Raw genomic sequence first — 111,263 nt, forward strand, 5'->3', positions numbered from 1 at the left:
TCTACTATCGGCTGCACAAGCTCGCCAAGCGCTGGCACGCGCAGGTGCGACAGGTCGAGCAGCAACACTCGCGGTTCATTCAGGCGATTCAGGCTTCGCCTAACGGCGTTGTCATGCTCGACGATCACGATCAGATCGAGTGGTGCAACGCGATCGCCGAGCAGCATTTCGGCCTCGACGCGAAACGCGATTTGCGGCAGCACGTCACGCACATCGTCCGCCATCCCGACTTCGTCCGTTACGTGAATTCACATCGGTACGACGAGACGCTCGTCATGCGCGGCATGGGCGAGAAACGTCAGAACACGCTTTCGGTCCAAGTGTTTCCGTATGGCGAAAATCGCAAGCTCGTGCTGTCGGACGACATCACCGAGCTCGAACGAACCGATTCGATGAGGCGCGACTTCGTCGCGAATGTCTCGCACGAGTTGAAGACACCACTGACCGTGCTCTCTGGCTTTCTGGAAACGCTACGCGAGATACCGCTCGAGGAAGACGATCGCGCTCGCTATCTGGAGCTGATGGAGCAGCAGGCGGCCCGGATGCGGCATATCGTCGATGATCTGCTCGTGCTCGCGAAGCTCGAAGGCGATATTAAATCGCCCGGCGAACAGGCTATCGATATGGGTGCGGTGCTGCGGCATCTGCAAGACGACGCGATGACCCTTTCGGCCGGCCGCCACAAACTCGCATTCGACGTCGATGAAACGCTGACCGTGACCGGCGTGGAAACGGAGATATTGAGCGCGCTCGGCAATCTCGTCACGAACGCCGTGCGCTATACGCCAGACGGCGGATCGATCAAAGTCGAATGGCGGCTTTTCGGCGATCGTGCGGCGTTTTCCGTGAGCGATACCGGTTTCGGCATTCCGGCGGCCGACATCCCGCGGCTCACGGAGCGCTTCTATCGAGTCGATCGAAGCCGCTCGCGCGATACGGGCGGCACCGGGCTCGGCCTCGCGATCGTCAAACATGTGCTGCAACGGCACGATGCCCTCCTCGACGTGAAAAGCGAGGAGGGCCGCGGCAGCACATTCACCGTCCGCTTTCCGCCGCAGCGTAGCGTGCGGCGACAGACCATTCACGCGTAGCGAGCGCTAGCAACCGAACTTAGTGAGCAGGCTCGCCTGTGCGTTGCGCGAAGTCTTGCCCGGGCGCGAGCGCCGATAGTGACCGTCGCTTTGCATGATCCACGCCGCTTGATTGTCCCCGAGGAACGCTGACAACCCTTCCGCGATCACGCGGCGCTTGAGACGCCGATCTTTGATCGGGAATGCGACTTCCACCCGCCGGAAGAAATTGCGGTCCATCCAGTCGGCGCTCGAGAGATAGACCTTTTCGTCGCCGTTCGCGAAGAAGTAGAAGATGCGGTGATGCTCGAGGAAGCGCCCGACGATCGAACGCACGGTAATGTTGTCCGACAGTCCCGCAACGCCCGGCTGCAACGAGCAGACGCCGCGCACGATCAGATCGATCTTGACGCCTGCCTGCGAGGCTTCGTAGAGCTCGGCGATGACAGTCGGCTCGAGTAGCGCGTTCATCTTCGCGACGATGCGTGCCTTCTTGCCGGCGCGCGCATTTTGGCTTTCGGCGCGAATCGCATCGATTAGCTTCGGATGCAGCGTGAACGGCGATTGCCACAGCTCGTGCAGCTTGAGCTCGCCGCCGATGCCCGTCAGCTGCTGAAAGACGTGGTGCACGTCTTCGCAGATCATTTGATCGGACGTCATGAGGCCGAAGTCCGAATAGAGCCGCGCCGTGCGCGGGTGGTAGTTGCCCGTGCCCAGATGCGCGTAGCGCTTGAGCACCGATTTACCGTTCTCGGTGACGCGGCGCACGATCAGCATCATCTTCGCGTGGCACTTATGGCCGACTACCCCGTACACCACATGGGCGCCAACGGCTTCGAGTTGCGAGGCCCAGTTGATGTTGGTCTCTTCGTCGAACCGCGCGAGCAGCTCGACGACGACCGTCACTTCCTTGCCGTTGCGCGCCGCCTGCATCAGCGCGTTCATGAGCGGAGAATCCGTGCCCGTGCGATAGATCGTCTGCTTGATCGCGACGACGCTCGGATCCTGAGCGGCCTGCAGCAGCAGCTCGAGCACGGGCTGAAAACTTTCGTACGGATGATGCAGCAGGACATCGCCCTGATCGATCGCATCGAAAAGATTCGCCGTCTTCACGAGCCGGTCGGGCGTTGCGGGCACGTGGGGGACGAACTTGAGATCGGGACGGTCCACCATCTCCGGCAACGGCATGAGCCGCACGAGATTGACCGGCCCGTCGACGCGATAGCAATCCTTCTCCGAGAGGCCGCTCTCGTCGAGCAGACGCCGCACGATATGGACCGGCGTCTCTGCCGAGACCTCGAGGCGCACCGCGTCGCCGAGGTGGCGGGCCGGCAGCTCGCCTTGCAATGCAACGCGCAGGTTAGTGATCTCATCTTCGTCGACGAAGAGCTCACTGTTGCGCGTGATGCGAAATTGATTGCAGCTGCGCACGATGAGATTCGGGAACAGCTCGTTGACGAAGCGCTGCATGAGCGAGCTCAGCAGGACGAAGCCATAGGTGAAGCCCGAAAGCTCTTGCGGCATCTGCACGAGCCGCGGCAGTGCGCGCGGCGCCTGGACGATGCCCATGACGGCCTGGCGGCCGAAGGCGTCTTTACCTTCCAGTTCCACGACGAAATTGAGGCTCTTGTTGAGCACCCGCGGGAATGGGTGCGCGGGATCGAGGCCGATCGGCGTGAGCACCGGCAAAAGCTCGTTGGCGAAATACCGGCGCGCCCACTGCGTCTGCTCGTCGGTCCAGCTGTCGGTGCTGTGGAAATAAATGCCTTCTTCCTCGAGGGCGGGCAGCACTGTTTCGTGCAGGAGCCGGTATTGCCGGTGCACGAGCTTTTGCGCACGCTCGACGACGAGATCGTAGCAATGCTGGAGCGACATGCCGTCGGGTGAGAGGGAGCCGGGATTGTCCTGCATCTGCTCCTGCAGTCCCGCCATCCGGATTTCGAAGAACTCGTCGAGATTGCTGCTCGTGATGCAGATGAAGCGAAGGCGTTCCAGCAGCGGCACGGACGGATCCGCCGCCTGCGCGAGCACGCGCTCATTGAAACCCAGGATGCCCAACTCGCGGTTGAGCAGGGGATAACGCAACGACATCGGCAAGGACGAATACGAAGGGTCGGAGGGCGATATGAACGGACGCTCGGAAATTCTCACAGTTTGGTGTCGCTTCGATGAATGGTTATTGTCACGAATTTTACGGGTAACTGATCTAATTTTGAGATAGCTGGACGAAGAAGTTCATACGCTTGACGCCAAACGCGACGGCTTTTCCTGCGCGCGCTTATCGGAGGTCCCCGCTCTATGCGTAAAATGGCGACTTTGAACCGCGTCGTGGAATCGCCGGCCCGAGCTCGGGAAGCAGCGGCGCACTCGCGCACGAAATCGTTTTCATCCATGCCCAATACCCCGCATCTGCTCGCATCCGTCGACCTTGGCTCGAACAGTTTCAGGCTCATTGTCGGGCGCATCGAGGAGACGCCGGCCGGCAGCCAGATCTATCAAGTCGACGCGTTGCGCGAGCCCGTGCGGCTCGCGGCCGGCCTTTCGCCTGACAAGATGCTCGATCGCGCGTCTCAGGAACGGGCCTGGGCGGCGCTCAAACGGTTCGGCGAGCGGCTGCGCGACTTTCATCCCGATCACGTGCGCGCCGTGGCGACGAACACGGTGCGCGTTGCCAAGAACGCCGGCGAGTTCCTGGCCGAAGCGGAGAGGGCGCTCGGCTTCCCGATCGAAGTGATCGCCGGCCGTGAAGAGGCGCGCCTCATTTACGCCGGAGCCGCCCATTCGGTGCCCGCCATCTCCGGTAAGCGCCTCGTCGTCGACATCGGCGGGGGATCGACGGAGTTCATCATCGGCTCGCATTACACGCCGCTGATCATGGAAAGCCTTTACATCGGCTGCGTGAGCCACAGCCGCGCGTTCTTTCCGGCCGGCAACGTCGACGAGTACACGATGCGCCAGGCCGAGCTCGCCGCCAAGCGCGAAATCCAGATCATCTCGCGCGAGTACAAGCAGGCCGGATGGGATCAGGCGATCGGCTCGTCGGGCACGGCGCGCGCGCTGGCCGAGCTCGTCGAGGCCAACGGCTTCAACGATCCGAGCGTGACGCATGGCATTTCGCGCGGCGGGCTCGAGCGGCTCAAGCGTGCGCTCATCAAGGCCGAGAACGTCAACCGGCTCAAGCTCGTGGCGCTCAAGCCTGATCGCGTGCCGGTCCTGGCGGGAGGGCTCTCGATCATGCTTGCCGTGTTCGAAGAGCTCGGAATCGACTACGTCGACACGACCGACGGCGCGTTGCGTCTCGGCGTGCTCTACGACCTGTTGGGCCGTACGCAACACGAGGATATGCGGGCCGTGACGGTCGAGGGATTCATGCGCCGCTACGGCGTCGATCGGCCGCAGGCCGAGCGCATCCGCGATCTTGCCATCGACTTTTTCACTCAACTCGGGGATGAGCCCGACGCCGAGCGCGCGGAAGAAGCGCGGATGTTTCTGCGCTGGGCGGCATCGCTGCATGAAATCGGACTGTCGATTTCACATAGCGCCTATCACAAGCACTCGGCTTATATCGCGAGCAACGCCGATATGCCGGGCTTCTCGCGCACCGATCAGGCGCGCCTTGCGGCGCTCGTGCTCGGCCATGCCGGCAAACTCGGCAAGCTCTCACAGGCGCGCGACGTGGAGTGGCCACTGCTTTTCTGCCTGCGGCTAGCCGCGTTGCTGTGTCGGCGCCGCGCCGATATCGGGCTGCCTGGCATCCGCGTCGCGCACACGAACAGCGGCGGGTATGAAGTGCATCTGCCGAACGAGTGGGTGGCCAACAACCCGCTCACCGACTACAGCCTGATTCAGGAAGCGGCCGAATGGGAGAAAGTCGGCATTCGGTATCGCGTCGTCTATACCGACGACTGAGCGTGGGCTCGTGGTGGCTTGCGCCGCGCGGCGCGCGGCGCGGCCAGGTCGATATTCGCCTTGGCCTTAGCCTTCGTCTCAGCGCGACGTCGGTTCGCCGAGGAAATGTCGGGCGTAGCGAACGTTGATGTCGGAGAGGCGGAACAGCGTCAGGAAGTCCGCGCAATTGAAGTCCGGATCCCAGGCCGGCGCGCCGCAGATCTTGGCGCCGAGACGCAGGTAACCCTTCACGAGCGGCGGCGGGGCGACGCGGGCGCCCGTGCGTAGCTCCTCGACAGGCAGGGGTGTATGCGGGAACGCCCGATACTCAGGATCCGTCAGCGCGCTTTCCCGCAGCGATTCATAGAGGTTCGCCGCAAAGTGGCCGCCGTCGGCCATCGGCACGCTCGCGCAACCGAGCATTGTCTCGTAGCCGTTTTGCATCATGTAGGTGCCGAGGCCGCCCCAGAGCGACATGATGACCGAGCCGCTCCGGTAATCGGCATGCACACACGAGCGGCCGACTTCGACGAGCTTCGAACGCAGGTGCGCGAGACGCGAGAGGTCGAACTCGCCTTCGGCGTAAAGCTGGCCGATGCGAGCCGCTTGATGCGGAGGCAGCACGCGATAGGTGCCGACGACCGTCAATGTTTCGAGATCGCGAACGAGCAGATGGTCGCAGTAAGCGTCGAAGCGGTCGACGTCGAGGCCAGCGGGGCCGGTGACGGTTGCGCCCATTTCCTCAGCGAAGACGCGATAGCGCAGCCGCTGCGCTTCGCGAAGCTCCTCTTCCGTCCGGGCCCAGGCCACTTGCAGGCGGTGCTGAGCGGTGATCGTTTCTTCCGTGCGGGGGAGGCGGCGGCGCGAATCGAGGGGAATGGAAGCGAGGGGCAAGGTGGGCGTCGGCAGGTCTCGCATAGAATTTCCTGGTAAATGTAGGAATTGCTGCGTTTTCGCCAATTTAGTAATCGGCCGTGACGGTTGCATGGCAAAGCCGTGTAAATCCGATGACATGTCGCATTTAGGACACATCGATTTCACATGACATGTCACAAAGTCGACAAGGGGTGATTTTAGGCGAGATCTGGAGAAATGACTGCACGAATCAGGACCTGGCCTGCGCCGTTGCGCTCGCGGCCCTCGAGCCACCAGATGCCGCCTTTTTTGATGGACCATTCGGTCTGCTCCCCAGCGACGAGTCGAGCGGCGACCAGCCCGAGCGTCGGTTGGTGTCCGACGACGACGACCGTGTCTGCGATGCCCTTTGGCCAGCCGGCGGCGGCGAGGACGTCCTCGGCCGCGGCGCCCGGCGCGATTTCTTTCACGATGCGGTATTGGTCCGTCAGAGCCTCGACGGTCTGCACCGTGCGCGCGGCGGGGCTGGCGAGAATCAGCGCGTCGGACGGCAGGCGGTTGCGCAGCCATTTAGCGGCGCTTTGCGCCTGCTTGCGGCCGCGTGTGGTGAGCTGTCGCGCGAGGTCTGTCGATGCGGTGTCTTCGGCTTCCGCATGGCGCCAGAGGATGAGATTCATAGTGGGAGTCCTTTCTGTGAGGTGTCGAATCCGCAAGCATGATGCCTGTAGCGGGTGGGGACGGACTCGGGTAGCCGTTGCGTTTCGTCTGGTTCAATATGGTCGGCCAATGTGACTGGTCGGTGTCGCTGGCGGCTGCCATGCGCTAATCTGATGCAAATGGCGCAAGGTCTTCGGTTCGCTGGTCGGGGGCGCTGCGCCGATTGACCGCGTGGGCCAACACGGCTACAATCTCGCACTTTTCGGAGCGTAGCGCAGCCTGGTAGCGCATCTGATTTGGGATCAGAGGGTCGAAGGTTCGAATCCTTTCGCTCCGACCAATAGAATCAAGCACTTGGCCCGGCCCTTGAAGCCGGGCCAAGTGCTTTCTGCGCGTCCCGCGATGCCGACGGCCACGCTACTGCCGATAGACATGAAACCGCAGACCATCGCCGGGCGACTGCGGCCGGCGCGTCTAATCTTGCCGGCCGCTACCGATCAACACCTTCCATATTCCTGCTGACTCATCTGGTTCATCAGGGCTGAGCGTCCGGATGATCTCAAACTCATCCATGTTCAGGTCATCCGCCGGAAACTCTGTCTCGAGGCCAATATTGATGCTTCTGCGCATCTACTGGCGACGGATGCGTACTCTTTAAAGTCGGGGCGGGTGGCGCGGCGCGCGTCCATCGTTCTGGCGTAGATCGTTTTGTCGTTCAGTTTCACGCGGTACCAAATGGATTCAGCCAGGTGTGCCCAGCCTGGGGCAAGCTTCGCTTGAACTTCGACGCTCAGCCCTTCCATGCGATAGCCGTAAAGGACGCATTCAAGAATCAGTTGCTCGGTATTCTGTATGCGGTCGCCGCAACAACGTTGCTTGGATCGTCAGGCCCTCCCATTCCGTGCGAAACAAGATGGCACCACTCATAACGAATGCCCGCGTGCCCGCTCGTCACACTGAAAAACCTGCTGCGAAGTCGAGCATACTCCGTGGCTGTCTTGGCTTCGCCGCATTCTTGAAGGGTCGCCGCCTCCATCACTGTGGTGTGATTGCGCTGAGGTACATAACCATGCTGAACCGCCTGAGGCAGTGGGCGTTTTACGTCTCCCAACCCGCTGTACCAAGCCCAACTACCCTCTTGAAGGAGCACATTGGTGACATAGCTTTCTTGACTGAAGTTCCTGTTACGATGGTGTGTGAATCTTGGGTTCGTCGGGAGGGAGGGAACACTATGATCACTTTAGCTGTTGCACGATGGGCTGTTACGCTTGTTCACGGGTGTCCGATCACAGGATTTTTTTTGGAGGAGGCAAACCAGCATAATTTCTATTGGGACATGGTGGCGATCTACAATAGAGATCTGATCGAAGACACCGGATATGAAGGTTCTGCGCACACTGAATTCAGCAATACGGATGAAAGCTATTTGCGGTGGATATACCATGCATTCGAAACGCGCCCATGTCTTCGGGAGGAATTGAGGCCAGAGGGAGAGGTGATGGGTTACATTCGTGAGGTTGATCGTAATCACGCGCGAACCAAAAGCCTGGCTAATCCAAAGGTATTGCTCTCTCTGCTTGATGTTATAAAAGTACCTAATGTCGCGTCAAGAATTGTTGATTCTCTTAACGTGAAAAGTGCGGCATCGCTTGGCTCTACGTCTAAAATCGTAAGGAAATCTATTGGATACGATCCTTTTCGAGGTGGAAGTAGAGGCGCAATGCTCGGCGCAGCAATATATTTGGGAGCGGGCGACCGCAAGACTGCAATCGAGCTTCTTGCTCTTTATGCCTTCAACCATATTTATGATGCGATTCAGCCGCACGTCAAAAGTGGGCCATTCCAAAGAGTCGGAGATAGGGCTGTGCGGGAAATATCTACGCGCACAAAATATGGGGCCAATGAAAATAGTTTGGTTTCAACGAATTGTCTGGCCATAACGACTACGTCAGGCGGTGTTCCAGAAGGAGCGGTGAACTTCGTATATAACGACCGAAGTTTGCTCGAAAATCGAGAGCTTCATCTTGACCCGGAAGACTATAGGACCATGAAAATGATGCATGGTGAGCTTAGGTTAATGCAGCGTCAACATGATAGGGGATTTTTTAGGCCGATTTATGTGGACAAATACTGCTGCCCATTTTGTGCGGTGCAATTTATCGTTATGGGCCTTATTCGCTTCACTCCGGGGGCGACTGCTAACACCGCGTTGCGATGGTATACTTTTTCCCCTTATGTGATTTATTTCAAAACAAGGCGCGTCCAAATGTGGGGTCAAGACGTGGAGGACAGGTTTGCCAAGCTAACTGTGCAAGAAAAATCTTATTTCCTCTACAAGCTTGCAACGTCGTGCTCCGTAACCAAGCATTCCATGAAGGAACCCATGTATTCGATCAATTTATGATTGCGGACCACTGATGCGGTGTAGGCTACGAACGAGTGTTGGCGAGCCCACTAAAGCGACGCCGGAGATCTCCTATGCTGGAACGGTTCTTTCAGTGCCTAATGCAAGGAGAACGACCATGCGCATGCTTCTCAACGTACGGATTCCCCACGAGCCATTCAACGCGTTCGTTCGCGACGGCACGATTGGGGAAGTGATGGCGAAGATACTCGATGAAACGAAGCCGGAAGCCGCCTATTTCACCGAGCAAAGCGGAGGACGCGGAGCCGTTCTGGTCATCAACCTCGACGAGCCGTCTCAGATTCCGGCATTTGCTGAGCCGTGGTTCCTCAAGTTCAACGCCGACTGCGAGTTTCGCGTCGTGATGGTACCGGAAGACCTGCAGAAAGCCGGGCTTGAGACGCTCGGTTCAAAGTGGAGATAGTCATCGTCGATAAACTCGACGTGCCCCATGAGACGAGTGGCGCGAGGCTGTGCGATAGACGAGTTGATCAATTGTCTGCCTTCGTGATCGCCTCGATCTCCGCCGTGTTCCAACGCCCGCGCCGCATTGCTTCAGCCAGCATGCCGAGGGTCAGCGAGACAAGTGGCGGGTCGCGGAATCTTTTTGAGAACAAGCCGAGAACCGACTTGATGACATCGAGACTGTCAGGACCGAAGTACCGGTTATACGGAAAGCCCTGAGCCTCGATCCCAAACGTCTCTGCCCACTTGTCGATAAACTCGACGGCATCGACGCCGGTCAGGCGCAGGTCTTCCACGAGCCTGCTGTCCGGCGTCAATTTCAGCTGACCGCCAAACAACGGCCGACCGAGTTCCTTACGAGCGAACGCTTCCAGTTGAAGCAAAGTCGGAAGGGACTGGCAGTTCATCGGCGAACAGCCCGGACAGTAAGTTCGTGCCGCTGCAGCGCAATGATCGTCATCTTTTCCGTCTCATGAAATACATACATGCGGCGATGACGAGCACACCAAGGGAATCTACCGCCGCGAGCACTGGTAACGGATTGAACCATTTGTCCATGTTGGTCGTGCGGCCGTAATATGGCGGGCCGTGCCCGAACGCTTCGTTGATATTGATGACGTTGAAGGCAACGATCGATGCCGCAAGAGCGAGTAGGGCTATGCCAAGGAGGAGTTGCGCCGGTCGATTCTTCGCCATGTTAGTACGCGACAGTTAAAGGGATATAGCAATCGGGCGATCCCGCGATTGCGGCTTGCAGGTCACGAACAAAACTGTCCATTCGGCTGCGGAGGTTAATGCATCCTGCGCTTCCCGGATGTGTACCGCCATGGATGAAAAATCCACCGCGCCCATACGTCTGCGTGCCCGGAAACACGTGGATTGTAAGTCGATGGTTGCCCCATGACGAACGTGGCGCGAGGCTGTACCAGCGGTTCGCCCACATCTGCGACGGCTGTACCCAATACCGCCCCGACGGAATCGGACCTATGTTGCTCTCGCGCTGGCGGGCCACAGAGTAGTCAAAGCCGCCAGCGTCAGTTGGCTGGCCTGAAACGGCAGCATAGGAGCGCGTCTGCGGACTGGTCATGGATAGGAACCGTCCATTAAAATGAAGCGAAACGTTCGACCTTCCGCAGGTGGGAGTCGTCGGGATACCGAGTTCTGCGGCGTACCTATTTGGCATATGGGCCCTCTCTCCTGTATGAAGTGAGGGCATGGTAGAAGGTGGCGAGACTGCGCAGTGCCTTGCGCCCTATTATCAGACGCAATTACCCTTCCCCGATAAAGAATCGCTTCTCAATACTCGCGAGTGGTCGACTTCCGTTGAACCGATCTCGGTTACATAGCGCTGTACCCCGGCGTGTCGGCGGCATCAGGAAGCCGTAGCTACGCGACGTCCGTTGCGATTCCTCGAAAAGGGCGGCTCAGTCCACAGTCATGCGATGTTAATGCGCGGCCGTTAGTGTTTCGCAGGCCCGCCAAAGGCGCCGGCCCGCATCGACATCCCGCGCGTGCGTTGCGACGTCCGCGTCGCCCACACGGCTTCCCCGTGCTTCGAATAGCCCCTGAGGCCCGTAATACCCACCGTCGCGGACATCTGGCGAAGTCGCCGCATACAAGGTCGGCAGCGCTCCTGCGGTCCCGCTATTCAATGCAGCGGCGATGAACTTGCCCGCAAGCACTCTCAGCGCACGCTCAACCGCGTTGTAGTCCCCATTGCGGAAGAGATTCGTCTCGGCGACGCCCGGGTGCGCGGCTACGGACATCACGCGCGAGCCTTTAGCTCGCAAACGCCTGTCGAGCTCGAACGCCAACATCAGGTCAGCCAGCTTCGACTGCTGATACGCCCGCATCGGCGAATAGGAACGCGTAGACTGCAAGTCGTCGAAATCGAGCCTCCCGCGCTTATGCGCAATCGAAGCGATGGTCACGATGCGAGGCCGCTCGGCCGAATCACCCGCAGCCTGATCGAGCGCGGGCATCAGCAACTCCGTCAGTAGGAAATGCCCGAGCACATTCGTCCCGAATTGCAACTCGAAACCATCGACGGTCTCGCGGCGACGAGGTGGCGCCATCACGCCGGCATTGTTGATCAGTATGTGGATGGGGCGTTGCCGCGCCAATTGCGTCCGCGCCAATTCGCGTACGGAGGAAAGCGAAGCAAGGTCGACGATCGCGACTTGGGACCGAGTCCCGGGCGCTTGTTTCGCTATGGCGGCGAGAGCGGTTTCGCCACGCCTTATATCGCGGCAGGCCAGGATGACCTCGGCCCCCCTGCGCGCCAATTCGAGCGCCGCGTAAAAGCCGATGCCGCTATTCGCTCCAGTAATGAGTACGCGCTTGCCCGTTTGATCGGCGATATCGGCAACGGTCCACCGTGAAGCGATGTACATAGGCTGGAATCCTGAGAGGTCAAATCTCTACGACCTTATCCCACACGAATGCGGGATTCTCGATGCGCATCCGGCGCCGATCGATATATCCGCGCGGATTGCAGACGACGCGCGTACCCTCGGCGAAGTAATCGAACGGCGTATGCGTATGGCCATGAATCCAGAGCGCGACAGGCGTGTGAACGAGCGTCGGCAAATGGCTGATGAAGCCTGCCGACACGAGATCGTTTGCAAAGCGTGGCGCCAGGCTGTCGCGATGCGGGGCATGATGCGTGACGACGATCGTCTTGCCGCCGAACGGCTTGGCAATTTCAGCCGCGAGCCAAGCACGTGCTTGCCGATGCAGCGCGAGCGTATCGCTCGGCATGAACTTGCGCGAGGGCGTACCCGAGGTTTCGGCGCGATCGACGCTCCATGCAAGCTGAATCGGCCCGCGGAAATCGACCATCACTTTTTCGGCCGCTGCCATCGCGGCTTCGCGCGCTTCGTCGTCCGCACCGAAGAGCTCGAAGTCGGTCCACAGCGTCGTTCCGAGCACGCGCCACCGGCCTTGGGGGTCAAGGAGCGACGCGTTGTTCAGGTAGTGCACGTTATCGGTGGTTGCGGCGGCGTCGCGCATCGCGACTTCGAGTGCGCCGAACTCACCGTCGTAGTACTCATGGTTGCCGGGCACATAGACGATCGGCGTGCGCGGGTCGAACATCTCCGCCGCCCAGCGTATGCCCTCGGCGTGATTGTGAATGTCCCCGGCCAGCACGACGAGGTCGGCTTCGGCATGCGCGATCGCTTCGGGCTCGTCGCATTCGAGGTGGAGGTCCGACAGTACGCGGATTTTCATTCGCACGTCCCCTTTGATCGTCGAGCGCGTAATTCAGCCCAATACCTTGCCGGGATTCATGAGACCGAGCGGATCGAGCGCCGATTTGACGGCGCGCATCAGCGCAAGCTCGACGGCCGATTTGTAGTGGGCCGCTGCGCCGACCTTCAGCTGCCCAAGCCCATGCTCGGCACTGAGGCTGCCGTGATGCTTGTGCACGCTGTCATAGACGATGCGGTTCAGCGTCTCTTGGTACTGCGAAAGAAACGCCTTCGGATCGCCGCCCTCCGGCGCTTGAACGTTATAGTGCAGATTGCCGTCGCCAAGATGACCGAACGTGACCATCCGCGCACCGGGCACCGACGTGGCAATGGCGGCGTCCGTTTCCTCGATGAACGTGGCAATGCGCGAAATCGGCACCGCGATGTCGTGCTTGATGTTCAGTCCTTCTTCGGCCTGCGCGAGCGGAATATGCTCACGCAGATCCCAGAACGCGCGCGATTGCGCGAGGTTCTCCGCGACGACGGCATCTTCCACGAGCCCCGACTCGAGTGCCTCCTCCATCATGCGCTCGAAGAGTCCGCGCGCGTGCTCTTCGCTTTCGCTATCCGAAAGCTCGAGCAGCACGATCTGTGCGTGCGATGCATCGAACGGATAGCGCAATTGCGGGAAACGCTTGCCGACGAGGCGCAAGCAGAAATCCGACATCAACTCGAAGCCCGTCAGCAATGGGCCCGCATAGCGCCCCGCCAGCGCGAAGAAGTCGAGCGCGGCATGCGGGGAGGCGAGCCCGGCAAGGGCCGTCACGCGCGCCGCGGGCAGCGGATGCAGTTTCATGACGGCTGCGGTGATGATGCCCAGCGTGCCTTCCGCTCCGATATAAAGGTCGCGCAAGTCGTAGCCGGTGTTGTCTTTGCGCAGACCGCGCAGCCCATCCCATATCTCTCCCTGGGGCGTCACCACTTCGAGGCCGAGGCAGAGTTCGCGCGCGTTGCCGTAGCGCAGGACGGCCGTGCCGCCCGCGTTTGTCGCGAGATTGCCGCCGATCGTGCAACTGCCTTCGGCGGCGAGGCTCAAGGGGAAGAGCCGCCCCGCATCGCGGGCACGGTTCTGCACTTCGGCCAGCACGACGCCGGCTTCGACCGTGATCGTGTTGTTGTGGACATCGAGCGCGCGCACGCAATTGAGCCGGCCCAGGCTGACGACGGCCTGCTTGCCGCTCGCGTCGGGCGTCGCTCCGCCAGCGAGGCCGGTATTGCCGCCCTGCGGCACCAGCGCGACGCGGTGAGCGACGGCCAGGCGCACGAGCGCGGCCACTTCGTGAGAGGTGCCCGGCCGCAGCACGGCGCAGGCGGTGCCCGTGTAGCGGCCGCGCCAGTCCGTCAGATACGCGGCGGTATCGTTGGCATCGGTGAGCACATGGGCGGCGCCAATGGCGTCGCGGCAGGCAGCGACAAAATCGGTCATCGTGGGAAAAGCGGCGGACGCGCTCGTCGGAGTGGAGATGTCTTATTGTGAATGATCGTCGCCCGCCGTGCGCGCGGTGGCAGAAAGCGGGGTGAAAGCGAGTATCTGATGCTTCGCGTTTCGGTACGAATCGGCGTACGTCAGGGTGACGGCAGATCGGGCGACCGTTGCACCTCGGCGGTTTCCGCCTGGCGCCGCGCCGCCTTCGCGGCCCGCTTGAATGGCGCGACGTAGGCGAGCGCGCAAGCGAGGAAAGCGGCGGCCAGCGCCGTTTCGGCCCAGCCGAGCGCTGCCGACAGTCCCGCATCGCTCATGCCGCGCACGATGCCTTCGGCGAAGTAGAGCAGGATCAGCATCGACGCCCACTGAAGCGTATAGAGCCGCCGGCGCAATACACCGGGCAGGGCGAACGCGAGCGGCAGCGCCTTCAGCACGAGCGCCGAGCCGCCGGGCCTCAGTGGCGCGAGCCACCTTTCCCAGGCAATGGAGAGAACGATCAACGCAACGAGCGCCGCGGCGGCACCGATGGCGGCTGCGGCGCATGCGCGCGGCCCGCCGACGTCGTGCGAATTGGCGGAGACCGATTCGGCCGTTTTCGCGGCCTGCTTCATGGGCGCCCGGTCAGCCGCGCCGCCGTGCGGGCGAGCCGAGTGCCGAGCGCGACGGCGAGCGCTTTCTCGTCATGCGAAAGCGCCGACTCGCGGGCCCCCGCGCCCGAGACATGCGAAGCGCCGTAGGGCGTACCGCCGCTTTGGGTGGCGGACAACGCGCTCTCGGTGTACGGGATGCCGACGAGCAGCATGCCGTGGTGCAAAAGCGGCAACATCATTGAAAGGAGCGTCGTTTCCTGGCCGCCGTGGAGACTGCCTGTCGACGTGAAGACGCACGCGGGCTTACCGGCGAGCGCGCCGCTAAGCCACTGTGGAGTCGTGCCGTCGAGAAAATGCTTGAGCGACGCCGCCATGTTGCCGAACCGCGTCGGCGAGCCGAGCGCGAGCCCCGCGCACTCCTCGAGATCGCGCAGTTCCGCATAGGGCGGGCCGTCGGCGGGAATGTCGGGCTCGGTGGCTTCCGTGACGGGGGACACGCTCGGCACGGTGCGAATCCGGGACTGCATGCCGGGCACGCTATCGACCCCTTGCGCAATGGCGAGCGCCAATTCGCGCGTCGCTCCGTGACGGCTGTAATAGAGTACGAGAATATCCTTCATCGAGCCTCACTCATGAGCGGCCTATTATAGGGGCATTAGCCCGGCGCGACGGCGCGCGAGCCGCGGAGAGGCTCGAGTTCGGTTGTCGCCGCCGGCATGCGGCTTTGCCCGGTATTCCCACGACGCGGAGAGTTTCTTGCCCAAGCTGAGTTTCGATGTCGTTGCGCTCAAACGCCTGGCGCGCTTCGCCGCCAAGCGCAGCGGCGAAGACCGTATCGCCCAGGTGGCGGGGAGCCTGACGTTCACCACGATGCTGGCGATCGTCCCGCTCGCCACCGTCGCGTTCGCGCTTTTCACGGCGTTTCCGCTCTTCGCGACGTTCCAGGCATCGCTGCAGACTTTCCTCGCGCAGCATCTGATGCCGGACCAGATCAACAACCAGATTTTCCGCTATCTGAATCAGTTCGCCTCGAAGGCGAAAGGGCTCACGACGGCAGGCATGATCGTGCTCTTCGTCACGTCCGTCATGACGATGATGACCGTGGAGTCGGCGTTCAACCTGATCTGGCGCGTGCCAAAGCCGCGGCCGTTCGCGCAGCGTGTCCTCGTCTACTGGGCGATCATCACGCTCGGGCCGCTCCTCATCGGCGTCAGTCTTTCGATCACCTCGCACCTCTTTACACGCTCGACCGGACTCGCAAGCGAGCTCTCGCCATTGATCGAATGGGCGCTTTCGGGCGCCGCGCTGCCGTTTACGGCGTTCGTGTTCACGATGCTCTACGTCTATCTGCCCAACTGCGCGGTTCAGTGGCGCGACGCGCTGGTGGGCGGACTCTTGGCTTCGGTGGCGTTCGAAATCGCCAAGCGCGGCTTCGGCTATTACGTGCGCCACATCCCGACGTACACGGCCGTCTATGGGGCATTCGCCACAGTGCCGATGTTTCTGCTCTGGGTCTACCTGAGCTGGTTCATTACGCTGGCTGGCGCGACGATCGTATCGGCGTTGCCCGCGATCCGCGCCGGCGAGTTTCACAGGCACGCCTATCCGGGCGGCGATCTCGTCGACGCCCTCGAGCTTTTGGCGCGGCTCGACGACGCGCGAGAGGCGGGCCGGCCCGGATGCACCGTCGCCGAGCTCGCGCGCGCCGCTCGCTGCGATCTGGATACGGCGACGCGACTCGTCGAACAGTTATGCCGGCGCGAATGGATCATGCGTCTGCAGGACGGCGGCGATGGCGTCGCGCGCTACGCTTTGGTCCGCAATCCCGCTCAGATCACGGTTTCACGCGTTTTCGACGTGTTCGTCATCGACCGTACCGAACTCGAATACCAGCTCAAGCTCAGTTCGACACGGGTGGACGCCGACGCCTTGCTGAGCGCGCTCAACAACGACAAGCTCGATATTTCGCTCGCAACGCTGCTTGCCGTCCGGGACGCGCGCGCCGCGCATGCCGGCGACGACATGAGGTCATCGGCCGCGAGGCCCCGTCATGCCGTGTGACGCCGGCCCGCGGGTCGCCGTTGCACCGGCCTTGCCGCGCTGGTGGCTAAAGCGAAATCTTCCCGACGCAGATGTCCTTGAACATCACCCAATCGCCCATCAGGCTGTAGACCGGATGACGGAACGTGGCGGGCCGGTTCTTCTCGAAGAAGAAATGGCCGATCCAGGCGAAACCGTATCCGCACACGATCGCAGCCGGAAGCCAAAGCCAGTCCCCTGTCGCGACGGCCATCGCGATGCAGCCGATCACGCCTAGCGAGCCGATGAAGTGGAGCCGCCGGCAGACAGTATTGCGGTGTTCGCCGAGATAGAAAGGATAGAACTCGGCAAAGCTCGCGAACTGAGCAGGATGAGCGCCGTGATCCATGACAACCTCCGTTTGCGCCGAAGTCAGCCGATTCGCGCAGCTTCGATCGACGCGAAAGCCGGGGCGGCGGTTCGTTGGTCGGTCCATTGTGCGGCGAAAGCCCGGTTTGCCGCAATTCGGCCAGTGGCGGTGCGGGCGTCCTCACACTTGCGGCTTTCCCTCCAGCAGCGGCCGCGTAAAGTCGATCAGCGCATCGAGCGTGCCGTCGGGCTGCTCGGTCATCAAAGCATGTCCCGAGTCGAGCACGACGGTGTCGACTTCGACGCCGGCCGCCGTCAGCGCGTCAGCCAGGGCGCGCGCGGCGCGCGGCGGCGTCATCATGTCTTTCGCCCCCACGATGAGCCGTACCGGGCAACGCACCTGCCCGGCGCGCACGAGGCCGTCCGCATAGGCGTGGCAGGCCGCGAAATCGGTATGGAAGAGCTGCGCTTCGCCCCGCGCCGCGACGTGTTGCATCAAGCGTTGGTTCATGCCGTGCAGCCAGAACCCGGGGCCGGGGCACGACGGCTTGGCGGCGATCGTCGAGTGCGACCACCGATTGACGAGATCGATGGCTTCGGCTTCGCGATTCAGTGCGGCGTCGAGCAGCGCATCCGAGACCGTCATCGGCACGGCCGTGGCAAGCAGCGCGAGCCGCGCCACCCGATCAGGATAGCGGCCGGCGAAATCGAGCGCGACGAGGGAGCCCATGCTGTGGCCGGCAACGAACGCCGAAGCGACCCCGACGGCATCGCAAAGCGCGGCGAGCCAATCCGCCAGTTCGCCAATGCTCTTGGCCGCCGGGCCGGCGCTGCGTCCGTGGCCGGGCAGATCGACGGCGAGCAGATTGAAGCCGTGGTAGGCGAAATAGCGGCTTTGCAGGGCCCATACGCTGTGATCATGCTCGGCGCCGTGCATAAAAACGGCGGTCGGACGCGCGGGATCGAAGGGCTTGCCGGCCGTGTAGGCGTAGACGGCCTTGCCGTTGAGGTCGACGATCATGACCGCTCCTTTTTTGCGGCCGCAAAAGAGGCGGCGCCAGCCGGCGCAGCCTTTGCCGCCGCCTTCAGCGCGCGTTTAAGATCGTCGATGAGATCGTCCGGATCTTCCAGCCCGATCGAAAGGCGAATGGTCCCTTCGCCGATCCCTGCCGCGGCGAGCGCGGCCGCGTCCATGCGGAAATGCGTAGTCGACGCGGGATGGATCACGAGCGAGCGCACGTCGCCGACGTTCGCGAGATGCGAGAACAGCGTGAGCGCCTCGATGAAGCGCCGCCCCGCCGCGCGATCGCCGCGCAGATCGAAGCTGACGACGGCACCTGCGCCAAGCGGCAGCAGCCTTTGCGCCAGCGCATGATCGGGATGCGAATCGAGCTCGGGGTAAGCAACGGATGCGACGGCCGGATGCGCGGCGAGAAACTCGACGATTCGGCGCGTATTGGCGACATGCCTTTCCATCCGCAGCGGCAGCGTCTCGATGCCCTGCAGCAATTGCCACGCGGCCTGCGGATGCAGGCAGGCGCCGAAATCGCGCAATCCTTCTCGCCGCGCGCGTAGCAGGAACGGCGCAACAGTGCTCTCCTCGGCGAACACCATGCCGTGAAAGCCGTCGTAGGGCTCGGTAAGCTCCGGAAAGTGGCGCGAGGCAGTGAAGTCGAACTTGCCGCCGTCGACGAGCACGCCGCCGACGGTCGTGCCGTGGCCGCCGAGGAATTTCGTCGCCGAGTGGTAGACGAAATCCGCGCCGTGCTCGAACGGCTTCAGCAGATAGGGCGTCGTGAACGTCGAGTCGACGAGGAGCGGCACGCGATGCTCGTGAGCGATTTGCGCCACGGCGGCGATGTCGAGCACGTCGAGCCCCGGATTGCCGAGCGTCTCTCCGAACAAAAGCCGCGTGTCGGGCCGCACGGCGGCGCGCCACGCGTCGAGATCGCGCGGCTCGACGAACGTCGTCTCGATGCCGAAGCGGCGCAGCGTGTAGTGCAGCAGATTGTGAGAGCCGCCGTAGAGCGCATTCGAGGCGACGATATGCGAGCCGGCACTCATCAGTGTGACGATCGCGAGGTGCAGTGCGGCCTGTCCGCTCGCGGTGCCGATCGCGCCGGCGCCGTCTTCCAGCGCCGCGACGCGTTCCTCGAAGACGGCGACGGTGGGATTGGAGATCCGCGAGTAGACGTGCCCCGCGCGCTCCATGTTGAAGAGCGCCGCGGCGTGATCGCTGTCGCGAAAAACGAAAGCGGTGCTCTGATGGATCGGCGTGGCGCGAGCGCCTGTCGCGGGATCGGGTGCCGCGCCGGCGTGCACGGCGAGCGTGTCGAAGCGGTTGGCTGACATCGGAGGGCGGCCGGTCGCGTCCGGCGTGGGTTGGCCTGTCGGCCATCGTATCATCGCGCGGCGCTGGCTCGAGCGGATCCGCTGAATGTCGGCTCCCGGTCTGTCGGCCCAGGTCGGAATCGTCCGAAAATCGGCGCTCGGCTTTCCTTTTAGGGGCCTTTCCGCTAGGATCGGTTGATCCGTTGAAGTTTTAGAAGGAGGGGGGAGGCCATGAAAGTCAGCGATATCCTGAAGGTGAAGGGCAACACGCTCTTTACCGTCACACCCGATACACCGCTCAGTGATGCGGTGTTGACGATGGCCGAGCACGATATCGGCTCGCTCGTGGTCATGGAGTATGGCGACCTCGTCGGGATGCTGACGTTTCGCGAAATCATTCTGACGCTGCGCGAAAACAATGGATCGGTCGGCGAGCGGATCATCCGCAACGTCATGGATCAGCATCCGCTCACCTGCACGCCGGAGACCGACGTCAACGAAGTGCGCCGCATGATGCTCGAGCATCACGTGCGCTACCTGCCCGTCCTCGACAGCAAGACGCTGATGGGCGTCATCTCGTTCTACGACGTGGCGAAGGCCGTCGTCGAAGAACAGAGTTTCGAAAACCGCATGCTGAAGGCGTACATTCGCGATTGGCCCGAGGAGGGCGAGCCGCAGCAGCTGAGCTGACCCTGGGTTTTATTCGGGTATTCCCGCCCTCGAAGGCACCCCCTCGGCCCTCGAGGCGTGCGGGCGCGGCGCTGAGCGCCCGCTGAATGCCCCTTGAGTGCCGCTTCGCGCCGCGATTGTCGATTCACCGGGGCATCGGCCGTTCCATGGTCATCGCCTCGATTTGACGCTTCCTCACTCATGAGTGACCGCCCGTTGTCGATTACGCCGCAGGCTCGGCGCGCGCAGCGCGAACCGCATTCGCAATACGCGCTGCTGAAAGCACGCCGCTTCGCGCCTTTTTTCTGGACGCAATTCCTCGGTGCCCTGAACGACAACGTTTTCAAGGTGGGCTTTACTTCGCTCGTCACCTATGAGACGGCGCGTTTTTCGGGCGTCGACGCAAAAACGGCTGCATTCCTGATTTCGGCGATTTTCATCGCGCCGTTCGTCCTATTCTCGGCGACGTCCGGCCAAATTGCCGATAAATACGATAAAGCGACGCTGACGCGTTTCGTGAAGACGTTCGAAATCGGCATCATGCTCGTCGGCGCCGCCGGTTTTCTGACTCATCACGCGGTGCTTCTTTACGCCTGCACGTTCATGATGGGCGTGCACTCGACGATATTCGGGCCGGTAAAGTACGCCTATCTTCCGCAACATCTCGACGAGCACGAACTCGTCGGTGGCAACGGGCTCGTCGAGATGGGCACGTTCGTGGCGATTCTCATCGGCACAATCATCGGCGGGGCGGCCGCTGCTTTTCCGGGAGCCGGGGCGGTCATTCTCGCTTGCACGTGCGTGACGGTCGCGCTCGGCGGCCGCGTTGTCTCGGGCTTCGTCCCAGTTTCGCCGGCGTCGCAGCCCGACTTGCGGATCAACTGGAACCCGTTGAGCGAGACGTGGCGCAACCTCGCGCTCGCGCGCGGCAACCGCACGGTGTTCCTGAGCCTGCTCGGCATTTCCTGGCTCTGGTTCGTCGGCGCCACGTTTCTCACGTCGTTTTTCAGCTTCGCGAAGGATGTTCTTTCGGCCAACCCGGACGTCGTGACCGTGCTGCTGGCCACGTTTTCGATCGGCATCGGTTTGGGCTCGCTGCTCTGCGAACGGCTTTCGAAGCGGCGCGTCGAAGTCGGGCTCGTGCCGCTCGGCTCGATCGGCATGAGCGTTTTCGCGATCGATCTCTACTTCGCAAGCCATGCGTTGCCTCCGGCGCAGCATCTGCTCGGCGTGGGGGCGTTTCTCGGCGAGCTAGCGCATTGGCGCATCCTCGCGGATCTATTCCTGCTCGCAATGTTTGGCGGTTTCTATAGCGTGCCGCTCTACGCCCTGATTCAAAGCCGCAGCCAGCCCACGCATCGCGCGCGGATTATCGCCGCGAACAACATTCTCAATGCGTTCTTCATGATCGTCTCATCGCTCATGGCGATCGCGCTCACGTCGGCAGGCGTCAGCATTCCTGGCATTTTTCTGACGACCGCGCTGCTGAACGTCGTGGTCGCGGCCTACATCTATTCGCTCGTACCGGAGTTCCTGCTCCGGTTCGTGGCATGGATTCTCGTCCATACGTTTTACCGGATCCGGCTCGTGCATCCGGAGCGTATACCGGAGCGCGGCGCCGCCGTGCTCGTCTGCAATCACGTCAGTTATGTCGATGCGCTCGTCATCATGGCCGAGAGCCCGCGCCCCATACGCTTCGTGATGGACCATCGCATCTTTCGCACGCCGTTCGCCGGCTGGCTGTTCCGCCATGCGAAAGCGATTCCGATTGCGCCCGCGCATGAAGCGCCGGCACTGCTCGAGCGCGCTTACGAGGCCTGCGCGGCCGCGCTCGAAGAGGGCGAACTCGTCTGCATTTTCCCCGAGGGCAAGCTGACGAAAGATGGTGAGATCAACACGTTTCGCCATGGCGTGACGCGGGTCGTCGAACGAACGCCTGTCCCCGTCGTGCCGATGGCGTTGCGCGGGCTTTGGGGCAGCGTGTTTTCCCGGGCGGCGCAGGCGCAATGGCCGCGCCCGGTGAAAAAGGGCGTCATGAGCCGTTTGACCCTCGCCGTGGCCGAGCCGCTCGAGCCGGATTCGGCGACGCCCGAGACGTTGCAGCGCATCGTCACCGAACTGCGCGGGCCGCGCAAATAGGGCCAGCCTCGGCCGGAAGCGCGTGGTGCTGCATAATATCGGTCTTTCCGCATCGATTTAGTAGGCCACGTCCATGTCCGGCAATACTCTCGGCAAGCTCTTTACCGTCACGACGTTCGGCGAATCGCACGGGCCGGCCATCGGCTGCGTCATCGACGGCTGCCCGCCCGGCATGGCCCTCGCCGAAGCCGACGTTCAGATCGAACTGGATCGCCGCAAGCCCGGCACGTCGCGCCATGTGACGCAGCGTCGTGAGGACGACAAAGTCGAGATTCTCTCCGGCGTTTTCGAAGGCGTGACGACGGGTACGCCGATCGCGCTCTTGATTCGCAATACCGACCAGCGCAGCAAGGACTACGGCAACATCGCCGAGACCTTCCGTCCCGGCCACGCCGATTACACCTATTGGCAGAAGTATGGCGTGCGCGATTACCGTGGCGGTGGGCGTTCGTCGGCACGCTTGACGGCAGCCACCGTGGCGGCCGGCGCCGTCGCTAAGAAATGGCTGCGCGAGCGCTTCGGCATGGAAGTGCGCGGTTACATGAGCGCGCTTGGTGCGATCGAGGTGCCTTTCGTCGACTGGTCGCACGTGAGCGAGAACCCGTTTTTCGTGCCTAACGCCGAGATCGTCCCCCAGCTGGAAGCCTATATGGACGAGTTGCGCAAGGAGGGGGATTCGATCGGCGCGCGGATCAACGTCGTCGCGAGCGGTGTCCCCGTGGGCCTCGGCGAACCGCTGTTCGATCGTCTCGATGCCGACATTGCGCATGCAATGATGGGCATCAATGCTGTCAAGGGCGTCGAGATCGGTGCCGGATTCGCGAGCGTCGCGCAGCGCGGCTCGGAGCATGGCGACGAGCTGACGCCCGAGGGCTTCGTCGGCAACAACGCGGGCGGCATACTCGGCGGGATCTCGACGGGGCAGGACATTACGGTCTCGATCGCGATCAAGCCGACATCGAGCATTCGTACGCCACGTCGCTCGATCGATAAGGCGGGGCAGCCCGCTGTCGTCGAGACGTTCGGCCGTCACGACCCGTGCGTCGGCATTCGTGCGACACCGATCGCGGAAGCGACGCTCGCGCTCGTTCTGATCGACCACGTGTTGCGCCATCGCGCGCAATGCGGCGATGTGCAGGTGGCGACGCCCAAGATTCCTGCAAGCGCGCCCTCAAAGTAAGGGCAAGGCGCTTGCCGGAGACGCAGACGATATCGGGCCGCCGCGGCAAGGCTGGGCGCGGCCGTCGACGCCCAGCCGGCGAGCGCGCCGGCGCGGGACGTCACATGCTCCCGTAGTTCGGCCCGCCGCCGCCCTCCGGGGTGACCCAGACGATGTTCTGCGTCGGATCCTTGATGTCGCAGGTCTTGCAATGCACGCAGTTCTGCGCATTGATGACGAGCCGCTCGCTGCCGTCCTCGTTTTTGACGAATTCATAGACGGCGGCCGGGCAATACCGGCCTTCCGGCCCAGCATAGGTGCGCAGATTGATGTCGACGGGCACCGTCGGATCCTTCAGCGTCAGGTGCGCCGGCTGGTTTTCCTCGTGGTTCGTATTCGACAGGAAGACCGATGAAAGCCGATCGAACGTCAGCTTGCCGTCGGGCTTCGGATAGACGATCGGCGTGCACTGCGAGGCGGGCTTCAGCGTCTCGTTGTCGCGATGTTGGTGATGCAGGGTCCACGGCACGTTTCCGCCAAGCAGCTTTTGCTCGATGCCGACCATCAGCGTGCCGAGATAGAGCCCTTTGCTCATCCACTGCTTGAAGTTGCGCGCGCGGTTCAACTCCTCGTGGAGCCACGACTGCTTGAATGAGTCCGGATACGCCGAGAGCTCATCGCCCTGCCGTCCGGCCTGCACGGCGTCGAATGCGGCGACGGCTGCGAGCATGCCGCTCTTGATGGCCGCATGCGAACCCTTGATCCGCGAAGCATTGAGGAAACCGGCGTCGTCGCCGACGAGCGCGCCACCCGGAAACACGAGCTTCGGCAGCGACATGAGGCCGCCCGCCGTGATCGCACGCGCGCCATACGAAATGCGCTTGCCGCCTTCGAGCATCTTGCGGATCTCCGGATGCGTCTTGTAGCGCTGGAACTCCTCGAACGGCGAGAGGTAGGGGTTCGAATAGCCGAGGCCGACGACGAAGCCCACGACCACCTGATTGTTGTCCGCGTGATAGAGGAACGAGCCGCCGTACGTCTGCGTATCGAGCGGCCAGCCTGCCGTATGGATCACGAGCCCGGGCTGGTGCTTCGCGGGATCGATCTCCCACAGTTCCTTGATGCCGATGCCGTAGACCTGCGGATCGGCATCGCGGTCGAGCTTGAATTTGTCGTTCACTTGCCGGCCGAGGTGTCCGCGCGCGCCTTCGCAAAAGAGCGTGTACTTCGCGTGCAGCTCCATGCCGAGCTGGAAGTTCTCGGTCGGCTCGCCGTCTTTGCCGATGCCCATATTGCCGGTCGCGACGCCTTTGACCGAGCCGTCTTCGTCGTAGAGCACCTCGGCGGCCGCAAAGCCCGGGAAGATCTCCACGCCGAGCGCCTCGGCCTGCTGCCCCAGCCAGCGCGTCACGTTGCCGAGGCTGATCACGTAGTTGCCGTGGTTCTTGAAGTTGTCGGGCAGCGCCCAGTTCGGCGTCTTGAAGGCGCCTTTCTCGGAGAGGAAGAGGAACCGGTCTTCCGTGACGGGCACGGTCAGCGGCGCGCCTTTGTCCTTCCAGTCGGGAATGAGCTCGGTAATGGCGCGCGGGTCCATGACCGCGCCCGACAAAATATGCGCACCGATCTCGGACCCCTTTTCGAGCACGCATACGCCGAACTCGACGCCTTTTTCCTGCGCGAGCTGCTTGAGCCGGATGGCGGCCGAGAGGCCCGCGGGCCCGCCGCCGACGATCACGACGTCATATTCCATCGACTCACGCGGACCGTATTGCTCGATGAGGCTTTGTGGGGTCATTGAGGCTCCTCTGCCGTTAGAATGCTTTTTTCGGGTTCGTATTGTCAGCGAACGTCGAAGGGGCTGCAACCGACGAGAGCGAGATTAGCACGATCGTTCTATTATTGAGGCAGACGAAGGAACCACAATGGGCCGTTCGATCAATCTGGAAGGGAAGGTCGCGCTGATCACGGGCGCATCGAGCGGGCTCGGCAAGCGCTTTGCGCAGGTGCTGTCGCAGGCCGGCGCGAAGGTGGTGTTGGCGAGCCGCCGAGTCGAATTGCTGAAGGAGCTGCGCGCCGAAATCGAGGCATCGGGCGGTGCAGCGCACGTCGTTTCGCTCGACGTGACCGACTATCAGAGCATCAAGTCGGCCGTTGCTCATGCCGAAACAGAGGCGGGCACGATCGACATACTCGTCAACAACTCCGGCGTATCCACGACGCAGAAGCTGACCGAGGTCACGCCGGCCGATTTCGAGTACGTATTCGATACGAACACGCGCGGCGCGTTCTTCGTGGCGCAGGAAGTGGCGAAGCGGATGATCATGCGTTCGGGGGGCGGCAATCAGAAGCCTGTTTACCGGATCATCAACATTGCGTCGGTGGCGGGCTTGCGCGTATTGCCGCAGATCGGCCTTTACTCGATGAGCAAGGCCGCCGTCGTCCACATGACCAAGGCGATGGCGCTCGAATGGGGACGGCACGGCATCAATGTCAACGCCATCTGTCCCGGCTATATCGACACCGAGATCAACCACCACCATTGGTCGACGGAGCAGGGGCAGAAATTGCTGTCGATGTTGCCGCGCAAGCGGGTGGGGCAGCCGGAGGATCTTGAAGGCTTGCTGCTCTTGCTCGCGGCCGACGAGTCGCAATTCATCAACGGTGCCGTCATCGCGGCGGACGATGGGTTCGCGTTGGCGTAAGCATGATCGCCAAGAGCGAGCTCGAAGCGCTGTGCACGATGCGCCGGACCGCTTTGGCTTTTTTGGGAATGATTTGAGTGACAAAGAACGACTACCACCCCGTGTTCGAGATGTCGATGCCGATCCGGTGGGGCGACATGGACGCTTTCGGCCACGTGAACAACACGGTGTACTTCCGTTATATGGAGCAGGTGCGCATCAGCTGGTTCGAGCGGATCGGCTTGGTCGGCGCGGTGGAAGAAGGGCAGGGGCCCGTCATCGTCAATGCGTCGATGGAGTTTTTGCGCCAACTTCACTATCCGGGCGACATCATCGGCCGGATGTCGGTCGGCAAGCCGGGGCGCAGCAGTTTCGATACGGGGTTCGAGCTCGTGCGCGCTGACGATCCAGGCACGCTCTACGCGCGCGGCGCCGCGCGTTGCGTATGGGTCGACTACGCGGCCGGAAAGTCACTGCCGATGCCCGAGCGGTTGCGCAAACTGCTCGAGAACGCGGAGTTGGAACGCGCGACCTGAGCACTGAACGCGAGTGCGAGCGCGGCGCCTGCTGCTCGCCCGCCCCCGTTTCGCCGGCTCGCGCTGCTTCCTTGGCCTAATGGCCAAGCAGCCGCTGCAGCAACTCCGTCGCGTTCCCCGTACCGAACTTGCGCATGAGTCGCGCGCGATAGATATCGACCGTGCGCGAGCTGATATCGAGCGCGCGGCCGATCTGCTTGCTCGTCTTGCCCGTCGCGAGCTGCGCGGCGACTTCGCGCTCGCGCGGCGTCAGCTCGACGGCGACTCGGCGCGTCGCGCTCAAATCCTCGAACGTCCAGACTCCGGCCGCGAGCGGCGCGTGCCGCTCGAGCGCGCGCCCCGTGACGTGACACCAGAACAGCTCGCCGTCGGCGCGTTTCATGATGCGGTCGTCGGCGTAGCTGCCGTGGGCCGTCATGATCGGCGCGATGCGCTCGCCGATCCGCTCGAATTCGTCAGGGGACGGATAGAGCACGCGAAACGATTGTCCAATCAGCGATGCACGATCGCAGCGGAAGATTCGCGCCACCGCGTCGTTGCAATCTTCGATGACGCGGTCGCGCGAAAGCACGAGCCCGATCGGGGCGAGATGGAAAGCGGTCTGATAGTCGAGTTGCGCCATGGTTTGCGGTGCGGTGGCCAACGCCCGGGTCGTTCAGTCGAGGCGGCAGGGCGGGCCTTTCACTTATGTAGTTTTGCGTATTGTGCCGCAAGCGCGGGCCGTCTTACCCTGACGCCGAACATTAAAAGGGCGCGACAGACGCCCGCAACGGACTATTGCGAACCTGTTATTCGACATCGCAGGCCCTAGAATAGGGGAGCGCCGACTTTCGCTCGAGCCGAGCCGGCCGTTCCGGATTCAGGAATCCAAATCGTGGAAGGGACAATCACATGAACAAGGTCTATCCCAGCGCGTCTGCCGCCCTCGCGGACATCGTGAAGGACGGGCAGACGTTCGCCGTGGGCGGCTTCGGCCTCTGCGGCATTCCCGAAGCGCTGATCGCCGCGTTGCGCGACTCGGGCGTGAAGGGCATCACCTGCATCAGCAACAATGCGGGCGTCGACGGCTTCGGCCTCGGCCTTCTGCTCCAGACGCGGCAAGTCAAGAAGATGATTTCGTCGTATGTCGGGGAGAACAAGGAGTTCGAGCGCCAGTATCTCGCCGGCGAGCTCGAGCTCGAGTTCACGCCGCAGGGCACGCTCGCGGAGAAGCTGCGCGCGGGCGGCGCCGGCATTCCCGCGTTCTATACGAACACGGGCTTCGGCACGATGATCGCCGAAGGGAAGGAAACGCGCCAGTTCGGCGAAAACCACTACGTGCTCGAGCATTCGCTGACGGCCGATATCGGCCTCGTCAAGGCATGGAAGGCGGACAAGTCCGGCAATCTCATCTACCGCCGCACGGCACGCAACTTCAACCCGATGTGCGCGATGGCGGGACGCATCACCGTCGCCGAGGTGGAGGAGATCGTCGAACTTGGCGAGCTCGATCCCGATGCGATCCATACGCCGGGCATTTTCGTGCAGCGGATCGTGCTCAATGCGCATCCGGAAAAACGCATCGAACAACGCGTCGTGCGCGCGAAGGGAGACTGACATGGCTTGGACCCGTGAACAAATGGCCGCGCGCGCGGCTCGCGAACTGCAAGACGGCTTCTACGTGAACCTCGGCATCGGGTTGCCGACGCTCGTCGCCAACTACGTTCCCGCCGGCATCGAGGTCTGGCTCCAATCCGAGAACGGCCTGCTCGGCATCGGACCGTCGCCGACGGAAGACGAAATCGATCCGGACCTCATCAACGCCGGCAAGCAGACGATCACGACGCTGCCAGGCTCGTCGATTTTTTCCTCGGCCGATTCGTTTGCGATGATCCGCGGCGGCCATATCAATCTCGCGATACTCGGCGCGATGCAGGTTAGCAAGACGGGCGACCTCGCCAACTGGATGATCCCGGGGAAGATGATCAAGGGCATGGGCGGCGCGATGGATCTCGTGGCGGGCGTGAAGCGCGTCGTCGTGCTGATGGAGCACGTGGCGAAGGGCGATCAGCACAAGATTCTCGACAGCTGCTCGCTGCCGCTGACTGGCGTCGGGGTGGTGGACCGGATCATCACGGACCTCGGCGTCATCGATGTGACCGACGCGGGACTGAAACTGGTCGAACTCGCGCCCGACGTAACGGTCGATGAAATTCAGGCGAAGACGGGTGCGCCACTAGACGTCAGCGCCGTGCATTGACCGATCGGCCGGCGGATTCCACGCCGACTGCAAGACGGGCGAGGCAGGCGCTTCGCCCGTTTTTCGTTTTTGCTACGAGGGTCGCTCATGAGCCAGTTGTCCAGCACCGAGTCCACGGCATCTTTCCCCGCGTCTTCCGGGGTTTCCAACCGCGCCGCGCCGCGCCAACGGTACGTCCAGTGCGCCAACCCGACGGGCCTGCACCGGATCGCCTATACGGAATGGGGCCATGCGGAAAACCCGCGCGTGCTCGTCTGCGTGCATGGCTTGACCCGCTCGAGCCGCGATTTCGACCGCGTGGCGGCCTCGCTGTCAGACGTATACCGAGTCGTCTGTCCCGATGTCGCGGGACGCGGGTTGTCCGACTGGCTGCCCGAGCCGATGCGCTACGGGATTCCGCAGTATGTGGCCGACATGGTCACGCTGATCGCCCGGCTCGACGTGGAAACCGTCGACTGGTTCGGCACGTCGATGGGCGGCCTCATTGGGATGTCGCTGGCTGGCCTGTCGGGCACGCCCGTGCGCAAACTGCTGCTCAACGATATCGGACCCCACATCGAGCCGGCGGCGCTCGAGCGCATCGGATCCTACGTCGGGCAACGCGAGCGCTTCGCGACGCGCGAAGAAGGCATCGGCCATGCAGCGTTGCTCGCGGCCTCGTTCGGCCCGCTGACGAGCGACGAATGGCGCGAAATCAATACGCCGCTGCTGCGCGAGCGCGAGGATGGCGCTTGGGAGTTTCGCTACGATCCCGCGATCTCCGTGCCGTTCAACGCGACGACACCCGAAGCCGGCGCGGCAGGCGAAGCGATGCTCTGGCGGCTTTTCGAGAGCATCGCGTGCCCGGTGCTCGTCGTGCGCGGGGCGACGTCGGACCTGCTTTCGCGCGAGACCGTCGCACAGATGGTCGAGCGCGGGCAGTCCGTCTCGAGCGTCGAGATGGAAGGCGCCGGCCATGCGCCGGCCTTTCTCGACCCTAGCCAAATAGCCATCGCCCGGCGGTTCTTCGTCGGTGAAGACGAGGCGGCGTCATAATATAGGTTCGGCCGCGGCGGGCGAGGGCATGAAGCGCGAATGCGCAACAAGGCGCTTTGTCGGACCCTGAAGCGCGGCCGGTAACCTTCACCTCGAACCAGGACCTCATCAAATGGCAGTCATTCGTCATCACGTCGGCAAGCGCCTCTCCGAAATCGCGATCCACAACGGCACCGTTTATCTCGCCGGGCAGATCGCCGAGGATACGACGCAGGACATCACCGGTCAGACGCGCGAAGTGCTGGGCCATATCGATCGCCTGCTCGGCGAGGCGAATAGCGACAAATCGCTGCTGTTGTCGGTGCAGATCTACCTGTCCGACATGGAAAACTTCGGCGGGATGAACGCGGTGTGGGATGAATGGGTCGCGCCGGGCGCGACGCCGCCGCGCGCTACCGTCGAAGCGAAACTCGCCAATCCGGAATGCCTCGTCGAAGTCGTCGTCGTTGCGGCTCAGAAGAGCTGATTGGGACGCTTGCGATCGATCGATCTCGCTGGCCGACATTGCCTGACAGATAGCGCAAGGTAACTCGCGCAGTGGCCATGATTACCGAAAACGACGCCGCCACCTTACCTTCGTTCGAGGATGCCATCGCCTTCGTGCGCGAGCACGCGGGCGACGCGCGGCTGCCCTCGGGAGAATCGCTCGCCGCTCATGCCGAGGGCACGGCCTCGATCGTGCGCAAGCTCAACGTCGATCCGCCGGCGGTGCTGGCGGCGGCGCTGTTCACGCTGACGCCGTGCCTCGACGATCCCGAGCACCTGCTTGCCGAACGCTTCGGCGAGGAAGTCGCGCAACTCGTCGCCAACGTGCGCAAGCTGCTTCGCCTCGGCACGTTGAGCCTGCACGCGGCCGCCCAAAACGTTCAATCGGAGAGCGGGAGCCGGGACGCCGAAGCCGAGCGCCGCGCCCAGATCGAAGCGCTGCGCAAGATGCTGCTCGCGTTCGCGCAGGACATTCGCGTCGTGCTGATCCGCCTTGCTTCGCGGCTGCAGTCGCTGCGCTACTACGCGGCGACGAAAACGTCACCGGGCATTGAAGTAGCGCGCGAAACGCTCGAGATCTACGCGCCGCTCGCGAACCGGCTCGGCATCTGGCAGCTCAAGTGGGAGCTCGAGGATCTCGCGTTTCGCTTCGAAGACCCGGAAACCTACAAGCGGATCGCGAAGCTGCTCGACGAGAAGCGCGTCGAGCGGGAGACCTATGTCGCGCGAGCGATCGAGCAGCTCGAAGAAGAGCTTGCCTCGGCGCACATCAAGGCCGAAGTCAGCGGCCGGCCCAAGCATATCTACAGCATCTGGCGCAAGATGCGCGGCAAGGCGCTCGATTTCGCCGATGTCTACGACGTGCGCGCGTTTCGCGTGATCGTTCCCGACATCAAGGATTGCTACACGGTGCTCGGCATCGTGCACAACCTCTGGCAGCCGGTGCCGAAGGAGTTCGACGACTACATCTCGCGGCCGAAGCCGAACGGCTACAAGTCGCTGCATACGGTTGTGATCGGCGACGACGGCCGCGCGTTCGAAGTGCAGATTCGCACGCAGGAAATGCACCGGTTCGCCGAGTACGGCGTCGCGGCTCACTGGCGCTACAAGGAGGCGGGCACCCGCGGCTATGGCGGCCAGTTCAGCGCGAGCGAGAAGTACGACGAGAAGATCGCCTGGCTGCGGCAATTGCTCGCGTGGAAGGACGACGTTGCCGAGGGCGGGGAAGACGCGAGCAAGCCTTGGGAGCAACTGCGCCAGGCAACGCTCGACGACGACCACATTTACGTGCTCACGCCGCAAGCACGCGTGATTGCGCTGCCGCAGGGGGCGACGCCTGTCGATTTCGCCTATCACTTGCATAGCGAGCTCGGGCACCGTTGCCGCGGGGCACGCGTGGACGGCGCGATGGTGCCGCTCAACACGCCTCTTGCGAATGGCCAGACGGTCGAGATCGTCGCGGTGAAGGAGGGCGGCCCGTCGCGAGACTGGCTCAATCCGCAACTCGGCTACCTGCAAAGCTCACGCGCACGGCAGAAGGTGCGCGCGTGGTTCAACGCCATCGATCTGCAGGAGAACATCGCGAACGGCCGGGCGATGGTCGAAAAGACGTTGCAGCGCGAGGGCAAGACGTCGGTCAGCCTCGATCAGCTCGCGACCAAGCTCGGGTTCAAGTCGCCCGAGGACCTCTTCAACGTCGTCGGCAAAGAGGAATACAGCCTGCGCAACATCGAGCAGGCGCTTTCGGAAGCGCCGCCGCCAGAGCCGCAGCCTGAAGCGCCCGCGCAGTTCGAAAAGCGCGGCAGCGGCGCCAGCGTCGCGCACGGGGCTTCGGCGGGCGTGCTCGTCGTCGGCGTCGATGCGCTGCTCACGCAGCTCGCGCGCTGCTGTCGCCCGGCGCCGCCCGACGACATCAGCGGCTTCGTCACGCGCGGCAAGGGCGTCTCAATCCATCGCAACGACTGTCCGATGTTCCAGCGCATGGCGGCACGCGCGCCTGAGCGCGTGCTGCAGACCGCCTGGTCCGCGGAAGTGCTCGGCGGGCGCGGCGCATCGGTTTATCCGGTCGACATCGCGATCGAGGCGCAAGACAGGCAAGGGTTGTTGCGTGACATCTCGGAGGTGTTCGCCCGTGAAAAGGTGAACGTCGTCGGCGTGAAAAGCCAGAGCCGCCGCGATACCGCGTTCATGCAATTCACCGTCGAGGTATCGAATTCCACGCAGGTTCAGCGCGCCTGCGCGCTGCTCGGCGAGGTCCCCGGCGTCGTGCGCGCCGCGCGCAAGAGTTGAGTCCCCCAACTTTTCGCGAATTGCAGAAAAGGGCTTGCCAAGCTTTGATAGGCTCCCTATAATCTCACTTCTCTCAGGCTCGTAGCTCAGCTGGTTAGAGCACCACCTTGACATGGTGGGGGTCGTTGGTTCGAGTCCAATCGAGCCTACCAACGAAATCACGAAGGCCCGGTTCGCTGGGTTTTCATGGAAGCAAAACACGCTACTCGTAGCGGACAAGGCGAATACGGTTATGACACCGCGAACGTTGACCGGAACTACTTCGGAGCGACGCTAGTCGAGGACCTCTTTCGCCCTTCCAAGTCTTGCTGTTTCAAAGTGAATGCGGCCCCTCGAAAGCGGGGCCGCATTTTTTTTCCCGCTTTCCCGCTTTCGCGCTGGTCGGTTGTTGGGTTTCGAGAATCTGCTGGTAGTCATCAACCGCTTGTTTTATCGCCGCGCGCGCCGCGGCAACCGGAGAGAACGCAATGGTTTCGATACGCCTGCCTGATGGTTCGGTGCGACAGTACGATCATCCGGTGACGGTCGCGGAAGTGGCGGCCTCCATCGGCCCCGGCCTGGCGAAGGCTGCGCTCGGCGGGAAGGTCGACGGCGAGCTCGTCGATACGTCCGCGTTGATCGATCGTGATGCCTCGCTTGCGATCGTCACCGAGAAGGACGCTGAAGGCCTCGACATCATCCGGCATTCGGCGGCGCACCTGCTCGCGTACGCGGTGAAGGATCTGTACCCCGAGGCCCAGGTCACGATCGGTCCGGTGATCGACAACGGCTTCTACTACGACTTCGCCTATCAGCGGCCGTTTACGCCCGAAGACCTCGAGCGGATCGAAAAGCGCATGCAGGAGCTCGCGAAGAAAGACGAGCCCGTTTCGCGCCGCGTCGTCTCGCGTGACGAAGCCGTGGCGTATTTCAAGAGTATCGGCGAGAAATACAAGGCCGAGATCATCGAGTCGATTCCCGCGAGCGACGAAATCAAGCTCTACTCGCACGGCGGCTTCACGGACCTTTGCCGCGGGCCGCACGTGCCGTCCACGGGCAAGCTCAAGGTGTTCAAGCTGATGAAGGTCGCGGGCGCCTACTGGCGCGGCGACTCGAAAAACGAGCAGCTGCAGCGAATCTACGGCACGGCCTGGGCGAAGAAGGAAGATCAGGACGCCTATCTGCACATGCTCGAGGAAGCCGAGAAGCGCGATCACCGCAAGCTCGGCCGTCAGCTCGACCTCTTTCACCTGCAGGACGAATCGCCCGGCATGGTGTTCTGGCATCCGAAGGGCTGGACGCTCTGGCAGCAAGTCGAGCAGTACATGCGCCGACGCGTGAACGCGGATGGCTATCTCGAGATCAAGACGCCGATGATCATGGACCGTTCGCTCTGGGAGGCGTCGGGCCATTGGCAGAACTATCGCGAGAACATGTTCACGACCGAATCGGAGAAGCGCGACTACGCGATCAAGCCGATGAACTGCCCGGGCCACGTCCAGGTGTTCAAGCACGGCCTGCGCTCCTATCGCGATCTGCCGTTGCGCTACGCCGAGTTCGGCTCGTGCCACCGCAATGAGGCGTCGGGCGCGCTGCATGGCCTCATGCGCGTGCGCGGCTTCGTGCAGGACGATGCGCACATCTTCTGCACCGAGGATCAGTTCATCGCCGAGTCGATCAAGTTCAACACGCTCGCGATGAGCGTCTACCGCGATTTCGGGTTCGAGCACATTGACATCAAGCTCTCGCTGCGGCCCGAGCAGCGCGCCGGCACGGACGAGATCTGGGACCAGGCGGAAGACGGGCTGCGTCATGCACTGACGGCCTGCGGTCTGCAGTGGGAGGAGCTCGATGGCGAGGGCGCGTTCTATGGCCCGAAGATCGAGTACCACATCAAGGATGCGCTAGGCCGCTCATGGCAGTGCGGCACGCTGCAGCTCGACATGGTGCTGCCCGAGCGGCTCGGCGCGGAGTATGTCGCCGAAGACAACAGCCGCCGCCGCCCGGTGATGCTGCATCGGGCGATCGTCGGATCGATGGAGCGCTTTCTCGGTATCCTGATCGAGCATCATGCCGGCGCGATGCCGGCGTGGCTCGCGCCGACGCAGGCTGTCGTGATGAATATCGCCGAAAGCCAGGCCGAATACGCCAGCGGGATCGCCCAATCGTTGCAAAAACAAGGAGTTAGAATCGAGGCCGATTTGCGCAACGAGAAAATTAGCTATAAAATACGCGAGCATACGCTCGAAAAGGTCCCGTATCTGCTTGTGGTCGGCGACAAAGAGCGTGAAGCACAAACGGTAGCCGTGCGTGCCCGTGGCGGTGTAGATCTGGGCGTCATGCCGATCGACACCTTCGTTGAGCGCCTGCGTCAGGACATCCAGGCCTTCAAGTGAAGCCACTGCGGCAGCGCGGCTCGTTTTTTTAATCTTTAGAGGAAACGGAACATCGCTACTGAAAAGTCGCATCGCATCAACGGTGAGATCACGGCACCCGAGGTGCGTCTGGTCGGAGTCGACAACGAACCGCTCGGCATCGTAAAACTGGCAGAGGCTTTCCGGCTGTCGGAGCAGCAGGACGTGGATCTGGTGGAAATCGCTCCCCAGGCTTCCCCGCCTGTCTGCCGCCTGATGGATTACGGCAAGTTCAAATACCAGGAAGCGAAGAAGCAACACGAGGCCAAGCTCAAGCAGAAGGTCATCCAGGTCAAGGAAGTGAAGTTCCGCCCGGGGACCGATGACGGCGATTACAACGTCAAGCTGCGCAACCTCGTGCGCTTCCTCGAGGACGGCGACAAGACGAAGATCACGTTGCGTTTTCGTGGGCGTGAGATGGCGCACCAGGAAATCGGCATGCGGATGCTCGAGCGCTTGCGCACGGACCTCGACGAGGTCGGTCAGGTCGAGCAGATGCCGAAGATGGAAGGGCGCCAGATGATCATGGTGCTCGCGCCGAAAAAGAAGAAGTGAGAAGACGTGCGGCGTGCCGGGCGGCTCTTTCGAGAGCCGCCGGTGCGAAGCGTGTCGTCGATTTATGTAGGGTAGGAAAAGCAGGTTTCGGAAACACACCGGGCTTCGAGGTGTTTCCTGAAAACGCGGCGGCCCGTAACGGCGCGCCGCAAACAAGTGGACTGGGTTTCGAAGGGCGGTTGAAGGGCTTTTTGCCGGCCGCACACCCATCGCCATCTAATAAATGGAGTTGTTCGTCATGCCTAAGATGAAAACCAAGAAGAGCGCTGCAAAGCGCTTCGTGGTGCGTCCGGGCGGTACCGTCAAGCGCGGTCAAGCCTTCAAACGCCACATCCTCACGAAGAAGACCACGAAGAACAAGCGTCACCTGCGCGGTTCGACCGCCGTCCATGATACGAATCTGGACGCCGTTCGCGCGATGCTGCCGTTCGCTTAACCTCAACCGACACTCATAGGAGAGAAACATGCCTCGAGTCAAACGTGGGGTTACAGCACGTGCCCGCCACAAGAAGATCATCAACCTCGCGAAAGGCTACCGCGGCCGCCGCAACAACGTGTTCCGCATTGCCAAGCAAGCGGTCATGCGCGCGGGCCAATATGCCTATCGCGATCGTCGCAACAAGAAGCGCGTCTTCCGTGCGCTGTGGATCACGCGTATCAACGCGGCCGTGCGCCAGCACGACATGACGTACAGCGTCTTCATCAACGGCTTGAAGAAGGCCTCGATCGACCTTGACCGCAAGGTTCTGGCCGATATGGCTGTCTTCGACAAGGCTGCTTTTGCCGCGATCGTGAAGCAGGTGAAAGCCGCCGTTGCAGCCTGATTGATAGACTGCGTGGTTCGTGGCGGCGATTTCGGCGGCAAGCCGATATCGCCGCAACAAAAACGGGGGCTCCTCACCGAGCCCCCGTTTTTGTTGGCGGGCAAAACATCGTTAAACACTTCTCGACGTTGAAATGAAGGGATCAATGGATCTGGATCAGATAGTTGCCGACGCGCACAAAGCCTTCGGCGAAGCGGCCGATAGTGTCACGCTCGAAAACGAGAAGGCGCGCTTCCTTGGCAAGTCGGGTGTGCTGACCGAGCTTCTGAAGGGGCTGGGCAAGCTCGATCCCGACGCGCGCAAGGCGGAAGGCGCGCGCATCAACGTCGCCAAGCAGCAGGTCGAGGCGGCGCTGACCGCGCGCCGCGAGGCGCTGGCCGAATTGCTGCTGAACCAGCGTCTCGCCGCGGAAGCCGTCGATGTCACGTTGCCGGGCCGCGGCCAGGGCGTCGGGAGCTTGCATCCGGTGATGCGGACGTGGGAGCGTGTCGAGCGGATCTTCGGCTCGATCGGCTTCGATGTCGCCGACGGCCCCGAAATCGAGACCGACTGGTACAACTTCACCGCGTTGAATAGCCCCGAGAACCATCCGGCGCGCTCGATGCAGGATACGTTCTATATCGACGGCAACGACGAGGGCGGCCGGCCGCTGCTGTTGCGCACGCATACGAGCCCGATGCAGGTCCGCTATGCGCGCAACAACAAGCCGCCGATCAAGGTCATCGTGCCGGGCCGGACCTATCGCGTCGACAGCGATGCGACGCACTCGCCGATGTTCAACCAGCTCGAGGGACTTTGGATCGACGAGAACATCAGCTTCGCCGACCTGAAGGGTGTCTATACCGACTTCCTTAAAAAGTTCTTCGAGCGCGACGATATTCTCGTGCGCTTCAGGCCGTCGTATTTCCCGTTCACGGAGCCGTCGGCCGAAATCGACATGAAATTCGAGGAAGGCAAGAACGCCGGCAGGTGGCTCGAGATTTCGGGCTCGGGCCAGGTGCATCCGAACGTGATCCGCAACATGGGCCTGGACCCGGAGCGTTACATCGGCTTCGCATTCGGCAGCGGTCTCGAGCGACTGACGATGCTGCGCTACGGCGTGCCAGACTTGCGGCTCTTCTTCGAGGGCGACTTGCGTTTCCTTCAGCAGTTCGCCTGAGCAGACCCAACCACATTCGAACGTAGACACTCATGCAATTCCCAGAATCCTGGCTTCGAACGTTCGTCGATCCGAAGCTCACGACGGATGAACTGTCGCATGCGCTGACGATGGCCGGACTCGAAGTCGAATCGCTGCGGCCGGCCGCGCCGCCGACTTCGAAGATCGTGGTCGGCCGCGTGCTGGAGGTCGTCAAGCATCCCGATGCCGACAAGCTCAACGTCTGCCAGGTCGATGCGGGCACGGGCGCGACGTTGAACATCGTCTGCGGCGCGCCGAACGTCGCCCCCGGCATCAAGGTGCCCGTCGCGCTGGTCGGCGCCGAGTTGCCGCCCGTCGAAGAGGGCGGGGCGCCGTTCCTCATCAAGCTGTCGAAGCTTCGTGGCGTGGAAAGTCAGGGGATGCTCTGCTCGGCGCGCGAGCTGAAGCTTTCGGAAGATCACAGCGGTCTGCTGATCCTGCCTGAAGACGCCGAGATCGGACAGGACATCCGCCAGACGCTGAGTCTCGACGACGCCATCTTCGAAATCAAGCTCACGCCGAACAAGGCGGACTGCCTTTCTGTCTTTGGCATCGCACGCGAGACGGCCGCTATCACGGGCGCGCCGCTCCATCCGCTCGCGATCGAGCCGGTGCCCGTCTCGCTCGACGAGACGCTGCCCGTCAAGATTGCGGCGCCGGAGCTCTGCGGGCGTTTTTCGGGGCGTGTCATTCGCGGCGTCAATGCACGCGCGAAGACGCCGCAATGGATGGTCGAGCGGCTCGAGCGTTCAGGACAACGAAGCATTTCCGCGCTCGTCGATATCTCGAACTACGTGATGCTCGAGCTCGGGCGTCCATCGCATGTCTTCGATCTCGACAAGATTCACGGCGGCATCGAAGTGCGCTGGGGGCGTCGAGGTGAGACGCTGAAGCTGCTCAACGGGAATACGGTCGAGCTCGACGAAACCGTCGGTGTGATTGCCGATGATCGCCATGTCGAAAGCCTCGCCGGCATCATGGGCGGCGACAGCACGGCCGTGTCGCTCGATACGACGAACGTCTACCTCGAAGCCGCATTCTGGTGGCCGGACAGCATTCGCGGCCGTGCGCGCAAGTACAACTTCTCGACCGATGCGGCGCATCGTTTCGAGCGCGGCGTCGACTACGCGACGACGGTCGAGCACATCGAGCGCATCACGCGTCTCATCATCGACATTTGCGGCGGCAAGGCCGGCCCCGTTGATGATCAAGCCGTCAATCTGCCGAAGCGCGAACCGGTGACGATGCGTGTTGCGCGCGCACAGCGAATCATCGGCGTGCCGGTCGCGGCTGACGAGATCGCGCAGATTTTTACGCGGCTCGGTCTCGCATTCGATTTCGACGGTGATGCATTCGCCGTTACGCCGCCGCCTTATCGCTTCGATCTCGAGATCGAAGAGGATCTGATCGAGGAAGTCGCGCGCATTCACGGCTTCGAGAAGATTCCGGCGCGTCCGCCCGTGGCTGCGAACGAGATGCGTGCGACAAACGAGATGCACCGGTCAATTCACGCCATTCGCCATGCCCTCGCGGCGCGCGATTACACGGAGACCGTCAACTTCAGCTTTGTCGACGAGGCGTGGGAAAGGGATTTTGCCGGCAACGACAACCCCGTGCGGCTGCTCAATCCGATTGCGAGCCAGATGTCCGTCATGCGTACGACGCTGATCGGCAGCCTCGTGAACGTCCTGCGGCATAACCTCAATCGGCGGGCGGATCGTATTCGCGTGTTCGAAGCGGGGCGCGTCTTCCTGCGCGCCCCGTCGTCGCCCGCGGGCGAGCTCAGCGTTGAAGGCTACGAACAACCGAAGCGCATCGGCGCGCTCGCGTATGGCCCCGTCGCGGAAGAGCAATGGGGGCTGCCGACGCGGCACGTCGATTTCTTCGATCTGAAGGGGGACGTCGAGGCGCTTTTCGCGCCGCGCGTCGCGCGCTTCGTGAAGGCAGAGCATCCCGCGCTGCATCCCGGCCGCAGTGCTCGAATCGAGATCGACGGTCGCGCAGTGGGCTGGATCGGGGAACTGCATCCTCGCTGGATGCAGCAATACGATTTGCCGCATGCGCCCATCGTATTCGAGATCGATGCCGAAGCGTTGATGCAACGCGCGCTGCCGACGACGACCGAAGTCTCGAAGTTTCCGCCCGTGCGGCGCGACATCGCCGTCGTCGTCGACCAGAAAGTCGAGGTGCAGGCGCTCATCGACGAGATGCAAAGGGCGCTCGAGGAAAGCGGATCGAAGCTCGTACAAAGGGTTGCGCTCTTCGATGAATTTCGTGCAAAATCAAGTACTTCCGGTGGCCTGGCGCCCCACGAGAAAAGCCTTGCCTTCCGCGTGACCCTGCAAGATACTGGCGGCACGCTGCAGGACGAGACGGTCGATGCGGTCGTCAAGACTCTCGTGGATCGTTTGGCTCGAGTCCACGGTGCGCGATTGCGGGGATGAAGCGCGTACCGCGACGGATCGGTGCTGGCGGATGTTGTCGGCACCGAATGGCCGCCGCTCTTAGACATGAAAGAAATGAATTCGAGTGATTTCGAAGCCCTTCTTGCGGCGCAGCGTGGCGCCATGATTCGCGAGATTCCGACACCGCCCGCGAGCGTTTCTCCGGAAACGCCCACCTTGACGAAGGCCGAACTGGCCGAATTGCTCTTCGATAACGTCGGGCTGAACAAGCGCGAGGCGAAGGACATGGTCGAGGCGTTTTTCGACGTGATTCGCGATGCCCTCGAAGGCGGGGATAGCGTTAAGTTGTCGGGGTTCGGTAATTTTCAACTGCGCGACAAGCCTCAGCGGCCGGGTCGCAACCCGAAGACGGGCGAGGCGATTCCGATTGCCGCTCGCCGCGTCGTGACGTTCCATGCGAGCCAGAAGCTGAAGGCGCTTGTCGAAAACGGCGTCGAAGCGAGTTTCTCGCGCTAAAAAAGAAGAACGAGGGGCCGCGCTCGGGCGTTCTTCACCACGCAGGTAGCTGACGATGACATCGACTGTCGAGAAGGTCGAGTTGCCTCCGATTCCGGCGAAGCGTTACTTCACGATAGGTGAGGTGAGCGAGCTATGCGGCGTCAAGCCGCATGTGCTGCGTTACTGGGAGCAGGAGTTCACGCAGTTGCGTCCGGTCAAGCGCCGTGGCAATCGCCGCTATTATCAGCACCATGAGGTGTTGTTGATACGCCGGATTCGCGAGCTGCTTTATGAGCAGGGCTTCACGATCAACGGCGCACGCAATAGGCTCGATGCGCGTGGCGGGGCGGTCGATGAGGCGCAAGAGCGGCAGGAGAATGCGCAGGCGCCGGCCACGAGTTCGGCGGCGGCGAATGCAGCGAACGTCGATGTCGAGCAGTTGCGCAAGGAGCTTCGTGCGGTGATCGAAATGCTGCGCGGGTAAGCATGCCGAACGAAAGATCGGTTCTAATCGATTGAAGTCTCTGTTATACTTTTGTGCTTTCGGGGCGTAGCGCAGCCTGGTAGCGTACCTGCATGGGGTGCAGGTGGTCGGAGGTTCAAATCCTCTCGCCCCGACCAAGTCAAATCAAGCAGTTAGCTTGTTACGGAAGACCGGCGAGAGCCGGTCTTTTTGTTTTCGCATACGCATTCGCGGACGCTACGCGGTTTCGGCAGCTCCCTCCTCGCCGCCCTCTCAGCTTCGGCCTCTCCCGTAAGAGACGCTATGATCCGAGCGTTCCATTGCGTCCGAGCCAACATGAAAGCATCCTTCGAGAAAGCCGACTTCATCCTGCGCGTCCTTACGTTTGCTGCGCTGATAGCCGGTGGCGGATGGGCGATTTATCAATATGAGTTGGCTGGCGCAACCGACTGGACGAACAACATCACGCTCGACACGAAAGTGCTCCAATATCGCGACGATCTCCGTCTTCTGGTTGTCCATGTTCGGTCTAAGAATCCGCGAAACTACGAGTTCGGCCTGCACAGCAAGAACGGCGACTCGTTCGAATTGCGCTTTCGCCGGATCGCGACGGACAAGAAAGAGAAGGCAGTAATCGACGAAGAAAGGCGAACTGCTCGCGAGGGTCGACCTGATGAGGAACACCGGGGGCGAATACCTGCTACTCCCCGGCGCTGAGATGGACGACATGCGCATCCTTGTCGTCCCGGCTGGCTCTATTGTTTCGATGACGGCAGAAATGCAGATTCATGACGGCACCACCGATAGGCACAGTAAAGCGGACGTGGATTTTATATCTGCTTCGACGGTCGTTCGTGTTGAACCTTAACGAACTATCCGGGAGCGGCGCAGGCACTGCATGTCGCCCGATAGCGACAATCGATACAATATCCGGCGCTCGTGACGGCTGAAAGGTGCGTGCACAACGAGATTCCGCCGAAAGAACTAGACGGGGAGGTGATGCAAAGTCTAGTAATCGGTGCAGCTTTTGCGGCTCTGCTGAGCGCTTGGGCGAGTCATAAGCGGGCCTTCTCTACCTCCTCAGAATCCCATCGTCCAAGACGTGCGGCTTCGACGAGCATGCCGATCGTGATGGAAACGCGGGCTAGCCCCTTGCGCCGCTTCCTGGAAAGCGCCGTCACGAGCATGAGCAGCAGACCGGAACCCTCGTCCATGAAGTAGCGCCCCGACGAGAAGTCGCCCTCGTCGACCTTGAAGTGGGCAAAGAAGGCGTCCATAAACATTTCGCCCTCGATGCCGGTGATGCCGAGATCATCTTCGAGCGTCGTGGTCGGCGCGATGACCTGGCTCTTCGACAGGCCGCGCTCGTGACGCACGAATGACTCGACTTCTTCCAACAGATGATCGCTCATAGCCGGTCCTCGGCCTTCACGAGCTGGTGGTAATGGACGGCGCTACGGTAGCTGATTATGGACACGTCGTAGGCGAGAATGACTTCGCCGATAACGGGAACGGTGCGGCCCACGAAGACGCCGATGTTGCGAGTCCAGAGGATTTTGAACCGCCTGACGCTACCGAGCGTGAGCGTTGGAAGAATGTTCTTCGCGATCGTGTAGTCCAGGTGCTTTCGGGCGACCCGTGACGCGATCGAGGTGCCGATGGTCGCGCCCTTCGGCTTGCGCCTCGTCGGTAGCAAGGCCAGCCGATGATCAACAGGGCCAATCCTGTCAGCTCGTCGACGCCGAAGTGCTTCGCGGCCTCATCGAGCATGACGAGAAAGAACAATTGCGGCGGCGTAAGGTCTGTGTGTGTGCCGTATGTATAAGTGTTGTTCGACACATTGGGTCCTCGGAGTCAATCAGGACGAGAACGTATCAGAACTCATTTCGCCTGAGAATAGACAAGACCGGCTACCTTGTTTGCTAGTAAGCTAGTGCAATGGCCGACGACGTAGTCAAGCAATTCCATATGTACCTCCCGGCCAGTTTGATCCGCGCGGGCAAGCATCGCGCGATCGAATCCGACCAATCTCTCTCATCGATAAGGGGGGCTATGAGCGAAGTGCGGGACGACGGCCCGGAGAGCACGGCCGCACGGGTCGCATTATGGCGAGCCCTTCATGTTCGGATCGATGCACCGCCGCACGTGCTCGATGACGACATTGGTCTTCGGCTGCTTGCACCGGATGCCGGCTGGCGGCAGCGTGGCGACATGAATCCCGAGTTCACTCGCCCATTTCGTGCATCGATCGTCGCGCGCGCTCGCTTCATCGAGGATCTTGTCGTCGAGCAAGCAGCGCACGGACTAACGCAGTACGTAATCCTCGGTGCTGGTCTCGACAGCTTTGCGCAGCGACGGCCGGACATTGCCGCTGGCTTGACGGTCTTCGAAGTCGATCGACCCGGCCCACAGAGGTGGAAGCGTCGGCGCTTGACCGATCTCGGCTTCGGCGTGCCCGATTGGTTGCGCTTCGTGCCCGTTGACTTCGAGGCGGGCGGATCATGGCGAGACGGACTGGCGGCAGCCGGCTTCGATGCAGGCAAGCCGGCCGTCGTGGTGTCGACGGGCGTCAGCATGTATCTGACGAAGGAGGCAAACGCGGCGGCGCTGCGTGAGGTCGCGGCGCTTGCACCTGGGTCCACGCTTGCAATGACATTCCTGCTGCCGCTGGAATTGGCGGACCCGGACGTGCGGCCAGGGCTCGAGATGGCCGCCAAGGGTGCGCAAGCCAGCGGCACGCCGTTCATCAGCTTCTTCACGCCGGCACAGATGTTGGCGTTGGCCAACGAGACGGGCTTCAGGGTCGCACTGCACGTGTCGGCAGATGACCTGACGCAGCGCTACTTCGCCGGCCGATCGGACGGCCTTCGTCCACCGAGCAACGCCGAAGAACTGCTAATCGCGACGACGTAGCTCAAAAGACCACACGAACTGCGACGAATATCGCCGCTCCCGCGGCGATCAGCAATAGCGCATTGATTCGCGTGCGCATCACGCAGACGGTCGAAATGGCTGCAAGCGCGCATGCCAACCATCCTCCGTCGAGTCCTTGCAGCAGCACATAGACCGAAGCGAGCAGCATGCCGGCCGCCACCGGCCGCAGTCCCGCTTCGAGCGCCATCTGCCAGCGCGCGCCTTGATGACGTCGCCACATATGAGCGACACCGTAGATGAGAAAGGCGGTGGGGCCGAATAGCGCGAGCGTCGCAATGACCGCGCCCCAAAGTCCAGCGACCTGCCAGCCGATCAGCGTCGCTAGCAGCGAGCCCGGGCCCGGCGCCATTCGCGCAATGGCGAAGTCGTTCATGAATTGGTCGGTCGTCATCCAATGATGGACATCGACCACCTGCCGCTGAATGTCGGCGATGATGGTTTGCCCGCCGCCGATCGTGGCGATCGAAAGCGGTGCGAATAGGGCGGCCAGTGCCGCGTAACGGCTTGTGCTCGACATCAGCGTTCGGCTGCCGACGATGAGGCGCCTGCACGCCGGTACTCGAGCGCAACGCTCACGCTTCCCGCGGCCAATACGGTCCAGACAAGTGGCCAATGCAGGAAGCCCACGGCGACGAACGTCAGGGCCGCCACCAAGAACGGAAATGTCCGGTGCGGGAGACGGCGCACGGCGGTTAGTGCCATCGATATTGATAGCCCAATAGCGGCAGCGGCTGCGCCTGCCAGCGCGACATGAGTCAACGAGAAACGCGCGAGCGTCGAGAACAATACGCCGAGCACGATGATGAGAAAGGCCGGGGGATGATGATGCCGGCAAAGCCTGCGACCGCGCCGCGCCAACCGCACAAGCGATAGCCGATCCAGATCGCGAGGTTTTTGACGTTGACGCCTGGGAGCGCTTGAGAGAGCGCCAGGCCGTTGAGAAACTCGTCTTCGTCGATCCAATGCCGTTCGTCGACGAACTCGCGCATCATCCGACCGCTGAGGCCGCCGCCAAAACTGGTCAGCCCGATCTGCGAAAAAACCAGAAAAAGCATCGACACACCGGGGCGAGGCGCGCCGCTCGTCAGCGGCTCAGACGGATCGGCGGGTTTCGGGTCGAGCATTGATTTCGCTGGCTGTGATGAAACGACTGCGATGGTACCGCCGATGCCTGACGATTTGCTTCCGGCTCCTTTGCGGGCCATTACCGATGATCGAAGCGGCGTGCCGGCGGCGCGTTACTGCGCAGGGAGGCTATCGAGATAATTGATGGCGACCTCGGCAGCATGTTCGAACGTGGGGTCGTAGTTCAACCGCTGAATGCTATTGAATTGAGTGATGAAGTTGGAGGTTGCTGTCCGCAGGTGATTGCGGAATACCTCGAGGTGACGACGCATGAAAGGAATTGCATTGGTCAGGGCCTCTGGCTCGCGTTCGATGACCATCGCCAAGTCGAATAAGTCCCGAGCTGTGGCGAGCGCTCCGCGGTGATACATCTTCTTGGCGACAATCTCAGCGGCTGTTTCGACGCGAACTTGCCGGCCGCACAGCTCCCAACGTTCGAAGGCTTTGTCATCGGGTAAGAGATTCGGTGAAGCAACAAAATCGATCTCACCCTCTTCGAGGATCAGCTTCACGAAGTTCGCTGCTTCGATGTACTGAGCGTTGCAGACTTCTTCCGCGACATCGCTCAGCCGCGGGTTCACGTAGTTGAGGCTCTGCGGATCAGGAACAAAAATGTCGATGTCCTTGCTGAAGCGATGCTCGTAGCGCAGCATCAACACCGTTCCTCCTCCGAACGTAAAAAACGGATTGGTTACGCCCCCGTGCTTCGATATTTCATCGGTTAAGGCGAGGGCCTGTGGCAAAAGCTGTTGCCACGGGCCCGGCATCAATTCTTCTTTCCTCAAAGCCAAAGCGCCCTCCGGTTGTCTGCGAGGATTGTCGCCAGCTTCGATACGTTGCGCCAAATATCGCCGGGGGCTTTGTGCTCGCGTGCCGCAGCTTCCTCGACGGCCATGACAACCAAGCTGACAGGGGCTTCGTCCAGGAGGTGTCCGATGTGCGCTTCATATCCGACAGGAGCGTGTCCGGTTGCCAGAGCCTGCTCGAGCATCTCTTCGGTAAGCTCACCAGCGTAGCTGACGCTTGACGTCTTCGCCGCCATCCATAGTCCGCGCTTGCGCTTCCTTGCTGCGAGCGATAGCTCTTCGATGCTGAGTCCCAACACGCTAAGAAGCTTGCCGATACGCTCGAATCCCAGGTCCTTCAGCGTACCGCCCTCGAGGCTTTGAATTGTTTGGCGGGAGAGGTGCGCGAGCTTGGCGAGCCGAGCTTGCGTGAGGCCGAGCGCCTCGCGCCGAACGCGGACCTGTCCACCTAACGTCCGGATATCCATGTCGATAGTCCTCCGAGGCCTTAGTATAGCTCGATGCCTAAAATATTTGACATTAGAGGCGAGAAGCCTACGGCGCGCACTTGGCTACTTTTTGATTTTCACTGTGCTTGCTGGCGCGCTCGCATGGCGTAGGAAGGGGCGGTCATCAAGCTCGGCACGTGCGTTGAGGATGGGCGGCTGCTTCAGTCCGACAAATCTCATGGCACCGACCAGGCTGGCTTGCCTCACGTTTCCTTGCAAAGGAAGCGGCGGCGGATAAGCGCGATTCGTATCGGGGTCGCTGTCGGCGTCGTCCGACGTCTCGGAGGACAGTGCTTGTCCGACACTGATACCCAACGTAAACCCTTCGCTTTCGAAGTAGTCGGTGAACGACAGAAACTGCAGGAACCAGACTATGCAGAGGACCGCGAGTGTCCCCATCGCCATGAGCGAAGCCCCGAAAAACGTTCTGTTCAATGGTTTGCTCCTTTGTACCGTGAGATTTGCCCCACGTCGCGAGCGTAATGGTGCCGGTATTCCTTGGGGTCGCAAGGCAAAAACACGGCGATCTTCGGCGTGGTGATTACAAAATCTTGCCCATTCTCGAATAGGCTCAATCACCGCAGCGGCTAAAGAGGCTCCAGCCTGAGCCGCCCAGCCTGGGCTGCGGGATGCACGCCAACGTCTCGTCAAATCTGAAAATCAATTGCGCGCCTTCCTTTGCACGCGCAATGGCAAGGCAACTGACGATCTGGGATAATGACGTGCTATCTATCGATATCGATAGCTTCTTCCGGACAAATTAAACGCTCATGGCTGCAATGCCGGCTGCACCCCACCTTTCATTTCTCAATCCACAGATCAAACACGCATTGAACGGGCGAGGCACCCGCGAAACTCGCGCCTACGCTCTCGCGATCGCAACGACGCGCGGAGGCGGCAATGGAGGGTACTGAAGGGCTCTCCGCGCCGGCTCGCGCCGCTTCCCCCGTCCGCTCGTTTCGCGAATTGCTGCTGGCGATGCTCGGCATCGGGCTCGTCAATATGCTCGTGGCGCTCGATCAAACGGTCGTCAGCACGGCATTGCCCTCGATCGTCGCCGACCTGAAGGGCGCGGAATACTACGCTTGGATCGCGAGCGTCTATTTGCTCGCATCGGTCGTCTCAGTGCCGATCTTCGGCCGGCTCGGCGACTACTTCGGTCGCAAGGGTTTCGTCATCGCGTCGATCACGACGTTTACGCTCGCATCCGCGTTATGCGGACTCGCTCCGAACGTCGAGACACTCGTGTTCGCGAGAGCGCTGCAGGGCGTCGGCGGCGGAATGATGGTCGGCACCGCCTTCGCTTCGATCCCCGATCTCTTTCCCGATCCGCACGCTCGTGTGCGCTGGCAGGTCGTCATGGCGGGCTCCTACGGGATCGCCACGGCGGCCGGACCGTTTCTCGGCGGATTCCTTAGTTCTACTTACGGTTGGCGCTCGACGTTCCTCGTCAACCTGCCGGTGGGCCTCGCCGGCCTTTACATCGTGATTCGCTATTTGCCACGTATCGCGCACGGCGGCAAGGCGCGCGCGAAGATAGATTGGCTCGGCGCGGCCTTTTTGTCGGTGCTGCTCGCGTCGCTGCAAATGGGCATCGAGCGCTTGCCGACGAACGGATTCGGCTTATCGACGCTGACGTTCTGCGCCATAGCGATCGGTTCATGCATCGCGCTGTACGCGTGGGAAAAGCGGCACGCCCAACCGATTTTGCCGATCGACTTGTTTGAGGATCGCGATCTCGTGCTGCTGTTTCTGCTTTCGTTCGCCGCCGGTTTCGCGATGTTTTCGATGTTGTTCTTCATGCCGCTGTTGCTGCAGACCGGTTTCGGCATGACGCCTCAAGCGGCGGGGCTCGCGGTGACGCCGCTACCGGTTTGTCTCGCGCTCGGCAGCATGGTGAACACGCGGATCGTCACGCGTCTGCGCGTACCGATGTCGATCGTCACGCTTGGTTATGCGCTGATCGGCGCGGGCTGCTTCGGGGCAACGCTGCTCGGCGGGACGAGCCCTCACCTGTTGGGCGCGGTCTCGATGGCCGCGGCAGGCGTCGGGCTCGGCTTCATCCTCAACAACCTGAATGTCTTCTCGCAGGAACTGAGCGGGCGCACGCGCTTTGGCATCATCACGGGCCTCATTCAGTCCACCCGAATGGTCGGCGGCATGCTCGGGACCGCCACGATCGGCACGCTTGTCGCGCGCAGTCTCGCGCGCCTCGTGGCCCACGCCAATCATGCTGCGCTCGAGCAGGGGCAAAGCGCCGTCGTGCATGCGATCCATATGGGTTTTTCGATCGACGTAGTCGTCATGTGCGGCGCGGTCTATTGCACGCGTCGTCTCGTCGGTGTGCGGCTGCGTCGATCCTCCGTGCAGAGTCCGTTGGCGGAATGACGGTGCGCCGCGCCGCGGCGGCCACGCTGGACTGAGCCCGAGACGAGCCGCAAGCCGCTTGCGTGGCTCGGCCGATGCGACAATTCGATTTTGCCATCCCTCATCGCCAAGGAATTCTTCGATGTCGTCCACCTCTTCGAAACTGCCCCGCGTACTGCTCACGAACGACGATGGAATCGATGCCCCCGGTCTTGCCGCACTCGAGGCGGTCGCGGCCGAGCTCGCGGACGAGGTCTGGGTCGTGGCGCCCGAGCACGATCAGAGCGGCACCTCGCATTCGATCAGCCTGCATTCACCGTTGCGCGTCAGTCGGCAAGGCGACCGCCGGTTCGGCGTCGCGGGCACGCCCGGCGATTGTGTCGTGATGGCCGTGCGTCATCTGATGGTGGACCATCCGCCGACGCTCGTGCTTTCCGGCATCAACCGCGGGGGCAATCTCGGTGTCGAGACGATGTTTTCCGGGACGGTCGGCGCCGCGATGACGGGTCTGTTGCTCGGACTTCCTTCGATCGCGTTGAGCCAGACTTTTACCGATAGCAAGAAGGTGCGGTGGGATACGGCACGCGCGCTTGCGCCCGGCGTCATTCGTCGGTTGCTCGATGTCTCCCACGCGGAGCCCGTTTGCCTCAATGTGAACTTCCCCGATGCGGATGCGGCCGCGGCGGGGCCGTTGTCGGTCACGCGTCAAGGCCCCGGCCTCGTGCAAGGTATCAATGTGCTCCCGAACGTCGATCCGCGCGGCATCGACTATTTCTGGATGAGATTTCAGCGTGGCCCCCGTGAGAACGGACCGGATACGGAGACGGCGGTCGTGGCCGCGGGCGGTATCTCCGTCACGCCGCTCGCATTCGAGCGTACGGACGAGCGCGCGTTTACGGTGCTTGCCGACGCGTTGCGGACTAACTGACTGAACGGCGGGCGGCACGGACGCCTCGCGCGAGCGCGGCGCGTACCGGCTTGGCGCCGCACCGCCGGAAGCGGTTCTCAACAAAGCGGCGAGGCGGCCGCTCGCCCAGGGATTCGTCTAAGGGTAAATAACTAGGTATAAACCCTAGATCGTGCTATGATTGGCGCTCGTATAGGTAAGCCAGTCGTCACGTCCCGATGAAAACCTTCGAAAAATTTGCCTTTTCGCTCGTCACGATGTTCGGTCTGATGTGCTTTGCTGTCGTCGTCTACGGCAGCAGTCCCGATGCGCGCGATGCGGTTCATGAAGTGATCCATGCCAGCGAGAATTGGCCGGCTTCCGCTTGCTCGATGAGCCCCACCGACCCGTGCACGATGTATTGGCTCAACTGAGCGGCTTGTCGCTTCTTCGCCATTGCTGTTGGCTACTGCTTCGGGCGCGAATCGCCCGGGGTTCGCCCTTTCGCCTCGTCTGTCCCGTCGTGCGATGACCGCAGGGTGCGGTGTCCAATGAGGCGCCGCGCGCTTTTCCACGCTCCTGCGGTAATCGCCTAGGTCTTCTCCCCGAGATTCGCGCCGAATCGCGGCCACGGTTTTGAAGGCCAGCGACTCCTCCGTACTTTCCCGCCTTCGGTCAAGAAGTGAACGGCCCGCGTAGCGGCGCCGTCGTCACCGCCGTCACCATTTCCCGCGATCGGTGCCGAGTTCGCCTTCGCCGATGAGTTTCCGAGAACGAAGCATTCGGAAATTGTCACTTGTTCGCGCCTTTATGGCTTCTTAGGATCGGTTGGACCAGTCGCGATGTAGCGCGCCGCCGATTACAGAGCTCGCTTGCATCGATTTCCCACGGACTTTTCGGGTCTCTTCGACATGATCGATGCAAACACGAGTCGTCGCGCGCGTCTTTGGGTATTCGTGCTGCTCTATGCGGGGTTCTGCATCTCGTATATCGACCGGGCGGCCATTTCCATCTCGCTCGTTCATATCGGAAGGGACTTTCATCTGAGTCCCGCGGCGCTCGGCGTCGTGCTGAGCGCGTTCTACCTGAGCTATGCCGCGATGCAGATTCCCGGGGGATGGATCGCCGATCGCTGGGGCAGCAAAAGCGTTATCGTCGCCTCGATCGCATTCTGGTCGCTCTTTACCCTCTTGACTGGGTTCGCCTGGTCCCTCGTCTCGCTGATCGTCATTCGCTTCGTTTTCGGACTGGGCGAGGGCGGATATCCGTCCGCATCCGTGAAAGGCATCGCCGAGATTTATCCGCGCGCGGACCGACCCAAATTGGCGGCGCTGCTGGTCTCGTCCAATTACGTCGGCAGCTTCATCGCGCCGCTCGTCGTTGCGCCGCTCATTCTCGCATTGGGGTGGCGGCATGCGTTCGCCGCGATCGGCATCGCGGGCATCGTATTCGCGCTTGTCTATCTGATTTTCGTGAAGGGGACGGGGCGGACGCGCGCAAGCGCGAGTGCGGGCGATCTGGCCGCCTCGATGGCGGCTACCGGTACCGCACGGCGAGAAGCGGCGACGACCCGCGCATTGCTGAAGATGCCGCTGATGTGGAAGATCCTGACGGTCTGGTTCGGAATGGGAATCGTCAACAAGGGCCTCGACGCATGGATGCCTGCGTATCTGCTGACCGTACGTCATTTGGATCTGAAGGCCGTCGGAATGCTGACGCCGTTGCCGTTCGTCGCCGCCAGCATTTCGACGGCGCTAGGGGGATGGGTGATGACCCGCTTCTTCGACGGCAAGGAAAAGCTGTTGACGATGGGCTGCTGTGCGGTGACAGGCTTCTTTCTCTACAAGATGTATACGGCTCAGTCGGTCGCGGGAGTCATTGCATTCCAGTCGATCGTCTATTTCTTCAAGTCGGTCGTGCTGGCTGTCGTGATGGCGCTACCGACGAAGATCCTGCCGCAGCGGCTCGTCGGAACAGGAATAGGGATGGTCAACTTCGGCGGACAGCTGGCCGGATTCGTCGCGCCGCTCGTGATGGGGTTGCTCGTTTCGCTCTACCACAGCTTCGATGCGGCATTCGCATTCCTGATAGCCGCGACTGTCGTCGCTACGTTGGTCAGCCTCTCCATCCAGACCAGCAAGATACGCGACGTGCACGCAGCAACTGCGCAGGAGGCCTGACGCTCCACTCGCGCTTCACTCGCTTGCATACGCGAATCGCCGGCGTTGCTTTGGCCGCGCACGATGAGGCTATGATGTGTGCATTCTCATCGACGCGATGATTGCCCATGAGCGCCCGAATTCTGCAGGAGGCCGCGGTTCGCTATTTCCTCGAGGTCGTCAACACGGGGTCGATCAGCGATGCGGCGAATCGCCTGCATGTCGTGCCTTCGGCCGTTAGCCGTCAGATCGGTCGGCTCGAAAGCGAGCTGAACGTGACGCTCTTCGAGCGGCAATCGCGCGGCATGGTACCGAGCAAGGCGGGCGAACTGCTTGCTGCCTACGCGCGCCGCTCGCTGCTCGACGCGGAGCAAGTGACGATCGAAATCGAAGCCTTGCGCGATGACGCCGAGCATGCGATTCGGGTCGCCTGCACCGAAGGATTCGTGGGTGGCTTTCTGCCACGGGCGATGAGCGACTTTCGGCGCGCCGAGCCGGCCGCCCGCTTCGAGCTCGTCGTCGATTCGGCGAGCGGTGTCACGCGGCGCGTGCGAGAGGCCGATGTCGACGTCGGTCTCACGTTCAGCTTCGGCCCGGCCGCCGACATTCACGTCGCTCATGCACTGCCGTCCCCGATCCTCGCGGTCGTGGCCGCCGGGCATCCGCTCGCAGCAGCGCAATCGGTGTCGTTTCGCGAACTGCTCACCTATCCGCTCGCGATTCCGGGACCGAACTCGACGTTGCGCAAGCTGATCGACATCTACTGCAGCCGGGAAGGGACCACCTATAAGAGCGTGCTCAGCAGCGAGACGCTGGAGGCGCTGCTTCGCTTCGCGCTTGCCAGCGATGCGATCACGTTCTGCGGCGAGCTCGTCATTCGCGATCGGCTGGCTTCCGGGCAACTGATCGCTGTGCGCGTCCCCGAGCTCGCTGTCAGCGATAGGACGGTCGAGGTGCAGACGCTGGCGCGGCGGCAAATACCTCCGTTGTTGCAAGCGTTCATCGATTTGCTCGGCCGTGAATTGATTGTCGATCGGGCCGGCGCCGTTGTCCAAAAGTAACGGCTCCCTTCGCGAATCGTCACTGGTTCATCCGTGGCGGTTCCGCTACATTCGGAGCGATGTTTCTTCGCGAGGAATACGTAGAAGATGTCCGATACCAACGAATTGCTCGGTGCGAGCGCGGTCGCGCTTGGCGCGATGCTCGATACGCGTCGCATTTCGGCTGTCGAACTGCTCGAGGCCTGCATCGAGCGTATCGAAGCGCTGAACCCCAAGATCAACGCGTTTACGGCGACCTGCTATGCGCGCGCACGCCGCGAGGCCGCCGCCGCGGATGCCGCTTTCGCCAGAGGCGAGCGCAAGGGTCTTTTGCAGGGGTTGCCGATCGGCATCAAGGATCTCGAAGAAACCGAAGGACTCCTCACGACCTACGGATCGCCGCTATTTCGCGATCACGTGCCTTCGACGGACAACGTCTTTGTCAGACGTCTGCGCGAAGCCGGGGCAATCGTGGTCGGCAAGACCAACGTGCCGGAAATGGGCGCTGGAGCGAACACGTTCAATCCCGTTTGGGGCGCGACGGGCAATCCGTTCGATCCGCGCCTCAATGCCGGCGGCTCGTCGGGCGGCTCGGCGGCCGCGTTGGCTGTCGATATGGTGCCGATCGCGAGCGGATCCGATACGGGCGGCTCGCTGCGCATTCCGGCGGCCAAGTGCGGCGTGGTCGGCTTGAGGACATCGCCGGGGTTGGTGCCGAGCGAACGAAAGCCGCTCGGGTGGACGCCGCTCGCGGTGGTCGGGCCGATGGCGCGCAATGTCGAGGATGCGTGGCTGCAATTGGCCGCCACCGCCGGGATGTCGGGCACCGATCCATTGAGCTATCCGCTTCCGATGCCGCAAGCTGGGCAAAATGGCGCGTTGCCGTGCGCGGATCTCTCGCGGTTGCGCGTCGGCTACACAGAAGACTTCGGAGTTTGCGAAGTCGATGATGCCATTCGAGAAGTCTTCCGCGCGAAGGTGCGTGCGCTGGGCAGTCACTTCGCGCTGTGCGAGCCCGTCGATTTCGACCTGGCGGATGCGCACCGCACATTCGATGTGCTGCGCGCAGAGGCGTTCGTCGCGGGCCTGCAGCAAGCCTACGAGCGCGATCCCGATTCGCTCGGCCCTAATCCGCGCGCGAACTACGAGATGGGCGCGAGCCTGTCGTTACGCGATTGCGTGTGGGCTCATGCGGCGCAAACACGCTTGTTCCGGCAATTCCAGCGGCTTTTCGACCGCTACGATCTGATCTTGTCGCCGACGACGCCCGTCTCACCGTTTCCCTGGGCGCAGCCTCATGCGAAGGTGATCAATGGTGTCACGCTCGACAACTATTACCGGTGGCTCGCCCTGACGTACGTCGTGACGCTCGTCACGAACCCCGCGTTGTCGCTGCCGTGCGGCCTCGATCATGCGGGCATGCCGTTCGGCCTGCAGGTCATCGGGCGTTTCCGCGGCGATTTCGAGCTGTTGAGCGCCGCGCGCGCATTGGAGGCGGTCTGCGATGCATCGCCTCTCACGCGCCGCCCCACACCCGATATCGCCCGGCTCCTGCGCTCGGATGTCGATTTGCGGACGCTCGTCACGCATCCGCCGGGGCAAGGCGGTGCTGCCGGCACGAAGGCTGCCGCCGCCGTTTGATCGGACGGAGTTGATCGAGACAACCGGCCGTTCTCGCGCTGGCCGTGGGCGGCTCCATCATCTGCTGCGCGAAGGGCGCCTCGCGCTTCGCGGCGGCGCCGTCGAGGCGCGTACGACGAGCCGCGGCGGCGAGGTTTCGCAGAGGGCCGGCGCCGCATCGGATGGCCGTGTGCCGGCCGCGATTAGTTCGCGCAGCAGGGTGACGGCGAGCTCGGCCGCCTCGGCTGTCGGTACGGCGACCGTCGTCAACGCGGGCCGCGACTCGCGGGCGAGCTGAATGTCGGTGATGCCGGTGACCGACAGATCGCCGGGTACCGCGAGCCCGAGATCGGCGGCAGCGTGAATGGCGCCGAGCGCGGGCAGATCGTTAGTCGCGAAGAGCGCTGTAATCTCGGGGTTGGCGCTCAGAAGTTCATGCGCGGCCGCATAGCCGCCTTGGACGGTGTCGGGCGCGTGCCGGACATGCTCCGCGTGGACCGTCAGGTGAGCCGCCTTCATCGCCGCGACGAACCCTTCATAGCGCGGCGCGTGAATTCCCGAGACCTTGCTGCCGACGATCGCGCCGATTCGGCGATGGCCGAGCTCGATCAGGTGCGAGGCGGCCAGCCGGCCCGCCAGCCCAAAATCGACCGCGACGCTCGGCAGCCCCGGCGGATCGTTCGGCTTCTCCCACATGCAGAGCACAACGGGGGCGCCGCGCGCCTCGGTCAGATGCAAATCGGCGAAGTCGAGGTTAGCGTTCATCACGAGCACGCCTTCCGAGAGCGTGCCCGCGATCTGATCGAGATAGGCGCGGCCCATCAACGGATCTTCGTTCGTATTGCAGATGATGACGAAGTGACCGCTCGCGCGCGCGGCGCGCTCGACGGCAAGCGCGAACTCCGGGTAAAACGGATTGGCGATGCTCGAAACCATCAAGGCGAGGGTCGGTGCGCGCCCTTCGGCCAGCGCGCGTGCCGCCAGGTGGGGGCGGTAGCCGAGCGCGTCGATGGCATCGAGCACGCGCTGGCGAGTCTCGGCGCCGACGCGTCCGCGACTGCGCAGGACATTCGATACGGTGGCGGGCGTCACGCCGGCGTGACGAGCGACTTCATTGATCGTGGTCATTTCAGTGCGTGCGTGCCGGAGGCGACGGCAGCGCATGACGTGTGCGTGGGGATTGTTTCATTATTTGGGACGCCTAACCAAAGTTTGCAGATCGCCCGAACTATCGGCACCATGCGGACACAGACGAACGAACGATATCGGAGACAGCTTTGCAGGGCAGGGGCTTGGGCAGGCGCGAACGGCGCAAGCTCCGGTCAGACGTCTTGCAGAGCACGCGACAGGCACGATCTCTCGCCCAGAGATCGATTTTAAGCACCTGTTGGTTAAGCGCTTAATCTCCGACTTCGACCGATTAAATCACGGAGTCGATGCAATGGCGAGCATTTCGTTGAAGGGCGTGAGCAAAGCGTACGGCGAGGCCGCTCCGGTCGTGCGGAACGTCGACCTGGAGATTGGCGCCAACGAGTTCTGCGTGTTTCTCGGCCCATCCGGCTGCGGCAAATCCACCTTGCTGCGAATGATTGCCGGCTTGGAGGACCTGACGGAAGGGGAGGTGGCGATCGGCTCGCGCGTGGTCAACGACGTGCCGGCCGCCGAGCGTGGCGTCGCGATGGTGTTTCAAAGCTACGCGCTCTTTCCGCATATGACCGTCTTCGAGAACATGGCGTTCGGACTCAAGCTCGCCAAGACACCGAAGGCCGAAATCGACCGGCGCGTGCGCGAAGCCGCGCGCGTCCTTCAGCTCGAAACGTTGCTCGACAGGCGGCCGAAGGCGCTCTCGGGCGGGCAGCGCCAGCGCGTCGCGATCGGGCGTGCGATCGTGCGCGAGCCCGGCGTGTTTCTTTTCGACGAGCCGCTCTCGAATCTCGATGCGACGTTGCGTGGGCAGACGCGCGTCGAAATCGCACGGCTTCACCGGCAGTTCGCGAAGGCGAGCGTCGTCTATGTGACGCACGACCAGATCGAGGCGATGACGCTCGCCGACAAAATCGTCCTTCTCCATACGGGCAACGATACGCAACGATACGGCAGCATCGCGCAGATCGGCGCGCCGCTCGAGCTCTATCATCGGCCCGCGAGCCGGTTCGTTGCCGGTTTCATCGGCTCGCCCAGAATGAACTTCCTGCCGGCGACGATCGAGTCGGCCGATTCGACGGGCGTCACAGTCACGCTCGTGCGCACGAGCGAGCGTGTGCGCCTCCCGCTCGATGGCAGCGCGTTGGAGAGCGGTCAGCCAGTGACACTCGGCGTGCGGCCCGAACACCTACGGCTCGGCGATCCTATCGACGATAAGGAGTCCTTATCATCGACGACCGGGCAAGCAGCGGGTGGCCGCGATCCGCTGCGCCTGACTCGCCCGATCGCGCTCGTCGAACGGCTCGGCGAGCAGAGCTACGTGCATCTCGATCAGCCCGACGGCGCGGTCCTGATCGCGAAGGTCGCCGGCAACGCGCTCGTTGCGCGAGGCGAGCGCGCGTCGTTCACGGCCGATGCGTCGGCTTGCCATCTTTTTACCGAGGACGGCTTTGCGGTCAGGCCGCTTCATCCCCAACGATCCGAACATTACGCTTGAGGACAACGATGCATCTCGGAGTCTGTTACTACCCGGAACATTGGCCGCAGTCGATGTGGGAAGACGACGCCCGGCGCATGAAGGCGCTCGGGATCGCGCGTGTGCGCATCGCGGAATTTGCCTGGAGCAGGATCGAGCCGTCGCCGGGCGAATACGATTGGGCCTGGCTCGATCGCGCCGTCGATACGCTCGGTCGCGCGGGCCTCGAGATCGTCATGTGCACGCCGACGGCGACGCCGCCGAAATGGCTCATCGACAAGCATCCCGACATCCTGCCCGTCGGCGCCGATGGGCGTCCGCGCGTCTTCGGCTCGCGCCGCCACTACGATTTCTCGTCGCCGTCCTACTTCGAAGCCGCGCGTCGCATCTGCACGGCTGTCGCCGCACGCTACGGACGGCATCCGGCCGTGGCCTTCTGGCAGACGGATAACGAATACGGCTGCCATCAAACCGTCGTCAGCTACTCGTCCGCGGCCGTCGCTCGGTTTCGCGACTGGCTGCGCGCGCGGTATGGTTCGATCGACGCCCTCAATCGTGCTTGGGGAACCGTGTTCTGGAGCATGGAGTATCGCGACTTCGACGAAATCGACGCGCCGGTTGCGACCGTCACCGAAGCGCATCCGTCGCATCGGCTCGACTACCGCCGTTTCGCTTCGGACGAGCTCGCGCGTTTCAACCGCATGCAGGTCGAGATCATCCGCGAACATTCGCCGGGCCGACCCGTCGCGCACAACTTCATGCAGCTTTTCACCGAGTTCGACCATTACAAGGTGGCGGCCGATCTCGACATCGCGGCGTGGGACAGCTATCCGCTCGGCGCGCTCGAGGAGCTCTGGTTCGATCCGGCCGTGAAGTCGCGCTGGTTGCGCACGGGGCATCCCGATTTCGCTTCGTTCAATCACGATGTCTATCGCGGCATGTCGAAGCTGCCGTTCTGGGTCATGGAGCAGCAGCCAGGCCCCGTCAACTGGGCGCATTGGAATCCGTCGCCGCTGCCGGGCATGGTGCGGCTATGGAGCTGGGAGGCATTCGCGCACGGCGCAGGTTGCGTGTCGTATTTCCGCTGGCGTCAGGCGCCGTTTGCGCAAGAGCAGATGCATGCGGGGCTCAATACGCCCGACAACCGGCTCGATATCGGCGGCACGGAGGCAAGCCGCGTCGCTGACGAGGTCAAGGCGTTGCTCGAGGCACAGAAAGGTGCGACGGCCGAGGTGCGCGGCCAAGTGGCGCTCGTCTATGACTACACGGCCAAGTGGCTCTTCGAAGTCCATCCGCAAGGCGCCGATTTCCACTACCCGCGCTTCGCGTTCGAGTACTACTCGGCCCTGCGATCGCTCGGCCTCGACGTCGATATCGTATCGGCGGACGCGCCGCTCGACGGCTATCGGATGATCGTCGTGCCGCCGTTGCCGATCGTCCCGCCTGACCTCGCCGCGCGGCTCGCGCGCTCCGGCGCGCAGATCGTCATCGGGCCTCGAACCGGCTCGAAGACCATCGATCTTCAGATTCCGCCGAACCTGCCGCCCGGTGTGCTCGCGGACGCTTTATCGTTGCGCGTATGGCGCGTCGAATCGTTGCGGCCGAACGTGACGCCCGCCGTTCGCGAGAAGGATGCGGGTGAGGACTCGCGCATCGGTCACAGTCGGCATTGGCGCGATCTCGTCGAGCTTGCCGACGGTGCACGGCACGACGTGCGCGCCGTCTTCGAGGATGATCACCCGGCCTACGTTCGGTGCGGCGCGTTTCATTACTTCGCGAGCGTTTTCGACGACGCATTGACGACGCGCTGGTTCTCGGAGATCGCGGCCGCGGCGGGACTGTCAGTCACGCCGCTCGCGGATGGCGTACGCGTGAGCCGCCGTGGCGGACTCACCTACGTTTTTAACTATGGCGACCGTCCTCATTCGATCGAAGGCGTCGATGCGTCGGCGTTCGTACTGGGCACCGGCGAGGTCGAGCCGCGCGGTGTGTCGATCTACCGAACTGCATGAGGTTGACGGACGTCGATCGCGCCGACGTCCGAAATCGAGGAAGTAGTAAAGGGTCGCGAGAGACCGCATGTGGCCGCAAAGCGAGGCCAACAACATCAAAGGAGACAGCATGAAGCATTCTTCAAACCGCTCGCGTTTCGGCCGCACCGCCATTGCGGCCGCCCTGGTCGCGGCCGCGACCGCCGGGTCCTGGTACGCGAACGATGCGCACGCCGGCGAGCTCGATATCAACATTGCCTACAAGGGGGCGAGCCAGCGCGCGGTCTGGCAGAAGGTGCTCGACGAGTTCAAGGCGGCGCATCCCGATATCGACGTGAAAGTCGCGTTCGTCGAGGAAGAGGCCTACAAGGTGCAGCTCCCGTCCTGGCTCACTACTGTATCGCCCGATATCGTCAACTGGCATGACGGCGAGCGGATGGCCTATTACGCGAAGCGCGGCCTCTTCGACGACCTGAGCGGCCAGTGGTCGAAGGACGGCTGGGACAGCATGTATGCGTCGACGAAGGAAGCGTCCTCGTTTAAAGGCAAGCAGTACGCGGCGCCCACCTTCTATTATTCGTGGGGCCTCTTCTATCGAAAAGACTTGTTCCAGAAGGCCGGCATTGCTTCGGAGCCCAAAACGTGGCCCGAGTTTCTCGACGCCTGCAAGAAGCTGAAAGCGGCGGGCATTACGCCGATCGCGGTGGCGGGGCGCGATGCATGGACGCTCGCCGGCTGGTTTGACTATCTCGACTTGCGGCTGAACGGCAACGCGTTTCATCAAAAGCTGATGGCGGGCGAAGTGCCCTATACCGACCCGCGCGTGAAGAAGGTCTATACGACGTGGAAGCAGTTGCTCGACGATCACGACTTCATCGACAATTCGCTCTCGTACGATCTCGATTCCGCACAGCCGTTCCTGTTCCAGGGCAAGGCGGCGATGATGCTGATGGGCACGTTCATCAGCGCGGGCTTCCCGGCCGACGTGAAGCCGAAAATGGGCTACTTCCAGTTTCCGATCATCGATCCCAACGTGCCGACGGCTGAAGACGGTCCGGTCGAATCGCTGCACATCCCGGCGCATGCGAAGCACAAGGCCGAGGCGCAGGCGTTCCTCGCCTTCACGGAGACGCCGAAGATCAGTGCTGAGTTGGCTTACGGGATGGGCTCGCTTCCGGCGAACAGCCAGTCCGCCGAGCCTGAAGACCCGATTTCGAAGGTCGGCTTCCAGATCCTCTCGAACACGAAGGGCGGCATCGCGCAGTTCTATGATCGCGACATGACGAAGGAGATGGCGGACGAGGGCATGAAGGGCATGCAGCAGTTCGTCGCCGATCCGACGAAGCTCGATGACGTCCTGGCGCAACTCGAGCAGGCACGCAAGCGGATCTATAAGAAGTAGGCTTATGCATCGCGGCGGCCTTGCGCCGCCGCCGTCAGCAGGAGAAGGTCGTGTCGCACTCGGTTACTCGTCGAAGCATCCCTGCCGCACCCGACGGCGCGGACTACTCCGCGCCGGCTGAGCGCATGCCTGTGCGCTCCGAAGCGGCGCGTCCGCGCGGAAAACCCGGCTTGTCGCCGACTGCCCGACGGCAGCGGCGCGCGGCCTGGCTGTTTCTCGCACCGGCCTGCCTGATGTTCGGCGTCTATGTCATCTGGCCCATCGTCTCGACGCTGTCTCTGAGCTTTTTCAACTGGGACGGCATGACCGACAAGACCTTCGTCGGTCTCGCGAACTATATCGAACTCTTTCAGGCGCCGACGTTCTACACGGCGCTCAAGAATAATCTGATCTGGCTCGCGCTGTTTCTGCTCGCTCCGCCCGCGGGGCTTGCCGTCGCCCTCTATCTAAACCAGAGCGTCGCGGGCATTCGCCTCGTGAAGTCGCTCTTCTTTGCGCCGTTCGTGCTCTCAGGTGTCGTCGTCGGGCTGGTCTTTTCGTGGTTTTACGATCCGACTTTCGGCCTGCTCGCGCTGTTGCTCCGTCACGGCATACCGGTGCTCGGCGACGCGCGGTACGCGACGTTTGGCATCATCGCGGCCGCGCTTTGGGCGCAGACGGCCTATTGCATGATTCTTTACCTGACCGGCTTGACCGGGCTCAACAGCGAACAGCTCGAAGCGGCGCGAATGGAAGGTGCGCGCGGATGGGCGATGCTCTGGCAAGTCGTATTGCCGCAGTTGAGGCCGGCGACGTTTATGGCGATCGTCGTGACGGTCATCGGCGCGCTGCGCAGTTTCGATCTGATCTCCGTGATGACCGGCGGCGGGCCGTTCGAAAGCTCCACGGTGCTCGCTTATTACATGTACGACCAGGCGATCAAATACTACCGGCTTGGCTATTCGGCCGCGATTGCCGTTGTCCTCTTTGCGATTACGTTGCTCTACATCGTCTATCACCTGCGGCGCATGCTGCGGGACGAACAGTGAGACAACGGGAACGCCGTCGCAAGAACCGCCGCAACAAGTAGGAGCATTCATGTATCCGCTGCCCATCGACAAGTGGCGCCCGGTATCGCGCCGGTTCTATAAGTTTTCTTTGCCCGTCGCGCTTGGCATCTGGCTGCTGCCGATGATCGCCGTGCTCGTTACGTCGATTCGATCGACGGAGGAACTGACCGAGGGCAATTACTGGGGATGGCCGAAGCACTTCGCGCTCTTGGCGAACTATCGCGAAGCGCTGACGGCTTCGCCGATGCTCCACTATTTCTGGAACAGTGTATTGATCACCGTGCCATCCGTCATCGGGGCAATTGCGCTTGCCGCCATGGCCGGCTTCGCGCTCGCGACTTATAAGTTTCGTGGCAACGCGCTCTTGTTTGGAATCTTCGTCGCCGGCAACTTCGTACCGGTGCAGGTGCTCATGATTCCGGTGCGTCAGCTCACGCTCGGCCTAGGGCTCTACAACACCGTCGAGGCACTGATTCTGTTTCATATCGCGTTTCAGACTGGGTTCTGCACGCTGTTTCTACGCAACTTCATCAAGCAATTGCCGTTCGAGCTCGTCGAGGCCGCGCGGATCGAAGGCGCCGGCGAATGGACGGTCTTTTTCAGGATCGTATTGCCGCTCGTGAGGCCCGCGCTCGCGGCGCTCGGCATCCTCGTGTTCACGTTCGTCTGGAACGACTATTTTTGGGCGTTGTGCCTGACGCAGGGTGACGACGCCGCGCCGATCACGGTCGGCGTTGCCGCGTTGAGAGGGCAATGGACGACGGCGTGGAATCTCGTATCCGCCGGATCGCTACTCGCCGCGCTGCCGTCAGTCGCGATGTTCTTCGCCATGCAAAAGCACTTCATCGCGGGGCTGACGTTCGGCGCGACGAAGGGTTAGGCGGGAAGCGTCGATGCGCCGCTGAATGCTGGAGCGCCCGGCACCTAGCGCTAAGTGCTGGCCCGAGTCATTGCTCGACGATATCGAGGGAGGTCCGCGCGTGGCGCTCGACGAGCGGCTCCTTGCGAACGAGGTCCGCTAACTGCTCGAACGGCATGGGCCGTCCGGTCAGGAAGCCCTGCACGACGTCGCAGCCCGCCTCGACGAGCCATTCGAGCTGCTCGGGCATCTCGACACCTTCCGCGACGACCGCGATGTCGAAGCTATGCGCCATCGAAATGATCGCCGTGGCGATCGGCTGCCCCGAATCGGGCAGCGTGCGAACGAACCGACGGTCGATTTTTAAACTGTTGACCGGGAATGACTGCAGATAGGAAAGCGAGGAGTAGCCGGTTCCAAAATCGTCCAAGGCAAGGCGTACGCCTGCCGCTCGCAGTCGACGCATTGCTTCGACGCCCGCCTCGATATTGGCCATGAGCTGACTCTCGGTCAGCTCGATCTCAAGCAAGCTGGCGGCCAGGCCGCTTTGCTCGAGCACGGTCCTCACGTCGTCGGTGAACCGCGGGTGCCGCAACTGATGCGCGGACACATTGACGGCGACGGGAATGGAGGCTGATGAATGCACATTCCAGCGAGCCGCATCCTGGCATGCTCGCCGCAGCACCCATTGTCCGAGTGCGACGATGAGGCCGCTGTCCTCTGCGATCGGAATGAAATCGACAGGCGATATCGGGCCGTCGGTCGGATGGACCCACCGAAGCAGCGCCTCGGCGCCGACGAGCGTTCCTCCCCGGCAGTCGAACTGCGGCTGATACGCGAGCTCGAACGCATTCGTCTCGATCGCCTTGCGCAACTCCATTTCGAGCCGCACACGTTTGCGCGTCTCGACCGTCATAGCGGGGTGAAATTCGACCGCGGAGTTTTTCCCTTTGCTCTTGGCCGCATGCAAGGCGATGTCGGCGCTGCTGACGAGCGAGGCCACGTCCGAAGCGTCATCGGGAAACACGCTCATGCCCACACTCGCCGTGGCGGCGACGCTCGTGCGAGACAGCGCGAACGGACGCGCGAGCGCTTGAGCGATCCGCTCGGCCGTTGCATGCGCTTCGAGCTTGCTGGCGGCAATATCGACTACGACGGCAAATTCGTCGCCGCCTATCCGGCAGACGATGTCGGTCGCGCGGACGATGCGCCGCAGGGCGGCCGCGACATGTTTGAGCAGTTCATCGCCGGCGCCATGCCCGAGCGTGTCGTTCACTGACTCGAAGTCGTCGAGATCGACGAGAACGAGCGCGATGCGCAGGGGGCCACCGATCGACCGGCGCAGCCGGCGATCGAGCTCTTCGTAAAACGCGCGCCGGTTCGGCAACCCGGTGAGCGGGTCGGTCGATGCCAGATATTGGAGTTCTTTCTCCGCGGCGGCGACGCGGGCGTCCAGGCGTGCGGTCAGTGCGAACGCGATCCAGATCGCGCCCAGCGATGCAGCCGCGAGGAAACCGGCGTAACGGATAAGCTGAACGAGCATCGCGTCGGTTCTCGCGACGAGGACGACGCTGCCGAGCGACTTCCCCGCCTGGCTGATCGGCCGCGCAACGAATACGTCGCGCAGCGAAAGGCGGCTCGCCGCCGCGCTCGCGTTGGCGAGCGTCCCTTCCTCGAGTTCCCGTTCTTTCAGTCCCGGCTTCGCACAACTCGCGAACCGTTTTCCCGCGCTCGTATAGACGTCCGCGGTCTCGATGTAAGGCACTTTACAGAGCGTGCGCAAGATCTCGCTTGCGGTGTGCTCATCGTCGAACATCATCGACGCCGAGACGTTGCCGGCCACCATTTCGGCTTGCATGTCGACGTCTTCGGTCAGCGTTGCGCGCAGCGTGATGGCTTGATAAGCCAGGAGCACGACGCTCGCGGCGACGAGCGCGATGCTCGCCGGCAGCAGCTTGATCCGCGGCAAAGGAAGCACCGCGCTCGGCGTGACCTTCGTCGTACGCTTCACGAGACTTTCCTGGCCAGTCGTAGCAGCTTCGAACTGAGGCGAAGGTGACGCCGCAATGCTTCACCATTGTCGATGTCGAACCGGAGTCGCCCGTCTTCGCGGAAGAGTCGAACGACATAGGGGCCTTCGGGGGCATCGGCTGTCCTAATGATCAGGAGCGGCTGGTCCGGCCCCGTTGCGGGGCTCTCCCGAAGCGCGAAGGTACCGTTTCCATCGACGACCAGCACATCGCATCCCGCGATATCGTCGCTGCGACCGGCGACGTAGCGCAGATGACAAACGCGCATGGCGATGAAGCGCCCCTCGAGTTTCTCCAGCGCCGCGGCAACGTTGCTTTGCGGACGTACGCAAATGAGCAGGTGGCGTTTATTCGGGCGAGCGGGCGGCCAATCGGTAAAGGCGGCGAAGTCGGCAACGTACTCGGCCTCGATCGAGAACAGGTCCGGCTCTGCGAGCGCGCTTTCCTGCGCGGCTATGGCAGCGAGCAGGAGCGCGAAGGTGAATAGTGTCCGTCTCATTCGAGTCTCGCCGCATCGAGCGTCGCCGCGAGCAAAGGCGAATCGACGGACCTCGACGAAGCGGACGGGACCGTCTCACGGGCCGCTTCATCCGAAGCGACCGCGATCGGCGAGAAAACCGCTATCGAAAAACGTGCAGGCGGGGCCCGCCGGGTCGAGGGTTGTTCCGAGATCATGGAGCCAATTTGGAAAAGCCAGACTTGCGGCCCGGCATGGATCTGCTTTTCTTTATCGGCTGATTCGTCCGATTCTTGAGAATCGTTAAGAGCCGGGGCGAGCTCCGCCCCCGTACGGGCTTCGATTATTCCATTCTAAGAAAAGGGTTTTTTTCGCCGCTCAGCGCTGATCGAGTGGAAAGGCGTCGAGCACACTTCGCAGTGCCTCGTCGAAAGGAGTGCGCCGACCGATCCCGAGCGCCTCAAGGCGGCTCGCGTCGAGCTGACAGTCACGCGGCCTTGGCGTGGCGTCGGCACTCGCCGGCTGCGGCTCGATGCGCGCAGCGACGCCGAGTGCACGCGCGATCCGCTTCGCGATTTCGAACTTGGTCATCGGTTCGGCCCCCGACCAATGCGCAATGCCACAGATCGGTTCGCCTTGCTCGCAACGCTCGAGCATTTGCCGGATGACGTACGCAACGTCGCCCGTGAACGTCGGGTAGCGCGTCGCCCAGTCATCCATCACGGCCGCTGGCGCGTCGGGGGCGGCCGACGCGACGACTGCCGGCGCGAGGCTCGTCACGGCGGATTCCTGCCATTCGACGATGTGCCCGAACAGGAGCGGCAATCGCAGTACGCAGCCAAGATCCGTCGCCTGCCGCAGCGCTCGCTCACCTTCGAGCTTGCTTCGGCCGTACGCATTGATAGGGCAGGGAGGGTCGTCGGTACGATAGGGGGGCTTCGTTCCGTCGAACACGTAATCCGTGGAAAGGGACAAGACCCAGGCGCCGCGCCGTTTTCCGGCTGTCGCGATGGTCCGGACGGCTTCCACGTTCAACGCGCGCGCGCGTTGTGGGTCGCGCTCGCAAACGTCAGGGCGGCGCTCGGCCGCTGCAATGACGATTGCATCGGGAGCGTGCTGCGCGACAAATGCCTCGATCGCGGCTGCGTCGCGAATGTCGAGCGCCACGGTACGATGATCGGCGCGGCGGTGCGCGGTGCCGATCACGTTCCAGTCGGCACGCGTGCCCAATTCACGGACGACGGCCCGACCCACGAGGCCGGACGCGCCGATGACGGCAATGCGGGCGAGCCGCTTCATCAAGCGCCGCCGGGTGCGCGGGGCGTCGCGCCCTTGACCGTGTAGCCGGCCTCGCCGATCGCGGCGCCGAGGCGGTCCGCGGCCTCCTTCGATTCGATGCGGACGAGCCCGTTTTCGAGCTCGATCTGCACGCGCGCATCAGCGTCGAGCGCGCGTACGGCTTTAGTGACGGCCGCGACGCAGTGCTGGCAACTCATGCCTTCGACTTGGAATTCGATCATTTGAGGGGTCCTTTCGAGTGAGCAGTTCTATCTAGCAAGTGGCGCGAAGGCCGGAGTCCGTCTTTCCGCGCATTGGCATCGACACCGGCCCCTACACCGACGGCTCGCATGGTATACCTTCCCATGGTTGGAAGGTCTAGGATGTTTCTTGTTATTGGGAGCACTCGCGATGAACATTGGTGAAGCGGCCCGCGCCTCGGGCGTGACGGCAAAAATGATCCGCTATTACGAAAGCGTCGGCTTGCTTGCGCCGAAGGCACGCACCGAAGCAGGCTACCGCATCTATGGTCCTACCGAAGTCCACACGCTGCGCTTCATTCGGCAGGCGCGCCGCCTTGGCTTTCTCGTGGACGATATCCGCAAGCTGCTCGCGCTTTGGCAGGATCGCTCGCGCGCCAGTGCCGAAGTGAAAGCGATCGCACTCGAGCACATCGCGGAATTGGAACTGCGCATCGCCGAGCTCACGGAAATGCGCGACGTACTCGCGCAGCTTGCCAATCACTGCCACGGAGACGAGCGACCAGACTGTCCCATTCTCGACGGGTTGTCGACGCCAAGTCTCGATCACGGAAGCCACCATTCCCTTCCAGCGGCCCGGATAGCTCGTTGATTGCACATTAACGGTGCATTCATTGCGTTTTTGGAGGTCCGGCGCACCATTCCGAACAGGAATGCCCAGTATTCGATCATTTCACTGGCAAGTTTCCGGGGCACGGTTATAATCGGGTTAACCCTCTAGGGAAAACCCTAGGCTGTACCGCCAGGGCGATCCTGGCCTTCGGAGAACATCATGTTTGCCTACATCCTCGAAAAACTCAGCAACTGGTTTGAATCCGCCGAGCGTAGCCGCCGCGAAGAATACCTGGCGTCGTCGTCCGATGTCTTCGATCTCGAGCGTCGCCTGCGCGCTCTCGAGAGCAGCGGCTACACGCACTGAACGCCTCGGCGCTGGGCGCAACTGTCTTACGTTACTGGCGTCAATGGCGCAGTCGCGCTAAGGTGAGCGCATTGCTCGCGTCGGCGGGCGTATCTCACGGATGGCAGTCCATGCGCTCGGTCTTCAGGCAACGCCAATTCGCATTCCTTCTTTCGTCGGCGTGGCTCCTCGCGGCCGCGCCGTCGCATCCCGCTTTCGCCGCATCCGACCGTCAGCCCCTCGTGCTCGACAGCAAAACCGGCATCCATGATGGGCAAAGCGGCATCGTCCTCCAGAACGCGCCGCTCGTCAGTGAACCGATGGTGCCCGCGCAGTCGCTGCCGGTAGCAACCGAACTCGCGCCGCAAGGGCAGCCTCCGATCGTCGTCTCTCCCTATATCGACGTGTCCCCGGATGCCTCCGCGCCGCGAGGCCGGCACCGGATTCGCGCGGGCTCGGTGCCGACGCAATAGCAATCACGATCACGTCAAGCGCGACTCGATCTTGAATAGGGCTGCGTCGTCCTGCCCCAACACGCGGGCAAGATAGGGAAGCATCTCCTTCATCGTCGCGGCGAGCGTATAAGGCGGGTTCAGGATGAACATGCCGCTGCCGTAAAGGCCATAACCGTCCGACGGTGGGCGGCTGACCGTCAACGTCACATGCAGCCAATCGGTCGCTTGGAGACGCTTCAACTGCTCGGGAAACCGCTCCGATTCGGCACGGACCACTTGCGGATACCAGATCGCATAGGTCCCTGTGGCGAAGCGCTTGAGGCTTTCCTCGATGCACGTGAGCGTGCGCGCGTAGTCGCGCTTGTCTTCGTACGATGGGTCGACTAGCACCAGCGCCCGGCGCGGAGGCGGCGGCAACATCGCCTTGATCCCGTCGAAACCGTCCCCCGCGTAAAGCATCGCTCGACGGCCGGCGTCGCGAAAGTTGTGGCGCAAGATATCGATTTCGGTCGTATGCAGCTCGAAGAGCCGCATTCGATCTTGCGTCCGCAAAAGCCGCCAGGCCAGAAAGGGCGATCCGGGGTAAAAGCGCAATTGCCCGTCCGCGTTGAGCGCGCTCACTTGGTCTACATAGTCGGCGACGGGCGCCGGCAGGTCCGCGCGCGCCCATAGTCTCGCGATACCCGTTTCATACTCGGACGTTTTCGCGGCATAGCCCTCCGTCAGCGAATACACGCCCGCGCCCGCGTGCGTGTCGACATACCAGTACGGCTTGTCCTTCTGCCCGAGGTAGCGCAGAAGCTGCACGACGACCGCGTGCTTGAGGACATCGGCATGATTGCCGGCATGAAAGGCATGGCGGTAGCTGAGCATGGGGAAAGCTGCGGTAAAGGTCAGCGCTTGGTGGCGTAGCGGTCAGGCGGGGGCGAGCCAGCGCGGCGACGGCGGGCCCGACGAGCCAGGCCTTCGCGCGCGGCCCCTGTCGGGCGCGCGTCATCGGGGCTGCTCGAATGGCGCGTATTGTACGCGAACGATCGCGAGTACCGCTTTGCTCGCCGGTTCGCGTGGTGCCGTGCGTGCTGGTCGTCTCGATAGCTCATCGATTGGATCTCCTCGTGAAACGGTGAGTTGCGGCACGGCTTCACGCCGCGCGTAAGGTCGTTCGTGCACAATAGCGAAGTCCGCCGCGGCGTGGGAGCATGCCGAACGACCTATGCCGTTCGGCAACGTTGCCGCGTCTCGCACGCCGTGGTGTCATTGTGTCCACCTCGATGGAGATCCCAAATGTCCTCGTTGAATACCAGCTTGAACGGGAAGGCGGCGGTCGTGACCGGCGCGGCCAGCGGCATCGGCAAGGAAATTGCGTTGACGCTTGCCCGGCAGGGCGCCGCCGTGGCGATCGCGGACCTGAACCTCGCCGGCGCGCAGGCGGTCGCCGATGAAATCGTCAAGGCCGGCGGCAAGGCCATTGGCGTGGCGATGGACGTGACGAACGAAGAGGCCGTCACGACAGGCATCGATCAGGTCGCCGAGCAGTTCGGCTCGGTCGACATCCTCGTTTCGAACGCTGGCATCCAGATCGTCAATCCGATCGAAAACTACTCGTTCTCCGATTGGAAGAAGATGCAGGCCATCCACGTCGATGGCGCGTTTCTGACCACGAAGGCCGCGCTCAAGCACATGTATCGCGATAATCGCGGCGGCGTCGTCATTTACATGGGTTCGGTCCACTCGCACGAAGCCTCGCCGCTGAAATCGGCCTACGTCGCGGCGAAGCACGCGCTGCTCGGCCTCGCTCGCGTGCTGGCGAAAGAGGGCGCCGCCCACAACGTTCGCTCGCACGTGGTATGCCCTGGCTTCGTGCGCACGCCGCTCGTGGACAAACAGATCCCCGAACAGGCCAAGGAGCTGGGCATCAGCGAGGAAGAGGTCGTCAAGCGCGTCATGCTCGGCCAGACGGTAGACGGTGTTTTCACGACGGTGGAGGATGTCGCGCAGACGGTGCTGTTCCTTTCCACGTTCCCGAGTGCGGCGTTGACGGGGCAGTCGTTCATCGTCAGCCACGGTTGGTACATGCAATAAGGAGAGCCGGCGATGGCGGAGCGCAATGGGAGACCAATCGGCGCTGGAGCATCGTCGGCGCCCGAGGCCGCGCGTGCGCGGCCGGATAGCTGGGAGGGTGACGAGGCGGTTCGTCAACCCGCTATCGTTTTGCCACCGTATGAAACGATCGCGCTGGTGCTGCAAGGCGGCGGCGCGCTCGGCGCCTATCAAGCCGGTGTCTATGAAGGGCTTCACGAAGCAGGCGTGTTGCCCAACTGGATCGCCGGCATTTCGATCGGGGCGCTCAATACGGCCATCATCGCGGGCAACGCGCCCGACGATCGAGTGGCGAAGTTGCACGAGTTCTGGGAGACGATCTGTCAGCCCGCTTACGGTTTGCCGTTGCCGCCGGCTGTCGAGAACGCCTTCTTCGAGTCCAACGAAACCGTGCGCACGGCATTTACGGCCATGCAGGCCGTGAGCGCACTTCTCGACGGGCAGAAAGGCTTTTTCGTGCCGCGCGTGCCGCCGCCATTGCCGTTCTCGGTCACCACGCCCGATCGAGCGAGCTGGTACGACACCACGCCGTTGAAAGCGACGCTCGAACGCCTGTGCGACTTCGATCGAATCAATTCGGGCGAAATGCGCGTCTCGGTGGCGGCCGTCAACGTCGGCACCGGCAACTTTGCCTACTTCCACAATACGCACACGAAGCTTCGGCCCGAGCATTTCATCGCATCGGCTTCATTACCGCCGGGGTTCGCCGCCACGAACGTCGACGGTGAATACTATTGGGACGGCGGACTGATGTCGAACACGCCGCTTTGGGAAGTCGTCCAAACTACGCCGCGCCGCGATACGCTCGCGTTTCAGGTGGACCTTTGGAGCGCGCGCGGCCCTGTGCCGAACAACGTCACTGACGTACAGGGCCGAGTGAAGGACATTCAGTATTCGAGCCGCACGAGGCTCGTCACGGACATGCTCCAACATTCGCAGCGCTTTCGCCATGTGTTGCGCGAGTTGCTGACGCGCGTGGCGCCGGAACATCGCGACGATCCCTGGTGCAAGCTGGCCGACGAGCTAGCAACCTCGCGCCGCTACAACGTGTTTCAGCTCGTTTATCGCGACAAGGAATTCGAGGGCAATTACAAGGACTATCAGTTCGGGCTGTCCACGATGCATCTGCATTGGAAGAGCGGCCTGCAAGACATTCGCTTGAGTCTCGCTCAACCCGGATGGCTGGAAATGCCCCAGAACGACGCCGGGTTCGTGACGCACGACATCCACCGGGATCTGCGCTGAGATTTGCTCTCGGCGACGTCGAGCGCGAGTAGGAAAACGCGAGAAGGAGAACGGCGCCGCGAGGGCGCCGTTCATGCGTTTGGCCACAGTGTCAGCCGAGCCGGGCGAGCGTTTCGGCCCAGGCCGCGCAGCGTGCCGGGCGGTCGCCCGTTATTTGATCACGTGCGCGATCGCGTTCGCGACGACGTCGATATTGCGCGTGTTGAGGGCGGCAACGCAGATGCGGCCCGTGCTGACCGCATAGATGCCGAACTCTTCGCGCAGACGATCCACCTGAGCGGCCGTCAATCCCGAGTATGAGAACATCCCGCGCTGCGCATTGACGAAGCCGAAGTCGCGGTCGACGCCTGCCGCTTTCAGGCGCTCGACGAGACCATTGCGCATCGCGCGAATGCGGTCGCGCATCTCCGCCAGCTCCTGTTCCCACGTTGCCCGCAAAGCCGGCGTGTTGAGGATGCTGGCGACAATCGAGGCGCCGTGCGTCGGCGGGTTCGAGTAGTTCGTGCGAATGACGCGCTTCAGTTGCGAGAGCACGCGCGCTGCTTCTTCCTTCGTATCGGTGATGATCGAAAGCGCGCCCACGCGTTCGCCGTAGAGCGAGAACGACTTCGAGAACGACGACGCCACGAACGTATTCACTTCCGCCGCGGCGAAAAGCCGTACCGCGAGCGCGTCAGTCTCGATGCTGTCGCCGAAGCCCTGGTACGCGATGTCGAGGAACGGCACGAGCCCGCGCGCCTTCACCACTTCGACGATCCGCTTCCATTGCGCCTCGCCGAGATCGACGCCCGTCGGGTTGTGGCAGCAAGCGTGCAGCACGACGATCGTGCCTGCGGGATAGCCGTTCAGCGCATCGAGCATCGCGGCGAAATTGACGCCATGCGTCGCGCCGTCGTAATAGGGGTACGAGACGACTTCGAAGCCCGCACCTTCGAAGAGGGCGCGGTGATTTTCCCAGCTCGGGTCGCTGATGGCGACCTTCGCGGCCGGCTTCAGGCGTTTGAGGAAGTCGGCGCCGATCTTGAGCGCCCCCGTGCCACCGAGCGCCTCGGCCGTCACCACGCGTCCCTCCGCGATGAGCGGCGAAGACTGGCCGAGCAACAGCGTTTGCGCGGCGGTGTTGTAGGCCGCGATGCCTTCGATTGGCAGGTAGCCGCGCGGCTGCTCAGCCGCGACGCGAGCCTGTTCCGCCTCACGCACCGCGCGCAGCAACGGGATCTTGCCTCCCTCGTTGAAGTACACGCCGACGCCGAGATTGACTTTCGTCGGGCGCGAGTCGGCGTTGAATGCTTCGTTGAGGCCGAGGATCGGGTCGCGGGGCGCGAGTTCGACTGCGGAGAAAAGGGACATGATGTACGTTCGGCGTAGTAAGGAAAGAGGGCTGCTCTCGCATCGGGCCCGAAACCGGCGGCGGATGGCGTCCGTTCGGCAATGGGCGGCCGGCCCGCGGCGAAACGCTATGACAGAAACCGGGATTGTAGCGAATTTTGGCGTGAATCCGGGCCAGAAATCGCAATTGCCGCGGAAGCCGGAAGGTTGGGATCGTCGCGGCGGCGGGTCTGCTCGCGAAGGCGCAAACCGTTAAAATAGCGTTTTTCTTCGGCGAAGGATGCCCTTTTTCCTCATGTCCGAGCACACGTCCCACGCCGCCGATGACCTCGACGAATCGAAGTTCGTCGAATTCGACGGCTCCCCGTTCCACCTTTACCAGCCTTACCCGCCGGCCGGGGATCAGCCCGAGGCGATCAAGCTGATTGTCGAAGGCGTCGAAGACGGTCTCTCGTTCCAGACGCTGCTTGGCGTAACGGGCTCGGGCAAGACTTTCACGATGGCCAACGCGATCGCGCGCCTTGGGCGCCCGGCGATCGTGTTCGCACCGAACAAGACGCTCGCCGCGCAGCTCTACTCGGAATTCCGCGAGTTCTTCCCGCGCAACGCGGTGGAGTATTTCGTCTCCTACTACGACTACTACCAGCCCGAAGCTTACGTGCCGCAGCGGGACCTCTTCATCGAAAAGGATTCGTCGATCAACGAGCACATCGAACAGATGCGGCTTTCGGCGACGAAGAGCCTGATGGAGCGGCGCGACGTCGTCATCGTCGCGACCGTCTCGGCGATATACGGTATCGGCAACCCGAGCGAATATCACCAGATGATCCTCACGCTGCGCACGGGCGACAAGATCGGGCAGCGCGAGGTGATCGCGCGGCTGATCGCGATGCAGTACTCACGCAACGAGGCCGATTTCCAGCGCGGCGCATTCCGCGTGCGCGGCGACACGATCGACGTCTTCCCGGCCGAGCACGCCGAAATGGCGCTGCGCATCGAGCTTTTCGATGACGAGGTCGATTCGCTGCATCTGTTCGATCCGCTGACGGGCCGCGTGCGCCAGAAGATTCCGCGCTTCACCGTCTATCCCTCGTCGCACTACGTGACGCCGCGAGAGACGGTCATGCGCGCGGTCGAGACGATCAAGGCTGAACTGCGCGAGCGGCTCGAGTTCTTCCATCGCGAGGGCAGGCTCGTCGAGGCGCAACGCCTCGAGCAGCGTACCCGCTTCGACCTCGAGATGCTGCAGGAGCTCGGCTTTTGCAAGGGCATCGAGAACTACACGCGGCATTTCTCCGGTGCGGCGCCGGGTGAGCCGCCTCCGACGCTCGTCGATTACCTGCCGCCCGACGCGGTGATGTTCCTCGACGAGTCGCACGTGCTGATCGGCCAGCTCAACGGCATGTACAACGGCGACCGCGCACGCAAGCAAAATCTCGTCGACTACGGATTTCGGCTGCCGTCGGCGCTCGACAACCGGCCGCTCAAGTTCCACGAATTCGAGCGCAAGATGCGGCAGGGCATCTTCGTGACGGCGACGCCCGCCGATTACGAGCGCAAGACATCGGGGCAGGTCGTCGAGCAAGTCGTGCGGCCGACGGGGCTCGTCGACCCTGAAGTCGAGGTGCGTCCGGCGCGCACGCAGGTGGACGACGTTCTGTCGGAAATCAACGCGCGCGTCGCCGCGAACGAGCGCGTGCTCGTCACCGTGCTCACCAAGCGCATGGCCGAGCAGCTCACGGAGTTTCTTGCCGATCATGGCGTCAAGGTCCGCTATCTGCATAGCGACATCGACACCGTCGAGCGCGTCGAGATCATCCGCGACCTGCGGCTCGGCACGTTCGACGTGCTGGTCGGGATCAACCTGTTGCGCGAGGGGCTCGACATTCCGGAAGTGTCGCTCGTGGCCATCCTCGACGCGGACAAGGAAGGCTTCCTTCGGGCGGAACGGTCGCTGATCCAGACGATCGGCCGGGCCGCGCGCAACGTCAACGGCCGCGCGATTCTTTACGCCGACCAGATCACCGATTCGATGCGCCGCGCGATCGACGAAACCGAGCGGCGCCGGGCGAAGCAAATCGCTCACAACGAGCGGATGGGCATTACGCCGCGCGGCGTCGTGAAGCGGATCAAGGACATCATCGACGGCGTCTACAACGCCGACGATGCGCGCGCCGAGCTGAAGGAGATGCAGCAGCGGGCCAAATTCGAAGACATGTCGGAAAAGCAGCTCGCCAAGGAAATCAAGCGGCTCGAGAAGCAGATGATGGACTTTGCCAAGAATCTCGAATTCGAAAAGGCCGCTCAGGCGCGCGATCAGCTCGCCGCGCTGCGAGAACGCGCGTTTGGCGCGAACGTCGGCGATTCGATCGTCGGCAACGGCTGAGTACCGCCGATACAACGCCAATTCCCCGCTCCCCGCGTGTCTATTTGGTATGACGAGCAGTTCGGTGTTAGACTTCCACTCAATTGATAATCGTTCGCATTTGCGTTCGTGTTCGTGTTCCAGTGCGGCAACGATCGTCGAGAACGCGTTTCGCGGCGGAGCGGGTGCTCCGCCTTTGTCCCTTTCGTAGGAGTTTCGATGCAGCGTACTTCCTGGATTCGCGGCGGCCTCGTGGCGGCCGTCGCGATGGCCTCCGTGGCGGCGTCGGCCGCCGAATATCCGATCGGCAAGCAACAGATCGCGGGCGGCATGGAGATCGGTGCCGTCTATTTGCAGCCGATCACGATGGATCCCGAGGGCATGATGCGCAAGGCGTCCGATTCGGATATTCATCTCGAGGCCGATATCCATGCGGTGAAGGGCAATCCGACGGGCTTCGCGGAAGGCGACTGGATGCCGTACCTGCAAGTGACTTACGAATTGACGAAGCCGGGCTCGAACTATTCGGCGAAGGGCGATCTGATGCCGATGGTGGCGGACGACGGCCCCCACTACGGTGACAACGTCAAGCTCGCCGGGCCGGGCAAGTACCACCTCAAGGTCGTCGTGAACCCGCCGATGCAAACGGGCCATATGGCATTTGGTCGCCACGTCGACAAAGAAACCGGCGTGGGTCCGTGGTTCAAGCCGATCACGCTCGAATACGACTTTCCGTTCGCGGGCATCGGCAAAAAGGGCGGGTACTGAGCGATGAGGCCATTCTTCATGACCGTCGCGATCGCGGCCGGGAGGCATGCATGAGCGCGCATCGCAAGATTGCAGGGTTCGCGTCGGCGGTGGTCATTGCCATGGCGAGCGTCGGCACCGCGGCGCATGCCGAGGATCTCCCCACGTTCAAGCTCGAAATGGCCGACGGCAAGCTGAATCCGGCGCGAATCGAAGTGCCGGCCGGCAAACGCATCAAGATCGAGATTCGCAACGCGGGCAAGGGCGCGGTGGAGTTCGAAAGCGTCGAGCTGCGCAAAGAGAAGGTGCTTGCGCCGGGCGCCGATTCGTTCGTCGTCATTGCGCCGCTCGATCCGGGGCAATACAAGTTCTTCGATGATTTTCATCAGACGGCGCAAGGCGTGATCGTCGCGAAGTAGCAGTTGCGCGCGGTCGCCCGATCGGGGGACGGCCGCACGCGGGAGAGGATGGATGGGCCAGGTACTGTTCGTGGTATGGCGGGAAAGCGTCGAGGCGCTGCTCGTAGTCGGTATTCTCTATGCATGGTTGAGCCACGGCGACGATTCGGCGCGTCGCGGTCTGCCTTACTTGTGGGCCGGCGTGGGCGCGGGATTGCTCGCGGCCGTGGCTTTGGGCGCGGCGCTCGTCGGCTTCAGCGAGTTCCTGTCGGGCGATGCGGCCGATTATTTCCAGACGGGCATGGTCCTCATCGCGTGCGTGCTGATCGTCCAGATGGTGCTCTGGATGAAACGTCATGGGCGGACGCTCAAACGCGATATGGAGCGTTCGCTGCAAGCGCATACGCGCGACGGTAACGGCTGGGGCATCGCCGTTCTGGTGGCGCTCGCCATTGCGCGGGAAGGCAGCGAGACCGTCATCTTCCTCTACGGCCTCGGATTCGGGCAGTCAGGCGCTGTCAAAGGTACCGACGTCATTGCGATCGTGCTCGGCTTCGGGCTCGCGCTGTTTACTTTCTATCTGCTGCAGCTTGGCGGGCGCATCTTTTCGTGGCGCCAATTTTTCCGCGTGACCGAGATCATGCTGTTGTTGCTGGCGGCCGGTTTGCTCCAGACCGGTGTCGACAAATTGATCGATAAGGAGATCCTGCCGCTCGGGATCACGCAAGTGTGGAACACTTCGGCGCTGCTCGACGACTCGAGCACAGTAGGCTCGCTCGTCGCCGCGCTGACAGGTTACCGAGCGCATCCGTCGCTGACGAACCTCGTCGCGTATTTGCTCTACTGGTTGTTCGTCGGCTGGCTCGTGCGCCGCGCGAGCCGTGTGCCGGCGGCCGCGGCGAGCCGAGCGGTATGAGCGCACGGATCGGCGTTTCGGCGAGCGCGGGGCGGCTCGCGCATGTCGGCGACTGGATGCAGCGCAACGCCGCGGCCATTCGCGCGGTGCAATGGCTGGTCGTCGCGGTCTACGCATTTTTGATCGTCGTCCCGGCCTGCCTGCCGCTGCCCGACGACACGGCGCACCTGTGGAGCAATCTCACGCTCGCTGCCCAGTTCGTGTTCTGGGGCATCTGGTGGCCGTTCGTCCTGCTTTCGATGGTTCTGCTCGGCCGTGTCTGGTGCGGCGTGCTGTGTCCCGAGGGTGCGCTTGCCGAGTTTGCGAGCCGGCACGGCCGGGGCCGAGCCATCCCGCGCTGGATGCGCTGGGGCGGTTGGCCGTTCGTGGCCTTCGGATTGACGACCATCTACGGCCAGATGGTCAGCGTCTACCAATATCCGCTCGCGGTTTTGTTGGTGTTGGGTGGCTCGACGTTTGCCGCGATCGTCATCGGTTTGCTCTATGGGCGCGAAAAGCGTGTCTGGTGCCGCTATCTATGCCCGGTCAATGGCGTCTTTTCGTTGCTCGCGCGGCTTGCGCCTTTCCACTACAAGGTTGACGAGGACGCATGGCGGCGCTCGTACAAGCAAGGCGAGCAAGGTCACCGCGTGATCCCGATCAACTGCGCGCCGCTGGTTCCGCTGCGCAATATGAAGGGCGCCGCGTCGTGCCACATGTGCGGCCGCTGCAGCGGACACCGTGAGGCCATCGCGCTCAGTTGGCGTTCGCCTTCGCATGAAGTCGTCGAACTCGGCAGGCAGGCAGGCAACGCGTGGGATACCGCGTTGGTGCTCTATGGGTTGCTCGGCGTCGCGATTGGCGCGTTTCACTGGACGGTGAGCCCCTGGTTCGTGCAGTTGAAGCAATTTCTTGCCATGTGGCTGATCGATCACGATGTGACGTGGCCGCTTGCGACGAACGCGCCGTGGTTCGTCCTGACGCACTATCCCGACCAGAACGATGTTTTCTCATGGCTCGATGGGACACTCGTCGTTGGCTATATCCTCGCGACGGCCGTCGTCTACGGCACGGCGCTGCTCGCGTTGATCGCGCTGGCGGCGCGTGCGCTGGGGTCTTGGGATCGCCAGCGCCTCCATCATTTGACGCAGGCGCTCATTCCGGTTGCGGGAGCCGGTGTCTTTCTCGGTTTGTCCGCGACAACGGTTTCGCTTTTGCGCGCCGAGCATCTCGCGCTCGACTGGGTGCCCGTCGTACGGATTGCCGTGCTGGCCGTCGCCAATTCATGGAGTGCGTGGCTCGGCTGGCGCATTGCCTGCAGCTATCGACCACGCTGGCTAGCTCGCTTTGGTGCGATGGTGCCTTTCGTTGCGGCGCTTGCCATTGCCGACAGTGCGTGGTGGCTGATGTTCTGGGGCTTCTCGCACTGAGGAGGCCCGGACGGATTGGATGACGGCGAGGGCCCGTCTGCGATTGGGCGGCCGAGTCTGGCCATTAAGGGTCTTGCCGAACGATAGCCAAGCGTCTGACGGCATCAAAGGCTGCACGGCCCGGATCTTCACTGCGAAGCAGGGAGCGGCATCAAAAAAGCGGCATGGCTGGCTTCGACGGTTGCTGAAAGGCTTGCACGAAGGGGTCTAGACTCGCGTGCTACGTCGTCTCTGCTGGCTACTGCCCAACACCTCTCACGGAGGTGGTCCCCACAATAACTCGATAGAGCGCTACTTCGTCAGGATGAGCTTGCCCAGGCGCGTTGCTCGCAACTGATAAGTCTCGCCGTTGTGCGTGATCAGCACATGAGTGCGTCCCTGCAACAGCGAGTCACTACACAAGACGCGCTGTTCGCTCAGACCCACACTCGTGCTTGTGCTGACGCTACGAGGCGGTTGCGCCGTGCGCATCTCGCGCGCGGAATCGCGGGCGTCCACGCGGCGATTCCGCGGCGTGCCGTGAGTGGAGGCTCGCAGCGTCAAAGTGGAAGGGCGGGCGAACTCGGTCATACCGTGCGTTCTCTCAGTCGCGCATCGCGCGGTTGCATTCAATGGATGAAGTATAAATGCGAATCATTATCGATTGAAAGAATATTTTCATCGACACGCGCCGCCGATAGGGAAGAACCGTGCATCGAAGGCCGCGCGGGCCCTCAATGTAGCGCCCCCGGCTCCTTGGGGTTCTGCACGGCGTATTGGCGGATGAGCCGCACCGTATCGATATCGGACTCGCGATAGGCCGACTTCACGATCTCGCTCGTTTGTCTCGCGTCTTCCGTATCGGGAGTGGGAAGCGTCGTCTCGTACTGGAAGCGAAGGAAGAGCTGCACTTCGTCGGGCTGCTCGATCGTCATCGTGAGCGAGCCGCCGACGTGCGCCTCCGTCGCGCGGATGTCATAGCGCACGCTTTCGTTCGGCGTCAGGGTGACGTGGTCGCGCACGGTGGCATGGCCATAATGCAGTTCGCGCTCGAGTGTGTGATCCGTTCGCGAAAGAATCGTGCAGCTGTCGAGCCCGAGCACGAACAGTTGCGGTTGTTCGGCGCGGAGCACCAGCCCTTCCCAAAGCTGTTCGCGCGTCAGTGTCTCGACGAGCGGGTTGAGCGGATCGTTGATCTGAATCAGGTGTTCGAAATTCAATGGAAGACCCTTCCTCTCAAGAAAGCGTCCCTATGGGGATTCCCCCAACGGGACTATCCCCAACGGGACTATCTTCGGGGCGCCTTCGGGCGCCGGCTCCACGCCAAGTTTTGTTGTCTGGAGGCGTTTCAGCGCATGTGCGTTCAGGCCGCGTTCGTCGCCGCGGGCGGCACGGCCGCGAGTCCCGTCTCGATATTGATCGGGCCCGTCAGAATCTTGTGAACGGGACATGCGTTGGCGATTTGCAAGAGACGCTCCCGTTGCTCGTCGGACAATGCGCCGTGCAGGACGATCGTCCGGCTGATCTTCGTGCCGTCGTCGCCCGATTCCAGCGACAGCGTGACGTGAACGTCCTCGAGCGGCCAGCGTTTTCGCTGCGCGTACATTTTCAACGTGATCGAAGTACATGCGCCGAGACCGGACAATAACAAGGACACGGGAGTCGGCCCGAGATCGCCGCCCCCGAGCGAGGTTGGCTCATCGGCATGCCAGAGATGCGTGCCGTCGTTGAAGTCGACTCGATAGTTCGTTGTACCAATCGTTGCGTTGACGATGCGTTCGCTCATGCATGGGCTCCAGTCCGAGGGCGCCTCGATGGCGCGATGCCGGCCGGCCGCGCCAAAAGTCGAACGTAGGCGGGGCCGCTGGCATGAGCGATTATTTTGACGCAATTCCGTCGCGTTCGCGCGTCATTGCGACGAGCCTGGTGCCCGCGGACTCGAGCGCGGGCTTCGAAGAACGAGCCTGGGGCCGGGCAGTCTCAATGCGCGATGACGCCCATGCGCCCGGACTGATAGTCGACGATGGCCTGACGGATCTCGTCTTCGCTATTCATGACGAAAGGCCCGTGTCTGACGACCGGTTCGTTGAGCGGTACACCGCCGATTAGAAGCACATCGAGCGGCTCTTCGCCGGCCGCCAGCCGGATTGCGTCGCCGTCATCGTCGAATGCGATCATGTGCTGCGGCTCCACGGCTTGCCCGCGCTCGCCATAAAGACCGGCGCCGGCGAGCGGATAGGCGAACACCCGAAACTCGCGCGGCACGGGATGGACGATCGCCGCGCCCGGTTCGAGCGTGAAGTGCTGATAGAGAATCGGGGTGCGCGTCTCGATCCGGGCTTTCACGCCGAGCGCTTCTCCGGCGATGACCTTCACGCGCACTTTTCCATCACTTGCCGACGCCGTGGGGATCTGTGCCGAGCCGATCTCCTGGTAGCGCGGGGCGATCATTTTGTCGCGACGCGGCAAGTTGACCCAGAGCTGGAGGCCGTGAACACGCCCTCCCTCGCGGGCGAACACGGGATCGGGCATCTCGCTATGGACGACGCCGGCACCGGCCGTCATCCATTGCACGTCGCCTGCGCGCAGCACGCCCGAGTGGCCGGCCGAATCCTTGTGCGCGAAGCTGCCCTCGAGCATGTAGGTGACGGTTTCGAAGCCGCGATGCGGGTGATCGGGGGCGCCTTTGGCCTCGCCCGGCGCATAGTCCACCGGTCCCATTTCGTCGAGCAGCAGAAAGGGATCGAAGTCCATTAACATGCGGGTGGGGAACGGCCGATGGACGATAAAGCCGCCGCCCTCGGTCGTACGAACGGCGGGGAGCGAAAATTTAATGCTGCGGATGCTCGTCATGGCGGAAGTTCCTTGGGCGGTGCGATGATGCTTGAATCGATACGCGGGTGGCCCCAAGGCGAACTTCGCCGCCCCTTTCGGACAGCGAGCGCAGCGGCGTGGGGCCGTTCAATCTGAAACCTATTATATGGACAGGCTCTCCCGCTTCCAGCCATGCCTGGAGCAATGGTTTGTCTCACGGATGGAACGATGACATGCAGTTCGATTCGCACAATCTGAACGACCTGATGTATTTCGCGCAGGTCGTCGAACACGGCGGCTTTTCCGCGGCCGAGCGCATGCTCGGCATCTCGAAGTCGCGGCTGTCGCGGCGTGTGGCCGAGCTGGAAGCGTCTGTCGGCGTGCGCTTGCTGCAGCGTTCGACGCGAAAGCTCGCGCTCACCGAAGCAGGCCAATTGTTCTACCGGCACTGTCAGGCAATGCTCTCCGAGGCGCAGGCGGCGATGAATGCCGTGCAAGAGCTGCGCTCGTCGCCGCGCGGCACGGTCCGCGTGAGCGTGCCGGTCACGCTTTCGCAGATACTGCTGTCAGAGACGCTGCCCGAGTTCCTGCTTCGTTATCCCGAAATCCGCGTGACGATCCGTGTGACGAATCGCGTCGTCGATCTTTATGAGGATCCGGTCGATGTCGCACTGCGGGTACGCTCCGATCCGCCGGACAGCGCGAATATCGTCGCCAGGCCGCTTTGGCATACGAATCAGATGCTCGTGGCTTCGCCCACTTTGCTGAGTCAGAACGCGCCGCCGCTCGTGCCCGGCGATCTTGCCAAGTTCGAGACGCTCGATACGCCGAGCGCGGACGGCCGCCATGTTTTCAATCTCATTGGCCCGGACGGCAAACGTTATGTCCACGAGCACGAGCCGCGTGTCATCACCGACGACCTGGCGACGATTCGCGAGGCCGTGCTCGCAGGTGTCGGCATAGCGGCGTTGCCCGAGATGATGTACGGCGCGGCGATGCGCGCGGGGCGGATGTCGCCCGTCATGCCGGGCTGGACGCTGCCATCGCCGAAGCTCTATGCGGCCTTCATCTCGCGCCAGGGGATGGTGCCGGCCGTGCGGGCATTCGTCGATTTTCTCGTCGAAGTGCTCGATCGAGGCGAGCAGAGTGCGCTGTCGCGCGAGTGTCCGACGCTCGATCAAATTCGAGCGATTCAGGCCTCCACCGCGGCAACGTGATATCGGTGGAGGCGGGCGCGTTCTCGTTGGCGCGAGATCGCTGCTGTCATTTAAGTGCGGCCGGCAATCGATAGTTTCTATGGGCCTTCGCTTGAACGGTCACGCGTGCGGGCCTATATTGAAAACTCGTTCGGATCGGCGTGTCCGGTGCGAACTCCGACGGCTGCTCTTATAGCAAGCCTGATAGGGTGGCTGCGCTGTCCGTGGTCAACCACGGCTGCCGCATGCGGTGCTCACGCTACCCCGATGGCGGATGAGCCCGCCGCCCGAAGGCGCGGTGTGCGCATGAAAAAAGGCCCTCATCTTTCGATGGGGGCCTTTTACTATGTGGCTGTGTAACGCTCGCATTGGCCAAGCGCAGGCCCAGGCCCACGCCCACGCCCCGGCGAACTCGTCTGCCGCGACGGCCGGCTCAACGCTGCGCTTGCGGACGCGGAAACGTCACGAAGCCAATTTTGGTCAGGCCGCCCGCTTGCGCGGCCGACATGACGTCGGCGACCCGTTCGTAGGGTACCTTTCGATCGGCAGCCAGCCGTAATTCCGGCTGCGGGTTCGCTTGCGCGGCTCGCTCGAATCTCGTACGCAGCGTCGTGTCGTCGATGCGCTCGTCGCCCCAGAAGAGCGATCCGTCGGCGCGCACCGAGACGTCGACTTGTTTCGGCGTTTCGACGAGCTTGCTGCCGCCCGTTTGCGGCAGATCGATTTTGATCGCACGGTGAATGGCCGGCACCGCGACCAGCAACACGATCACGAGTACCAGCATGACGTCGATGAACGGCGTCATGTTGATCTCGTTCATGAGTCCATCGTCTTCGTCGTCGAACTGCTGTATAGCCATCGTTCGTCCCCGACTTCAGTTCGCGCGCGCGGCAAGCCGTAGGCCGCCGGTGCCCGTGGAGGCAAGGCGCGCACCTGTCACGAAGTACGCGTGCAAGCCATGCGCGAATCGCCGCAAGCTGCCGACGAGGACCTTGTTCAAGCGTGTCAGCGCGTTATAGCCGAGCACGGCCGGGATCGCGACCACAAGGCCGAACGCCGTCATCACGAGCGCCTCGCCGATCGGCCCCGCGATCTGATCGATCGAGGCCGCTCCGCTCGCGCCGATGGACAAGAGCGCGCGATGGATACCCCAGACTGTGCCGAACAGCCCGATGAACGGCGCCGTCGAGCCGATCGACGCGAGCGCGCCGAGCCCGCCTTGAAGATGCGCGACGCGATTTTCCATCGTGTCTTTGAGACAGCGCGAAATCCAATCTGAGATGTCGAGCTGGTCATGCAGGTGGGGCCGCGTGCGCTTGTGGTGGTCGGCGGCTTCCTGCCCCGCAAGCACCAGTGCCAGGTACGGATTGTCATTGGCGGATCGCTGCGTCTCGCCGAGCTTGTCGAGACCGCTTGCGAAATCGTCGGAATGCCAGAATTCGCGTTCCGCGTTCCTAGAGAGGCGCCGGAGCCGGATGACGTTCCATCCCTTGACGGCCATGACGCTCCAGGAAACGAGCGACATCGTCAGCAAGACGATCGCGATCGCGCGCGTGACGAAATCGCCCTGAGCCCAGACGTGGGCCAGACTATAGCTCTGCATTCGATTCCTCTTTTTTGTTGCTGGTGACGGTTAATCGTCGAGTGCGAACCCGAACGGCTGGGTGTAAGTCACGCGTATCGGCGTGCCGTTTTCGACGTAGGGGCGGCACGAACTTGCGCGCATCGCGGCGAGCGCGGCATCGTCGAGACGCGGATAACCGCTGCTCTTGGCGAGCTCGACGCTCTCGATCGTTCCAGTCGCCCCGACGACGAAACGCACGTCGGCCGTGCCGGTTTCACCGCGGCGGCGGGATAGCGCGGGGTAGTCGGGCTTCACGACCCGGCAGTCGATGTGCGGAACTGCCTTCGGGGCGGCGATGGCGAGGGTTTCCCGATTGCTGGCGGGCCCCGCCGCGGGCGATTGCGCGGCGGGTTGCTCGGGGGCCTTCGCCGGTTGGCTGGTGGCCGATTCGTGCGTAGGCGCTACCGTTGGCGCCGGTTCGGGCGAGGTAACGGCTTTGGGTGTGGCCGGTGCGGGTTTGGGCGCGGGTAACGGTCGGAGCGGTGCGACGTGCGGCTCGACCTTTTTCTTGACGACCGGGTGGGGGATCGGCTCAGGCGCTGAACGTAGCGCGGGCGGCGCGGGGGACGCCGCAACGGGCGCGGGTTCCTGACTCAGCAACTGTGCCGTGATGACTTTCGATTCGAGTGAGAGCGGCGGCGCTTGCCGCTGTGTCATTTGCATGATCGCAGCGATCAGCGCGATGTGGGCGAGCGCAACGACCGCGACAGTCGACGCAATGCGGATGCGTACCGGAGGGAGCGTGGCCGGCGTCATGGCGGACGGAGCGTTGAGCGATGGTGGCATATTAGCGCGGACCTCGGTCGCCAGCGCCTGCCGGGCCAAGGAAAACCTCCCGTTTCACGCGCGAAAAATCAGCACCGAGATACATAGCGTCGTCACAAAACCGATGAGCAGTTCCATCTCGACCTCCTCGAGGAAAACGAGCGGCTGCTGGCTGCTTGCGTGACTGGCGCCGACGAAAGGAATAACAGGAAGAGCGGGCGGATGCTTCAGGCTGCCTTGCGCTCGTAAAACGTCAAGTGGACCGGCTGAACCGTATCGGGCCGTTCGACGCCGCAGCGAGATTCGCAGACCCCGCACTGGGCCATGACGTCGCGCACCGACTCCTCACACTTGCCGCAGCAGGTGGCCACGCCGAGCTCGAATTGGAGCTCGTCGAACGTATCGACACCCTCGGCAATGGAGGCGCGAATCTTCCGGTCGGAAACGGACTTGCAAACACAGACGATCATGGCTAACGCGATAGCTAACGTTAATGCGAACTATTATCATTTCGATCCGTTCGCTTGGCAAGCCCTTAGCGAAATTTTTGTAGTAGTGATAGTCGATGGATGCGGCCCTTTATTCGGCGGGGGCGCCCAGAGCCGGGGAGGCAAGCAAGCCTCCCGGAAACGAAGCCGGATCAGGCGGCCCGAGGCTCTTGCGCCGGCGTAGCGCGCGGCGCAATGTCGACTCGTTCGACCGGGCCGCCGAGCCCGAGCAGTCGTGACGCAAGCTGAAGCAGATGCGCGCCGTCGTTCGTCGAGCAAAGTCGCGGCGGCGGGACGGAAGTCGTGCCGGCGGCGCGCAAGCCGTTTGCGCCCAGTACACGCTCGAGTTGCCGTGCAATCGCGACGCTCGTATCGATCAGCATGACGCGGTCGTCTACGATGTCGCGAATCACGGCATCGAAAAATGGATAGTGCGTGCAGCCGAGCACGAGCGTGTCGGCGCCCTCGGCAAGCATCGGTTCGATGTAGCTCGCGAGCAGCGCACGGACCTGCTCGGAGTCCACGTCGCAACGCTCGATGGCTTCGACGAGACCGTGGCCAGGCTGGCAGAGGAACCGGCAGTCCGCGCCGTGGCGCTCCATCAACGCGCGAAAGCGCTCACTTCGCAGTGTGACCTGAGTGGCGAGCACGCCCGCAACACGCGTTTTCGATTGAATGGCAGCGGGCTTGATGCCGGGCTCGACGCCGATCACCGGGATGGTCAGTCTTTCGCGCGCGAGCGCGATCGATTCCGCCGTTGCCGTGTTGCACGCGACGACGAGCGCCTTGGCGCCTTGCGAAATCAGCCACTCGCCGATGGCGAGGGTGCGCTCGACGATGAATGCATGGTCGCGCTCGCCGTAGGGCGCATAGCGCGAATCGGCAACGTAGACGAGCGCTTCGTCGGTCAGTTGCGCCCGTACGGCGCGCAGCACGGAAAGTCCGCCGAGGCCGGAATCGAATATGCCGACTGGACGAGCCGCCATCCCATTCGCGGAACTGGCGGTGAAAGCCGTGAGCGGGTCGCCGGCGGACCCGTTGACTGGCGCGTCGAGCTCTGAGGCCATGGCTGCGATTATTCTTCCACGCTTCCCATTGCGGACTGCTGATAGTTCTCGAGGCCCACTTTATCGACGAGGCCGATCTGCGTTTCGAGCCAGTCGATGTGTTCTTCAGTGTCTTCGAGAATCTCGGTAAAGATTTGGCGCGAGACGTAGTCCTGGACGGATTCACAGTAGGCGATCGCTTCCTGACACGTCGCGCGCGAACCAAGCTCGAGCTTCAAGTCGCACTCGAGGATTTCCCGCGTGTTCTCGCCGATCATGAGCTTGCCGAGATCCTGCAGGTTCGGCAAGCCGTCGAGAAACAGCACGCGCTCGATCAGCTTGTCGGCATGCTTCATCTCGTCGATCGACTCTTCGTACTCGTGCTTGCCGAGCTTCACGAGCCCCCAGTTCTTGTAGATCCGGGCATGAAGGAAGTACTGATTGATTGCCGTCAGTTCGTTTTTTAGTTGCGCGTTCAGATATTCGATGACTTTCGCGTCGCCTTTCATGAAGTTTCCCTTTGCATCTATTGAGGCCGTGATTGGCAACGATAAACCGTGCGACGGCAAATGCCAAGACGACACCCGTTTCGTTGGCCGATCCGTCAAGGCAAGGTGGCTGTGCCTGCCCCGGTCGTCCGAAAAAACCGGGCCCGAGGAGCCCGGTTCCCGCGACGGCGACGTGATCGATACGAGAGCGCCGAGCGATTACGCAGGGACGACCGGCAGCTTGCCGATTTTCGCGCGCCACTCCTTCGGCCCCGTCTCATGGACGGACGTACCTTTCGAATCGACGGCAACTGTGACCGGCATATCCGTCACGTCGAACTCGTAGATCGCTTCCATGCCGAGGTCTTCGAACGCGAGCACCTTGGCGCCGCGGATCGCCTTCGAAACGAGATAGGCGGCGCCGCCGACGGCCATCAGATACGCGGCCTGGTGCTTCTTGATCGCCTCGATCGCGACGGGTCCGCGCTCAGCCTTGCCGATCATCGCAATGAGGCCTGTTTGCGCGAGCATCGTTTCGGTGAACTTGTCCATGCGCGTCGACGTGGTCGGGCCGGCGGGGCCGACCACTTCGTCGCGCACCGGATCGACCGGCCCGACATAGTAGATCACGCGATTCTTGAACTCGACGGGAAGTTTCTCGCCTTTCGCGAGCATGTCGGCGATGCGCTTGTGCGCCGCGTCGCGACCGGTCAGCATCTTGCCCGACAGCAGCAGCGTCTGGCCTGGTTTCCAGCTCGCGACTTCCTCGGGCGTCAACGTATTGAGATCGACGCGTTTGCTCGTTTCCGTGTCGGCCACCCACTGCACTTTCGGCCAGGCGTCGAGCGGCGGAGCGTCGAGCTTGGCGACGCCCGAGCCGTCGAGCGTGAAGTGCGCATGGCGCGTTGCCGCGCAGTTCGGAATGATCGCGATCGGCTTCGAGGCCGCGTGAGTCGGCGCGGCCATGATCTTGACGTCGAGCACGGTCGAAAGGCCACCGAGGCCTTGCGCGCCGATGCCGAGCGCGTTGACTTTTTCGTAGAGCTCGACGCGAAGCTCCTCGATCCAGTCGCGCGGGCCGCGCGCGATGATTTCCTGAATGTCGATCGGCTCCATCAGCGATTCCTTCGCCATTACCATCGCCTTGTCGGCCGTGCCGCCGATGCCGATGCCGAGCATGCCGGGCGGGCACCAGCCGGCGCCCATGGTCGGGACGGTCTTCAAGACCCAGTCGACGATCGAGTCCGACGGGTTCAGCATCGCGAACTTCGATTTGTTCTCCGAGCCGCCGCCCTTGGCGGCGACCTGCACGTCGACCTTGTCGCCGGGGACGAGCTCGTAGTGGATGACGGCCGGGGTGTTGTCCTTCGTATTCTTACGCGCACCTTCAGGCGGACTCACGATCGAGGCGCGCAGAACGTTGTCGGGGTTCAGGTAGCCGCGCCGCACGCCTTCGTTGATCATGTCGGTGACGCCCATCGTCGCGGGACCGCTCTCGCTGCCCCAGCGCACATCCATGCCGACCTTGACGAACACGGTGACGATTCCCGTGTCCTGGCAGATCGGCCGGCGGCCTTCGGCGCACATCCGGCTGTTCGTCAGGATCTGCGCGATCGCGTCTTTCGCGGCCGGGCTCTCTTCGAGCTCATAAGCGCGGCCCAGTGCCTGAATGTAGTCGAGCGGGTGATAGTAGCTGATGTACTGAAGCGCATCGGCGATGCTTTGGATCAGGTCTTCCTGTTTGATGACTGTCATGGCGAAGAGGCTGTGGGGACGAGAGGCGGCGAATCCAAACGCTGAAAGCGCCCGGAAAGGCGCCAGCGAAGCACAAAAAAGGCGCGCTATTGTACCGCGCCACGCACCGATTGATTCGCGAGCCAGGCATGAGAACCGCCCGGGATGCTGCGGTGCCACATCGATCGTCGCGGTCCGATCGCGCCGCGTGCGTCATCATATCGGCTTGAAGCCAAGCATCTGCCCGTACCGGATTCAGTTTCGTTTCTCGTTTTTTCGTTTATCGATAGGGAGTTCTCGATGTCTGCGATCGAATCGGTCCTTCACGAAAGCCGAATTTTTCAGCCGCCCGCGGAGTTGGCGGCGCAGGCGGCGATTCCTGGCATGGACGCCTACCGCGCGCTCGTCGCGCAAGCGGAGCGCGATTACGAGGGATTCTGGGCGAAGCTCGCGCGCGAGACGCTGACGTGGAAGAAGCCCTTCACGAAGGTGCTCGACGAGTCCAACGCGCCGTTTTACAGCTGGTTCGAAGACGGCGAGCTCAACGCGTCGTACAACTGCCTGGACCGCCATGTCGAGGCGGGCCGCGGCGCCCAGACGGCGATCATTTTCGAGGCCGACGACGGCACGGTCACGCGCGTGACCTACGCCGAGCTGCTCGCGCGCGTGTGCCGCCTGGCCAACGCGCTGAAGGCGCGCGGCATCGGCAAGGGCGATCGCGTGGTGATCTATATGCCGATGTCGATCGAGGGCGTGGTGGCGATGCAGGCGTGCGCGCGCATCGGCGCGCCGCATTCGGTGGTGTTCGGCGGGTTCTCGTCGAAGTCGCTCAACGAGCGGCTCGTGGACGTCGGGGCGGTGGCGCTGATCACGGCCGACGAGCAGATGCGCGGGGGCAAGGCGCTGCCGCTGAAGGCGATCGCGGACGAAGCGCTGGCGATGGGCGGCTGCGAGGCCGTCAAGAGCGTGATCGTGTACCGGCGCACGGGCGGCGCGGTGCAGTGGAACGGCGAGCGGGACCTGTGGCTGCACGAGCTCGTGGCGGGCGAGGCCGATACCTGCGAGCCGGAGTGGGTGGGCGCCGAGCAGCCGCTTTTCGTGCTGTACACGTCGGGCTCGACGGGCAAGCCCAAGGGGGTGCAGCACAGCACGGGCGGCTTTTTGCTGTGGGCGGCGCAGACGATCAAGTGGGCGTTCGACTGGAAGCCCGAGGACGTGTTCTGGTGCACGGCCGACATCGGCTGGATCACGGGGCACACCTACATCGCGTACGGGCCCCTGGCGCTGGGCGCGACGCAGGTGATGTTCGAGGGCGTGCCGACCTATCCGCACGGCGGGCGCTTCTGGCAGATGATCGAGCGGCACAAGGTGAGCCTTTTTTACACGGCGCCCACCGCGATCCGCTCGCTGATCAAGCTGGCCGAAGCGGACGCGAAGGCGCACCCGAAAAGCTACGATCTGACGAGCCTGCGCGTGATCGGCACGGTGGGCGAGCCGATCAACCCGGAGGCGTGGGTCTGGTACTACGAGAACGTAGGCGGCGCGCGCTGCCCGGTGGTGGACACGTGGTGGCAGACCGAGACGGGCGGGCACATGATCACGCCGCTGCCGGGGGCGACGCCGCTGGTGCCGGGCTCGTGCACGCTGCCACTGCCGGGGATCATGGCGGCGGTGGTGGACGAGACGGGGCACGAGGTGCCGAACGGGCAGGGCGGGATCCTGGTGATCAAGCGGCCGTGGCCGTCGATGATCCGCACGATCTGGGGCGACCCCGAGCGGTTCAAGAAGAGCTACTACCCGGCGGAGCTGGGGGGCGACTTGTACCTGGCGGGCGACGGTTCGGTGCGCGACAAGGCGACGGGCTACTTCACGATCATGGGGCGCATCGACGACGTGCTGAACGTGTCGGGGCACCGGCTGGGGACGATGGAGATCGAGTCGGCGCTGGTGGCCAATCCGCTGGTGGCGGAGGCGGCGGTGGTGGGGCGGCCGGACGAGACGACGGGCGAGGCGGTGGTGGCGTTCGTGGTGCTCAAGCGTGCGCGCCCGCAAGGCGAGGAGGCGGTCAAGCTCGCGAACGAATTGCGCGCGTGGGTGGCCAAGGAGATCGGGCCGATCGCGAAGCCGAAGGACATCCGCTTTGGCGAAAACCTGCCGAAGACGCGCTCGGGCAAGATCATGCGGCGCTTGCTGCGCTCGCTGGCCAAGGGCGAGGCGATCACGCAGGATGTGTCGACGCTCGAAAATCCCGCCATTCTCGAGCAGTTGGCCGAGGTGCGGTGAGGGGATGGCCTGAAGACAAGGTTGCGACACGCGACGCTCGAGGTCGGGGTGGCCATTGTGATGGCTGCCCTGACCGGGTGCTTGCGGCAGCGCATCGCGTCGCCGCGTGTCTGGCATCTATCGGGGGCGCCCGCTATCCGACCGGCGAATCCTTCAGGAAGGTCACGCTGGCGTGGGACGATTCTGCTACGCTCGATTGCGATACGAAGATACCGTTTTTGGCCGGATTGGCCGGGTCGCTGAGGTTTTGGATTTCCACCGTAGCACCGGCTGGCAAAGCATATCTCCAGCTCCCGAGCGGCGTAACGCTTATTGCGTTGCCCCACAGTGCCGAGGCTGTTCCATAGTACACGACCAAACCGGCGGGGTACTGCGGCGCATTTGCCGTCCTAAGCGTCACTACGTCCGCGGGGGATCGTTGAAGCAGGTGCCGAGGCAACCTGATCAACCGTGTCGTTTCTCCATCAAGCACATGCAGGAATTCGGGCGCGCCCGCAAGGTTCAACCATTTGACGACCACCTTCGTTCCTCGCAGCGCCCACCTCGCCCAGCCAGTCCCCAGCGGAGTGAGCGTTGCGATTCCATCTGGGCTGCGAGCAGTGCTGGAGCAATATCCCAGGGCATTGTTCTGCGGCTCTTCATCACAAAGCGATACCATGTGCGTGGCCAGATCCGGATGTTTCATCGATGTGACTCTCCTTTTCATCTGTCGCCCGCGGGCCATTCGAGCGGGCTGTGGTTTCGAGACCGAGCCGCGAATCTAGCCGCGACAGCCTTGCCCCGACGCAGTCCGGCCGAGAAATAGGACGTTTGCACATCGGCATCCCGTGACGAATTCGCCCGCTGATGTTCAACGCCGCGCGCGCTCCGCGGGCAATCCCGATTGCTCACGCCGCGCCTTTTTGATACATAGGCGCATGGCTGCGCCAAGACCCTCTGATTCCGTCCAAGTTTCTCCATCGCTAATCGAACCGCCATCGGTTTCGAAAGCAATGGCGCTCGCGCATCGCCGCTATTGGCGCTTCAACCTCGTGTCGATCGGCGTGCTGATGACGATCGGCTTTTGCGTGTCGTTCGTCGTGCCGTTATTTGCGCGAGACCTCTCGGCTGTGCGTGTTGCAGGATTCCGATTGCCTTTCTATCTAGGCGCACAGGGCGCGATTCTGATTTACCTTGCATTGATCGCCGTCTATATCGTTCTGATGACGTTCGCCGATAGAACGCTAAGGCGCTCGGCGGCGGCCGACACGTCGCGTGAGCCCGATCGGGAATCAGCGAAATGAAGCTCGTCAATCGTCTCGCGCGTGCTTATGCGTTCTATACGATCGGCTTCTTCGTCTTCATCTATACGATGTGGCGCGTCGAAAAGGCGATCGGTGCGGGCCCCTGGGTCGGCTATGTTTTCCTGTTTCTGCCGATCGCCATCTATGCCGTTATTGGTGTGCTTTCACGTACATCGGATGTCGTTGAGTATTACGTCGCCGGGCGAAAGGTGCCGTCGTTCTTCAATGGCATGGCGACGGCTGCCGACTGGCTCTCGGCTGCATCGTTCATCGGGTTGGCCGGTTCGCTCTACACGACGGGCTATGAGAGCCTTGCCTATCTGATGGGGTGGACGGGCGGTTTCTGCCTCGTCGCTTTTCTGCTTGCGCCTTACGTTCGCAAGCTCGCGCGCTACACGATTCCTGATTTTCTCGGCACGCGCTTCTCGAGCAACCTCGTGCGCGGACTCGCCGCCGTCTGCGCGATTCTGTGCTCGTTCGTCTACCTCGTTGCGCAGATTCAAGGCGTGGGGTTGATTGCGACGCGCTTCATCGGCGTGGATTTTGCGATCGGCATTGCCTGCGGGCTGGCCGGCATTCTCGTTTGCTCGTTTCTTGGCGGCATGCGGGCGGTGACGTGGACGCAGGTGGCCCAGTACGTGATCCTCATCAGCGCGATGCTGATTCCCGTTGCGATGATCGCCCACAAGGATGGCCTGGGATGGCTGCCGCAGCGCACGTACGGCCGAATGATGGAGCACATGGAGTCACTCGATCGGCAGGTACGCGACGCGCGCGAAGAACGCAGCGTGCGTGCGTGGTACCGCGAGCGCGCGGCCCAGATCGACATGCGAATCGCGGCCCTGCCGGCTTCATATCGTGAGGAAAAGTCAAAGCTGACGGGCGAGCTCGATGCATTGCGGCGCCGCAATGGCCCGCTGCGCGAGATTCATGCGCTCGAGAACATGCTCGCCGCGTTTCCGCGCGATGCCGCGGCGGCTCGCGTGATGTGGGCGAGAGAGCGGGACGACATGCTCGCGCACGCGGCGGATCCTGTGCCGATCTACGAGCCGTTTCCTGCTGCCAACGATGCGCAGCGCACGATCCGCGAGCGCAACTTTCTGTCGTTGCTGCTGTGCCTTTCGCTTGGCACCGCGAGCTTGCCGCACATTCTGTCGCGCTATAACACGACGACGTCTGTCGCTTCGGCGCGCCGTTCCGTCGGCTGGACGTTGTTTTTTATCGCGCTTTTTTATCTGACGGTACCCGTGCTCGCGGTGCTGATCCGATACGAAGTCATGACGCATCTCGTCGGGCGCATGTTTGCCGATTTGCCGGGGTGGGTGACGCAATGGCATCGCATCGAGCCGGCGATGATCAGTGTCACGGATACGAACGGCGATGGGATCGTTCGTTGGTCCGAGGTTCAGATGGTGCCCGATATGGTCGTGCTCGCGGCGCCGGAAATTGCGGGGCTGCCTTATGTGATATCGGGGTTGGTCGCGGCCGGTGCGCTCGCGGCGGCGCTTTCGACTGCCGACGGCTTGCTGCTGACGATCGCCAATGCGCTCTCGCACGACTTCTACTACCACATGGTCGATCCGGCTGCGTCGAGGCAGCGGCGCGTGACGATCTCGAAGTTTTTGCTGCTTGGTGTGGCGTTGTTCGCTTCTTACGTGGCTTCGCTCAACACGGGGAACATTCTTTTCCTCGTGGGGGCCGCGTTTTCGCTCGCGGCCTCGAGTCTCTTTCCGGTACTCGTGCTGGGGGTGTTCTGGAAGCGAACGACTCAGCTTGGGGCGGTGGCAGGGATGGTGGCGGGGCTCGGCGTCTGCCTCTATTACATCGTTTCGACGCACCCGTTTTTTGCGCAGTTGACCGGCGTGGCAGGGGCGAGGTGGTTCGGGATCGAGCCCATCAGCTCAGGCGTGTTTGGAGTGCCGGCTGGGTTCGTGACGGCGATCGTCGTCAGCTTGCTCGATCGGCCGCCGGATGCGTATACACGGGCGCTCGTCGACTACATCCGGCACCCCTAGAAGGGGTGCTTGGGCGCGGCGAAGTCTGCTATAATCTGCGGCTCCCGGAGAGATGGATGAGCGGTTTAAGTCGCACGCCTGGAAAGCGTGTATAGGTTAATAGCCTATCGGGGGTTCGAATCCCCCTCTCTCCGCCAGACTCCCCATACTGGCGCGCCCGCCAAGGCCGATTCGTCTCCGGCTCGTATCACATCGATGGGCGTTTCGCTGCGTGGGCGCGTGCCGCTGAGGCCGGCGAAGAGTGGCGACGCGTACCCCACTGACCCTGATACTTCGTCAGGAGCTTGGGCCGCGTGTGGTCTCGAACTAGTGGTCGGCTGCTCACGCCCTCCATCAATGGCGAAGGCTATCCGCATGTGAGCGTCGGCGGTTGCAAGATCGCGGTGCATTCCCTCGTCATGCTTGCATTTTCCGGCCCATGCCCTGACCGGATGGTTGTCAAGACCGATAACCGGCACGACAGCCTCGGTTACGACTCGTATTCGGCTAATGCGCAGGATGCGATTCGCAATGGCAAGCGCTAGGCTTCCGGCCCGTCGATGACACGGGCGTAGCAGTTCAGCTAAGATCGCGCTGTCACTTCGGAGCGGGCGATGGAAATTCAAATAGCCACCGCGTTCATCGGTGTGAGTGGCGCGATCTGCGTCGCGTTCATTGCACATCGTCTCTCATTGCGGCGAGAGCGTCGAGCACGGCGTGTCGCTGCGTGCAATGCCTTCCGTTCGACCGTGCTGGATGAGGTGCAAGACATCTACCCAATTCCGGTGGCATGGCCAGGGACACGTGGAATGCGTTTCTGCGCTTTGTGATTGGCGAGTCCACGCGGATCGAAGCTAGGGGGACTCTGCTATGAGAGCGAATGCAATAGTGTGCGCACTGATCGCCTTTTTCACATCGGCAATCGCACATGCCGACTCATGCGACGAAGACGACGTTACGAACAAAAGCGAGGATGGGTCGTACCTCATCATGGCATCGCGGTCTGTATATCAAGTCCTTCCGGGCGATACCGTTGATAGCTCTCTTTGGCTTCCTCCTGCCGATGTCATGACCTGTTCAGCACGATTACCTATCGAGGGAATCAGTATCTCGTCTACGATATCATCAACAAGGACGAGAATGAGAAGGTGAGCGCGATGAAGCGCCGCTGAGCATATAGACCACCGCTCACACCGGGAAACATAAAAAGGACAAGAATGTCGATACTCATAGCAGACTGCCCGCGATGCGATTCCGATAACACGACGTTCGACCTATTGGCTGCTACACCAGTCGTTTTTGGCCAATTCGGATGGCAGACTCACTACGAAGCGTTCTGTGTGTGCCGCAATTGCCATCGAACCACGGTGTACGTCCTCGCAGATAGTAGCCCGGATCATCACAGGCTAATCGAAAATGCCGGTGGTCTCGAAAAGCTAGGGACAAGTGCAGCGGGTCGCAGGAGCTTACGCAGGCTATGCCTACATGACTGCACCGTACAACACAGGATCGGTAGTCATGGTGACCTTCGATTCCGGCCTGTCGCGCCCACTCTCCGGCATCGTGCGATCTGCCCTAATGATGTGGGAGGCAAAGCTGTTCCCCGTGGGGCCTACCCGAGCGGCGCGATGATAGGCAAGGGATTTATGGTGGACTAATGGCGGGCAGAACATAGAAATCACCACGAACCCGCCATTCCGCAAACATCAGCGGCGGAGACTCGCGTTGCCGCTGAGCGAAAAAAACCGCCCCAGCCGGGCGGTTGCTTGATGAAGATCAGGTTCTCGCGCTTAGGCTGACTCGGGCTCGAAGCGATGAATGTTCTCCAACGTTCGAGCCATCTCATCCTTCATGTGAGCGGTATCGTAGTCGAGCTGTAGGCCAGTCCAAAACTCGTCGTTCGTGCCAAAGAAACGGGAGAGGCGCAGACCAGTGTCGACCGTGATCGCGCGCGCGCCCGCGATGATTTCGCTAATGCGCGTTTGATCGACACCGATAGCCTTGGCCAGCCGGTACGCGGTGATGCCCATCGGAGCGAGAAACTCCTCTTGCAGGATCTCTCCCGGATGGGGATATGAAACTTGACGCGGCATGGCGCACCTCCTAGTGATAGTCGACGATCTCGACGTCGTATGCATCCCCGTTCTGAAACCGGAAACACACTCGATATTGATCGTTGATCCTGATGCTGTGCTGGCCGGCCCGATCTCCGACGAGTGCCTCCAGACAGTTTCTAGGCGGAATCCGGAGATCACTCAGAGTCTGCGCGCGGTTCAACATGGCGAGCTTGCGCATCGCGACCTTTTCGATGTTCGCGAATCTTGCAACCCTCGTGCCCAGGAACAGGGCCTCCGTGTCGGCGCAGCAGAAGGTCTTGATCATGGACGAATGCTATTGCGCCGCAATAGTAACGTCAAGCACGATTACGTAAGTGTTTGTTCTACCTCACATCTCGACAGGGTTTGCCGATAACGTTTGACAGCGCAAGCCGCTGCAAGTCACAACGTTATGACTCTCCTGACGGATCGCTTTCTTAGGGACGGATCACTACCAATGAAAGGCGAAACTCTACTCGCGCATGCCGGCACCAACGAAGCCTCGTGAAGCTGGGCTGGCCGCGACGCCGTCGTCGGCGCCACGGCGTCATGATTGAACGTGAGCGGTTGGCATTGCAGAGCGGGGCCAACGAAGTTGGGTCGCTGTCTTGCGTCCGCATGGCTTCTCTGACCGCGAGGCAATCGCCTTACGTCTTCCCGTCGTCGTCACCCTCGTGCCAGCGGCGCTCTTGATGCTGTGCTCACGCAGTAGTTTGTGCAGTCGCCAGTTCTCCGCGAGAAGTACCACGGTCAGTACGGACGCAGAGACCGAGAAGTACGACTCGCCCAGGTAGTGAATCGTCGCCCATGCGGCGACGGCCAGGACAAGTCCAGTAAGTACCAGCAATGCGCGATCGATCAACCATGCTTTCATTTCTTTGGCGTGCCGTTTCATCGATTCTTCGAAATTATCGGTCATTGCTTAACGGCCCCGGCGGCAAGAGCCATCGCGCCATACGCGCCGGTTCGGCATGGGCTCACCATTTTGGGGTGCCGGAGCAATAGAACGCGCAAAGGTTCGGAGAGTAAGAGGTTGGTTCCCCGCATCGCGCGGTGTATGTGTGCCAGGGTGACTGAGCGTCGCCGCTTGCTGTTGTGTCGCGAAAAGGCTGGTCGGTGCGACCAGCCCGATCGCTTTCATATTATGTTTGAATGCCGGATGGAACCCGGCTATGCAGCTTTGGCCCATATGCTCTCTCTCGTTTTAGTTGGTCTTCGCGCCGTCGAAGGTTGTCAACGCGGCGCGAGCGCGAGCATATCATTGTGACGCGACTGAGATGCTATCGCCGCCCCTTGCGACACAGGCGGTGATACGCAGGGATGTCGACCGATTTATTGCGGCCTACGCCGGACGGAATCCCGCCTATGCTCAAGCTTGGCAAGGGTTGTCCACTCCTCGATACATCCCGCTCGCCGGAAGTTCGACACCAGCCCGAGCCGGCGGCCGACCGCCAACCCCGACAAACAGGGTAAGCAACACAACTCGGCCGCGAGCCTTCAAGAACCGAACGTGGCGGAACCCGGTTCCGGACAACGGAGCTTGCAATGAACATCTTGATGGTAGTGACCTCGCACGATCAGTTAGGAGATACCGGGAACAAAACAGGATTCTGGCTCGAAGAGTTCGCTGCGCCTTACTACACATTCCTCGACGCAGGAGCGAAAGTTACCGTTGTGTCTCCCAAGGGCGGCCAGCCTCCGCTCGACCCCAAGAGCGATACCCCTGAAGGTGCGACTGACGCGACGCGGCGATTCAAGGAAGACCCGGCCGCTCAGGCGGTTCTGGCCAGGACGCTCAAGCTGGCTGACGTGAAGGCGGAAGACTACGACGCGGCTTTCTATCCGGGAGGCCACGGGCCGCTGTGGGATTTGGCCGAGGACAAGCACTCGATCGCGTTAATCGAGGCCTTTTACAACTCTAGAAAGCCTGTTGCTGCTGTCTGCCATGCGCCAGCCGTTCTGCGTCATGTCGTGGTCGACGGCCAGCCGATCGTCAAAGGGCGGCGCGTTACGGGCTTCACGAACTCGGAAGAAGAGGCCGTCCAACTAACGAAGGTCGTCCCGTTTCTCGTGGAAGATGAGTTGAAGCGACTCGGTGGCCTTTACGAGAAGGCAGACGATTGGCAAAGTTTTGCGATCACCGATGGCCTCTTGGTCACGGGGCAGAATCCAGCTTCCTCGACGGCTGCTGCGAAGGATCTGCTGGCACTCTTAGCCTGAGTCGTCAGTTTGTTAAGTTTCGCGACGCGCATGCCAACTTCGCAGCGCGAATCATCACCGATGTGGGTCGGCCCGCTTGCAGCGGGCCGACCTGAGCCTCGCGCTCGGACTTTTCATCAAGTGTCCTTTGTCTTGCGCGCGGCGTCTCAGAGGCTGCGTTGGCCGGTCTTCAGTGGCACCGGCCTCGGTGCGGTCAAACCTACTTCAGTCCTGTCTGCTTGCGGTATTCGAGAGCCGGTAGTCCGCCCCAGCCCCAGTTTTCCGTTTCTACTTCTTCGATGACGACGAACGTGGCCTCGAGCGGCTTGTTCAACACGTCGAGCAACAGCTGGCTCGCGCCCTTGATGAGCCGCGCCTTTTCTTCTTTGGTCACGGCACTTGCGCCCGGCTTTGTGCCCTCGCGGGTGACCTGAATAGTGACGATAGGCATGTCGTTTTCCTTGAAAAGTGATTGACGCGTATAGGGGAGAGCGGCACCCCGGACGTGCTCAGTGACCCGCGATCTGACCGCCGTCCACGTGCAGGATTTCACCCGTCACGAACGGTGCGGAATCAAGATAGAGAATCGCGTCCACGATGTCGCTCATCTCACCCATGTGACCGACCGGATGCAGGGCTCCGAGCGCTGCGTGGCTTTCAGGTGGATGCATTGGCGACTTGATGATCCCTGGCGATACTGCGTTCACGCGGATCCCGCGCTTTGCGTACTCGATCGCGAGCGAGCGCGTCGCGGCGGCGAGGCCGCCCTTGGTCAGCGAGGCCAGCACCGACGGCACTCCATCGATGGCGTGATCCACGAGGGTCGTGGTGATGTTGACCACGTGGCCGCTCGACTGCTTCTCCATTTGAGCAACTGCAAGCTGCGTGATGTAGAAGAAGCCTGCCAGATTGATGTTCGTTACTGTGGCGTAATCTTCGGCGGTATATTGGGTGAACGGTTTCGCGACGAAAATGCCTGCGTTGTTGACGAGAGTATCGACCCGGCCGAAGCGCGACACGGCTGTCTCGATGACGCGCCGAGCGGTGGCCGGATCAGCGATGTCGCCAGCCACAGTTGCGACGTCCGCATCGTCAGACGGTTCGATGCTACGCGACGTCGCAACCACCTTATGACCCAGCTTGCGGAACGCCTTGACTGTTTCGGCACCGATGCCTTGGGAGGCGCCGGTGACCACGATGACTTTGGGGGAGTTGCTCATATTAAACCTCTCGGAATAGTTGATTCAGCTGTCTGGACGATCGGGCTCGTCGGAGCCGACGACGCAAATCTATGCGCATTGGCCTCGATTTCGAATACCCGGCATGGTCAAACAGTTGTGACGGGACGGAACAAGTTCGAGCGGGCCGATTCCCGACTGCCAGCTGCGCGGGCCGGAGCACGAGAATGCAAAGAAAATTCGACGATTTACTGCTGGGTAGCATCGAGCTTTTCTGCCGTGCGGCGGAACTCGGCAGCTTCACATTGGCCGCGAACTCCGCGAGCGTCACGCCAGCGGCCGTTAGCCGTTCGGTCGCCCGTCTTGAAGCGCGTCTCGGTGCACGGCTGTTCGTACGTAACACGCGCCAGATCCGCCTGACGGATTCTGGACGGCGCTACTTCGAGCAATGCAGGCAGGCGCTGTCGCAGCTCGTGGACGCAGAACGCGAAATGACCGGGCAGCAGATGACACCGGCAGGCATGCTAAGGATCAGCATGCCGACCCCCTATGGCCACTACCGGGTGTTGCCGCTCTTGCCGGCTTTTCGCGAGCAGTATCCGGAGGTTCGGGTCGAGGCCCATCTGAGCAACCGCAATATCGACTTTGCCGATGAGGGCTTTGATCTCGCGATTCGCGGACGTGCTCCTGCCGACTCCGGCCTCGTCGCTCGCAAACTCGAGGACGCGGATATGGTGGTAGTCGCGACGCCGGCCTACCTCCAGCGAGCGGGCGTGCCGAAGACAGTCGGGGATTTGGTGGCGCACGAATGCATTCAGTTCGAGGTGCCTAGCAGCGGCCGCAATCTTGCCTGGACCTTCGACAACCCGTCCGGCGACGGCGAAGTATTGACTAAGGGCGCATATGTCACGTCGGGCGACGCGCTGGCCGGAGTCACCCTGGCGCGCAGCGGCGCCGGATTGTTCCAGACCTACCGCTTCGTCGTAGAGGAGGATCTGCGTGCAGGCCGTCTCGTGGAAGTGCTCCATGACCGTGGCCACCGCACGCGGCCGTTCATCCTGCTCTATCCGCACGGACGATACCTGTCTTCTCGAGTACGGGTGTTTGTAGACTTTCTCGTCGAGCGTCTCGCAAATGTGCCCCGCGCGCGCGTTGGATGAATGCCCTTGCAGGCCTTTGCGTTTGTCCCGGCGCTCCCATTCATGCGAAGGTTTTGCGGGCCGAACGTGTTGACCGGAGCGGAGATTTCCGAGACACCGTCCGGAAAATCAGCAGCCCCCGAAAACGTTCAGATCAGCTAGACGGTTTGTTGGTGATTTGACAAAACTTCTTGTAATGGCCAAACTGCCAGCATGCCAAAGAAAACTCCTGGACCCAACATGCCGAAGAAGACTCCCGAACAGCAGCTACTGCTGGGGCAGCTCAAACAGGTCGCTGAAGGGCTGGCAAAGACCTTTGCCCCATTTACCGAGGTCGTGGTCCATGACCTCCTGGATCCGGAGCACGCGGTGCTTGCGATCCACAATAATCTGTCAGGTCGAGAAGTCGGACAGCCTGCGACCGAACTCGGGCTTGCGCGGATCATGGACCCTGCCTACGAGCAGATCATCGCCAATTATCCGAACCAGTTCTCCGATGGCCGCCAGGTGAAGAGCACTTCCATCGGCATAAAGGACTCGAAGGGCGACTATATCGCCGCGCTGTGCTTGAACGTCGACCTCACGCTGTTCCGCGGATTTCAGAACATGCTGAGCCGGTTCATGGCGGTCGAGGGCACCACGCCTGCCAGTGAATCGCTGGATCCCGCTAACGCCGACCTCATTCGCACCCGTATCGACGAGTTCGCCGCACGCATGGCGTCGACACCCCGCTCGCTCAAGCCAGAGGAACGTCGCTCGCTCCTGAAGGAACTCAAGGCGGCCGGCCTGCTCGAGGTTCGTCGCGCAATGGACACCATTGCCGTCCATCTGGGCGTCTCTCGCGCAACGGTGTACAGCGATGCCAAGTGATGCGACGCTCCTTCTCGTCGACAAGCATGTCGTCGAGCAATTGCTCATACCGGACGACGTGATCGCGGCGGTGCGCGAGGCTTTCGAACTGCACGGACAGCGCGCGGGCCGCGTGTTTCCGGTAGTGCGCGAAAAGCTGGCCACAGGCGGCATCTTCGGTATCAAGTCCGGCGACGTCGGTAGCCAGGATCTGCTGGGGTTCAAGGCGGCCGGCTTCTGGCCAATGAACCGGACACTCGGCGGCGAAGCGCATCAGGCCACCGTGCTGCTGTTCGATCCGGCCACCGGCCGGCCCATGTGCGTGATCGACGGCAACGCCATCACCACGGCGCGCACGGCCGCGGCTGGCGCCCTGGGGCTTTCCCTGCTGGCGCGCCAGGACAGCGCAGTGGCCACGGTCTTCGGCACAGGCATTCAGGCGAAGGCACAGCTCGCATTTGCGCTCAGAACGCTGCCTTCGCTGACGCATGTGAATTACGTCTCGTTGGATCGGGAGCCGCAGGCAGACTTTGAATCTTTGTTTGCGGACCAATGCACATTGAGGTGCGCCGCGAATGCGGATGAGGCGGTCGCCGAAAGTGACCTCATTATCACCGCGACGACCGGTAGTGGCCCACTCTTCGATGCAACAGCGCTCCGCGCCGGGACGCATTTGAACTGCGTCGGCGCGGACACGCGAGGCAAGCGTGAGCTTCCCGCGGGCGTCCTCGATCGAGCCCGCGTCGTCGTCGATGACCTGGAGCAGGCCCGCGAGCTTGGTGAACTGCAATGGGCACCGCACACGCCTTCCGTCGAAATGGGAGACCTGGTCGGGGGCCGTGCAAAGTGGCGGCGCGACCCGACAGATATCAGCGTTTTCGACATGACCGGCCTGGCTTTGCAGGACTTGACCGTCGCTCGATTGATCCACCGCCGCGCCACCAACCTGGGTCTCGGCGTCACCGTGGCGTGGCCCTGGTGATCGTCACAGCCATCATCGTCTTGGTCTTGCAGCGATCCAGCATGCGCCAACCAGGAGTCGGAAAACTTGAAACCGCACTACGTTGAGCCGCTCAGCGGCGCCACCTATCCTTTGGACACGCCTCGGTGGTGTTCGGACGACCGCAGACCGCTCCTGATCTCGCCGCTGGCTGGAATTTCCCGAGATGACATCGACAGACGCCTTCGCTCCCAGTGGCGCTATCGCGCATCGCTTCCAGTCGAGATCGTCTCCCCTATCTCCATGGGGGAAGGTTGCACCCCCCTGATCCAGAAGACATGGGACGACCACCGGCCGCATTTCAAGCTGGAGTGGTTCAGCCCGACAAGCAGCTTCAAGGATCGCGGCACCACGGTGATGCTCTCGATGCTGCGGCAACAAGGCATCACGTCCGTTCTGGAGGACAGTTCAGGCAACGGCGGAGCGTCGGTGGCGGCTTATGGCGCTGCAGGCGCTATGCGCGTGAAGATTCTGGCTCCCGCATACGCGTCGCCCGCGAAGATCGCCCAAATGCGAGCCTACGGGGCGGAGGTACAACTGGTCGACGGGCCTCGACAGGCGTGTGAGGATGAGGCAGTCCGGCAGTCCGCGAGCATCTTCTTCGCCAGCCACAATTGGCAGCCATTTTTCCTCGAAGGGACCAAGTCGATCGGCTACGAGATCTGGGAGGACCTCAACTTCCAGGCGCCGGACAACATCGTCATGCCTGCAGGCGCCGGCAGCAATGTACTCGGCTGTTATATGGCGTTCTCGGAACTGGTGCGCGCGGGGCAGATTCACAAAATGCCCAAGCTCTTCGTTTGCCAGCCATTGAACTGCTCTCCCATCGATGCGAGCTTCCAGGCGGGCGTCACGACTCCCGTTCCGCGCGAGGTTCAAAAGACAGTTTCCGAGGGGACGGCCATCGCTCATCCTCTACGGCTGGCGCAGGTGGTCAACGCTGTGAGAGAGACGGGCGGCATGACTGTCGCTGTGGAAGAAGAGGCTATCGTGGAAGCTCTCAGGCGGATTGCGCGACTAGGCCTTCTGCCGGAACTGACTTCGGCCACCGCGGTTGCAGGATTTGATCGGCTTACTAAGGTTGGGGCGATTCGGGCGCGAGAGGAGACGGTTGTCCTGTTGACAGGCACTGGTATCAAGAACGCCGGAGCCATCGCGGATATGTACGCTAAAGGCCAAGCCTAATGAAAATCGGACTCCTGAATTGCGGCGGTACCATCACGGAAAGCTATCAGGTTGACGGGACCATCAGGCGGCTATTGGCAAAGGATTTGATCGCATTGAGCGGTCAAGCAGATTGGATCGGACATGACATCGATCCTGTCGATAGCTGCGATCTGACTTTTGCCTCACTTTGCCGGGCTCGTGATGTCATGCGGCAGGATCGAGAGAGCGAAGCTTTCGTCATATGCTGCGGCACCGACGCAATGGAAGATGTGGCCTATGCCGCCACTTTGCTTTTTGATCGTGGCCGGCCTGTCGTTATAACCGGTGCTGCGATCCCCGGTGGCAATGCCAATGCCGATGGTCCGCGCAATCTGACTGATTCTGCAAATTTGGCGCGGGCCATGCCACAGGGTGCGAGTGCGCTCGTTGCCTTCGCGGGACGGATTTTCGATCCAGTTTCGATCGTCAAGATATGGCCGCAGGCGATTCAGCCCTTCGGACCGGAAACAGCGATCCGCGGTTCCATAGAGGCCGATATCGTCACGCTCACAGGATCGGGAACCGTTGACGAGAGTTACGCGGAACTCGATGTATCCGATCTCGGCGCCCGCGTTGCGATCGTCACGGAGACCTTCGGGTTACTCGTTGGCTTCCCCGATATCTCTGAACTCGACGGTATTGTCGTGGCAGGCAAGGGCGCAGGGGGCTTCTCCGCGCAGTCAGAGAGACTTCTGAGCGAAGCTGCACGGCACGTCCCTGTCGTGCTATCGACACGCTGCGCCCATGGTTTCCGGGTCAATCCAGCCGTAACGAAATATGCCTTTGATCGCGCCCACAACCTCGGCCTGACCACGGCAGGTTATGACGGTCTGAACGCATCAAAGGCACGAATTCGGCTGATAGCCGAGCTTGGTCGTGCCAATCGCAGCGAAAAGGCTGGGCGCTGATCAGCGCCTCGTCGACTTGGCGCGGGCGCTTGCAGGCTCCCGCGTCAGCTCTGCTTCGATTACATCTTCTCGACCGCGAGCAGCGTCCGCTGGCCTTTGACGTATTTGTAGAGTGAGATGGAGCTGTCCTTCAAGTCGCCGTGCTCGTCGAACCGGATATGGCCAATCAGGGTGTTGAGATTGGTCGAGGGCATGGCGGCCAGGATACTGGCGCGCGTGATCGAGTTGGAGCGTTTCATGGCATCGACGATCACGTAGACGGCGCTGTAGGCAACCGCCGAGTAGACCACCGGATCGTGGCCGTACGCGGCCTTCAGGTCCTTGCTGAACGCAGCGCTGCCGGCCATCGCGGACAGATCGCCGCCCGCAACCGAGCAAACCACGTTGTCGGCGGCGTTGCCGGCCAGCCTGGCCAGGTTGGTCGTGCAGACGCCGTCGCCCGCCAGAATCTTGGCGGTGACTGCCAGCTGCATGGCCTGCTTGGCGAAGGGGCCGGCGGTGGCGTCCTCGCCGCCATACATGATGGCGTCGGGGCGTTCGGCTTTGATCTTGGTGATGATGGCCTTGAAGTCAGTGGCCTTGTCGTTGGTCGCGTCGCGCGAGAGCACCTGGATGCCTTCGGCCTTGGCGGTCTTCTCGAACTGGTCCGCAAGGCCCTGCCCGTACGCCGTGGCGTCGTCGACGATGGCGACCGTCTTGACCTTCTGGTTTTGGGCGTACTTGGCTAACGCGGGGCCCTGCTGGGCGTCCGTGCCAATGACGCGGAAGGCGGTCTTGTACCCCTGCAGCGTGTACTGCGGGTTGGTCGAGCCCGGGGTGATCTGGGTGACGCCGTTGTCGCTGTAGATTTTCGACGCGGGGATGGACACGCCGGAATTCAGGTGGCCGATGACAGCCACTACGCCGTCGTCGACGAGTTTCTGCGCGACATTGGTACCCGTCTTGGGATCGGCCTGGTCGTCCAGCGATTCGACTTCGAGGACGACCTTTTGGCCCCCGATGACGAGATTGCCGGCCTTGTTGATTTGATCGACGGCGAGCTTGACGCCATCGGCCGCATCCTGGCCCATGTGTGCAATGTTGCCGGTCAGTGGTTCGGCGCTGCCGATCTTCACGGTCACGTCGGCAAGAGCGGCTTGACCGTAGGCCATGGCAATGCAGGCGAGAGTCAGCGCGGCGTTGAGGGGTTTGAGTTGAGATTTCATATGCTTGAGCCTCTTGTCGAACTAGGTTGCTGTTGAAAAATGCGTGCGGCGTCCGCCATCGAAATGACCGGCATTGCCGAGATTTCGAATTCGAGTATTCGTCAGAGCAACCCATCAGCCGAGGGCAAGCTGATTAGCACTCCTTAGCGTTGGCGATCGGCAAGCTGGCCGCTGGTCAGCGGTCCATCCGTTGCAGGGGACCCCTCGTCCTAGAAAGATTATCTAGAATTAAATAAAATGTATTGTAGGGGTAAACGCTTAGCCCCCGATCGACTTGCGACCATGAGTTGAACGACCGATAGAAGGAGGGGAGGCCGGCCGAAAGTCTGGTGACGCGCCTCGAACGCGACGGGCGTCGAGCCGACTTCCGCATTCGTGCCGGTGGTTCAGATCGGCGAGATCGAGGCGTCTGTCACTGACGCGGCAAGAGGAAGAGGAAGCCGAAACGGAAACGCAGGTAGCCGGTCATGCGCGCAAGCCCGGGCGCAATCCGCTCGATCCGGCTTTGCCGCGAGAAGTCGTTCGCTATGAACTCGAGAACTGCATCGAGCACGGGCAGCTTGATCGCCGTGATCACGCCGTTGGCGGCCCGCGTGGTCGAATTCCCGTGCGCCTTAGTGGCCGGTTGATCGGTGACTTAGGCTGCCATCGCAGGTCTGCGTTGCAGGAAAATGATCATTCGCCGGCCGGATGCTCGACTTGCCATCGCAGCACGGGGTGAGTCGCTCCGGCTGGCATTGCCCAAGCGCCGTTCGGCCCAAAATCCCAGCCGACGAAGCTGGCGGGATCGCTCATCTGCGCCGTCGTCAAGCCGTTGCTCGCAGGCGCGCCGCCGCCGTGTGTCGGCGTCAGCCCTGTCGTTTCGACGTTCCAATAATTGTCGGCCGTCACCGTACCGAGGTTGACGTTGGTCAGTGCGCCGAGGGAAGGGGCCGTCATCCAGTCCCCCGTGACCGGGCCTGTAACGAATGACTGGCTGATCGTCCCCGTGTTGTAGGCGACGAGCCCGCCGGGCAGCGAGGGATGACTGATACCCTGGACCGAGCCTGTCGAATAAGATTGCGTGATCGTGCCGTCATTCTCCCCAACGAGCCCGCCCAGGTAGCTCGTCTGTGCTGAGACCGCGACGTTAGCAGCAGAGCGTTCGATAAGCCCCAGGTTCTGCCCCACGAGGCCGCCGAGATCCATGTAATTCGAAGCCGTGAGCGAGCCGCTCACGAAGACGTTCGCGATGTGGCCTTGATTGATCCCGGCGAGCAGACCACCTTGCGACGTTGTGTAGCCGTAATTGATCGGCGACGAGCGGCTGTTCGTCAGGTTCAGATTTCGGACTACGCCCGCACTGCCGATCACGCCGAAGAGCCCGGACGGTAGCGGCGGCGAGACGTAAGGCGTCGAATAGACCGGCATGACCAAGATGTTGTCGATCGTGTGGTACATGCCGTCGAACTGACCGGAAAACGGCGTCGAGGCGTTGCCGATCGGCGTAAAGTTGGCGCCTCCGTCATCGAGATTCTTGCCGAGCGCGTAGTTGCCGGCCAAGTTCTGCGAGATGTTTTCCAGATCGGCGATCGAATTGACTAGCTGGTAGCCGGTGATCTGCGTTTGCAATCCACTGCCGGTTGCGGGCGTCCATGCGGCGTTCGCCAACAACTTGCCGGGTGCATACGTCCCATTCATGTCATAGAGCAGGCTCACGGTCCCCGTGCTGTTCGACCAATCGGCGGTACCGTAATCGAGGACGCTGCCGCCGTTGTCGATGCCGGTGGCATCCGCACGCAGCGTCAGGTTGCCGCTGCCCTGGTTCTTGATCGTCATGCCCTTGACGACGTTCACCGTGTGATAAGCGCCCAAAGTGAGGTACGCTGCGCCGCTCCAGCCGATGTTCGACGCTACGTTGATGTCGCCGGTTTGGCCAGAAGCGCCCGTCGTCTCCAGGTTGACCGACGTGCCGGCGTTCAAGCTGCGCGACAGTGATGTCGCGGCGAAATTGTCGATCTTGATGGTCGGCGTCGTGATGTTCCAGACGCCGGCCGATACCGTCGGCGTGTATTGGAAGACGATGTTGCCTGCGTTGGTGTCGACCGTGCCGCCGCTGCCATCGACATTCTTTGCCGAGGTTGGACCGGAGAGTGTCACGGAGCCGCTTTCGGCGACGAGCCAGATGTGGCCATCACGCGTGGCGGTTCCCGTCGCGCGGATCGCTTCGTGGTTGCCCGTCAGCGCGAAGACATTGCCGTCCGCCGCTTGCAGGCTGACTTGGGCGGCGTAGATCGCGCCTTGATTGAGCACGGTCCCCCCGCTGCCCGCTTGCACGAAGACCTGGCGGCTGCTCGACGAATCCTGCAGCAGCACCTGCTGGCCCACGGCCAGCTCGGCCGAACCCTGCGGTGCACTGATGCCGCCGACGTTAGTCACGCCTTTGCTCGCGATGAGGACTACGTCGCCGCCGCTCGAGCCGATCTTGCCAAGGTTGACGACTTCCGCATCGGAGTTGCCCGAGAACGTGAGTGGACCGCCGTTCATGAACGCGGTGTTATCGGTATCGAGCGTTGAGGCGACGAAGCGGCCGCCGGTCGAGATGACGCCGCTCGTGCCGATGACGATGCCTTGCGGATTGATCAGGTAGACGCTGCCCGTCGCCGAAAGCGTGCCGAGAATCGATGAGGGATCGCCACCCGTGACGCGGTTCAGCGTCGCGCCCGTGCCGTTCGTGATGCTGACGTGATTGCCATTGCCGATCGAGAAGCTCGTCCAGTCGATGATGCCGCGACTCGACGTTTGGTTGATCGTCAGCGACGTAAGATTGCCGTTGATCGAGCCCGTACCGGCGACGAACTGCCCGCCGCTCGGCAACGGGCCGGCCGCGTGGACGCGCCCCGGCAGGGCGAACGATAAAGCGATGAAGATCGGTGCGAATGCGGGTGGCACCGTGCGTCGCACGGGGCGTGACTGTCCGGTCAATGCGGCGTAAGCCATCGCGGTCTCCTCTGCCCTTTAGGAGGCGCGAGCCATGCCGGCAGGCGCGAGCGCCCCGCGGGCAATCGATGGGCGCGACGGCATTCATTCTATTAATCGGATTGAGCGCGTCTACCGCCAGCGCGGCCAAAAAGACTGACTTTCGTGCCATTGTGCGGAGCGTCGGTGATAGGCTTTCCGGCGAACAGGAAGCGGCCGAGCGCGAACAGCGAAAACAGCAAAGGCCAATCTTAAAGCCGTGCTCGCGCAAGCTGAGTGAGCCTGTCGCATGAAGGGGGCACCCGCTTCGTCGGACCGATCGCCGCCGGACGGATCGGCCGGGCGCCCATGGCGATTCCTGGCGTATAGCGATAGGAAGGAACAATGGTTGCGCGCCTAAGCTTGCCCTATGTTTGTTCTAACGCCGGTCGTTTCGAGGGCGCATCGGTTACCGTTTGCGCAATGTTTGTCGTGCGCATGACGGCGCGATGGCGCCGCACGACCGGACACAGCCGTGAAGGAGGCTCAAATGGCAGACGAAAAGAAAACCACGCAATCGGAAACCGCTGCAGACCAATCGAAGTCGGAACGCGGCGCCGAATCTCGGTGGGAACGATCCCGGTCTGAACGCGGCGCCGATTCCAGGACGGAAGGCGGGAGGAACTACGGATTGCGCGGTGCGACGGAAACGGCGACCGAGGAATTCAGCGGCCCCATTATCGGTTTCGCGGGCGATACGGTGACGGGCACGCTACGCGCCACGGGTGCCATCGCGAACGACGCCGTCGAGGTGGTGCGAGACGTGCTGGTCGGAGCCGTGCACGCCACGGAAGAAGTCGGCGCCGAAACGCTCGGTGCGGTAAGCTCGCTCGGCAATGGGGTGGTGACCACCGCTCGCGACCTGCTTGTTGGCAGCGTAGGCGGAATCCGCGACATTCTTGGCTCCGCATTGCCACTCAGGCGGGGCGTACCGGAAGCCGGTACCGCGCGCGAGGGCGCCGCGAGCCGCTAAGGTCGCTTACGTAACCACGACTTCAGCGCGCATGGCTGGCCGCGCCTGACTTCTACCTCGAGCTTGCGCGTCACGGTTGCGGTCTACCGCACGCAGTGTCGGCGCTCACTTGCACGACCCTTGAGGCGTTGACCGGGCATTATCTTAAGGACTGCCTCGCGGGCGCGCTTATTGACTTTCGCATGGAGCGTCTCGATCGGCCCATGATCAAGCGCGCTCATCGCACTGGCTCGCCGAGACGGCTCCATGCGTGCGACAAACCGACGCCCTAGGGTTCGCCTTGTATGCGGGCGCGGCGCACTGCCTCCTGGATAGCGGAACAAATGCGGCGGTGATGATATTCGTCGTCAGTACGCCCTGTATTCCGAGCAGCACGCCAGCGTTGCGAGGCGTTGCTCCTGAAATCAACTTTAGGCCGCAAGCGGCGCTGCGCGCCTTTGCACGAGGGTGTGTGAGACCTTCGTATCGGTGGGAAGGAATGCCGTCTCGTCCTGCGACCAAAGTCTAATTGCGGCTGCGCTGGGTTTACCTTCAAATCGCCTCACACGCCAGAAGCATTCGTGGACGCCAACAAAACGGCCGGCTTGATCAACTCGAGGAACTACATGGAGTGCTATTCGCGACGCGCCTCGATGGATGCCATCGAATCGGCGCCCAAATCAGAGCGCTTGTTCAAAGCATCTGTCATTGCCGTCTGTGGCTGGGCACTGATTGAGGAGCCGTTGGAACTCGGCGGGACCAAATATGAGCTCATTAAGCGTCTCGAGTTTGGCATCGCTGTCAACGGCCAGTCTGCTACTCAGTGGTTGCTCATTTGCGCCGTCCATCCCGCTGTTCGGCGCAGCCTTTCCAGACTGGTTGTTTTGCGTCGTGGGCGGCGTCACCGCAACCGTCGCGGTCCATCTCGCGCTGACCTCGTTAAAGCCTGTTTTTACCTTGATCGATACACGGCATTGGTACGTCATCGCCAACTTTCAGGAAACGGAACCGAAGAATGTGCATGCAGGCTGGCCGTCCATGGTGTACCTGATGAGCGATTCTGCCAAGCGCTTCACAGGCGTGGTCGATTCGATCAGCTACGGCGTGCTGCCAGATGACGGTGGAGTGGTGCACGAGGGACTCGCAAGTGTGCAGCGCACGATCAACTGGGTGCATGTGTCGCAACGCTTCCCTGTCAAGATTGCGGTGCGCAATCCCGGTCCCGTATTGTTCCGCCTCGGCACCTCCCCGGTCGCAATCCTTAAGCGCGGCGACGCGGCAGCACCGACACGATGAGGATGGCCATGGCGTTGACCGACTATCTCCCCCCGAGCTTGCGGCGATTGGCTTGCTTTCTCTGCGACGAGATCCGCGCTAACCCAGGGCGTGCGAACGTGATGCTGCGTTGCGTGTTGGCAAGCGCGATCGTCATTGCCGTATCCATGACATTGCAGGTGCCTTTTCTCGCGCTCTCTCTGCGGTGATGCCCGGTTGACTGCCACCCAAGGCAGCGAGCCTGCGCGCGGCTTCGCGCTCGATAAGCGCTTTCAAGGCTTCGCGCACAAGGGCGGAGTTCTCGCTCAACCCGGTGTAGTCCTGGGCGCGAGAGATCAAATCATCGTCCAAAACGATTGTGGCTCGCATAACAACCTCCGTCATCAAGGCACGATAGCATCAATCGATGTCTGAACTCGTGCAATGCGGTGCATCTCCGTGTCCAACTGCATCGAC

106 protein-coding genes, 4 tRNA genes and 4 pseudogenes (1 of these 114 cut by a window edge) are annotated in these 111,263 nt (G+C 62.3%); 64 read left to right on the forward strand and 50 right to left on the reverse strand.

From position 1 onward, the window contains the following. A protein-coding gene (gene phoR / locus AB4Y31_RS04160) for a phosphate regulon sensor histidine kinase PhoR (RefSeq protein ID WP_368673444.1) crosses the window boundary here: on the forward strand, positions 1-1,091 show its 3' portion. Its footprint begins 223 nt before the window's first position; only the last 1,091 of its 1,314 coding nucleotides appear in the window; its start codon lies off the left edge, out of view; it ends in the stop codon at positions 1,089-1,091. A 6-nt stretch (positions 1,092-1,097) separates the two neighbouring features. Here the strand turns inward: phoR and ppk1 are convergent, their stop codons facing one another. After that, positions 1,098-3,161 carry a polyphosphate kinase 1 gene (gene ppk1, locus AB4Y31_RS04165; protein WP_368672830.1) on the reverse strand — a complete coding sequence of 688 codons (2,064 nt, stop codon included), beginning with the start codon at positions 3,159-3,161 and terminating at the stop codon, positions 1,098-1,100. 300 nt (positions 3,162-3,461) lie between these two features. Between ppk1 and ppx the strand changes: the two genes are divergently transcribed. Further along, the gene (gene ppx / locus AB4Y31_RS04170; RefSeq protein ID WP_368672831.1) at positions 3,462-4,979 is read left to right on the forward strand and encodes an exopolyphosphatase; all 1,518 of its coding nucleotides are present in this window, start codon (positions 3,462-3,464) and stop codon (positions 4,977-4,979) included. Positions 4,980-5,057: 78 nt separating this feature from the next. Here ppx and AB4Y31_RS04175 read toward each other — a convergent pair whose 3' ends face one another. Further along, positions 5,058-5,876, reverse strand: coding sequence for a GNAT family N-acetyltransferase (locus AB4Y31_RS04175; protein WP_018440716.1), 819 nt, complete (start codon positions 5,874-5,876; stop codon positions 5,058-5,060). Between the two features lie 155 nt (positions 5,877-6,031). Continuing rightward, a complete protein-coding gene (locus tag AB4Y31_RS04180) occupies positions 6,032-6,490 on the reverse strand; it encodes a histidine phosphatase family protein (protein WP_368672832.1) in 459 nt (152 codons plus the stop codon). Positions 6,491-6,733: 243 nt separating this feature from the next. On the opposite strand from AB4Y31_RS04180, the gene AB4Y31_RS04185 reads away from it, so the two are divergent. From AB4Y31_RS04185 to AB4Y31_RS04195, 3 genes are all read left to right on the forward strand, one after another. Then, positions 6,734-6,810, forward strand: a tRNA-Pro gene (locus AB4Y31_RS04185). Between the two features lie 891 nt (positions 6,811-7,701). Further along, entirely contained in the window at positions 7,702-8,874 is a 1,173-nt protein-coding gene (locus tag AB4Y31_RS04190; RefSeq protein WP_368672833.1) for a hypothetical protein, read from the forward strand. 118 nt (positions 8,875-8,992) lie between these two features. Next, complete coding sequence (locus AB4Y31_RS04195) at positions 8,993-9,298, forward strand: panthothenate synthetase (RefSeq protein WP_368672834.1); 306 nt, start codon at positions 8,993-8,995, stop codon at positions 9,296-9,298. Between the two features lie 67 nt (positions 9,299-9,365). Here the strand turns inward: AB4Y31_RS04195 and AB4Y31_RS04200 are convergent, their stop codons facing one another. From AB4Y31_RS04200 to wrbA, 8 genes are all read right to left on the reverse strand, one after another. Next, entirely contained in the window at positions 9,366-9,746 is a 381-nt protein-coding gene (locus AB4Y31_RS04200) for a DUF1493 family protein (RefSeq protein ID WP_368672835.1), read from the reverse strand. 49 nt (positions 9,747-9,795) lie between these two features. Continuing rightward, positions 9,796-10,035 (reverse strand): hypothetical protein, encoded by a 240-nt coding sequence (locus AB4Y31_RS04205; RefSeq protein ID WP_368672836.1) that lies wholly within the window; start codon positions 10,033-10,035, stop codon positions 9,796-9,798. A 1-nt stretch (position 10,036) separates the two neighbouring features. Beyond that, complete coding sequence (locus AB4Y31_RS04210) at positions 10,037-10,555, reverse strand: tlde1 domain-containing protein (RefSeq protein ID WP_368672837.1); 519 nt, start codon at positions 10,553-10,555, stop codon at positions 10,037-10,039. Between the two features lie 229 nt (positions 10,556-10,784). Then, complete coding sequence (locus AB4Y31_RS04215) at positions 10,785-11,732, reverse strand: oxidoreductase (protein WP_368672838.1); 948 nt, start codon at positions 11,730-11,732, stop codon at positions 10,785-10,787. A 19-nt stretch (positions 11,733-11,751) separates the two neighbouring features. Beyond that, positions 11,752-12,570 carry a metallophosphoesterase gene (locus AB4Y31_RS04220; protein ID WP_368672839.1) on the reverse strand — a complete coding sequence of 273 codons (819 nt, stop codon included), beginning with the start codon at positions 12,568-12,570 and terminating at the stop codon, positions 11,752-11,754. 33 nt (positions 12,571-12,603) lie between these two features. Continuing rightward, complete coding sequence (locus AB4Y31_RS04225) at positions 12,604-14,016, reverse strand: FAD-binding oxidoreductase (protein ID WP_368672840.1); 1,413 nt, start codon at positions 14,014-14,016, stop codon at positions 12,604-12,606. A 140-nt stretch (positions 14,017-14,156) separates the two neighbouring features. Then, positions 14,157-14,627: a DUF2069 domain-containing protein gene (locus tag AB4Y31_RS04230; RefSeq protein ID WP_368672841.1), complete on the reverse strand. Its 471-nt coding sequence runs from the start codon at positions 14,625-14,627 to the stop codon at positions 14,157-14,159. Further along, complete coding sequence (gene wrbA, locus AB4Y31_RS04235) at positions 14,624-15,226, reverse strand: NAD(P)H:quinone oxidoreductase (protein WP_368672842.1); 603 nt, start codon at positions 15,224-15,226, stop codon at positions 14,624-14,626. The genes AB4Y31_RS04230 and wrbA overlap by 4 nt, the downstream gene beginning before the upstream one ends. 136 nt (positions 15,227-15,362) lie before the next feature. Here wrbA and AB4Y31_RS04240 point away from each other — a divergent pair, with 136 nt between their 5' ends. Then, positions 15,363-16,667, forward strand: a complete 1,305-nt coding sequence (locus AB4Y31_RS04240) for a YihY family inner membrane protein (RefSeq protein WP_368672843.1) — start codon at positions 15,363-15,365, stop codon at positions 16,665-16,667. Positions 16,668-16,713: 46 nt separating this feature from the next. On the opposite strand, the gene AB4Y31_RS04245 is transcribed toward AB4Y31_RS04240, so the two are convergent. From AB4Y31_RS04245 to AB4Y31_RS04255, 3 genes are all read right to left on the reverse strand, one after another. Continuing rightward, positions 16,714-17,034 (reverse strand): Mpo1-like protein, encoded by a 321-nt coding sequence (locus AB4Y31_RS04245; RefSeq protein ID WP_026229669.1) that lies wholly within the window; start codon positions 17,032-17,034, stop codon positions 16,714-16,716. 141 nt (positions 17,035-17,175) lie between these two features. Next, positions 17,176-18,015 (reverse strand): alpha/beta fold hydrolase, encoded by an 840-nt coding sequence (locus AB4Y31_RS04250; protein ID WP_368672844.1) that lies wholly within the window; start codon positions 18,013-18,015, stop codon positions 17,176-17,178. Beyond that, the gene (locus AB4Y31_RS04255; RefSeq protein WP_368672845.1) at positions 18,012-19,346 is read right to left on the reverse strand and encodes an O-acetylhomoserine aminocarboxypropyltransferase; all 1,335 of its coding nucleotides are present in this window, start codon (positions 19,344-19,346) and stop codon (positions 18,012-18,014) included. Before AB4Y31_RS04255 ends, AB4Y31_RS04250 begins: the two co-directional genes overlap by 4 nt. A 210-nt stretch (positions 19,347-19,556) precedes the next feature. On the opposite strand from AB4Y31_RS04255, the gene AB4Y31_RS04260 reads away from it, so the two are divergent. The 3 genes from AB4Y31_RS04260 (at position 19,557) to aroC (ending at position 23,313) form a co-directional block, all read left to right on the forward strand. Beyond that, positions 19,557-20,015: a CBS domain-containing protein gene (locus AB4Y31_RS04260; RefSeq protein ID WP_018440702.1), complete on the forward strand. Its 459-nt coding sequence runs from the start codon at positions 19,557-19,559 to the stop codon at positions 20,013-20,015. Between the two features lie 180 nt (positions 20,016-20,195). Further along, on the forward strand, positions 20,196-22,133 hold the full coding sequence (locus AB4Y31_RS04265) for an MFS transporter (RefSeq protein WP_368672846.1): 1,938 nt from the start codon (positions 20,196-20,198) through the stop codon (positions 22,131-22,133). 73 nt (positions 22,134-22,206) lie between these two features. Next, on the forward strand, positions 22,207-23,313 hold the full coding sequence (gene aroC, locus AB4Y31_RS04270; protein WP_368672847.1) for a chorismate synthase: 1,107 nt from the start codon (positions 22,207-22,209) through the stop codon (positions 23,311-23,313). Positions 23,314-23,413: 100 nt separating this feature from the next. On the opposite strand, the gene AB4Y31_RS04275 is transcribed toward aroC, so the two are convergent. After that, positions 23,414-25,087, reverse strand: a complete 1,674-nt coding sequence (locus tag AB4Y31_RS04275) for an electron transfer flavoprotein-ubiquinone oxidoreductase (RefSeq protein WP_368672848.1) — start codon at positions 25,085-25,087, stop codon at positions 23,414-23,416. A gap of 127 nt (positions 25,088-25,214) precedes the next feature. Here AB4Y31_RS04275 and AB4Y31_RS04280 point away from each other — a divergent pair, with 127 nt between their 5' ends. Continuing rightward, entirely contained in the window at positions 25,215-25,994 is a 780-nt protein-coding gene (locus AB4Y31_RS04280; RefSeq protein WP_018440698.1) for an SDR family oxidoreductase, read from the forward strand. 110 nt (positions 25,995-26,104) lie between these two features. Beyond that, entirely contained in the window at positions 26,105-26,509 is a 405-nt protein-coding gene (locus AB4Y31_RS04285) for an acyl-CoA thioesterase (protein WP_368673445.1), read from the forward strand. Positions 26,510-26,585: 76 nt separating this feature from the next. Here AB4Y31_RS04285 and AB4Y31_RS04290 read toward each other — a convergent pair whose 3' ends face one another. Further along, complete coding sequence (locus AB4Y31_RS04290; protein ID WP_018440696.1) at positions 26,586-27,131, reverse strand: PAS and helix-turn-helix domain-containing protein; 546 nt, start codon at positions 27,129-27,131, stop codon at positions 26,586-26,588. A 269-nt stretch (positions 27,132-27,400) separates the two neighbouring features. Here AB4Y31_RS04290 and AB4Y31_RS04295 point away from each other — a divergent pair, with 269 nt between their 5' ends. The 16 genes from AB4Y31_RS04295 to AB4Y31_RS04370 all read left to right on the forward strand — a co-directional run bounded on the left by AB4Y31_RS04295 (position 27,401) and on the right by AB4Y31_RS04370 (position 41,593). Further along, positions 27,401-28,105, forward strand: coding sequence for a CoA transferase subunit A (locus tag AB4Y31_RS04295; RefSeq protein ID WP_018440695.1), 705 nt, complete (start codon positions 27,401-27,403; stop codon positions 28,103-28,105). A gap of 1 nt (position 28,106) precedes the next feature. After that, positions 28,107-28,748 carry a CoA transferase subunit B gene (locus AB4Y31_RS04300; protein WP_018440694.1) on the forward strand — a complete coding sequence of 214 codons (642 nt, stop codon included), beginning with the start codon at positions 28,107-28,109 and terminating at the stop codon, positions 28,746-28,748. 87 nt (positions 28,749-28,835) lie between these two features. After that, a complete protein-coding gene (locus AB4Y31_RS04305; protein ID WP_368672849.1) occupies positions 28,836-29,783 on the forward strand; it encodes an alpha/beta fold hydrolase in 948 nt (315 codons plus the stop codon). A 112-nt stretch (positions 29,784-29,895) separates the two neighbouring features. After that, entirely contained in the window at positions 29,896-30,249 is a 354-nt protein-coding gene (locus AB4Y31_RS04310) for a RidA family protein (protein ID WP_018440692.1), read from the forward strand. Between the two features lie 77 nt (positions 30,250-30,326). Then, positions 30,327-32,558, forward strand: coding sequence for a bifunctional (p)ppGpp synthetase/guanosine-3',5'-bis(diphosphate) 3'-pyrophosphohydrolase (locus tag AB4Y31_RS04315; protein ID WP_020566180.1), 2,232 nt, complete (start codon positions 30,327-30,329; stop codon positions 32,556-32,558). A gap of 75 nt (positions 32,559-32,633) precedes the next feature. Next, positions 32,634-32,710, forward strand: a tRNA-Val gene (locus AB4Y31_RS04320). A gap of 315 nt (positions 32,711-33,025) precedes the next feature. Then, positions 33,026-34,933, forward strand: a complete 1,908-nt coding sequence (gene thrS, locus AB4Y31_RS04325; protein ID WP_026229667.1) for a threonine--tRNA ligase — start codon at positions 33,026-33,028, stop codon at positions 34,931-34,933. A gap of 51 nt (positions 34,934-34,984) precedes the next feature. Beyond that, positions 34,985-35,506: a translation initiation factor IF-3 gene (gene infC, locus AB4Y31_RS04330; protein ID WP_083925609.1), complete on the forward strand. Its 522-nt coding sequence runs from the start codon at positions 34,985-34,987 to the stop codon at positions 35,504-35,506. 238 nt (positions 35,507-35,744) lie between these two features. Beyond that, positions 35,745-35,942: a 50S ribosomal protein L35 gene (rpmI, locus tag AB4Y31_RS04335; RefSeq protein WP_026229666.1), complete on the forward strand. Its 198-nt coding sequence runs from the start codon at positions 35,745-35,747 to the stop codon at positions 35,940-35,942. 28 nt (positions 35,943-35,970) lie between these two features. Next, complete coding sequence (rplT, locus tag AB4Y31_RS04340) at positions 35,971-36,330, forward strand: 50S ribosomal protein L20 (protein ID WP_018440686.1); 360 nt, start codon at positions 35,971-35,973, stop codon at positions 36,328-36,330. A 145-nt stretch (positions 36,331-36,475) separates the two neighbouring features. Continuing rightward, positions 36,476-37,489, forward strand: coding sequence for a phenylalanine--tRNA ligase subunit alpha (pheS, locus tag AB4Y31_RS04345; RefSeq protein WP_368672850.1), 1,014 nt, complete (start codon positions 36,476-36,478; stop codon positions 37,487-37,489). Between the two features lie 32 nt (positions 37,490-37,521). Then, positions 37,522-39,954 carry a phenylalanine--tRNA ligase subunit beta gene (gene pheT, locus AB4Y31_RS04350; RefSeq protein WP_368672851.1) on the forward strand — a complete coding sequence of 811 codons (2,433 nt, stop codon included), beginning with the start codon at positions 37,522-37,524 and terminating at the stop codon, positions 39,952-39,954. A gap of 66 nt (positions 39,955-40,020) precedes the next feature. Next, positions 40,021-40,431 (forward strand): integration host factor subunit alpha, encoded by a 411-nt coding sequence (locus AB4Y31_RS04355; protein ID WP_020566179.1) that lies wholly within the window; start codon positions 40,021-40,023, stop codon positions 40,429-40,431. Positions 40,432-40,486: 55 nt separating this feature from the next. Beyond that, positions 40,487-40,897, forward strand: a complete 411-nt coding sequence (locus AB4Y31_RS04360; protein ID WP_368672852.1) for a MerR family transcriptional regulator — start codon at positions 40,487-40,489, stop codon at positions 40,895-40,897. A 60-nt stretch (positions 40,898-40,957) separates the two neighbouring features. After that, positions 40,958-41,034: transfer RNA gene (locus AB4Y31_RS04365), tRNA-Pro, on the forward strand. Positions 41,035-41,212: 178 nt separating this feature from the next. Continuing rightward, on the forward strand, positions 41,213-41,593 hold the full coding sequence (locus tag AB4Y31_RS04370) for a hypothetical protein (protein ID WP_368672853.1): 381 nt from the start codon (positions 41,213-41,215) through the stop codon (positions 41,591-41,593). Positions 41,594-41,931: 338 nt separating this feature from the next. Here the strand turns inward: AB4Y31_RS04370 and AB4Y31_RS04375 are convergent, their stop codons facing one another. Further along, positions 41,932-42,288 (reverse strand): DUF1493 family protein, encoded by a 357-nt coding sequence (locus tag AB4Y31_RS04375; protein WP_368672854.1) that lies wholly within the window; start codon positions 42,286-42,288, stop codon positions 41,932-41,934. Then, positions 42,285-42,715, reverse strand: a pseudogene (locus AB4Y31_RS04380) (STM2901 family protein). Before AB4Y31_RS04380 ends, AB4Y31_RS04375 begins: the two are co-directional and overlap by 4 nt. A 213-nt stretch (positions 42,716-42,928) precedes the next feature. Between AB4Y31_RS04380 and AB4Y31_RS04385 the strand changes: the two are divergent. After that, complete coding sequence (locus AB4Y31_RS04385) at positions 42,929-43,789, forward strand: class I SAM-dependent methyltransferase (RefSeq protein ID WP_368672855.1); 861 nt, start codon at positions 42,929-42,931, stop codon at positions 43,787-43,789. A 1-nt stretch (position 43,790) separates the two neighbouring features. On the opposite strand, the gene AB4Y31_RS04390 is transcribed toward AB4Y31_RS04385, so the two are convergent. From AB4Y31_RS04390 to AB4Y31_RS04410, 5 genes and pseudogenes are all read right to left on the reverse strand, one after another. After that, positions 43,791-44,327: a chromate transporter gene (locus AB4Y31_RS04390; RefSeq protein WP_368672856.1), complete on the reverse strand. Its 537-nt coding sequence runs from the start codon at positions 44,325-44,327 to the stop codon at positions 43,791-43,793. Further along, positions 44,327-44,934, reverse strand: a pseudogene (locus tag AB4Y31_RS04395) (chromate transporter). The gene AB4Y31_RS04390 and the pseudogene AB4Y31_RS04395 overlap by 1 nt, the downstream one beginning before the upstream one ends. A gap of 114 nt (positions 44,935-45,048) precedes the next feature. Continuing rightward, positions 45,049-45,726 (reverse strand): nucleotidyl transferase AbiEii/AbiGii toxin family protein, encoded by a 678-nt coding sequence (locus AB4Y31_RS04400; protein ID WP_368672857.1) that lies wholly within the window; start codon positions 45,724-45,726, stop codon positions 45,049-45,051. After that, positions 45,717-46,208, reverse strand: coding sequence for a helix-turn-helix transcriptional regulator (locus tag AB4Y31_RS04405; RefSeq protein WP_368672858.1), 492 nt, complete (start codon positions 46,206-46,208; stop codon positions 45,717-45,719). Before AB4Y31_RS04405 ends, AB4Y31_RS04400 begins: the two co-directional genes overlap by 10 nt. A gap of 84 nt (positions 46,209-46,292) precedes the next feature. Beyond that, complete coding sequence (locus AB4Y31_RS04410) at positions 46,293-46,634, reverse strand: hypothetical protein (RefSeq protein WP_368672859.1); 342 nt, start codon at positions 46,632-46,634, stop codon at positions 46,293-46,295. Between the two features lie 495 nt (positions 46,635-47,129). On the opposite strand from AB4Y31_RS04410, the gene AB4Y31_RS04415 reads away from it, so the two are divergent. The 6 genes from AB4Y31_RS04415 (at position 47,130) to AB4Y31_RS04440 (ending at position 54,322) form a co-directional block, all read left to right on the forward strand. After that, complete coding sequence (locus tag AB4Y31_RS04415) at positions 47,130-48,617, forward strand: MFS transporter (protein ID WP_368672860.1); 1,488 nt, start codon at positions 47,130-47,132, stop codon at positions 48,615-48,617. 121 nt (positions 48,618-48,738) lie between these two features. Beyond that, positions 48,739-49,524, forward strand: a complete 786-nt coding sequence (gene surE / locus AB4Y31_RS04420; protein WP_368672861.1) for a 5'/3'-nucleotidase SurE — start codon at positions 48,739-48,741, stop codon at positions 49,522-49,524. Positions 49,525-49,721: 197 nt separating this feature from the next. Next, positions 49,722-49,916 (forward strand): hypothetical protein, encoded by a 195-nt coding sequence (locus tag AB4Y31_RS04425; protein WP_368672862.1) that lies wholly within the window; start codon positions 49,722-49,724, stop codon positions 49,914-49,916. 477 nt (positions 49,917-50,393) lie between these two features. Continuing rightward, the gene (locus AB4Y31_RS04430; protein WP_368673446.1) at positions 50,394-51,662 is read left to right on the forward strand and encodes an MFS transporter; all 1,269 of its coding nucleotides are present in this window, start codon (positions 50,394-50,396) and stop codon (positions 51,660-51,662) included. 107 nt (positions 51,663-51,769) lie between these two features. Continuing rightward, entirely contained in the window at positions 51,770-52,702 is a 933-nt protein-coding gene (locus AB4Y31_RS04435) for a LysR family transcriptional regulator (RefSeq protein WP_368672863.1), read from the forward strand. A gap of 87 nt (positions 52,703-52,789) precedes the next feature. Next, complete coding sequence (locus tag AB4Y31_RS04440) at positions 52,790-54,322, forward strand: amidase (protein WP_368672864.1); 1,533 nt, start codon at positions 52,790-52,792, stop codon at positions 54,320-54,322. A gap of 57 nt (positions 54,323-54,379) precedes the next feature. On the opposite strand, the gene AB4Y31_RS04445 is transcribed toward AB4Y31_RS04440, so the two are convergent. Beyond that, complete coding sequence (locus tag AB4Y31_RS04445; RefSeq protein ID WP_368672865.1) at positions 54,380-55,429, reverse strand: LacI family DNA-binding transcriptional regulator; 1,050 nt, start codon at positions 55,427-55,429, stop codon at positions 54,380-54,382. A 313-nt stretch (positions 55,430-55,742) separates the two neighbouring features. Between AB4Y31_RS04445 and AB4Y31_RS04450 the strand changes: the two genes are divergently transcribed. From AB4Y31_RS04450 to AB4Y31_RS04470, 5 genes are all read left to right on the forward strand, one after another. Continuing rightward, positions 55,743-56,942: an ABC transporter ATP-binding protein gene (locus tag AB4Y31_RS04450; RefSeq protein ID WP_368672866.1), complete on the forward strand. Its 1,200-nt coding sequence runs from the start codon at positions 55,743-55,745 to the stop codon at positions 56,940-56,942. Positions 56,943-56,950: 8 nt separating this feature from the next. Then, positions 56,951-58,933 carry a beta-galactosidase gene (locus AB4Y31_RS04455; RefSeq protein ID WP_368672867.1) on the forward strand — a complete coding sequence of 661 codons (1,983 nt, stop codon included), beginning with the start codon at positions 56,951-56,953 and terminating at the stop codon, positions 58,931-58,933. A gap of 109 nt (positions 58,934-59,042) precedes the next feature. After that, complete coding sequence (locus AB4Y31_RS04460) at positions 59,043-60,314, forward strand: ABC transporter substrate-binding protein (protein ID WP_368672868.1); 1,272 nt, start codon at positions 59,043-59,045, stop codon at positions 60,312-60,314. Positions 60,315-60,364: 50 nt separating this feature from the next. After that, positions 60,365-61,342 carry a carbohydrate ABC transporter permease gene (locus tag AB4Y31_RS04465; RefSeq protein WP_368672869.1) on the forward strand — a complete coding sequence of 326 codons (978 nt, stop codon included), beginning with the start codon at positions 60,365-60,367 and terminating at the stop codon, positions 61,340-61,342. A 49-nt stretch (positions 61,343-61,391) separates the two neighbouring features. Then, positions 61,392-62,243 (forward strand): carbohydrate ABC transporter permease, encoded by an 852-nt coding sequence (locus tag AB4Y31_RS04470; protein WP_018440642.1) that lies wholly within the window; start codon positions 61,392-61,394, stop codon positions 62,241-62,243. A gap of 67 nt (positions 62,244-62,310) precedes the next feature. Here the strand turns inward: AB4Y31_RS04470 and AB4Y31_RS04475 are convergent, their stop codons facing one another. The 4 genes from AB4Y31_RS04475 to AB4Y31_RS04490 form a co-directional block, all read right to left on the reverse strand. Further along, positions 62,311-64,233 (reverse strand): putative bifunctional diguanylate cyclase/phosphodiesterase, encoded by a 1,923-nt coding sequence (locus AB4Y31_RS04475; protein ID WP_368672870.1) that lies wholly within the window; start codon positions 64,231-64,233, stop codon positions 62,311-62,313. Then, entirely contained in the window at positions 64,230-64,751 is a 522-nt protein-coding gene (locus AB4Y31_RS04480; protein WP_368672871.1) for a YfiR family protein, read from the reverse strand. The genes AB4Y31_RS04475 and AB4Y31_RS04480 overlap by 4 nt, the downstream gene beginning before the upstream one ends. A gap of 336 nt (positions 64,752-65,087) precedes the next feature. Continuing rightward, the gene (locus AB4Y31_RS04485) at positions 65,088-66,008 is read right to left on the reverse strand and encodes a dTDP-4-dehydrorhamnose reductase family protein (protein ID WP_368672872.1); all 921 of its coding nucleotides are present in this window, start codon (positions 66,006-66,008) and stop codon (positions 65,088-65,090) included. Beyond that, positions 66,008-66,229, reverse strand: a complete 222-nt coding sequence (locus tag AB4Y31_RS04490) for a heavy-metal-associated domain-containing protein (protein ID WP_368672873.1) — start codon at positions 66,227-66,229, stop codon at positions 66,008-66,010. The genes AB4Y31_RS04485 and AB4Y31_RS04490 overlap by 1 nt, the downstream gene beginning before the upstream one ends. Before the next feature lie 169 nt (positions 66,230-66,398). Between AB4Y31_RS04490 and cueR the strand changes: the two genes are divergently transcribed. The 3 genes from cueR to AB4Y31_RS04505 all read left to right on the forward strand — a co-directional run bounded on the left by cueR (position 66,399) and on the right by AB4Y31_RS04505 (position 67,618). Then, positions 66,399-66,839: a Cu(I)-responsive transcriptional regulator gene (gene cueR / locus AB4Y31_RS04495; RefSeq protein ID WP_368672874.1), complete on the forward strand. Its 441-nt coding sequence runs from the start codon at positions 66,399-66,401 to the stop codon at positions 66,837-66,839. A 180-nt stretch (positions 66,840-67,019) separates the two neighbouring features. Further along, positions 67,020-67,166: a DUF3563 family protein gene (locus AB4Y31_RS04500; protein WP_018440636.1), complete on the forward strand. Its 147-nt coding sequence runs from the start codon at positions 67,020-67,022 to the stop codon at positions 67,164-67,166. Positions 67,167-67,276: 110 nt separating this feature from the next. Then, a complete protein-coding gene (locus tag AB4Y31_RS04505; RefSeq protein ID WP_368672875.1) occupies positions 67,277-67,618 on the forward strand; it encodes a hypothetical protein in 342 nt (113 codons plus the stop codon). A gap of 9 nt (positions 67,619-67,627) precedes the next feature. Here the strand turns inward: AB4Y31_RS04505 and AB4Y31_RS04510 are convergent, their stop codons facing one another. Then, positions 67,628-68,473 (reverse strand): 23S rRNA (adenine(2030)-N(6))-methyltransferase RlmJ, encoded by an 846-nt coding sequence (locus AB4Y31_RS04510; RefSeq protein WP_368672876.1) that lies wholly within the window; start codon positions 68,471-68,473, stop codon positions 67,628-67,630. A gap of 411 nt (positions 68,474-68,884) precedes the next feature. On the opposite strand from AB4Y31_RS04510, the gene AB4Y31_RS04515 reads away from it, so the two are divergent. Together AB4Y31_RS04515 and AB4Y31_RS04520 are read left to right on the forward strand one after the other, a co-directional pair. Continuing rightward, positions 68,885-69,682 (forward strand): 3-hydroxybutyrate dehydrogenase, encoded by a 798-nt coding sequence (locus AB4Y31_RS04515; protein WP_368672877.1) that lies wholly within the window; start codon positions 68,885-68,887, stop codon positions 69,680-69,682. Positions 69,683-69,694: 12 nt separating this feature from the next. After that, entirely contained in the window at positions 69,695-70,945 is a 1,251-nt protein-coding gene (locus AB4Y31_RS04520) for a DUF3734 domain-containing protein (protein ID WP_368672878.1), read from the forward strand. A gap of 150 nt (positions 70,946-71,095) precedes the next feature. Here the strand turns inward: AB4Y31_RS04520 and AB4Y31_RS04525 are convergent, their stop codons facing one another. Continuing rightward, entirely contained in the window at positions 71,096-72,295 is a 1,200-nt protein-coding gene (locus AB4Y31_RS04525; protein WP_368672879.1) for an amino acid aminotransferase, read from the reverse strand. Positions 72,296-72,569: 274 nt separating this feature from the next. Between AB4Y31_RS04525 and uvrB the strand changes: the two genes are divergently transcribed. From uvrB to AB4Y31_RS04550, 5 genes are all read left to right on the forward strand, one after another. Further along, the gene (gene uvrB / locus AB4Y31_RS04530) at positions 72,570-74,660 is read left to right on the forward strand and encodes an excinuclease ABC subunit UvrB (protein ID WP_368672880.1); all 2,091 of its coding nucleotides are present in this window, start codon (positions 72,570-72,572) and stop codon (positions 74,658-74,660) included. Positions 74,661-74,858: 198 nt separating this feature from the next. Next, entirely contained in the window at positions 74,859-75,407 is a 549-nt protein-coding gene (locus AB4Y31_RS04535) for an iron transporter (protein ID WP_018440629.1), read from the forward strand. Positions 75,408-75,457: 50 nt separating this feature from the next. Next, positions 75,458-75,805, forward strand: a complete 348-nt coding sequence (locus tag AB4Y31_RS04540; protein WP_368672881.1) for a cupredoxin domain-containing protein — start codon at positions 75,458-75,460, stop codon at positions 75,803-75,805. A gap of 52 nt (positions 75,806-75,857) precedes the next feature. Continuing rightward, entirely contained in the window at positions 75,858-76,700 is an 843-nt protein-coding gene (locus tag AB4Y31_RS04545) for an FTR1 family protein (protein ID WP_368672882.1), read from the forward strand. Continuing rightward, positions 76,697-78,109, forward strand: a complete 1,413-nt coding sequence (locus tag AB4Y31_RS04550) for a 4Fe-4S binding protein (protein WP_368672883.1) — start codon at positions 76,697-76,699, stop codon at positions 78,107-78,109. Before AB4Y31_RS04545 ends, AB4Y31_RS04550 begins: the two co-directional genes overlap by 4 nt. Before the next feature lie 291 nt (positions 78,110-78,400). Here AB4Y31_RS04550 and hemP read toward each other — a convergent pair whose 3' ends face one another. The 4 genes from hemP to AB4Y31_RS04570 form a co-directional block, all read right to left on the reverse strand. Continuing rightward, positions 78,401-78,679 carry a hemin uptake protein HemP gene (gene hemP / locus AB4Y31_RS04555; RefSeq protein ID WP_368672884.1) on the reverse strand — a complete coding sequence of 93 codons (279 nt, stop codon included), beginning with the start codon at positions 78,677-78,679 and terminating at the stop codon, positions 78,401-78,403. A gap of 143 nt (positions 78,680-78,822) precedes the next feature. After that, positions 78,823-79,308 carry an SRPBCC family protein gene (locus AB4Y31_RS04560; RefSeq protein ID WP_368672885.1) on the reverse strand — a complete coding sequence of 162 codons (486 nt, stop codon included), beginning with the start codon at positions 79,306-79,308 and terminating at the stop codon, positions 78,823-78,825. A gap of 143 nt (positions 79,309-79,451) precedes the next feature. Further along, positions 79,452-79,874: an OsmC family protein gene (locus AB4Y31_RS04565; protein ID WP_368672886.1), complete on the reverse strand. Its 423-nt coding sequence runs from the start codon at positions 79,872-79,874 to the stop codon at positions 79,452-79,454. Positions 79,875-80,068: 194 nt separating this feature from the next. Continuing rightward, on the reverse strand, positions 80,069-80,941 hold the full coding sequence (locus tag AB4Y31_RS04570) for a pirin family protein (RefSeq protein WP_368672887.1): 873 nt from the start codon (positions 80,939-80,941) through the stop codon (positions 80,069-80,071). 194 nt (positions 80,942-81,135) lie between these two features. On the opposite strand from AB4Y31_RS04570, the gene AB4Y31_RS04575 reads away from it, so the two are divergent. Continuing rightward, a complete protein-coding gene (locus AB4Y31_RS04575; RefSeq protein ID WP_018440621.1) occupies positions 81,136-82,119 on the forward strand; it encodes a LysR family transcriptional regulator in 984 nt (327 codons plus the stop codon). Between the two features lie 412 nt (positions 82,120-82,531). Here the strand turns inward: AB4Y31_RS04575 and AB4Y31_RS04580 are convergent, their stop codons facing one another. The 7 genes from AB4Y31_RS04580 to AB4Y31_RS04610 form a co-directional block, all read right to left on the reverse strand. Then, on the reverse strand, positions 82,532-82,957 hold the full coding sequence (locus tag AB4Y31_RS04580) for a biopolymer transporter ExbD (protein WP_018440620.1): 426 nt from the start codon (positions 82,955-82,957) through the stop codon (positions 82,532-82,534). Positions 82,958-82,972: 15 nt separating this feature from the next. Then, positions 82,973-83,701: a MotA/TolQ/ExbB proton channel family protein gene (locus AB4Y31_RS04585; RefSeq protein ID WP_368672888.1), complete on the reverse strand. Its 729-nt coding sequence runs from the start codon at positions 83,699-83,701 to the stop codon at positions 82,973-82,975. A 30-nt stretch (positions 83,702-83,731) separates the two neighbouring features. Next, complete coding sequence (locus AB4Y31_RS04590) at positions 83,732-84,508, reverse strand: energy transducer TonB (RefSeq protein WP_368672889.1); 777 nt, start codon at positions 84,506-84,508, stop codon at positions 83,732-83,734. A 206-nt stretch (positions 84,509-84,714) separates the two neighbouring features. Further along, positions 84,715-84,957 carry a bacterioferritin-associated ferredoxin gene (locus AB4Y31_RS04595; protein WP_368672890.1) on the reverse strand — a complete coding sequence of 81 codons (243 nt, stop codon included), beginning with the start codon at positions 84,955-84,957 and terminating at the stop codon, positions 84,715-84,717. 170 nt (positions 84,958-85,127) lie between these two features. After that, positions 85,128-85,961: a glutamate racemase gene (gene murI, locus AB4Y31_RS04600; protein WP_368673447.1), complete on the reverse strand. Its 834-nt coding sequence runs from the start codon at positions 85,959-85,961 to the stop codon at positions 85,128-85,130. Positions 85,962-86,050: 89 nt separating this feature from the next. Then, positions 86,051-86,530 (reverse strand): bacterioferritin, encoded by a 480-nt coding sequence (bfr, locus tag AB4Y31_RS04605; RefSeq protein ID WP_368672891.1) that lies wholly within the window; start codon positions 86,528-86,530, stop codon positions 86,051-86,053. Between the two features lie 198 nt (positions 86,531-86,728). Continuing rightward, entirely contained in the window at positions 86,729-88,264 is a 1,536-nt protein-coding gene (locus tag AB4Y31_RS04610; RefSeq protein WP_368672892.1) for a fumarate hydratase, read from the reverse strand. Between the two features lie 279 nt (positions 88,265-88,543). Here AB4Y31_RS04610 and acs point away from each other — a divergent pair, with 279 nt between their 5' ends. Then, entirely contained in the window at positions 88,544-90,526 is a 1,983-nt protein-coding gene (gene acs, locus AB4Y31_RS04615) for an acetate--CoA ligase (RefSeq protein WP_368672893.1), read from the forward strand. A 133-nt stretch (positions 90,527-90,659) separates the two neighbouring features. On the opposite strand, the gene AB4Y31_RS04620 is transcribed toward acs, so the two are convergent. Continuing rightward, entirely contained in the window at positions 90,660-91,211 is a 552-nt protein-coding gene (locus tag AB4Y31_RS04620) for a hypothetical protein (RefSeq protein WP_368672894.1), read from the reverse strand. Between the two features lie 307 nt (positions 91,212-91,518). Between AB4Y31_RS04620 and AB4Y31_RS04625 the strand changes: the two genes are divergently transcribed. The 4 genes from AB4Y31_RS04625 (at position 91,519) to AB4Y31_RS04640 (ending at position 94,348) form a co-directional block, all read left to right on the forward strand. Next, positions 91,519-91,809 carry a DUF4212 domain-containing protein gene (locus tag AB4Y31_RS04625; RefSeq protein WP_368672895.1) on the forward strand — a complete coding sequence of 97 codons (291 nt, stop codon included), beginning with the start codon at positions 91,519-91,521 and terminating at the stop codon, positions 91,807-91,809. Next, positions 91,806-93,824, forward strand: coding sequence for a sodium:solute symporter family protein (locus AB4Y31_RS04630; protein ID WP_368672896.1), 2,019 nt, complete (start codon positions 91,806-91,808; stop codon positions 93,822-93,824). The genes AB4Y31_RS04625 and AB4Y31_RS04630 overlap by 4 nt, the downstream gene beginning before the upstream one ends. 46 nt (positions 93,825-93,870) lie before the next feature. After that, a tRNA-Ser gene (locus AB4Y31_RS04635) sits at positions 93,871-93,961 on the forward strand. A gap of 156 nt (positions 93,962-94,117) precedes the next feature. Further along, positions 94,118-94,348 carry a hypothetical protein gene (locus AB4Y31_RS04640; protein ID WP_368672897.1) on the forward strand — a complete coding sequence of 77 codons (231 nt, stop codon included), beginning with the start codon at positions 94,118-94,120 and terminating at the stop codon, positions 94,346-94,348. Positions 94,349-95,593: 1,245 nt separating this feature from the next. On the opposite strand, the gene AB4Y31_RS04645 is transcribed toward AB4Y31_RS04640, so the two are convergent. The 3 genes from AB4Y31_RS04645 to AB4Y31_RS04655 all read right to left on the reverse strand — a co-directional run bounded on the left by AB4Y31_RS04645 (position 95,594) and on the right by AB4Y31_RS04655 (position 96,818). Beyond that, on the reverse strand, positions 95,594-95,896 hold the full coding sequence (locus tag AB4Y31_RS04645; protein WP_368672898.1) for a HigA family addiction module antitoxin: 303 nt from the start codon (positions 95,894-95,896) through the stop codon (positions 95,594-95,596). A gap of 10 nt (positions 95,897-95,906) precedes the next feature. Further along, positions 95,907-96,185, reverse strand: a complete 279-nt coding sequence (locus tag AB4Y31_RS04650; protein ID WP_368672899.1) for a type II toxin-antitoxin system RelE/ParE family toxin — start codon at positions 96,183-96,185, stop codon at positions 95,907-95,909. A gap of 261 nt (positions 96,186-96,446) precedes the next feature. Then, the gene (locus tag AB4Y31_RS04655) at positions 96,447-96,818 is read right to left on the reverse strand and encodes a hypothetical protein (RefSeq protein ID WP_368673479.1); all 372 of its coding nucleotides are present in this window, start codon (positions 96,816-96,818) and stop codon (positions 96,447-96,449) included. A gap of 626 nt (positions 96,819-97,444) precedes the next feature. Between AB4Y31_RS04655 and AB4Y31_RS04660 the strand changes: the two genes are divergently transcribed. Further along, the gene (locus AB4Y31_RS04660; protein WP_368672900.1) at positions 97,445-98,119 is read left to right on the forward strand and encodes a type 1 glutamine amidotransferase domain-containing protein; all 675 of its coding nucleotides are present in this window, start codon (positions 97,445-97,447) and stop codon (positions 98,117-98,119) included. A gap of 199 nt (positions 98,120-98,318) precedes the next feature. Here AB4Y31_RS04660 and AB4Y31_RS04665 read toward each other — a convergent pair whose 3' ends face one another. Together AB4Y31_RS04665 and AB4Y31_RS04670 are read right to left on the reverse strand one after the other, a co-directional pair. Next, on the reverse strand, positions 98,319-98,549 hold the full coding sequence (locus AB4Y31_RS04665) for a 4-oxalocrotonate tautomerase family protein (RefSeq protein WP_368672901.1): 231 nt from the start codon (positions 98,547-98,549) through the stop codon (positions 98,319-98,321). Positions 98,550-98,607: 58 nt separating this feature from the next. Next, the gene (locus AB4Y31_RS04670; protein WP_368672902.1) at positions 98,608-99,318 is read right to left on the reverse strand and encodes an SDR family NAD(P)-dependent oxidoreductase; all 711 of its coding nucleotides are present in this window, start codon (positions 99,316-99,318) and stop codon (positions 98,608-98,610) included. Positions 99,319-99,503: 185 nt separating this feature from the next. On the opposite strand from AB4Y31_RS04670, the gene AB4Y31_RS04675 reads away from it, so the two are divergent. From AB4Y31_RS04675 to AB4Y31_RS04695, 5 genes are all read left to right on the forward strand, one after another. Continuing rightward, positions 99,504-100,436 (forward strand): LysR family transcriptional regulator, encoded by a 933-nt coding sequence (locus AB4Y31_RS04675; protein ID WP_368673448.1) that lies wholly within the window; start codon positions 99,504-99,506, stop codon positions 100,434-100,436. 219 nt (positions 100,437-100,655) lie between these two features. Next, on the forward strand, positions 100,656-101,285 hold the full coding sequence (locus AB4Y31_RS04680; protein ID WP_020566201.1) for a transcriptional regulator: 630 nt from the start codon (positions 100,656-100,658) through the stop codon (positions 101,283-101,285). Then, positions 101,275-102,246 (forward strand): ornithine cyclodeaminase family protein, encoded by a 972-nt coding sequence (locus AB4Y31_RS04685; protein WP_018440886.1) that lies wholly within the window; start codon positions 101,275-101,277, stop codon positions 102,244-102,246. The genes AB4Y31_RS04680 and AB4Y31_RS04685 overlap by 11 nt, the downstream gene beginning before the upstream one ends. A 66-nt stretch (positions 102,247-102,312) precedes the next feature. Continuing rightward, positions 102,313-103,449, forward strand: a complete 1,137-nt coding sequence (locus AB4Y31_RS04690) for a pyridoxal-phosphate dependent enzyme (protein WP_368672903.1) — start codon at positions 102,313-102,315, stop codon at positions 103,447-103,449. Then, positions 103,449-104,378 (forward strand): asparaginase domain-containing protein, encoded by a 930-nt coding sequence (locus tag AB4Y31_RS04695; RefSeq protein WP_368672904.1) that lies wholly within the window; start codon positions 103,449-103,451, stop codon positions 104,376-104,378. The genes AB4Y31_RS04690 and AB4Y31_RS04695 overlap by 1 nt, the downstream gene beginning before the upstream one ends. 59 nt (positions 104,379-104,437) lie before the next feature. Here AB4Y31_RS04695 and AB4Y31_RS04700 read toward each other — a convergent pair whose 3' ends face one another. Next, on the reverse strand, positions 104,438-105,583 hold the full coding sequence (locus tag AB4Y31_RS04700; RefSeq protein WP_368672905.1) for a branched-chain amino acid ABC transporter substrate-binding protein: 1,146 nt from the start codon (positions 105,581-105,583) through the stop codon (positions 104,438-104,440). 433 nt (positions 105,584-106,016) lie between these two features. Between AB4Y31_RS04700 and AB4Y31_RS04705 the strand changes: the two are divergent. After that, a pseudogene (locus AB4Y31_RS04705) lies at positions 106,017-106,118 on the forward strand (hypothetical protein); the annotation flags it as partial. A gap of 140 nt (positions 106,119-106,258) precedes the next feature. On the opposite strand, the gene AB4Y31_RS04710 reads toward AB4Y31_RS04705, so the two are convergent. Continuing rightward, the gene (locus AB4Y31_RS04710; protein ID WP_368672906.1) at positions 106,259-108,562 is read right to left on the reverse strand and encodes a filamentous hemagglutinin N-terminal domain-containing protein; all 2,304 of its coding nucleotides are present in this window, start codon (positions 108,560-108,562) and stop codon (positions 106,259-106,261) included. A 508-nt stretch (positions 108,563-109,070) separates the two neighbouring features. Here AB4Y31_RS04710 and AB4Y31_RS04715 point away from each other — a divergent pair. Together AB4Y31_RS04715 and AB4Y31_RS04720 are read left to right on the forward strand one after the other, a co-directional pair. After that, the gene (locus AB4Y31_RS04715) at positions 109,071-109,553 is read left to right on the forward strand and encodes a hypothetical protein (protein ID WP_368672907.1); all 483 of its coding nucleotides are present in this window, start codon (positions 109,071-109,073) and stop codon (positions 109,551-109,553) included. Between the two features lie 912 nt (positions 109,554-110,465). Then, positions 110,466-110,828, forward strand: a pseudogene (locus tag AB4Y31_RS04720) (multidrug transporter subunit MdtN); the annotation flags it as partial. Between the two features lie 132 nt (positions 110,829-110,960). On the opposite strand, the gene AB4Y31_RS04725 reads toward AB4Y31_RS04720, so the two are convergent. After that, on the reverse strand, positions 110,961-111,176 hold the full coding sequence (locus AB4Y31_RS04725) for a type II toxin-antitoxin system VapB family antitoxin (protein ID WP_368672908.1): 216 nt from the start codon (positions 111,174-111,176) through the stop codon (positions 110,961-110,963). Positions 111,177-111,263: the final 87 nt, after the last annotated feature.

This window comes from Trinickia sp. EG282A, from assembly GCF_040965455.1.
Lineage (GTDB): Bacteria > Pseudomonadota > Gammaproteobacteria > Burkholderiales > Burkholderiaceae > Trinickia > Trinickia symbiotica.

Excerpts from the sequence above, each read along its gene's own strand:
- AB4Y31_RS04585 (WP_368672888.1), bottom strand. The coding sequence starts at position 83,701 with ATGCAGAGCTATAGTCTGGCCCACGTCTGGGCTCAGGGCGATTTCGTC.
- AB4Y31_RS04255 (WP_368672845.1), bottom strand. The coding sequence starts at position 19,346 with ATGTCAGCCAACCGCTTCGACACGCTCGCCGTGCACGCCGGCGCGGCA.
- AB4Y31_RS04620 (WP_368672894.1), bottom strand. The coding sequence starts at position 91,211 with ATGAAACATCCGGATCTGGCCACGCACATGGTATCGCTTTGTGATGAA.
- AB4Y31_RS04715 (WP_368672907.1), top strand. The coding sequence starts at position 109,071 with ATGGCAGACGAAAAGAAAACCACGCAATCGGAAACCGCTGCAGACCAA.
- AB4Y31_RS04710 (WP_368672906.1), bottom strand. The coding sequence starts at position 108,562 with ATGGCTTACGCCGCATTGACCGGACAGTCACGCCCCGTGCGACGCACG.
- AB4Y31_RS04190 (WP_368672833.1), top strand. The coding sequence starts at position 7,702 with ATGATCACTTTAGCTGTTGCACGATGGGCTGTTACGCTTGTTCACGGG.
- AB4Y31_RS04285 (WP_368673445.1), top strand. The coding sequence starts at position 26,105 with ATGTCGATGCCGATCCGGTGGGGCGACATGGACGCTTTCGGCCACGTG.
- AB4Y31_RS04375 (WP_368672854.1), bottom strand. The coding sequence starts at position 42,288 with ATGAGCGATCATCTGTTGGAAGAAGTCGAGTCATTCGTGCGTCACGAG.
- AB4Y31_RS04215 (WP_368672838.1), bottom strand. The coding sequence starts at position 11,732 with ATGTACATCGCTTCACGGTGGACCGTTGCCGATATCGCCGATCAAACG.
- AB4Y31_RS04565 (WP_368672886.1), bottom strand. The coding sequence starts at position 79,874 with ATGAGCGAACGCATCGTCAACGCAACGATTGGTACAACGAACTATCGA.
- AB4Y31_RS04440 (WP_368672864.1), top strand. The coding sequence starts at position 52,790 with ATGTCCGATACCAACGAATTGCTCGGTGCGAGCGCGGTCGCGCTTGGC.
- AB4Y31_RS04390 (WP_368672856.1), bottom strand. The coding sequence starts at position 44,327 with ATGTCGAGCACAAGCCGTTACGCGGCACTGGCCGCCCTATTCGCACCG.
- AB4Y31_RS04570 (WP_368672887.1), bottom strand. The coding sequence starts at position 80,941 with ATGACGAGCATCCGCAGCATTAAATTTTCGCTCCCCGCCGTTCGTACG.
- AB4Y31_RS04485 (WP_368672872.1), bottom strand. The coding sequence starts at position 66,008 with ATGAAGCGGCTCGCCCGCATTGCCGTCATCGGCGCGTCCGGCCTCGTG.
- AB4Y31_RS04405 (WP_368672858.1), bottom strand. The coding sequence starts at position 46,208 with ATGGATATCCGGACGTTAGGTGGACAGGTCCGCGTTCGGCGCGAGGCG.
- AB4Y31_RS04610 (WP_368672892.1), bottom strand. The coding sequence starts at position 88,264 with ATGACAGTCATCAAACAGGAAGACCTGATCCAAAGCATCGCCGATGCG.
- AB4Y31_RS04490 (WP_368672873.1), bottom strand. The coding sequence starts at position 66,229 with ATGATCGAATTCCAAGTCGAAGGCATGAGTTGCCAGCACTGCGTCGCG.
- uvrB (WP_368672880.1), top strand. The coding sequence starts at position 72,570 with ATGTCCGAGCACACGTCCCACGCCGCCGATGACCTCGACGAATCGAAG.
- pheT (WP_368672851.1), top strand. The coding sequence starts at position 37,522 with ATGCAATTCCCAGAATCCTGGCTTCGAACGTTCGTCGATCCGAAGCTC.
- AB4Y31_RS04280 (WP_018440698.1), top strand. The coding sequence starts at position 25,215 with ATGGGCCGTTCGATCAATCTGGAAGGGAAGGTCGCGCTGATCACGGGC.
- AB4Y31_RS04175 (WP_018440716.1), bottom strand. The coding sequence starts at position 5,876 with ATGCGAGACCTGCCGACGCCCACCTTGCCCCTCGCTTCCATTCCCCTC.
- AB4Y31_RS04310 (WP_018440692.1), top strand. The coding sequence starts at position 29,896 with ATGGCAGTCATTCGTCATCACGTCGGCAAGCGCCTCTCCGAAATCGCG.
- AB4Y31_RS04410 (WP_368672859.1), bottom strand. The coding sequence starts at position 46,634 with ATGGCGATGGGGACACTCGCGGTCCTCTGCATAGTCTGGTTCCTGCAG.
- AB4Y31_RS04675 (WP_368673448.1), top strand. The coding sequence starts at position 99,504 with ATGCAAAGAAAATTCGACGATTTACTGCTGGGTAGCATCGAGCTTTTC.
- acs (WP_368672893.1), top strand. The coding sequence starts at position 88,544 with ATGTCTGCGATCGAATCGGTCCTTCACGAAAGCCGAATTTTTCAGCCG.
- AB4Y31_RS04525 (WP_368672879.1), bottom strand. The coding sequence starts at position 72,295 with ATGTCCCTTTTCTCCGCAGTCGAACTCGCGCCCCGCGACCCGATCCTC.
- AB4Y31_RS04535 (WP_018440629.1), top strand. The coding sequence starts at position 74,859 with ATGCAGCGTACTTCCTGGATTCGCGGCGGCCTCGTGGCGGCCGTCGCG.
- AB4Y31_RS04580 (WP_018440620.1), bottom strand. The coding sequence starts at position 82,957 with ATGGCTATACAGCAGTTCGACGACGAAGACGATGGACTCATGAACGAG.
- AB4Y31_RS04590 (WP_368672889.1), bottom strand. The coding sequence starts at position 84,508 with ATGCCACCATCGCTCAACGCTCCGTCCGCCATGACGCCGGCCACGCTC.
- AB4Y31_RS04225 (WP_368672840.1), bottom strand. The coding sequence starts at position 14,016 with ATGACCGATTTTGTCGCTGCCTGCCGCGACGCCATTGGCGCCGCCCAT.
- AB4Y31_RS04515 (WP_368672877.1), top strand. The coding sequence starts at position 68,885 with ATGTCCTCGTTGAATACCAGCTTGAACGGGAAGGCGGCGGTCGTGACC.
- AB4Y31_RS04260 (WP_018440702.1), top strand. The coding sequence starts at position 19,557 with ATGAAAGTCAGCGATATCCTGAAGGTGAAGGGCAACACGCTCTTTACC.
- AB4Y31_RS04200 (WP_368672835.1), bottom strand. The coding sequence starts at position 9,746 with ATGAACTGCCAGTCCCTTCCGACTTTGCTTCAACTGGAAGCGTTCGCT.
- ppk1 (WP_368672830.1), bottom strand. The coding sequence starts at position 3,161 with ATGTCGTTGCGTTATCCCCTGCTCAACCGCGAGTTGGGCATCCTGGGT.
- AB4Y31_RS04455 (WP_368672867.1), top strand. The coding sequence starts at position 56,951 with ATGCATCTCGGAGTCTGTTACTACCCGGAACATTGGCCGCAGTCGATG.
- pheS (WP_368672850.1), top strand. The coding sequence starts at position 36,476 with ATGGATCTGGATCAGATAGTTGCCGACGCGCACAAAGCCTTCGGCGAA.
- cueR (WP_368672874.1), top strand. The coding sequence starts at position 66,399 with ATGAACATTGGTGAAGCGGCCCGCGCCTCGGGCGTGACGGCAAAAATG.
- AB4Y31_RS04670 (WP_368672902.1), bottom strand. The coding sequence starts at position 99,318 with ATGAGCAACTCCCCCAAAGTCATCGTGGTCACCGGCGCCTCCCAAGGC.
- AB4Y31_RS04445 (WP_368672865.1), bottom strand. The coding sequence starts at position 55,429 with ATGACCACGATCAATGAAGTCGCTCGTCACGCCGGCGTGACGCCCGCC.
- AB4Y31_RS04685 (WP_018440886.1), top strand. The coding sequence starts at position 101,275 with ATGCCAAGTGATGCGACGCTCCTTCTCGTCGACAAGCATGTCGTCGAG.
- AB4Y31_RS04660 (WP_368672900.1), top strand. The coding sequence starts at position 97,445 with ATGAACATCTTGATGGTAGTGACCTCGCACGATCAGTTAGGAGATACC.
- AB4Y31_RS04540 (WP_368672881.1), top strand. The coding sequence starts at position 75,458 with ATGAGCGCGCATCGCAAGATTGCAGGGTTCGCGTCGGCGGTGGTCATT.
- AB4Y31_RS04505 (WP_368672875.1), top strand. The coding sequence starts at position 67,277 with ATGCGCTCGGTCTTCAGGCAACGCCAATTCGCATTCCTTCTTTCGTCG.
- AB4Y31_RS04360 (WP_368672852.1), top strand. The coding sequence starts at position 40,487 with ATGACATCGACTGTCGAGAAGGTCGAGTTGCCTCCGATTCCGGCGAAG.
- AB4Y31_RS04595 (WP_368672890.1), bottom strand. The coding sequence starts at position 84,957 with ATGATCGTCTGTGTTTGCAAGTCCGTTTCCGACCGGAAGATTCGCGCC.
- AB4Y31_RS04295 (WP_018440695.1), top strand. The coding sequence starts at position 27,401 with ATGAACAAGGTCTATCCCAGCGCGTCTGCCGCCCTCGCGGACATCGTG.
- AB4Y31_RS04290 (WP_018440696.1), bottom strand. The coding sequence starts at position 27,131 with ATGGCGCAACTCGACTATCAGACCGCTTTCCATCTCGCCCCGATCGGG.
- AB4Y31_RS04695 (WP_368672904.1), top strand. The coding sequence starts at position 103,449 with ATGAAAATCGGACTCCTGAATTGCGGCGGTACCATCACGGAAAGCTAT.
- AB4Y31_RS04725 (WP_368672908.1), bottom strand. The coding sequence starts at position 111,176 with ATGCGAGCCACAATCGTTTTGGACGATGATTTGATCTCTCGCGCCCAG.
- ppx (WP_368672831.1), top strand. The coding sequence starts at position 3,462 with ATGCCCAATACCCCGCATCTGCTCGCATCCGTCGACCTTGGCTCGAAC.
- AB4Y31_RS04275 (WP_368672848.1), bottom strand. The coding sequence starts at position 25,087 with ATGACCCCACAAAGCCTCATCGAGCAATACGGTCCGCGTGAGTCGATG.
- AB4Y31_RS04680 (WP_020566201.1), top strand. The coding sequence starts at position 100,656 with ATGCCGAAGAAGACTCCCGAACAGCAGCTACTGCTGGGGCAGCTCAAA.
- AB4Y31_RS04205 (WP_368672836.1), bottom strand. The coding sequence starts at position 10,035 with ATGGCGAAGAATCGACCGGCGCAACTCCTCCTTGGCATAGCCCTACTC.
- AB4Y31_RS04460 (WP_368672868.1), top strand. The coding sequence starts at position 59,043 with ATGAAGCATTCTTCAAACCGCTCGCGTTTCGGCCGCACCGCCATTGCG.
- AB4Y31_RS04545 (WP_368672882.1), top strand. The coding sequence starts at position 75,858 with ATGGGCCAGGTACTGTTCGTGGTATGGCGGGAAAGCGTCGAGGCGCTG.
- AB4Y31_RS04415 (WP_368672860.1), top strand. The coding sequence starts at position 47,130 with ATGGAGGGTACTGAAGGGCTCTCCGCGCCGGCTCGCGCCGCTTCCCCC.
- AB4Y31_RS04265 (WP_368672846.1), top strand. The coding sequence starts at position 20,196 with ATGAGTGACCGCCCGTTGTCGATTACGCCGCAGGCTCGGCGCGCGCAG.
- AB4Y31_RS04650 (WP_368672899.1), bottom strand. The coding sequence starts at position 96,185 with ATGATCAAGACCTTCTGCTGCGCCGACACGGAGGCCCTGTTCCTGGGC.
- AB4Y31_RS04575 (WP_018440621.1), top strand. The coding sequence starts at position 81,136 with ATGCAGTTCGATTCGCACAATCTGAACGACCTGATGTATTTCGCGCAG.
- AB4Y31_RS04245 (WP_026229669.1), bottom strand. The coding sequence starts at position 17,034 with ATGGATCACGGCGCTCATCCTGCTCAGTTCGCGAGCTTTGCCGAGTTC.
- murI (WP_368673447.1), bottom strand. The coding sequence starts at position 85,961 with ATGGCGGCTCGTCCAGTCGGCATATTCGATTCCGGCCTCGGCGGACTT.
- AB4Y31_RS04180 (WP_368672832.1), bottom strand. The coding sequence starts at position 6,490 with ATGAATCTCATCCTCTGGCGCCATGCGGAAGCCGAAGACACCGCATCG.
- AB4Y31_RS04510 (WP_368672876.1), bottom strand. The coding sequence starts at position 68,473 with ATGCTCAGCTACCGCCATGCCTTTCATGCCGGCAATCATGCCGATGTC.
- AB4Y31_RS04195 (WP_368672834.1), top strand. The coding sequence starts at position 8,993 with ATGCGCATGCTTCTCAACGTACGGATTCCCCACGAGCCATTCAACGCG.
- AB4Y31_RS04500 (WP_018440636.1), top strand. The coding sequence starts at position 67,020 with ATGTTTGCCTACATCCTCGAAAAACTCAGCAACTGGTTTGAATCCGCC.
- hemP (WP_368672884.1), bottom strand. The coding sequence starts at position 78,679 with ATGACCGAGTTCGCCCGCCCTTCCACTTTGACGCTGCGAGCCTCCACT.
- surE (WP_368672861.1), top strand. The coding sequence starts at position 48,739 with ATGTCGTCCACCTCTTCGAAACTGCCCCGCGTACTGCTCACGAACGAC.
- AB4Y31_RS04220 (WP_368672839.1), bottom strand. The coding sequence starts at position 12,570 with ATGAAAATCCGCGTACTGTCGGACCTCCACCTCGAATGCGACGAGCCC.
- AB4Y31_RS04630 (WP_368672896.1), top strand. The coding sequence starts at position 91,806 with ATGAAGCTCGTCAATCGTCTCGCGCGTGCTTATGCGTTCTATACGATC.
- AB4Y31_RS04655 (WP_368673479.1), bottom strand. The coding sequence starts at position 96,818 with ATGACCGATAATTTCGAAGAATCGATGAAACGGCACGCCAAAGAAATG.
- AB4Y31_RS04665 (WP_368672901.1), bottom strand. The coding sequence starts at position 98,549 with ATGCCTATCGTCACTATTCAGGTCACCCGCGAGGGCACAAAGCCGGGC.
- AB4Y31_RS04355 (WP_020566179.1), top strand. The coding sequence starts at position 40,021 with ATGAAAGAAATGAATTCGAGTGATTTCGAAGCCCTTCTTGCGGCGCAG.
- AB4Y31_RS04435 (WP_368672863.1), top strand. The coding sequence starts at position 51,770 with ATGAGCGCCCGAATTCTGCAGGAGGCCGCGGTTCGCTATTTCCTCGAG.
- AB4Y31_RS04230 (WP_368672841.1), bottom strand. The coding sequence starts at position 14,627 with ATGAAGCAGGCCGCGAAAACGGCCGAATCGGTCTCCGCCAATTCGCAC.
- AB4Y31_RS04425 (WP_368672862.1), top strand. The coding sequence starts at position 49,722 with ATGAAAACCTTCGAAAAATTTGCCTTTTCGCTCGTCACGATGTTCGGT.
- AB4Y31_RS04315 (WP_020566180.1), top strand. The coding sequence starts at position 30,327 with ATGATTACCGAAAACGACGCCGCCACCTTACCTTCGTTCGAGGATGCC.
- AB4Y31_RS04305 (WP_368672849.1), top strand. The coding sequence starts at position 28,836 with ATGAGCCAGTTGTCCAGCACCGAGTCCACGGCATCTTTCCCCGCGTCT.
- AB4Y31_RS04450 (WP_368672866.1), top strand. The coding sequence starts at position 55,743 with ATGGCGAGCATTTCGTTGAAGGGCGTGAGCAAAGCGTACGGCGAGGCC.
- AB4Y31_RS04480 (WP_368672871.1), bottom strand. The coding sequence starts at position 64,751 with ATGAGACGGACACTATTCACCTTCGCGCTCCTGCTCGCTGCCATAGCC.
- AB4Y31_RS04300 (WP_018440694.1), top strand. The coding sequence starts at position 28,107 with ATGGCTTGGACCCGTGAACAAATGGCCGCGCGCGCGGCTCGCGAACTG.
- AB4Y31_RS04210 (WP_368672837.1), bottom strand. The coding sequence starts at position 10,555 with ATGCCCTCACTTCATACAGGAGAGAGGGCCCATATGCCAAATAGGTAC.
- AB4Y31_RS04550 (WP_368672883.1), top strand. The coding sequence starts at position 76,697 with ATGAGCGCACGGATCGGCGTTTCGGCGAGCGCGGGGCGGCTCGCGCAT.
- AB4Y31_RS04520 (WP_368672878.1), top strand. The coding sequence starts at position 69,695 with ATGGCGGAGCGCAATGGGAGACCAATCGGCGCTGGAGCATCGTCGGCG.
- wrbA (WP_368672842.1), bottom strand. The coding sequence starts at position 15,226 with ATGAAGGATATTCTCGTACTCTATTACAGCCGTCACGGAGCGACGCGC.
- bfr (WP_368672891.1), bottom strand. The coding sequence starts at position 86,530 with ATGAAAGGCGACGCGAAAGTCATCGAATATCTGAACGCGCAACTAAAA.
- AB4Y31_RS04645 (WP_368672898.1), bottom strand. The coding sequence starts at position 95,896 with ATGCCGCGTCAAGTTTCATATCCCCATCCGGGAGAGATCCTGCAAGAG.
- AB4Y31_RS04385 (WP_368672855.1), top strand. The coding sequence starts at position 42,929 with ATGAGCGAAGTGCGGGACGACGGCCCGGAGAGCACGGCCGCACGGGTC.
- rpmI (WP_026229666.1), top strand. The coding sequence starts at position 35,745 with ATGCCTAAGATGAAAACCAAGAAGAGCGCTGCAAAGCGCTTCGTGGTG.
- AB4Y31_RS04700 (WP_368672905.1), bottom strand. The coding sequence starts at position 105,583 with ATGAAATCTCAACTCAAACCCCTCAACGCCGCGCTGACTCTCGCCTGC.
- AB4Y31_RS04370 (WP_368672853.1), top strand. The coding sequence starts at position 41,213 with ATGAAAGCATCCTTCGAGAAAGCCGACTTCATCCTGCGCGTCCTTACG.
- thrS (WP_026229667.1), top strand. The coding sequence starts at position 33,026 with ATGGTTTCGATACGCCTGCCTGATGGTTCGGTGCGACAGTACGATCAT.
- AB4Y31_RS04250 (WP_368672844.1), bottom strand. The coding sequence starts at position 18,015 with ATGATCGTCGACCTCAACGGCAAGGCCGTCTACGCCTACACGGCCGGC.
- AB4Y31_RS04470 (WP_018440642.1), top strand. The coding sequence starts at position 61,392 with ATGTATCCGCTGCCCATCGACAAGTGGCGCCCGGTATCGCGCCGGTTC.
- rplT (WP_018440686.1), top strand. The coding sequence starts at position 35,971 with ATGCCTCGAGTCAAACGTGGGGTTACAGCACGTGCCCGCCACAAGAAG.
- AB4Y31_RS04625 (WP_368672895.1), top strand. The coding sequence starts at position 91,519 with ATGGCGCTCGCGCATCGCCGCTATTGGCGCTTCAACCTCGTGTCGATC.
- AB4Y31_RS04430 (WP_368673446.1), top strand. The coding sequence starts at position 50,394 with ATGATCGATGCAAACACGAGTCGTCGCGCGCGTCTTTGGGTATTCGTG.
- aroC (WP_368672847.1), top strand. The coding sequence starts at position 22,207 with ATGTCCGGCAATACTCTCGGCAAGCTCTTTACCGTCACGACGTTCGGC.